The organism is Pseudomonas synxantha BG33R (assembly GCF_000263715.2).
GTDB lineage: Bacteria > Pseudomonadota > Gammaproteobacteria > Pseudomonadales > Pseudomonadaceae > Aquipseudomonas > Aquipseudomonas synxantha_A.
Genome location: NZ_CM001514.1, coordinates 3165498 through 3280840, shown reverse-complemented (window position 1 = coordinate 3280840; position 115343 = coordinate 3165498). Strand labels below are relative to the sequence as shown.

General features: G+C 59.3%; 85 protein-coding genes and 3 pseudogenes (1 of these 88 only partly in view). 58 read left to right on the top strand and 30 right to left on the bottom strand.

Features of this window, described 5'->3' with window-relative positions; translation table 11 throughout:
• The 4 genes from nthA to PSEBG33_RS12985 all read right to left on the bottom strand — a co-directional run.
• A protein-coding gene (gene nthA, locus PSEBG33_RS12970) for a nitrile hydratase subunit alpha (RefSeq protein ID WP_005788471.1) crosses the window boundary here: on the bottom strand, positions 1-251 show its beginning. 343 nt of this gene lie to the left of the window's left edge; the window shows 251 of its 594 coding nt (coding positions 1-251); the start codon lies at positions 249-251; its stop codon lies beyond the left edge, outside the window.
• 76 nt (positions 252-327) lie between these two features.
• The gene (locus tag PSEBG33_RS12975) at positions 328-1842 is read right to left on the bottom strand and encodes an amidase (protein ID WP_005788470.1); all 1515 of its coding nucleotides are present in this window, start codon (positions 1840-1842) and stop codon (positions 328-330) included.
• A 170-nt stretch (positions 1843-2012) separates the two neighbouring features.
• On the bottom strand, positions 2013-2879 hold the full coding sequence (locus tag PSEBG33_RS12980) for a transporter (protein WP_005788469.1): 867 nt from the start codon (positions 2877-2879) through the stop codon (positions 2013-2015).
• 82 nt (positions 2880-2961) lie between these two features.
• Positions 2962-4020 (bottom strand): phenylacetaldoxime dehydratase family protein, encoded by a 1059-nt coding sequence (locus tag PSEBG33_RS12985; protein ID WP_005788468.1) that lies wholly within the window; start codon positions 4018-4020, stop codon positions 2962-2964.
• A 943-nt stretch (positions 4021-4963) separates the two neighbouring features.
• On the opposite strand from PSEBG33_RS12985, the gene PSEBG33_RS12990 reads away from it, so the two are divergent.
• A complete protein-coding gene (locus PSEBG33_RS12990; RefSeq protein ID WP_005788467.1) occupies positions 4964-5899 on the top strand; it encodes a helix-turn-helix domain-containing protein in 936 nt (311 codons plus the stop codon).
• Between the two features lie 81 nt (positions 5900-5980).
• Here PSEBG33_RS12990 and PSEBG33_RS12995 read toward each other — a convergent pair whose 3' ends face one another.
• Positions 5981-6895, bottom strand: coding sequence for a LysR family transcriptional regulator (locus tag PSEBG33_RS12995; protein ID WP_005788466.1), 915 nt, complete (start codon positions 6893-6895; stop codon positions 5981-5983).
• A gap of 268 nt (positions 6896-7163) precedes the next feature.
• Between PSEBG33_RS12995 and PSEBG33_RS13000 the strand changes: the two genes are divergently transcribed.
• The 4 genes from PSEBG33_RS13000 to pgm all read left to right on the top strand — a co-directional run bounded on the left by PSEBG33_RS13000 (position 7164) and on the right by pgm (position 13503).
• Positions 7164-8186: a zinc-dependent alcohol dehydrogenase family protein gene (locus PSEBG33_RS13000; protein ID WP_005788465.1), complete on the top strand. Its 1023-nt coding sequence runs from the start codon at positions 7164-7166 to the stop codon at positions 8184-8186.
• 703 nt (positions 8187-8889) lie between these two features.
• Positions 8890-10314: a hypothetical protein gene (locus PSEBG33_RS13005; RefSeq protein ID WP_005788464.1), complete on the top strand. Its 1425-nt coding sequence runs from the start codon at positions 8890-8892 to the stop codon at positions 10312-10314.
• Between the two features lie 36 nt (positions 10315-10350).
• Positions 10351-11754: a PLP-dependent aminotransferase family protein gene (locus PSEBG33_RS13010; protein WP_005788463.1), complete on the top strand. Its 1404-nt coding sequence runs from the start codon at positions 10351-10353 to the stop codon at positions 11752-11754.
• A gap of 105 nt (positions 11755-11859) precedes the next feature.
• Positions 11860-13503, top strand: coding sequence for a phosphoglucomutase (alpha-D-glucose-1,6-bisphosphate-dependent) (gene pgm / locus PSEBG33_RS13015; protein WP_005788462.1), 1644 nt, complete (start codon positions 11860-11862; stop codon positions 13501-13503).
• Positions 13504-13618: 115 nt separating this feature from the next.
• Here pgm and PSEBG33_RS13020 read toward each other — a convergent pair whose 3' ends face one another.
• Positions 13619-14314: a pirin family protein gene (locus tag PSEBG33_RS13020; RefSeq protein WP_005788461.1), complete on the bottom strand. Its 696-nt coding sequence runs from the start codon at positions 14312-14314 to the stop codon at positions 13619-13621.
• Between the two features lie 218 nt (positions 14315-14532).
• Here PSEBG33_RS13020 and PSEBG33_RS13025 point away from each other — a divergent pair, with 218 nt between their 5' ends.
• Complete coding sequence (locus tag PSEBG33_RS13025) at positions 14533-16977, top strand: UvrD-helicase domain-containing protein (RefSeq protein WP_005788460.1); 2445 nt, start codon at positions 14533-14535, stop codon at positions 16975-16977.
• An 80-nt stretch (positions 16978-17057) separates the two neighbouring features.
• Here PSEBG33_RS13025 and PSEBG33_RS13030 read toward each other — a convergent pair whose 3' ends face one another.
• Positions 17058-17330 (bottom strand): DUF1652 domain-containing protein, encoded by a 273-nt coding sequence (locus PSEBG33_RS13030; RefSeq protein ID WP_005788459.1) that lies wholly within the window; start codon positions 17328-17330, stop codon positions 17058-17060.
• Positions 17331-18082: 752 nt separating this feature from the next.
• Between PSEBG33_RS13030 and PSEBG33_RS13035 the strand changes: the two genes are divergently transcribed.
• Positions 18083-18535, top strand: a complete 453-nt coding sequence (locus tag PSEBG33_RS13035) for a M10 family metallopeptidase C-terminal domain-containing protein (RefSeq protein WP_005788458.1) — start codon at positions 18083-18085, stop codon at positions 18533-18535.
• Positions 18536-18537: 2 nt separating this feature from the next.
• Here the strand turns inward: PSEBG33_RS13035 and PSEBG33_RS13040 are convergent, their stop codons facing one another.
• Positions 18538-19323 (bottom strand): helix-turn-helix transcriptional regulator, encoded by a 786-nt coding sequence (locus PSEBG33_RS13040; RefSeq protein ID WP_005788457.1) that lies wholly within the window; start codon positions 19321-19323, stop codon positions 18538-18540.
• A 199-nt stretch (positions 19324-19522) separates the two neighbouring features.
• Between PSEBG33_RS13040 and PSEBG33_RS13045 the strand changes: the two genes are divergently transcribed.
• The 10 genes from PSEBG33_RS13045 (at position 19523) to PSEBG33_RS13090 (ending at position 36502) form a co-directional block, all read left to right on the top strand.
• Positions 19523-20887, top strand: coding sequence for an APC family permease (locus PSEBG33_RS13045; RefSeq protein ID WP_005788456.1), 1365 nt, complete (start codon positions 19523-19525; stop codon positions 20885-20887).
• A 9-nt stretch (positions 20888-20896) separates the two neighbouring features.
• Positions 20897-22000, top strand: coding sequence for a P1 family peptidase (locus PSEBG33_RS13050; RefSeq protein ID WP_005788455.1), 1104 nt, complete (start codon positions 20897-20899; stop codon positions 21998-22000).
• 369 nt (positions 22001-22369) lie between these two features.
• Positions 22370-23803 carry a serralysin family metalloprotease gene (locus PSEBG33_RS13055; protein WP_005788454.1) on the top strand — a complete coding sequence of 478 codons (1434 nt, stop codon included), beginning with the start codon at positions 22370-22372 and terminating at the stop codon, positions 23801-23803.
• 46 nt (positions 23804-23849) lie between these two features.
• Complete coding sequence (locus PSEBG33_RS13060) at positions 23850-24218, top strand: AprI/Inh family metalloprotease inhibitor (RefSeq protein WP_005788453.1); 369 nt, start codon at positions 23850-23852, stop codon at positions 24216-24218.
• Positions 24219-24317: 99 nt separating this feature from the next.
• Positions 24318-26072: a type I secretion system permease/ATPase gene (locus PSEBG33_RS13065; protein WP_005788452.1), complete on the top strand. Its 1755-nt coding sequence runs from the start codon at positions 24318-24320 to the stop codon at positions 26070-26072.
• Positions 26069-27382 carry an HlyD family type I secretion periplasmic adaptor subunit gene (locus tag PSEBG33_RS13070; RefSeq protein WP_005788451.1) on the top strand — a complete coding sequence of 438 codons (1314 nt, stop codon included), beginning with the start codon at positions 26069-26071 and terminating at the stop codon, positions 27380-27382. Before PSEBG33_RS13065 ends, PSEBG33_RS13070 begins: the two co-directional genes overlap by 4 nt.
• 2 nt (positions 27383-27384) lie before the next feature.
• Positions 27385-28725: a TolC family outer membrane protein gene (locus tag PSEBG33_RS13075; protein WP_005788450.1), complete on the top strand. Its 1341-nt coding sequence runs from the start codon at positions 27385-27387 to the stop codon at positions 28723-28725.
• 45 nt (positions 28726-28770) lie between these two features.
• Positions 28771-31728 (top strand): autotransporter serine protease, encoded by a 2958-nt coding sequence (locus PSEBG33_RS13080; RefSeq protein ID WP_005788449.1) that lies wholly within the window; start codon positions 28771-28773, stop codon positions 31726-31728.
• A gap of 113 nt (positions 31729-31841) precedes the next feature.
• On the top strand, positions 31842-34949 hold the full coding sequence (locus PSEBG33_RS13085) for an autotransporter outer membrane beta-barrel domain-containing protein (protein ID WP_005788448.1): 3108 nt from the start codon (positions 31842-31844) through the stop codon (positions 34947-34949).
• Positions 34950-35077: 128 nt separating this feature from the next.
• Entirely contained in the window at positions 35078-36502 is a 1425-nt protein-coding gene (locus PSEBG33_RS13090; protein ID WP_005788447.1) for a hypothetical protein, read from the top strand.
• 71 nt (positions 36503-36573) lie between these two features.
• Here the strand turns inward: PSEBG33_RS13090 and PSEBG33_RS13095 are convergent, their stop codons facing one another.
• Complete coding sequence (locus PSEBG33_RS13095) at positions 36574-36798, bottom strand: YgdI/YgdR family lipoprotein (protein ID WP_005788446.1); 225 nt, start codon at positions 36796-36798, stop codon at positions 36574-36576.
• 188 nt (positions 36799-36986) lie between these two features.
• Between PSEBG33_RS13095 and PSEBG33_RS13100 the strand changes: the two genes are divergently transcribed.
• A complete protein-coding gene (locus tag PSEBG33_RS13100; RefSeq protein WP_005788445.1) occupies positions 36987-38633 on the top strand; it encodes a VRR-NUC domain-containing protein in 1647 nt (548 codons plus the stop codon).
• The gene (locus PSEBG33_RS13105) at positions 38630-40888 is read left to right on the top strand and encodes an ATP-dependent DNA helicase (RefSeq protein ID WP_005788444.1); all 2259 of its coding nucleotides are present in this window, start codon (positions 38630-38632) and stop codon (positions 40886-40888) included. Before PSEBG33_RS13100 ends, PSEBG33_RS13105 begins: the two co-directional genes overlap by 4 nt.
• A 40-nt stretch (positions 40889-40928) precedes the next feature.
• Here the strand turns inward: PSEBG33_RS13105 and PSEBG33_RS13110 are convergent, their stop codons facing one another.
• Both PSEBG33_RS13110 and PSEBG33_RS13115 read right to left on the bottom strand, forming a co-directional pair.
• Positions 40929-41879 (bottom strand): alpha-E domain-containing protein, encoded by a 951-nt coding sequence (locus tag PSEBG33_RS13110; protein WP_005788443.1) that lies wholly within the window; start codon positions 41877-41879, stop codon positions 40929-40931.
• A 2-nt stretch (positions 41880-41881) separates the two neighbouring features.
• Positions 41882-43291 (bottom strand): circularly permuted type 2 ATP-grasp protein, encoded by a 1410-nt coding sequence (locus PSEBG33_RS13115; RefSeq protein WP_005788442.1) that lies wholly within the window; start codon positions 43289-43291, stop codon positions 41882-41884.
• A 422-nt stretch (positions 43292-43713) separates the two neighbouring features.
• Between PSEBG33_RS13115 and PSEBG33_RS13120 the strand changes: the two genes are divergently transcribed.
• The 3 genes from PSEBG33_RS13120 to PSEBG33_RS29925 all read left to right on the top strand — a co-directional run bounded on the left by PSEBG33_RS13120 (position 43714) and on the right by PSEBG33_RS29925 (position 44703).
• A complete protein-coding gene (locus PSEBG33_RS13120) occupies positions 43714-44259 on the top strand; it encodes a hypothetical protein (protein ID WP_032803895.1) in 546 nt (181 codons plus the stop codon).
• Between the two features lie 85 nt (positions 44260-44344).
• On the top strand, positions 44345-44557 hold the full coding sequence (locus PSEBG33_RS13125) for a hypothetical protein (RefSeq protein WP_005788439.1): 213 nt from the start codon (positions 44345-44347) through the stop codon (positions 44555-44557).
• An 11-nt stretch (positions 44558-44568) separates the two neighbouring features.
• On the top strand, positions 44569-44703 hold the full coding sequence (locus PSEBG33_RS29925; protein ID WP_005788437.1) for a hypothetical protein: 135 nt from the start codon (positions 44569-44571) through the stop codon (positions 44701-44703).
• Between the two features lie 120 nt (positions 44704-44823).
• Here the strand turns inward: PSEBG33_RS29925 and PSEBG33_RS13130 are convergent, their stop codons facing one another.
• Positions 44824-46170, bottom strand: coding sequence for a cation:proton antiporter (locus PSEBG33_RS13130; RefSeq protein WP_005788435.1), 1347 nt, complete (start codon positions 46168-46170; stop codon positions 44824-44826).
• A gap of 195 nt (positions 46171-46365) precedes the next feature.
• Between PSEBG33_RS13130 and PSEBG33_RS29565 the strand changes: the two genes are divergently transcribed.
• Together PSEBG33_RS29565 and PSEBG33_RS13135 are read left to right on the top strand one after the other, a co-directional pair.
• Complete coding sequence (locus tag PSEBG33_RS29565; protein WP_005788432.1) at positions 46366-51975, top strand: SET domain-containing protein-lysine N-methyltransferase; 5610 nt, start codon at positions 46366-46368, stop codon at positions 51973-51975.
• 211 nt (positions 51976-52186) lie between these two features.
• Positions 52187-53362: pseudogene (locus PSEBG33_RS13135) on the top strand (pyridoxal phosphate-dependent aminotransferase); the annotation flags it as partial.
• A 319-nt stretch (positions 53363-53681) separates the two neighbouring features.
• Here PSEBG33_RS13135 and PSEBG33_RS13140 read toward each other — a convergent pair.
• Entirely contained in the window at positions 53682-54122 is a 441-nt protein-coding gene (locus tag PSEBG33_RS13140) for an Lrp/AsnC family transcriptional regulator (RefSeq protein WP_005788428.1), read from the bottom strand.
• A gap of 108 nt (positions 54123-54230) precedes the next feature.
• On the opposite strand from PSEBG33_RS13140, the gene PSEBG33_RS13145 reads away from it, so the two are divergent.
• Positions 54231-55133, top strand: a complete 903-nt coding sequence (locus tag PSEBG33_RS13145) for a DMT family transporter (RefSeq protein WP_005788426.1) — start codon at positions 54231-54233, stop codon at positions 55131-55133.
• Here PSEBG33_RS13145 and PSEBG33_RS13150 read toward each other — a convergent pair.
• The 5 genes from PSEBG33_RS13150 to PSEBG33_RS13170 form a co-directional block, all read right to left on the bottom strand.
• Positions 55111-57090, bottom strand: coding sequence for a peptidase U32 family protein (locus PSEBG33_RS13150; protein ID WP_005788424.1), 1980 nt, complete (start codon positions 57088-57090; stop codon positions 55111-55113). The genes PSEBG33_RS13145 and PSEBG33_RS13150 overlap by 23 nt on opposite strands.
• A 206-nt stretch (positions 57091-57296) precedes the next feature.
• A complete protein-coding gene (locus PSEBG33_RS13155; protein WP_005788423.1) occupies positions 57297-57677 on the bottom strand; it encodes a RidA family protein in 381 nt (126 codons plus the stop codon).
• An 83-nt stretch (positions 57678-57760) separates the two neighbouring features.
• Positions 57761-58630, bottom strand: coding sequence for an isocitrate lyase/PEP mutase family protein (locus PSEBG33_RS13160; protein ID WP_005788420.1), 870 nt, complete (start codon positions 58628-58630; stop codon positions 57761-57763).
• A 109-nt stretch (positions 58631-58739) separates the two neighbouring features.
• Complete coding sequence (locus PSEBG33_RS13165; RefSeq protein WP_005788418.1) at positions 58740-59405, bottom strand: DUF3313 domain-containing protein; 666 nt, start codon at positions 59403-59405, stop codon at positions 58740-58742.
• Positions 59405-59716 carry a hypothetical protein gene (locus PSEBG33_RS13170; protein WP_005788417.1) on the bottom strand — a complete coding sequence of 104 codons (312 nt, stop codon included), beginning with the start codon at positions 59714-59716 and terminating at the stop codon, positions 59405-59407. Before PSEBG33_RS13170 ends, PSEBG33_RS13165 begins: the two co-directional genes overlap by 1 nt.
• 129 nt (positions 59717-59845) lie before the next feature.
• On the opposite strand from PSEBG33_RS13170, the gene PSEBG33_RS13175 reads away from it, so the two are divergent.
• The 4 genes from PSEBG33_RS13175 to PSEBG33_RS13190 all read left to right on the top strand — a co-directional run bounded on the left by PSEBG33_RS13175 (position 59846) and on the right by PSEBG33_RS13190 (position 64358).
• Positions 59846-60589, top strand: coding sequence for a response regulator (locus PSEBG33_RS13175; RefSeq protein WP_032803547.1), 744 nt, complete (start codon positions 59846-59848; stop codon positions 60587-60589).
• Positions 60586-61917, top strand: a complete 1332-nt coding sequence (locus PSEBG33_RS13180) for an ATP-binding protein (protein ID WP_005788412.1) — start codon at positions 60586-60588, stop codon at positions 61915-61917. Before PSEBG33_RS13175 ends, PSEBG33_RS13180 begins: the two co-directional genes overlap by 4 nt.
• Before the next feature lie 156 nt (positions 61918-62073).
• Positions 62074-63030: an ABC transporter substrate-binding protein gene (locus PSEBG33_RS13185; RefSeq protein ID WP_005788410.1), complete on the top strand. Its 957-nt coding sequence runs from the start codon at positions 62074-62076 to the stop codon at positions 63028-63030.
• A gap of 11 nt (positions 63031-63041) precedes the next feature.
• Entirely contained in the window at positions 63042-64358 is a 1317-nt protein-coding gene (locus PSEBG33_RS13190) for an LLM class flavin-dependent oxidoreductase (RefSeq protein ID WP_005788409.1), read from the top strand.
• A 28-nt stretch (positions 64359-64386) separates the two neighbouring features.
• Here the strand turns inward: PSEBG33_RS13190 and PSEBG33_RS13195 are convergent, their stop codons facing one another.
• Positions 64387-65253, bottom strand: a complete 867-nt coding sequence (locus tag PSEBG33_RS13195) for a hypothetical protein (RefSeq protein ID WP_005788407.1) — start codon at positions 65251-65253, stop codon at positions 64387-64389.
• 207 nt (positions 65254-65460) lie between these two features.
• Here PSEBG33_RS13195 and PSEBG33_RS28220 point away from each other — a divergent pair, with 207 nt between their 5' ends.
• A complete protein-coding gene (locus PSEBG33_RS28220; protein ID WP_005788405.1) occupies positions 65461-66492 on the top strand; it encodes a hypothetical protein in 1032 nt (343 codons plus the stop codon).
• 117 nt (positions 66493-66609) lie between these two features.
• The gene (locus PSEBG33_RS13200; RefSeq protein WP_005788402.1) at positions 66610-67539 is read left to right on the top strand and encodes a hypothetical protein; all 930 of its coding nucleotides are present in this window, start codon (positions 66610-66612) and stop codon (positions 67537-67539) included.
• On the opposite strand, the gene PSEBG33_RS13205 is transcribed toward PSEBG33_RS13200, so the two are convergent.
• Positions 67532-68446, bottom strand: a complete 915-nt coding sequence (locus PSEBG33_RS13205; RefSeq protein ID WP_005788400.1) for a LysR family transcriptional regulator — start codon at positions 68444-68446, stop codon at positions 67532-67534. The genes PSEBG33_RS13200 and PSEBG33_RS13205 overlap by 8 nt on opposite strands.
• Positions 68447-68653: 207 nt before the next feature.
• On the opposite strand from PSEBG33_RS13205, the gene PSEBG33_RS13210 reads away from it, so the two are divergent.
• The 13 genes from PSEBG33_RS13210 (at position 68654) to PSEBG33_RS13260 (ending at position 82576) form a co-directional block, all read left to right on the top strand.
• Positions 68654-70375 carry a hydrogenase maturation protein gene (locus PSEBG33_RS13210; protein WP_005788399.1) on the top strand — a complete coding sequence of 574 codons (1722 nt, stop codon included), beginning with the start codon at positions 68654-68656 and terminating at the stop codon, positions 70373-70375.
• Between the two features lie 149 nt (positions 70376-70524).
• Positions 70525-71136, top strand: a complete 612-nt coding sequence (locus PSEBG33_RS13215; RefSeq protein ID WP_005788397.1) for a dTMP kinase — start codon at positions 70525-70527, stop codon at positions 71134-71136.
• A 236-nt stretch (positions 71137-71372) separates the two neighbouring features.
• Entirely contained in the window at positions 71373-71537 is a 165-nt protein-coding gene (locus PSEBG33_RS29355) for a hypothetical protein (protein WP_005788395.1), read from the top strand.
• Positions 71538-71623: 86 nt separating this feature from the next.
• Entirely contained in the window at positions 71624-73096 is a 1473-nt protein-coding gene (locus PSEBG33_RS13220) for an MBL fold metallo-hydrolase (RefSeq protein ID WP_005788394.1), read from the top strand.
• A complete protein-coding gene (locus tag PSEBG33_RS13225) occupies positions 73093-74484 on the top strand; it encodes an MBL fold metallo-hydrolase (protein WP_005788392.1) in 1392 nt (463 codons plus the stop codon). Before PSEBG33_RS13220 ends, PSEBG33_RS13225 begins: the two co-directional genes overlap by 4 nt.
• Complete coding sequence (locus tag PSEBG33_RS13230) at positions 74481-75266, top strand: hypothetical protein (RefSeq protein ID WP_005788390.1); 786 nt, start codon at positions 74481-74483, stop codon at positions 75264-75266. Before PSEBG33_RS13225 ends, PSEBG33_RS13230 begins: the two co-directional genes overlap by 4 nt.
• A complete protein-coding gene (locus PSEBG33_RS13235; RefSeq protein ID WP_005788388.1) occupies positions 75263-78079 on the top strand; it encodes a hypothetical protein in 2817 nt (938 codons plus the stop codon). Before PSEBG33_RS13230 ends, PSEBG33_RS13235 begins: the two co-directional genes overlap by 4 nt.
• A gap of 23 nt (positions 78080-78102) precedes the next feature.
• The gene (locus PSEBG33_RS13240; protein ID WP_005788386.1) at positions 78103-78897 is read left to right on the top strand and encodes a hypothetical protein; all 795 of its coding nucleotides are present in this window, start codon (positions 78103-78105) and stop codon (positions 78895-78897) included.
• On the top strand, positions 78894-79454 hold the full coding sequence (locus PSEBG33_RS13245; RefSeq protein WP_005788384.1) for a hypothetical protein: 561 nt from the start codon (positions 78894-78896) through the stop codon (positions 79452-79454). Before PSEBG33_RS13240 ends, PSEBG33_RS13245 begins: the two co-directional genes overlap by 4 nt.
• Before the next feature lie 61 nt (positions 79455-79515).
• Entirely contained in the window at positions 79516-80124 is a 609-nt protein-coding gene (locus PSEBG33_RS13250; protein WP_005788382.1) for a class I SAM-dependent methyltransferase, read from the top strand.
• A gap of 53 nt (positions 80125-80177) precedes the next feature.
• Positions 80178-80669 carry a hypothetical protein gene (locus tag PSEBG33_RS13255; protein WP_005788380.1) on the top strand — a complete coding sequence of 164 codons (492 nt, stop codon included), beginning with the start codon at positions 80178-80180 and terminating at the stop codon, positions 80667-80669.
• Positions 80670-80705: 36 nt separating this feature from the next.
• Positions 80706-81281: a c-type cytochrome gene (locus PSEBG33_RS28215; RefSeq protein WP_005788378.1), complete on the top strand. Its 576-nt coding sequence runs from the start codon at positions 80706-80708 to the stop codon at positions 81279-81281.
• Complete coding sequence (locus PSEBG33_RS13260; protein WP_005788376.1) at positions 81278-82576, top strand: FAD-dependent oxidoreductase; 1299 nt, start codon at positions 81278-81280, stop codon at positions 82574-82576. Before PSEBG33_RS28215 ends, PSEBG33_RS13260 begins: the two co-directional genes overlap by 4 nt.
• Positions 82577-82590: 14 nt before the next feature.
• Here the strand turns inward: PSEBG33_RS13260 and PSEBG33_RS13265 are convergent, their stop codons facing one another.
• The gene (locus PSEBG33_RS13265; protein ID WP_005788375.1) at positions 82591-84228 is read right to left on the bottom strand and encodes a GMC family oxidoreductase; all 1638 of its coding nucleotides are present in this window, start codon (positions 84226-84228) and stop codon (positions 82591-82593) included.
• Between the two features lie 232 nt (positions 84229-84460).
• On the opposite strand from PSEBG33_RS13265, the gene PSEBG33_RS13270 reads away from it, so the two are divergent.
• The 3 genes from PSEBG33_RS13270 to PSEBG33_RS13280 are packed head-to-tail and all read left to right on the top strand — an operon-like array spanning position 84461 to position 87220.
• Entirely contained in the window at positions 84461-85408 is a 948-nt protein-coding gene (locus PSEBG33_RS13270; RefSeq protein WP_005788373.1) for an MBL fold metallo-hydrolase, read from the top strand.
• A 47-nt stretch (positions 85409-85455) separates the two neighbouring features.
• Positions 85456-86307, top strand: a complete 852-nt coding sequence (locus PSEBG33_RS13275) for a LysR family transcriptional regulator (protein WP_005788371.1) — start codon at positions 85456-85458, stop codon at positions 86305-86307.
• 16 nt (positions 86308-86323) lie between these two features.
• Complete coding sequence (locus tag PSEBG33_RS13280; protein WP_005788369.1) at positions 86324-87220, top strand: alpha/beta hydrolase; 897 nt, start codon at positions 86324-86326, stop codon at positions 87218-87220.
• A gap of 48 nt (positions 87221-87268) precedes the next feature.
• On the opposite strand, the gene PSEBG33_RS13285 is transcribed toward PSEBG33_RS13280, so the two are convergent.
• The 5 genes from PSEBG33_RS13285 to PSEBG33_RS13305 form a co-directional block, all read right to left on the bottom strand.
• The gene (locus PSEBG33_RS13285; RefSeq protein ID WP_005788366.1) at positions 87269-88198 is read right to left on the bottom strand and encodes a LysR family transcriptional regulator; all 930 of its coding nucleotides are present in this window, start codon (positions 88196-88198) and stop codon (positions 87269-87271) included.
• A gap of 399 nt (positions 88199-88597) precedes the next feature.
• Entirely contained in the window at positions 88598-88930 is a 333-nt protein-coding gene (locus PSEBG33_RS13290) for an isochorismate lyase (RefSeq protein WP_005788364.1), read from the bottom strand.
• A 28-nt stretch (positions 88931-88958) separates the two neighbouring features.
• On the bottom strand, positions 88959-90182 hold the full coding sequence (locus PSEBG33_RS13295; RefSeq protein ID WP_005788362.1) for a histidine decarboxylase: 1224 nt from the start codon (positions 90180-90182) through the stop codon (positions 88959-88961).
• A 39-nt stretch (positions 90183-90221) separates the two neighbouring features.
• Positions 90222-92057: a (2,3-dihydroxybenzoyl)adenylate synthase gene (locus PSEBG33_RS13300; protein ID WP_005788360.1), complete on the bottom strand. Its 1836-nt coding sequence runs from the start codon at positions 92055-92057 to the stop codon at positions 90222-90224.
• 27 nt (positions 92058-92084) lie between these two features.
• Entirely contained in the window at positions 92085-93260 is a 1176-nt protein-coding gene (locus PSEBG33_RS13305; RefSeq protein ID WP_005788358.1) for an isochorismate synthase, read from the bottom strand.
• A gap of 113 nt (positions 93261-93373) precedes the next feature.
• On the opposite strand from PSEBG33_RS13305, the gene PSEBG33_RS13310 reads away from it, so the two are divergent.
• Positions 93374-97714: an amino acid adenylation domain-containing protein gene (locus tag PSEBG33_RS13310; protein WP_005788357.1), complete on the top strand. Its 4341-nt coding sequence runs from the start codon at positions 93374-93376 to the stop codon at positions 97712-97714.
• A 31-nt stretch (positions 97715-97745) separates the two neighbouring features.
• Positions 97746-99065: a putative histamine N-monooxygenase gene (gene basC, locus PSEBG33_RS13315; RefSeq protein WP_005788355.1), complete on the top strand. Its 1320-nt coding sequence runs from the start codon at positions 97746-97748 to the stop codon at positions 99063-99065.
• Between the two features lie 45 nt (positions 99066-99110).
• On the opposite strand, the gene PSEBG33_RS13320 is transcribed toward basC, so the two are convergent.
• Positions 99111-101222: a condensation domain-containing protein gene (locus tag PSEBG33_RS13320; protein ID WP_005788353.1), complete on the bottom strand. Its 2112-nt coding sequence runs from the start codon at positions 101220-101222 to the stop codon at positions 99111-99113.
• A 229-nt stretch (positions 101223-101451) separates the two neighbouring features.
• On the opposite strand from PSEBG33_RS13320, the gene PSEBG33_RS13325 reads away from it, so the two are divergent.
• From PSEBG33_RS13325 to PSEBG33_RS13360, 8 genes are all read left to right on the top strand, one after another.
• The gene (locus tag PSEBG33_RS13325; protein WP_005788352.1) at positions 101452-101970 is read left to right on the top strand and encodes a sigma-70 family RNA polymerase sigma factor; all 519 of its coding nucleotides are present in this window, start codon (positions 101452-101454) and stop codon (positions 101968-101970) included.
• A 136-nt stretch (positions 101971-102106) separates the two neighbouring features.
• Positions 102107-103885: an ABC transporter ATP-binding protein gene (locus tag PSEBG33_RS13330; RefSeq protein ID WP_005788350.1), complete on the top strand. Its 1779-nt coding sequence runs from the start codon at positions 102107-102109 to the stop codon at positions 103883-103885.
• Positions 103879-105636, top strand: a complete 1758-nt coding sequence (locus PSEBG33_RS13335) for an ABC transporter ATP-binding protein (protein ID WP_005788349.1) — start codon at positions 103879-103881, stop codon at positions 105634-105636. Before PSEBG33_RS13330 ends, PSEBG33_RS13335 begins: the two co-directional genes overlap by 7 nt.
• The gene (locus PSEBG33_RS13340) at positions 105633-106577 is read left to right on the top strand and encodes an ABC transporter permease (RefSeq protein ID WP_005788347.1); all 945 of its coding nucleotides are present in this window, start codon (positions 105633-105635) and stop codon (positions 106575-106577) included. Before PSEBG33_RS13335 ends, PSEBG33_RS13340 begins: the two co-directional genes overlap by 4 nt.
• A complete protein-coding gene (locus tag PSEBG33_RS13345; RefSeq protein WP_005788345.1) occupies positions 106574-107524 on the top strand; it encodes an iron chelate uptake ABC transporter family permease subunit in 951 nt (316 codons plus the stop codon). Before PSEBG33_RS13340 ends, PSEBG33_RS13345 begins: the two co-directional genes overlap by 4 nt.
• Positions 107521-108303 carry an ABC transporter ATP-binding protein gene (locus PSEBG33_RS13350; protein ID WP_005788344.1) on the top strand — a complete coding sequence of 261 codons (783 nt, stop codon included), beginning with the start codon at positions 107521-107523 and terminating at the stop codon, positions 108301-108303. The genes PSEBG33_RS13345 and PSEBG33_RS13350 overlap by 4 nt, the downstream gene beginning before the upstream one ends.
• Complete coding sequence (locus PSEBG33_RS13355) at positions 108300-109283, top strand: siderophore ABC transporter substrate-binding protein (protein WP_032803542.1); 984 nt, start codon at positions 108300-108302, stop codon at positions 109281-109283. Before PSEBG33_RS13350 ends, PSEBG33_RS13355 begins: the two co-directional genes overlap by 4 nt.
• A 148-nt stretch (positions 109284-109431) precedes the next feature.
• Positions 109432-111708 carry a TonB-dependent receptor gene (locus tag PSEBG33_RS13360; RefSeq protein WP_087945247.1) on the top strand — a complete coding sequence of 759 codons (2277 nt, stop codon included), beginning with the start codon at positions 109432-109434 and terminating at the stop codon, positions 111706-111708.
• Between the two features lie 370 nt (positions 111709-112078).
• Here the strand turns inward: PSEBG33_RS13360 and PSEBG33_RS13365 are convergent, their stop codons facing one another.
• From PSEBG33_RS13365 to PSEBG33_RS30145, 3 genes and pseudogenes are all read right to left on the bottom strand, one after another.
• A complete protein-coding gene (locus tag PSEBG33_RS13365; RefSeq protein WP_005788339.1) occupies positions 112079-112513 on the bottom strand; it encodes a hypothetical protein in 435 nt (144 codons plus the stop codon).
• Between the two features lie 194 nt (positions 112514-112707).
• On the bottom strand, positions 112708-113433 hold the full coding sequence (locus tag PSEBG33_RS30150; RefSeq protein WP_420066316.1) for a methyl-accepting chemotaxis protein: 726 nt from the start codon (positions 113431-113433) through the stop codon (positions 112708-112710).
• A gap of 132 nt (positions 113434-113565) precedes the next feature.
• Positions 113566-113850 (bottom strand): annotated as a pseudogene (locus PSEBG33_RS30145) (HAMP domain-containing protein); the annotation flags it as partial.
• 630 nt (positions 113851-114480) lie between these two features.
• On the opposite strand from PSEBG33_RS30145, the pseudogene PSEBG33_RS28010 reads away from it, so the two are divergent.
• Positions 114481-115343: pseudogene (locus PSEBG33_RS28010) on the top strand (multidrug effflux MFS transporter); the annotation flags it as partial.

Genomic DNA, 115343 nt, shown 5'->3' with positions numbered 1-115343 from the left:
CCCTGCGGGCCGGTATAGCCAAATTGGGCGCACGCCGCGGTGCTGTCTTTGAGCAGCAGTTCGCGAAACTGTGGGTCTACCCACGCCTTGGCCACCACCCGAGCCCCATTCTCCGGGCTCCATTGGTGCGCCATCAGCTGTGTCATGTGTTCGATGTAACCGTCGGGGATCAGATCCTTCTGTTTGAGCACTTGCAGTAGTGCTTGCGCGCGTTCGCCCGGTGTTGATGTGCTTGCTTCATGTGCGCTCATTAAGTTGACTCCTCATCGTTAAGCTTCTGGGCAGCGCCTGGCGGCTTGTTCTTTTTGCGCTGCGCGGGACTGCCAGCTAACAGTTTTTCCAGTCAACCGACGCCTCGAACGCTGCGCCAGCCTGGTAAATCGTGCCTTCGGCATAGTGCTTGCCGACCAGCATCAGCCCGACAGGTAAACCGTCTACCAGGCCGCAGGGAATCGACATGGCCGGATGGCCGGTGATGTCCTGGGCGGAGGCATTGCCGATCATTTCCAGTGCACGGGCCACGTACTCGGTAATCGAGCAACCCGGCTGCGGGTGGGGCTGGGCGATGATCGGCACGGTGGGCATCACCAGCAGGTCATAGCGCGCCAACGCGGCGTCATACCCGGCGCGTGCCACGCGCCTGAGGTTTTGTGCCTTGGCGTAGAAACGCCCGTTGTAGCGCTCCAGACCGTATTGCCCGACGAACATGCACAGCTTGAGAGAGGCGGACAGGTCATTGGCCTGATCGCGCCATCCGGCTTGCTGGTCCAGCAACCCAAGGTCATACAGCCCTTGCCAGTTAAAACCGGCCCCATTGCCGTGCATCATCTGCATCATCAAACCTTCACAGCCGATGGGGTGCCACAGCGAACCGGCAATGTTGTGTTCAGGCACCGACACCTCCTCGACCTGCGCGCCCAGCCGCGAAAACGCTGCAATGGCTTGGCGTACGCACGAGGCCACACGCGGGTCCTGGTTGGCCAGTTCAAAACCTTCGCGCAGGATGCCGATCCTCAGCCCGCTGACACCGCGCTCCAGATAATCGCTGTAAGCGTCGACCTGCGGCGCGGCTTGTCGCGGATCAAGCCCATCGGCGCCGGCCATGACTTCCAGCATCAAGGCGTTGTCGCGCACGTTTGCGGTAATGGGACCGGCGTGATCGATAGTCGCTTCGATGGCCATGATGCCGGTGTAGGGCACCAGTCCGTGGGTCGGCTTCATGCCGTAAGTGCCGCAGAAGGCAGAAGGGATGCGGATTGACCCGCCCTGGTCACCGCCGACGGCCAGGTCGACCTCGCCGGCGGCAACCAGTGCTGCGCTGCCGGAAGACGAGCCTCCGGAGGCAAACCCCTGGCGATAGGGGTTGTGCACCGGTGCAGGATCGGAGGTGTGGCTGCCGCCGGACAGGCAGTAGTGTTCGCACGTTGCCTTGCCGAGGATGGTCGCGCCGGCATCCAGCAGGCGCGTGACAACCGTGGCATCAAAGGCGGGTACGAAGCCTTCAAGCGGCTTGGCACCATTCATCATGGGCACGCCAGCCAGTGAAATATTGTCCTTGAGGGCGACCGTTTTACCCGCCAGCTTGCCTTCGCGCGCACCGTTGACTTCGGTGCGGAAGTACCAGGCGTTGAGCGGGTTGTGTGCGGCTGAGGGACGATAGCCCGAGCTGCGTTCATAACGGACCGGCGGGATGAAGTCCGGCAGCTCGTCAACCAGGTCATAAGCGTCGAAGCTTGCCTGCATAAGCGCCAGGTATTCATCGGCTTGCTTTGCACTGAGTTGCATGTGCAGGCTGCTCGAAATATCCAATAGCTGTTCAAGGGTGGGGCGAGCGATTGCCATGGTTGGGCTGTCCTTATCGTAAGTGGCCGAAGAGCACTGCGTGCTCAATATCAGCGGGCCTGGGGCTCAAGATAGTCCGCGCAACCAGCCGGCGGCTTGGTTGAGAAAGACATCGACTTGGCTGAGCCGGACACCCAGGCGCCAAGGGTGCGCGGTCGCAGTTTCTGGTTTTAAAAAATGTGCGCGTAACGCAGGTTCATACGGAAGTCTTCGCGGGTGCCGTTGTCCACCGAGAGGTCTTTGCCCAATTGCAGTTGCACCTGGTCCGTGGGGGTGACGAACTTGGTGGCAGTGAGACGCAAGTTGGTGGTGCCTAGTTCGTTGTCCTGATTGACATGCTCGACGTTTGTCTCGCCACCCCAGGTACGCCCCAAGCCAATACCAAAGGTGGTGGTGGCGTCCGACATGTAGCGCCCCATGATTTGCGCTGCGTAGGACACGTCCTGCTTCATGCGGTCGGCATTTGCACCGTAATCCGAATTGTCGCCATACCAGGTCGCGCCGCCGACCAGGTCCATCGCCCATTTTTCTGTGAAGTGCTTGACGTAGGCACTCTGCAGTTCGAATTTCCAGCGGTTCTCCCCGAGGTTGAGTGCGTCGTCCTTGTCATACGTCCCCGAAGGCACATACACATAGGGGGCGATACTGAGGGTGTCGCGGGCTTCGTTGAACCGCCATTTCACCGGCGCGGTGAGGATCAAGTCGCCCACGCCGCGAGTACTGCCCAGTGCTGAGGCGTCACCTGCGCCGGAGACGTGCCCGAAAGGCAAGAGGAATTGCGGGTCGATGGTGACTGTGTCGCTGAGTGCATACACATGGAGCAGACGCAGGATGCCAACGTCGGAGGTCACCCTGAAGTCAGAGCTGACCTTGTGTCCGTTGGCGTAAGCCGAGTCCGTAGTGGCGTGCTGGTAATAAATCGCCCCGATAGTAGCGCCGACCGGATATTGCTCGTAATCGCCAGGCGCGACTTCACCCGCGTTCGCGTGGAGGGCGGGCAACAGGGTGGAGAGAGTCAGCAGGCGGATCTTGTTCATCGTTTATTCCTCGCACAGGGGGCCGGGCCACCCGTGAAGGGTGGCAAGCGGTAGAAGCTGGGGTGTTAAACGCCGAGGGCGCTCAGGCGGTGGGCGGCAGGGCGTCGCGCAACATGCCGGTTTGCGCGTGACAGTTGATGTACTCGAAGACCTGGCTCTTGGCGTCGGACACGGACACCTCGTGGTACAGCCTCAACTTCTTCAAGCCCGCGGCCACGCGAAAGAACGTCACGAAAATACGCAAGTGGGTAGGGTGGGATTCAGCCCAGCGTTCGAGTTTCTCCACTGAGCGCCAGTGACCGATGTTGTAGCTCAGGTCGAGTACGTTGCCGTCCAGGTCGATATTGCGCACGAACCTGTTGCTGTAGCAGCCCAACGGTTGGCCGTTGTCACGCAGGAAGTCCATGCCGTCCTGCAACGTCGGTAAAATTTCGTCGAGGTAGAGCGAGCGCTCCTCTGCCTCGGCATCCGCCCAGTCCTGGCCTGAACGAATCAGTGTGAGGTTGTCGTGCCCCAGCACCACGACGCGTCCGCCCTTGGCCGGGTCGCCCGCGACCACTTGCAGCTCGCTCGTGGGCTTCATCCAGTCGGTCTGGGAGATCGGGAAACGGTCGCGCATCGAGCCCCAGTAGCCGTGCTCTTCGATCTCGCCACTGGTGGCCTCCATGACTGCGCCGACACCGGGCAGGTTCTCCTGGAAGGCGTACAGCGTCTCGAACTGCTCGGCGCGCGGCGCGGTGATTTCGCGGAAGTAACCCAGGCCTTCACTCAGGCGCTCCGGCGAACTCCACCAGTCATTCACCTGGCGGGAACGCAGCCAGCGGCAATGGGCGGCAGGGTCTTTCCAGTACCCGACCACAATCAGATTCTCAAAGCCGCTGCTGTCGGTGTGCTGAGTCAAATCGTAGTTCTGCGGGCCGTCGACCTGGTTGAAACTGCCGACGATGTAGCGCATAGCCTGCAAGGCCACCTCGCGCAGGGCATCGCCTTGATATTGCACGCCCAGATAAGCCATCACCACTTGGTGCAGTTGCTCGTCAGCGCGCGCCACCCACATCGGGAACGGCGGTTGATACTCTTCGGGCACGCGGCGGGACAGGGTGCGTGGGCATTTGAGATGTGTGTCGATTGCAGATTCCATCTTGAGCTCCTCGTTATTTTGGTTCAGGCCTACGGGGGGGGCGTCAGCGCGTCGGCGGCAGGGTGCGCTTGGCGACCTGCCGTCGGTGCAGCAGCTGCATGGTTCCCCATTCAATCAACCAATAAGCCGACTCCTCAGGCGCGAGGTCGCGCCGTTGCAGAAGCCAGGAGGAATCAGCCAATCGTGGTGCAGAGTGTCGATGCATGGCGTGCCTCATCAGCGGGGTATGAGCTGCTGTGAGGTGGAAATTAGGCCGGCAGAGGAGGGAGCGCTTTGTTCGGTGAGACAACCGCTTGGTTGGCAAAGACAGTCCTGCTACGGAGGTTCACCTGTGGTCTGCGCTGGTGCACACGGGCTGATGATGTGATGTGCTGTGCCCTTAAACGGGCCACAACTCCGGTGCGACGCGAAACCTGTGGCCAGAGAAATTGCTCCCGTGACGACCTGACAGCTGCCCCCTATCTACCTGACATCCCTCGGTGCAAATGTGGAAGCTGGCTTGCCTGCGATGGCGGCCTGACAGGCGGCGAGGGGGTTGGATAAGACCGAATATATCCGTTCCTGCGGTAACGGCCACCTAGGGTTGCGCCCTGACGGCGGCTAACCCGGCGTGCTGCCGGGTTACCCACGAATTCAAGCCTGCGTTCGGCCCGCGTGGTTTAACGGGGTGCCTAAGGTCAAGATCACAAGCAGATCAAGATCTACAGCCGCTCGCTTCGCATCGTGGTTACCGTTGGCTGCTACAACCTACAAAGTTGAGTAGATACTTATGCTTAGGATGGCCGCGTGCCAAGGCTGGCCGAAGCCACGAGAGTCATCACAGGGTGAAGCACTTGAGCCGGCCTGCCACTGCATTTGGCGTGTTAATTGCTTCGATGGCTGACAATCGGCCGCACGTTACAACTTCTCGAGCGCCTATTGCATCGTTGTCGAGGTCAGCGTCATGAACCCGAACACTCAGTATTCGACCCTTGCCGTCCCTGCAACACGTCGGTTTGATTATTGGAAAGAAGTGGTCTGTCGCCATTGCCTGGCGGCCGACAGCAAACCCTTGTCCCAGAGCCGCTTTGATGGCTCGCTCTCCCTTAACACAGTCGGCGCGCTGGACATCTGTACGCTGTCTTCACCGTTGCATTACTGGGAGCGTTCCGAGCAGCACCTGCGCAGCGATCCGGCCGAAGATCTATGGTTGGGTTTCGCTCGAAAGGGTCATGGGCAAATCGAACAAGGCTCAAGAAAAGCCAACCTGGCAACGGGCAATTTGTTTCTTTATGACGCAACCCAGGCGTTTCGCTTCAGCCTGGGTGGTACCGAAAACCACTTGATCCGTATTCCGAGAGCGTTGCTCACCGAGCGCCTGCCACGTATTGCCGAATACACCGCGATGGTCCTCGACGACCGGCGTCCTGGTGTAGTGCCCTTGCGCGAAATGCTGCACCAGGCCGCAAGCACGCCCGCGTCGCTGCAGGATGAGCGCATCTCGAATCGTTACTCAAGTGCTGTGCTTGATCTGCTTGTGATCAGCCTGGAACTGCAGGACCTGAAAACAAGCCATCAGGAAATGGACCTCTACGGCCGTATCATGCAGTACATCCAACGCCACTTGACCGAGCCGGACCTGTCGATCGAAGCCATCGCCAAAGCACACAATGTGTCCACCCGCACCGTTACACGGGCCTTCGCACGCTACCAGAAAACCCCCGTTGCAGAGATCTGGAAAGAGCGCCTGAATGCCAGTCGAGAAGCGATCGAGCGTGGCCAGGTACGCAGTGTGTCCGAGGCGGCGCTGGACTTTGGGTTTTCTGATTTCTCGCATTTCAGCCATGCGTTTCGCAAGGCGTTTGGTGTGGCGCCGAATACGCTTTTGCGCCGCGATTGAAATTGGCGGGGTATTAAATCGTTGAGCGGAGGGGCGCTTGTGCCGGGTAGCGAGCCTCTTGATCAGCCTTCCCGGCGACGCCTAGAGGCTATCCGGATCCCCGAAAAACATCTGAATCCGCGACCGCAACCACCGCTCCCCCGGATCATTATCCTGCGACCCTCGCCATGCCATATGCAGCTCAAACGAGCGCACGGGCAGCGGCGGGTCTTCGGCGCGCAACCCTCCCGCCGCGGTCAACGCTTCAGCCGCATAATCCGGCACGGTGGCCAGAATGTCGGTGCCCGCCAGCAAGGTGCCGAGCCCGTTGAACTGCGGCACGGCCAGTACTACGTGGCGTTTGCGGTCGAGTTTCTCCAGCTCTTCATCAATAAACCCGCTCAGGTCGCCGGCGAATGACACCAATGCATGGGGGCGTGAGCAGAAGTCGTCCAGGCTCAGCGAGCCGGGCACGCTGTCGGCGCGCAGCAGTTTTGGCAGGCTGCGCCGCAGTACCTTGCGTTTGGCATTGGCCGGCAGGTCGGCTGTGTAGCTGACGCCGATGGAGATTTCACCAGAGGCGAGCAGACTGGGCATCAGGATGTAATTGACGCGGCGTACCACCAGCACAATGCCGGGGGCTTCGGAACGCAGGCGTTTGAGCAATTGCGGAAGCAGGGCAAATTCCACGTCATCGGACAGGCCTATGCGGAACACGGCGGTGCTGGTGGCCGGGTCGAATTCGGCGGCGCGGCTGACGGCGGTGGAAATCGAGTCCAGGGCCGGGGAGAGCAGCGCGAAGATTTCCACGGCACGGGCCGTGGGCTCCATGCTGCGCCCGGTGCGTACAAACAGCGGGTCATCGAACAACCCGCGTAAGCGCGACAAGGCCGCGCTGATGGCCGGCTGGCCGAGGAACAATTTCTCGGCGGCGCGGGTCACACTGCGCTCATGCATCAAGGTTTCGAATACGATCAAGAGGTTAAGGTCGACACGACGCAGGTCGTTACGGTTCATCTTGTGTCCTGGAAGAGTCTGCAAACTTGATGTGAGCGGTCACACAGGAACCCATAAGGTCCTATTCAGAAGCATGACCGGCATGAATCTTACGGGGAAAGGCTGGTACTCTGCACCGGCTAATTGATTTTTCCTACGATAGTTGAGGTTTGCTCCTCCTTCGCGGAATCAATGACAGACATGTCGACTATTAATGGCGACCGGTGGTCTTACCTGGAAAGCCCAGATAAAGTTCATGGCATTAGAGGTTACTTTGACGAGGTTTGCGATGTCCCGCACGATCCGTTTTCACAAGTTTGGTCCGGCCGAGGTGCTCAAATGCGAAGAGCATGCAGCCGCGCAGCCCGCACCGGGCGAAGTGCAGGTGCGTGTCGAGGCAATTGGCATCAGCTGGTACGACATTCTGTGGCGCCAGAACCTGGCGTCTTCCCATGCACGCCTGCCTTCGGGCCTTGGTCATGAAATGGCCGGCGTTGTTGTCGCCCTCGGTGACGGCGTGGATGACTTGGCAGTGGGCGACAAGGTGGCCAGTTTTCCGGCCGAGAGCCCCAATGATTACCCGGTGTACGGCGAGCAGATCGTCCTGCCCCGTTCGGCGCTGACCCGGTACCCGGATGTGTTGAGCCCGATTGAAGCCAGCGTGCACTACACGCCGTTGCTGATTGCCTACTTTGCCTACATGGATCTGGCGCGGGTCAAACCGGGGCAGTTTGCCTTGGTGACCGATGCCAGCCATTGTTCCGGCCCATCGTTTGTACAGCTGGGCAAGGCCTTGGGTGTGCGGGTGATTGCCGCTACCAAAGACAGTGCCGAGCGCGAATACCTGCTGTCCCTTGGAGCGGAAAAAGTCATCGTCACCGAAGAACAAGACCTGCTCATGCAGATCAACAAGTTCACCGATAATCGTGGCGTGGACGTGGTATTCGATGGCCTGGGTGGCCCGCAGATGTCGCTGCTCGGTGATGTGCTGGCACCGCGTGGCAGCCTGGTGCTGTATGGCCTGCAAGGCGGCAACCAGACGCCGTTCCCGGCCTGTGCGGCGTTCCAGAAGAACATTCAGTTCTTCGTGCACTGTATCGGCAACTTCACCGGCAAGCCGGAACTGGGCATCATCCAGGATCAGGTGGCAGTGCAGCGCGCCTTGCGTGAGATCAACCAACTGACGGCCGATCGGGTGCTGGTCCCACTGAAAACCACGGTGTTTCCGTTCGGTAAGTTCGTCGAAGCGCATCGATACATGGACGAATGCCCGTGTCGCGAGCGTGTGGCGTTGCAGGTTGAAGCTGTTTGAGCTGTAGGAGTATTCGTAAAAGAATACTTTGGCGTCTGAGCCTATGAGGCAAATGCGCCATTTGACAGGGCTTAACCCGCATCGGGGTTGAGCCGCCGCGAGGGTGTTGCGCCCCGCAAACAATACCTTTTTTCCTTACGCCGCCCTGAATTCCAGCGCGGCGCTGTTGTGTGCGCGCCAAAAAAGTTCGGTCGCCTGCCCATCTGAACTGCTTTCAGGCGTTGTTCTGTATCTGTTAATCATTATTTGAGTGCCGATAATTGTGTCTTCGCTGTCATCTCAAGGATTGAGCAATGATTGAATACCTGACATTAACGTCTCGTACCTCTGAAACTAACGATGCACGGGTCGCCTTTTCGAAAGTGCAAAACAAATACGCAGCCGCTTTGCCTGAGCCAACAATGAGCGGATAACTAATCTGCGTCGGACGTTTCTTTAGTTGCTTAGTTAAAGTGGTGTAGGGCGTTGTCGGAATATTCCTAAGACATGCGGCCGGTCGCGCTGGAGGCCTCGCACGCCCACGGCTCGGCATCGATAGCGCCATTGACAGCTCCGGTGAGCGGTCCTGCGATTTTGTTGCAGGGTGCTAATGTTGAATCAACCTCGCACGATGCAACTGACGACAAACTTATAGATGTAATGGGTCGAGCAATGACAGTTGATAATTGCTTGAAGCTAATATTTCAATTCAGGTAGTAGAACGATGAGCGCTATTCATGAGCAAGCCATGAACTATGTTTACCAGCAAGTTCTGCAACGGTTGGTCGGGCACTTTACCCGTGACGAACGTACTGCACTGCAACTGTTGATCCAGCGAATTGTGGTAGCGGCCGGTGGCATGGAACAAGTAGGCAACTACAAAGTGCTGATTGCCCACGGCGGGGGTGAGGTCAGCAGCTACACCCTGGCGCTGTTGCGCGCGGCGCAACTGAGCATCGCCGGGCGTGCACCCAAGACTTTTCATCTGCGCGTGGCAACGTTGCGGCATCCGGGAATGACTCAGGCAACGCTTGATTCACTGCATCAGGGCTATGGCGCGTTGTTCTTCCATGATGATTCTCGGGTGGAACTGCTGATGGTCGAAAACCATGAAGTACTGCCCTTTAATCATCAGCGCCCGGCGTCCAGTGCCGGGCGTGAAGTCAGCCAGCGCAATATGCTGATGATAGGGCATCTGACGTCCGGGGACATCCGCGCCATCCTGTGCAACGACACGTATCTGGCCCTTGGCGATTTCTATCAGCGGGTCGCCACCTGGAACGGCGGTGTGCACGCGGTGGTCAGCGGCGATTCGGTGCGCAAGCAAAGCCAATACATCGCGTGGCTGAAGAAAAATGCCCTGGCAACCGGTCTCGCGTTCGCGCCCGGCAAGCCGACATCGCTCAACGGGTTGTTTGCCCGCATGGAAGAATGGAGCGTCGGCTGCTACCACGACCTCTATGGCGAGCACTACGCGGGCACCGAGAGCCCAGGCCGGGGCGGGCACCGGCATTTGGCCTACATCGGTATTGCCGACCTGCTCGACGATGTCGACGTCGCCCGCGCGCCGCTGCTTACGGAGTTTCTGGCTCACAAGCGGGACCCGTTCGAGTTCCAGTTCAGCCATCCAGCCTATCCAAACCCATTGCTCATGGCACATTTGTATGGCTTGCAGGCCCAATGCCTGCGTGAGCTGTCCTACGAGCACGGTGTCGAAGGTTTTGTTCGCCACGCGGCAGACTACATGCTGCGCAGACGCGTCCCCATTGAGTTGATCACCGAGGCGTCCAGCCCGGATGGGCGGGTATTGTCGACCACCTACGCCCAGGCGTTTTTTGGTCTGGACGAAAGTCAGTTGACTTGCCTGCTGTTCGCGCCTTTCGTTCAGCATGGCGAACGGCTGGAGGGCTTCTTGCGTCAATGCCATCCCGGCATGTTGGTTGCACTGCCCGAACTGCACAAGGCACTACAGGGCAAGCCTGCTGCGGACATGTTGCATCAGTGGCTGGTAGACACCAGTGGTTTGCCGCTGGCCTTATTGCAGCATTTGTATCGCAAGCGAACATTGCAGGCTGCGCACGGCTCTCGTATCCACAAACAACTGTTTAGCCGGCCCGAGGCCCGGATCGCCCAAGTGGCGGGGCGCTAGCACCGTGCATTGGTGCATAGATGCCGGTGAGCGGCGATGAACCTGAGGGGAGAGCGGCAGTCTGACTTCGCGTATCAGGCGGTGTACCGCTACATGATCAACCTGATCAACGAAGTCAGCCTGGAAACGCCGGTCAAGTTGCCGTCGTTGCGTCAGTTGTCGACACGGATGAACGTGTCGATCTCGACGATTCAGTACGCTTACTCTTTGCTGGAAAAGGAAGGGCGGGTCTACTCGGTGGCCAAGTCTGGCTATTTCGCCTGGCCGGTGGCGGCAAACCCGCCGGTCATGGCGGGCGCCGACTTGCTTGAGCGGCTGTATGCGGCGGCGCGACGACCAACCATGGTTGTGCTCAGTGGTGATGAGCCGGCGTTGTTGGGTTCACTGGATGGCGCTTTGCTTGCGCTGGAGCGCCAGCTGGTGCGCAGGTATCCACACCACCTGCAACCGTCGCAACCTAGTGGTGTATGGGAATTACGGGCGGCATTGGCGGCCCGTTATACCTCGTCGCCTAGCCATTGCTGGCAGGCCGACGAGGTGTATATCGGCGCCGATCTTCAGGGCGTACTGCAAATCCTGATCGACACGCTTGGCCTCGAGGGCACGGTGGTGCTGGCTGAATCGCCCTGCGATTACCTGGTCTTGCGCCTGTTACAGAGCGCTGGCGTGCGGGTTATCGAACTGCCCTGGCACGCCGATGGCAGCTTCGACTTGGCCACGTTCGAGCACCTGCTCAAGCACGAACCGGTGCACCTTGTGCTGCTGTCCTCCGTGGTCAGCATGCCCTCGGGTAATGCGCTGACGCTACCCGAACGGCTGCAAGTAGCGCATTTGCTGGAGCGGCATGCCTGTTGGTTGCTGGAAAACGACACGTTTGGCGAGCTGAGCTTCGCGTCGTCGCAGACGGCTTTGCGCAACCTGGTCAACCCACAGCGGCTGATTGTGTTTTCTTCGTTCGAAAAGGTGTTAGGGCCAGAAGCGCCGTTTGGGTACCTACTGACGCAGCAAATGGGCAGTGAGTTGCAGCGCCAGTTTTTGCTGCGCTCATTTCGACTTTCATCCATTCGGCAACGCGCCATTGCTCGGCTTTATGAGAGCGGGCGGTTGGATCAGCACTTGCAGACGTTATGCCAGCGCCTTCAGGAACAGGCGCAAGCCATGAGCCATCGGTTGGATGTGCATATGCAAGGGCGTGTGAGTTATCGAATGCCTATCGCCGGGGCAAGTTTCTGGTTGCAGTCGGTGGCGCCGGTGGATATGCGCCTGGTGTTCCAGCGCATGCTCGCCCAGCAGGTCGTTATTGCGCCAGGGGAGTTGTTCAGCCTCTTAGGCTTGCATCACCAGCATATGCGCTTGAGTCATACGTTCAGCGGCCACCCCAATCTGGATATTGTCCTGAATGCGCTGGCTCAGGCGCTGCTCCAGGCACAGACCGATTAATGTGTGAAACTTCTCTCCGAGTTGTGGGATCGATAACATCGCTCAGTAGTCTAACTCTGAGTAAACTGTCATTTTTTCCGAATCCTTATTTTCCGAGGTTTATGCATGACTATCAGTCCTTTTGCGGGCAAACCGGCGCCGGCTCAGTTGCTGGTGGATATCCCGCGACTGGTCACGGCCTATTACACCGGCCAGCCTGATGCAGCAATCTCTACCCAGCGTGTAGCCTTTGGCACCTCCGGGCACCGTGGCAGCTCGTTCGAGCTGAGCTTCAACGAATGGCATGTGCTTGCGATCAGCCAGGCGATCTGCCTGTACCGTGAAGCCCAAGGCATCACAGGGCCTTTATTTGTTGGCCTGGATACTCATGCATTGTCCACGCCGGCCGGTGCCAGTGCCCTGGAGGTGCTGGCTGCCAATGGCGTGCACGTCATGCTGGCTGAAGGCGATGAGTACACGCCGACTCCGGCGATCTCACACGCCATCATTTGCTACAACCGTGGTCGTACCAGCGGCCTGGCGGACGGCATTGTGATCACTCCGTCGCACAACCCGCCGCAAAGTGGTGGCTACAAGTACAACCCGCCCAATGGTGGCCCGGCCGATACCCACGTCACCAAGTGGATCGAAGCCAAAGCCAACGAACTGCTGGCCAACAAGCTCGCTGGGGTCAAGCGCATCACCCATGCCCAGGCGCTCAAGGCGGACACCACTCATCGCCATGACTACCTCAACAGCTATGTGGCCGACCTGATCAATGTGATCGATATGGATGCAATCCGTAGCGCTGATCTGCGCCTGGGCGTTGATCCATTGGGCGGGGCGGGGGTGCGCTACTGGTCGGCGATTGCCGAGCACTACCGCCTGAACCTGGAGGTGGTGAACACCGAAGTGGATTCCACCTTCCGCTTCATGAGCGTGGACTGGGATGGACAGATCCGCATGGACCCATCCTCCAGCTACGCCATGCAGAGCCTAATTGGTCTCAAGGAACGCTTCGACGTGGCGTTTGCGTGCGATCCGGACCACGACCGTCACGGTATCGTCACGCCCTCCGGCGGTCTGTTGGCGCCGAACAACTACCTGGCGGTGTCCATCGATTACCTGTTCCAGAACCGTCCGGACTGGCGAGCCGATGCGGCGGTGGGCAAAACCGTGGTCAGCAGTGGCCTGATCGATCGCGTGGCTGCACGTATTGGCCGGCGTCTGTATGAAGTGCCGGTGGGCTTCAAATGGTTTGCCGATGGCTTGTTCGAAGGCTCGTTGGGTTTTGGCGGCGAAGAAAGCGCCGGTGCTTCGTTCCTGCGTAAGGACGGCACGGTCTGGAGCACTGACAAGGACGGCCTGATCCCGGCCTTGCTCGCAGCGGAAATGACCTCGCGCAAGGGCCAGGATCCCAGCCAGATCTATCGTGGCCTGACCGATGCACTCGGCGAGCCGTTTGCCATTCGCGTGGATGCCAAGGCGACCCCGGCGCAGAAAGCCCTGCTGGGCAAGCTGGCGCCGGAGCAGGTGACGTCCACCCAATTGGCCGGCGAGAGCATTCAGCAGATCCTCAGCCATGCCCCGGGCAACAACCAGGCGATTGGCGGCTTGAAAGTCATGACTGAAAACGGCTGGTTTGCCGCACGGCCATCGGGTACCGAGGACATCTACAAGATCTACGCCGAGAGCTTTATCGGCGAAGAACACCTCAAGCAGCTGGTGGAAGAGGCGCAGGTGCTGGTAGACGGCGCAATTTCCCAGTAACTGTGTAGGAGGGGGCTTGCCCCCGATAGCGGTGGGTCAGTCACACATGTGTTGACTGGCATAACCTCATCGGGAGCAAGCCCCCTCCCACATTAGATAGCAGCATGATGCAAGATCAGGCCAGGTCGACCAGCACGATCTCGCTGTCCTCGATCGCCGTCACCCGCAATACTTGCTCATCCTCAACGGCCACGCCGTCTCGCGCCTGTGCGCGCAAACCATTGACTTCAATTACGCCGGTTGCCGGCACCAGGTACGCCCGGCGTCCGTTGTCCAGCCTGTATTCGGCGCTTTCCCCAACTTTCAGGTTCGCCGCCACCAAGCGTGCATCGGCACGAATGCGCAGGCTTTCACTGTCGCCAGCCTTGCCGCTGGCCAGCGTCACAAAGCCTTCACGATTACCTTGCGGAAACGGCTTGGCACCCCAGGACGGTGGTAAGCCGGCCTCATTGGGGATGATCCAGATCTGGAAGATCTTGGTGGGGGTGGCTTCCAGGTTGTACTCGCTGTGGGCGATCCCGGTACCAGCACTCATCACCTGTACATCGCCCGCCTCGGTGCGGCCTTTGTTGCCCAGGTTATCGGCATGGCTGATTGCGCCTTCGCGTACGTAGGTGATGATTTCCATGTCGCGGTGCGGGTGCTGGGGGAAACCGCTGCCAGGCGCGATGATGTCGTCGTTCCAAACCCGCAAATTGCCCCAGTGCATACGCTCGGGGTCGTGGTATTCGGCGAATGAAAAGTGGTGATGGGCGTCGAGCCAGCCATGATGGGCACCGCCGAGGGTGTTGAAAGGTCGAAGTTCAAGCATGATCGTCTCCTGTGAATGAGCCCATCATCCAGCAGCGCATGATCGATAAAAAGCGTAAAAAATGCCTGATTCCTATCCATTAATTCGATCATTGAAACCTGCTTCAACTTTCACTTCATCGCCTAACTCCATGACAGCAAAGCAATTGGCTGGAACTGAGCGCCGATTCCGGCGACCATGGCGGTCTTGTCAAAGCCAAGCTCATCGCAGGAGTCCGCGTGCCGCAACAAAAGCCTGATCTGCCCCCTGAACTGCGCCCCTTGGCTGAAATGCCGTTATTGAAGCGGCTGGCCGCTCGCCTGTTCGGCCATGGTCTCACCCGTTTGCGCGCGCAGCATCGGTTTTCCTGGCTGCATGGCCAGGCCGACGGTTTTCGCAATGGGCATGAAGCCGGTGTGGAATATGGGTATCGCGAGGGCAAGGCCGATGGTCTTGAAGAGGGCCGGCAGGTCCTGTTGATTCGCGACTTTCGCCCTGATGAGCACCGAGCGCCCGGTGTGGATGACAGCCTGTTCGACGATTGGCGATTGCCGCTCACCGCCGATGTGAAGAAGCGCATGAAGGCGGATGTGGCGCGCCTGCTGCCAGCCCACGCGCAGCCGAGCACAGCGCAGTGGAAGATGATCTTCAGCGACACGCCCTCGACCTCGGTGATTGCGGGCGCCGGCGCAGGTAAATCGACCTCCCTGGTGTTGCGTATCTTGTTGCTCACCCATTACCTGGGTTTTGAGTTGAGTTCGATGACCGTGGTGACGTTCACCCGCGAGTCGCGCAAGGACTTCATCAACAAGCTCATGGAGATTCTGAGCCTGTGGGGCCAACCCCTTGACCTGAAACAAGCCCAGGCGGTGGTGCGTACGTTTCACTCGCGTATCCTGCCGATGGTGCGCAGCCTGCCGGGTTTTGAACGGCTGCAAGCCTTTGAAAACCTCAGTGGCGGCTTCGAAGACGCCGATAGCAATGCCTTCGATCTACGTATCAGTGATGCCCAGCGCCAGCATATGAACGCCTGTTATCACCGTTTGCAGGGGCATCATGCGCGTTTTCGCGAGTTGATTGCGCCGCTGGCTCGCCAGGGCCTGCAGCTCAAGGAGCTTGAGCGCGATCATCCGGACGTGCAAAAGCGCATGGCCGTGACCGAGTTGGCGGCCAAACGTGATGAAGAACTCTGCGACGTGATCGAGGACCTGTGGTTCCGCGCGGGCGCCTGGCCGATCAAAGGCATCGAACCCAGCCGTCAGACTTTTGAAATCAACGGTGCCAAGTTTCATTGCCACGGCTATATCCCGCAGTTGGATGCCTGGGTCGTATTGGGTTTCGATGCGCGGGAAAACGCGGGGATCAGCCGCCCAAACTCAAAACTATCGGTGCGCGCAGAGTGGGCGGTAAAGCGCACCCTGTTTCAAGCTTTCTGCCATAAGCCGTTGATATGGCTTGATAACTACGAGTCATCCAGGCGCCTTTTAAGCAGTCTGGCCGGCGAGGCCACGGCCGGGCCGGGCTTTGATTACAAGGTCAAGGGTGAACTCGCCTCGGCGCCGCTGCTGGACAGTTTTGTCATGGCTGCCGGGTTTATCGAGAACCTCGGGCTGGACGTACCGACGGCTGTGGGCCAGATGAGCTTCGCCAAGGACGACCCGGATCGGTTGTTCTTCGAGGCCTTGAGCATTTTCTGGAAGGCCCTGGAAGACCACCTGCTCGATCAATCACCGCCGATCATGACCTACAACCGAATGTTTTCCCTGTTTGGCGAAAATACCCCGGAGAACCTCAAGCTGCTCAGTGATCCCTTGCTGCGGCCGATGTCACACCTGATGATCGACGAATTCCAGGATGTATCGCCGCAGATTGTCTCGTGGATCCGTGCCGCGCTGCGGGAAATCCGCAGTCGCGGCCCGGCCATGCACGTCGGGCGTGGGGCGCAACGCTCATCCTTGCTGTGTGTCGGCGATGACTGGCAGTCGATTTATGGCTGGCGCGGCAGTTCGCCCAAGTACTTCATGGAATTCAACCAGGAATTTGTCGCACCGAGCACCACTCGCGTGATGCTGGGCGAGAACTACCGCAGCCACCAACACATCATCGACGCGGCCGAGCATATCGTGCGCACTGCACCGGCTATCCCCGGCAAGAAGGCCAAGGCCAGTGGCGAGCCCAAGGCATTGGTGCCGGTCACCGTGCTGGAGCGCGACGACGCGGCGCTCGGCCGGCGGTTGCTGGAGCATTACCAACGCGGGGATACGGTCTTGATGCTTTATCGAAAAAGCAGCGATAAGTTGCTGATTCAAGAGAATATTCAGTCTGTTGTTAATGTGGATTCTAGCTTGCCGGTCCACGAGCGCCGTCTGAAACAGCTCACTTACCACAGCGCCAAGGGCCTGCAGGCCGATGCAGTATTTCTGCTTGGGGACTGCCAGCATCTCACCAGCTCGCCCTACAAAAACCAGGTCTACCGCATGGCGGGCTTGGGCAAGGAAGGTGACAGCGAGCCGTACGACAATGCGCAAAAGGACGAAATACTACGACTGGCCTACGTCGGTATTACCCGAGCGGTCAGCCACTGCTACTGGTATGTGGAAAAGCCGGAGGGCCAGGGTGTAAACGTGCCCAGGGCTTCCGAGCGGGTGGATGGCAAGAAAGCGTTTTTCGACGATCAGCGCTGAACCTTCAGCTGACACACAGCAAAATGTGGGAGGGGCTTGTCCCCTCCCGCATCAGGTAATCGGCGGCTGACAAATGCTGTTCAGGCCCGCAACGACAACGGCGGCACAAAACACTCCAGCTCATCCTCCACGGCCTCGATAATGCGCTCCACATCAGCGGCGTTCATCACTGTGGCGCAAGGTATGCCGGCGATGGCGATCAATGTTTCACCGCTGGCGCGGTCGAACAGGCGGGCGATCATGCTGCCGGGGGCGTCCATACTCCCCTCGAAACCCATCGGATGAAAATGCCAGCGCATCAACTGGCACGCATTGGGAAAAGTCACTTTGTTCATGTTGCCCACCTTGTTCATTGAGCGCTTCCTTTAGCTCGCGGCAGGGGTCAGGACCTTCGTTGGTCAAGACGTCGAAGAGTTTAAAAATAGCATTCGTTCGCAAGTACAAGGTGAGTTTTTCGGCCCCGTTCGGCGGTTCTTTTACCTGATTTTGATGTGGATCATGTCCTACAGCAGATTAGGCAAAAGGCCATTATTTCGAATGGTCGTCTGGCCATTGTGGGGGGCGGGTAGATTTAGGCAATCTCAAGCATTTTGGTCGCTGTGCTGGCGCAGGATTCGACTTGCTCCCGATGGCGGCCTCAGGGCCGACCAGGGTGCTGGATCAGACCGAGTACATATCCATTGCTTGGTGTGCCCGTAATCCGCCATGGATTTGGGGGGCCGCCGCCACGCGCCATCCATGGCGCGGGGCGGCTAAACCGGCATCCCTGCCGGTTTACCCACCAAATCCCTGTCGAATTCCGGCCAGCGTGGTTTAACGGGGCGCCTGAGATCAAGATCAAAAGCAGATCAAGAGCAAGAGCGGCTCGCTTCGCATCGTGGTTACGTTGGCTGCTATCAAGTTGTGCAACGTCGGTCTATATCGCACCGGACGTTAATTGACACTTTTCAGATAATTAACCGGCCACTGGTTAAATAAATAATGGCGTCATGATTAAGACATTTTCTGTCAACTATTCCGAATGGAAAGAACGGTTGTCACTGTGAGAGATTTCGGCCGCAACACGTAACACTCTCACATAACTGATTATCAACAGGTGACTTATATGTCTTCCATAGAAAGCCTTCCCATCGGCGGTACATGGACCCAGTCCGAGTTACGTGGCACAGACCAGCGCGAACGCCTGGAGGCCAGACGCGGCGAGCCTTCAGTGCTGGTCGGCGGGGCAGGCGGCGACCAGCTGGTGGGGCGTCAGGGTGCCAATACATTCAAATATGAAAAAAGCACCGACTCCCTCAGCGATGATCCGGACACGATCCTGAATTTCAATCCGAAAGAAGATGAGATCGATGTGTCCCTGATGTTAAAGGACCACGCTATATCGGCAATCAATATTCAACCAGGCCCGCCTGTGGAGGTGGGCGATGTGCAACTGAGCCACGCGTTCGGCGTGAGTACATTGACTATCAAAGTCAATGCCGAAGGGCCGGACTTTTCCGTACGCGTTGATGGTGTAAATCTGTTGCCGCAGCATATCAATTTCTTCCATTCGGATTAAGCCTACGGGTTCTCCAGGTCATGCCCCAGCGACTGGATAAACAGTGAAAACAACTCGGGCTGTGACGAGATATCGAGCTTGGCGTAAAGGTGCCTGCGGTGCACTTTGACCGTGTCCGGCGAGATCTTGAGGCGTTCGGCCATGGCCTTGGAGGAAAACCCCCGCAACACCAGGCGAGCGATTTCCAGCTCGCGGTCCGACAGTACACCACTGCCGAAATGACTCAGCGCGTCCCGGATCTGGCTGTCTATTGCCGGCGCTCGCTGAGTGCTTTGCTGCCAGTGCTGCTGCATCAATGGCAGCACCCAAGCGGCCAGTGTGGTCAACAGCCCGGTTTCCTCGAAGCTGAAGCGTCGCTGCATGCCCAGGGACAGTGAAAGCGTGCCCGTGCCGGGCAATTGCAGGATCAACTGCACTTCGTCTTCCAGCACGTTGTCGTGGAAGTAGTTGAGGAAGTACTCACTCTGGCGAAAATGGTCCGGCGCCACTTCCTCCAGGCGGTACACGCCGCTGGCATAGTTCTCGCGGCACGCCTGGTAGAACGGGTCGAGCAGGTACAGACCGTTGAGGTACACCAGCATCGACGCCGGTTTGCTGCTGGGCTGGGCGTCGTACTCCTCAAGGGCCTGGGGCGGGCCGTCCAGCGGGTAGAAAATCGCCAGGGCGTTATCGAAGGGCAGGCATTGGTGCAATAACAGCACTAATTGCTTCCAGAACCGTTCGGTGCCGATTTGTGACAGGGTGCGTCCCAACCCCGCGTGCATGCCGATTTCCCGGAACAGGCTCATATCACTGGCTCCCCTCAAAAGATCGACCAAGGGTTCGGCTTTTAGCCGGTACCGTCAAGGGGAGTACGCCAATAGGGGAATTGGCCTACCGGCCCGTCAGCCGATAACGTCACCACTATTCAACGGGAAGCATATCCCGCACACACACATCATTTTTCGTTTTTGCCTCACACCAAAAACAACGACAGAGGATAACGATATGAGCGCTACCCCCACGCCCGATGGCGTGCTCAAGCCCACCTTGAGCGTCTTTGATGTAGTGGCTATCACCGTTTCCGCGGTGACGCCGGCCAGCTCCGTATTTGTGATCGCCCCGTTCGCCATTCAGCAAGCGGGCAGCGGCGTGTTCCTGGCGTTTGTGATGGCCGGGTTGCTGGCGTTGATGTTCGCCTTCTGTTACGCCGAACTCGGCCGCGCCCATAACAGTGCCGGTGGCGAGTATGTGTATGCCAAGCGCGTGTTTGGTGGCATGGCCGGCTACGCCACGTTCCTGACAGTGCTGGTGATGTTGCTGTTTATCCCGCCGGTATTGGCCACTGGTGCGGCGACTTATCTGAATAATGCCTTGGGTACGAACTTCGACTCCCAAACTGTCGCCCTGGTGATCGTGGTGTGCAGCTACGCCCTGGGCATTCTCAATATCAAGCTCAATGCCTGGATTACCGGCACCTGCCTGCTGTTGGAAGTGGCAGCGTTGCTGGTGATTGTGGTGATCGGCTTCGGCAACCCGGTGCAGCCGGCCAGCGTATTGTTCCAGCCGCAGATCGTCGAAAACGGCGTGTTGCACCTGGCGCCCTGGGCCCTGGTGATCGGTGCTGTCGGTATTGGCCTGTTCTCATTCAATGGCTACGGCCCGGCGGTATTGCTGGCCGAAGACATGAAATGCGGCGGCAAAGGGGTACACAAGGCGGTGCTGTGGTCCCTGGGGTTGGTGGTGGTGATCGAACTTGTGCCAATCACCGCACTGTTGATCGGCGCGCCGTCCCTGAGTGAGATGATCAGCAGCCCCGACCCCATTGGCTATCTTTTGACCAGCCACGGTAATGAAACCCTGTCGCGGTTGGTCAGTGCCGGGATTTTCCTGTCGGTGTTCAACGCGATTGTGGCCATTGTCATCCAGATCGGCCGGGTGGTGTTCAGCAGCGGACGCGATGCACTGTGGACGCCGAGTATCAACAAGCTGTTCACGCGGATTCATCCGCGCTGGGATTCGCCGTGGCTGGCTACGTTGTTCCTGGCGATTCCTTCGGCGCTGTTGAGTTTCAGCTCGAACCTGGCGGACCTGACGTCGTTCAGCGTGTTGCTGATCATGCTGGTGTACCTGGTGGTGGCGCTGAGCGCGCTGATGAGCCGGGTGCTGCTGCGTGATCGCGAACATCCCTATCGCATGCCATTGTGGCCGTTGCCGGCTGTGCTCGCGGTGCTCGGCGCGGGGTATCTGTTGGTGACCTTGATCCTTGAGGCGTCGATGCGCGACATCATGGTCATTATCGGCTTGCTGGCGCTGTCGGTGATTTTGTATTGCATCAGTGGCCGGTCGAGTCCGGTCTTTCAGAAATTGTAGGGAGTGGGTATGCGCGCACGTCAATTGGGTATCACGCTGGGGCTGGGCACGCCTGGCGAATTGAATGCCATCACCGATGTTCCCGGGGTTCGCGTCGGCCACACCACGCTCAAGACGCGTATCGACGGCAGGCAGGTGCGTACCGGCGTGACGGTGGTCCAGCCGCGCGCCGGTGAGGCCCGGCATCAACCCTGTTTTGCCGGGTACCACGTGCTGAACGGCAATGGTGATGCCACCGGCCTTGAGTGGATCAACGAGGCCGGGTTTTTGACCACTCCGATGGCCATCACCAACACCCACAGCGTCGGGATCGTGCGTGACACCTTGATCGCCCTGGAGCGCGAACGCCTGCAAGACCCCGCGGTGTACTGGTGCATGCCGGTGGTCATGGAAACCTATGACGGCCTGCTCAACGATATCTGGGGCCAGCATGTGCAACCTGAGCATGTGCGCCAGGCACTCGACCATGCCGAAACCGGCCCGGTGCAGGAAGGCGCCGTGGGCGGCGGCACCGGGATGATCTGCCATGAGTTCAAGGGCGGCATCGGCAGCGCATCCCGGCGCTTGTCGGTGGAGCAGGGCGGCTGGACCGTCGGCGTATTGGTGCAGGCCAACCATGGCAAGCGCCAGGAGCTGCGGGTCGATGGCTACCCGGTGGGCCGACATTTGATGGACATTGCTTCGCCCTTTGCCGAGCAGGGCACGCCCGGCATGGGGTCCATCGTGGTGATTATCGCCACCGACGCGCCATTGCTGCCCCATCAGTGCAAACGCTTGGCGCAGCGGGCGTCCATCGGTATCGCACGTACCGGTGGCGGCACCGAGGATTCCAGCGGTGACTTGTTTCTGGCCTTTGCCACCGGTAATCAGGATTTGCCGCAGGCGGACTACGGGCGCAAGGACCTGCCGCTGCGTACCGCGTTGCATATGGTCAATAACGATCACATTTCTCCACTGTTCAGCGCGGCGGCGGAGGCAGTGGAAGAAGCAATCATCAACGCGATGCTGGCAGGGGAAGACATGACCACACAGGCGGGTGTCCAGGTGCCTGGCCTGGCCGGCGAGACCCTCTTGGCAGCATTGCACAAGTGTGGCTGGAGTGTGTCCCGGTAATAGGGGGCACTGCACTTTAATAGTGCAAATAGTGGCTATTTAATGCCGCTAATGACACCGTGACAATATATTGGATCCATTACTCAAGTGCGCCGCTCAACTCGGAGCGGCTTTACTGCTATTTAATATTTAAATAATACGGCGCTCGAATTCGGCGGGTAAAAGCAAGCGTTCCCAATAAACACTACGTGGGACTTCCTCAAGTTGAACCTGTGTCACATTTTTGCTGTGGAAATAGATGTAGACGAAAGATTTCAAGTTGTGTCAGTTTTCTTACGCCTTCAAAAGAGGTGAGTGATAGGACTATCCTCGCCCGCGAGGTTCCTATCGAACAAAGACTGATGCACTTGCAAACAAGGAAGTACGTTTATGTCAAAAGTAAAAGACAAAGCTATTGTATCTGCCGCGCAAGCCAGCACTGCTTACTCGCAAATCGATAGCTTCAGCCATTTGTATGACCGTGGCGGCAACCTCACGGTCAATGGCAAACCGTCCTACACCGTGGACCAGGCAGCGACCCAGCTGCTGCGGGATGGCGCCGCGTACCGGGACTTTGATGGCAACGGCAAGATCGATCTGACCTACACCTTCCTCACCTCGGCTACCCAGAGCACCATGAACAAACATGGCATCTCAGGGTTCAGCCAGTTCAACGCCCAGCAGAAAGCACAGGCCGCACTGGCCATGCAATCCTGGTCGGATGTTGCCAACGTGACCTTTACCGAAAAGGCTTCCGGCGGTGACGGTCACATGACCTTCGGCAACTACAGCAGCGGCCAGGACGGCGCCGCGGCCTTCGCTTACCTGCCCGGCACCGGTGCGGGCTACGATGGCACCTCGTGGTACCTGACCAACAACAGCTACACGCCGAACAAGACTCCGGACCTGAACAACTATGGCCGGCAGACCCTGACCCACGAAATCGGCCACACCCTGGGCCTGGCTCACCCTGGCGACTATAACGCCGGGAACGGCAACCCGACCTATAACGACGCGACCTATGGACAGGACACGCGTGGTTATAGCCTCATGAGTTACTGGAGCGAGAGCAACACCAACCAGAACTTCAGCAAAGGTGGCGTCGAGGCTTACGCTTCCGGCCCGCTGATCGACGACATCGCCGCGATCCAGAAGCTCTACGGTGCCAACCTCAACACCCGCGCCGGCGACACCACCTACGGGTTCAACTCCAACACCGGGCGTGATTTCCTCAGCGCCACATCCAACGCCGACAAGCTGGTGTTCTCGGTATGGGACGGTGGCGGCAACGACACCCTGGACTTCTCTGGCTTCACTCAAAACCAGAAAATCAACCTCACTGCCACCTCGTTCTCCGATGTTGGCGGCCTGGTCGGCAACGTGTCGATCGCCAAGGGCGTCACCATCGAGAACGCATTCGGCGGTTCGGGCAACGACCTGATCATTGGTAACCAAGTCGCCAACACCATCAAGGGCGGGGCCGGCAACGACCTCATCTACGGCGGCGGCGGTGCGGACCAACTGTGGGGCGGTGCCGGTAGCGATACCTTCGTGTACGGTGCCAGTTCCGATTCCAAGCCAGGGGCCGCGGACAAGATCTTTGACTTCACCTCCGGTTCCGACAAGATCGATCTGTCGGGCATCACCAAGGGGGCGGGCTTGAGCTTCGTCAATGCGTTCACCGGCCATGCCGGCGATGCTGTGCTGAGCTATGCCTCGGGTACTAACCTGGGCACCTTGGCCGTGGACTTCTCCGGGCACGGCGTGGCGGATTTCCTCGTCACCACCGTTGGCCAGGCAGCCGTCAGCGACATCGTGGCCTGATGCACGGCGCGGCGCCTCGGCGCCGCGCTCCAGGATGGAGCTTTATATGCCACGTTTTTCTCATTTGATCGCCTGTGCTTCGCAGGTGTTGTTCGTTTTGGCAGGAGCCCACGCGATGGCTAGCAGTCTTGTATTACCGACCTCCGCCCAGTTGGCCGGGCATTGGCAATTGAAGCAGCAGGACCAGGTATGCGCACTGGAGTTAGTGGAACAGGCCAATGCCTTGGGAGGCGATATCGCTTGTGTTGAGCAATGGTTGGGCGACAAGCCACAGACGTGGTCGCCAACGCCGGACGGCATTTGGCTGTTTAACGCCGAAGGCGCTGGAATCACGCATTTGAATCGCCAGAAAGAAGGTGAATATCAGGCCCGCACTAAAGCCGGGCAAGTTGTCGAGCTGAAACGAATACCTTAATTAAAAGTTATAAGCATATAACTCGATCTAGTAGTTGGCCGTGCGCTTCACCGGCAGGGCGATTATTACGTGCAGTGCGCTTCAGGAAGATAAAACAATATGGCGAAGTCCCAAGGGGTTGCGCCCTTATTCAGGGCGCTGGGTGAGTACAAGAGTATTTTAATCAGCGTTGGCTGTTTCACGGCATTGATTAACCTGCTGATGCTGGTGCCGTCGATTTACATGTTGCAAGTGTATGACCGTGTGTTGTCCTCCCAGAATGAAACCACCCTGGTGATGTTGACGCTGATGGTCGTGGGCTTCTTTGCGTTTATTGGCCTGCTTGAAGTTATCCGCAGCTTTATCGTGATTCGTATCGGCAGCCAGTTGGAGCGGCGTTTCAATCTGCGCGTGTACAAGGCCGCGTTCGAACGCAACCTGCAGCGCGGCCAGGGTCATGCCGGGCAATCCCTGGGCGACCTGACCGCGTTGCGTCAATTCATCACCGGGCCTGCGCTGTTCGCGTTCTTTGATGCGCCATGGTTCCCGATCTACCTATTCGTGATTTTCCTCTTCAACGTGTGGCTTGGCGTGCTGGCCACGGCTGGCGCGGTGTTGTTGATTGCCCTGGCTTGCCTGAATGAATACCTGACCAAAAAACCATTGGGCGAGGCGGGTGTGTTTTCCCAGCAGTCGACCCAGTTGGCCACCAGCCACCTGCACAACGCCGAGACGATCCAGGCCATGGGTATGCTCGGTGCGTTGCGCAAACGCTGGTTCGACGTGCATTCGCAGTTTTTGGGCTTCCAGAACACCGCCAGCGACACCGGGTCGGTCATTACCTCTCTGAGCAAATCCCTGCGCCTGTGCCTGCAATCTTTGGTATTGGGGCTGGGCGCCTACCTGGTGATCAAGGGCCAGATGACCGCCGGGATGATGATCGCAGGCTCCATCCTGATGGGCCGCGTACTCAGCCCCATCGACCAGTTGATCGCGGTGTGGAAGCAATGGAGTTCGGCCAAGCTGGCCTACCAGCGCCTCGATGGGCTGCTGCGCGAATTCCCGCCAGAGGGCGAGCAAATGGCCTTGCCGGCGCCCAAGGGCCAGGTCAGTTTCGAGCAGGTCAGTGCTGGCCCACCGGGGCGGCGCATGGCGACCTTGCATCAAGTCAGCTTCAACCTGGCGGCCGGTGAAGTGCTGGGCGTGCTGGGCGCGTCGGGTTCCGGCAAGTCCACCCTGGCCCGCGTACTGGTGGGCGTGTGGCCGACCCTGGCCGGCACCGTGCGGCTGGACGGCGCGGATATTCACCGTTGGGACCGCGACGACCTCGGCCCGCACATTGGCTATTTGCCCCAGGACATTGAGCTGTTCAGCGGCAGCATCGCCGACAACATCGCACGCTTTCGCGAGGCCGACCCGGAGCTGGTGGTCAAGGCCGCGCAACAGGCCGGTGTGCATGAACTGATCCTGCGCCTGCCCCAAGGCTACGACACGGTGCTGGGCGATAACGGCGGCGGCCTGTCCGGTGGCCAGAAACAACGCGTGGCCCTGGCCCGCGCCCTGTACGGCGGGCCGCGCCTGATTGTGCTGGATGAGCCCAACTCCAACCTCGATACGGTCGGCGAGGCGGCGTTGGCCAGCGCCATCGTGCAGATGAAAGCCCAAGGCAGCAGCGTCGTGCTGGTGACGCATCGCTCTTCGGCATTGGCCCAGGCCGACAAATTGCTGGTGCTCGGCGAAGGCCATCTGCAAGCGTTCGGGCCCAGCCAGGAAGTGCTGCGGGCGTTGTCCGGGCAACAGCAGGAAGCGCCGAAAGAAAAAACCGGTGTCAGTTTCAGTCGTCAGTACCCGGCCGCAAGGAACCCAGGCGCATGAGCAGTATTACGGTAGAACCTCGTTTCAAAGAGCGCGACGCCCGCTTCTTCGTGCGTATGGGCTGGCTGATGACGGTCGTCGGTGCCGGTGGTTTTTTCCTCTGGGCCAGCCTGGCACCGTTGGATCAGGGCATCCCGGTGCAAGGCACCGTGGTGGTGTCGGGTAAGCGCAAGGCCGTGCAAACCTTCAGCCCCGGTGTGGTCAGCCGCATCCTGGTCAAGGAGGGCGAACTGGTCAAGCAAGGCCAGCCGCTGTTTCGTCTCGACCAGACCCAGAACCAGGCCGACGTGCAATCCCTGCAAGCGCAGTACCGCATGGCCTGGGCCAGCGTGGCGCGTTGGCAGAGCGAGCGCGACAACCTGCCGAGCATCACCTTTCCCACCGAGCTGAGCGCCAATCCTGATCCAGCCCTGGCGTTGGTGCTGGAAGGCCAGCGCCAGCTGTTCAGCAGCCGCCGCGACGCCTTCGCCCGTGAACAAGCCGGGATTCGCGCCAGCATCGAAGGCGCTACCTCGCAGTTGAGCGGTATGCGCCGTGCCCGCAGTGACTTGACCGCCCAGGCCCAATCCCTGCGCGCGCAACTGAGCAATCTGCAACCCTTGGCCGACAACGGCTATATCCCGCGCAACCGGCTGATGGACTACCAGCGCCAGTTGTCTCAGGTGCAGCAGGACCTGGCGCAAAACGCCGGCGAAAGCGGCCGGATAGAGCAGGGTATTGTCGAGTCGCGGCTCAAATTGCAGCAACACAGCGAGGAATATCAAAAAGAGGTGCGCAGCCAATTGGCCGACGCGCAATTGCGCAGCCTGACCCTGGAGCAGCAACTCACTTCTGCGGGGTTCAACCTGCAACACAGCGAAATCAACGCGCCGGCCGATGGCATCGCCGTCAACCTCAGCGTGCACACCGAAGGCGCTGTGGTGCGCGCCGGAGAAACCCTGTTGGAAATCGTGCCCCAGGGCACGCGCCTGGAAGTGGAAGGGCATCTACCGGTGCATCTGGTGGACAAGGTCGGCACGCACTTGCCCGTCGACATCCTCTTCACCGCCTTCAACCAGAGCCGCACGCCACGGGTACCGGGCGAAGTCAGCCTGATTTCCGCCGACCAGATGCTCGATGAAAAAACCGGCGCGCCGTATTACGTGCTGCGCACCAGCGTCAGCGACGCGGCGATGGAAAAACTCCACGGTCTGGTGATCAAGCCCGGTATGCCTGCCGAGATGTTCGTGCGTACCGGCGAGCGGTCATTGCTCAATTACCTGTTCAAGCCGCTGCTGGATCGCGCCGGCTCCGCGTTGACTGAGGAATGAGCATGAAGCCAGTGTTCATTTCGCTATTGCTGGTGTGTGGCAGTGCCCAGGCCGCCATGGGCCCGTTCGATGTTTACGAGCAGGCGCTGCGCAACGATCCGGTGTTCCTCGGCGCGATCAAGGAGCGCGACGCCGGCCTGGAAAACCGCACCATCGGCCGCGCCGGGCTGCTGCCGAGGCTGTCCTACAACTACAACAAGGGCCGCAACAACTCCGAGGCGCATCTGCCCGACGGGCGCGGTGGCAGCTATAGGGACGACCGCAACTACAACAGCTACGGCTCCACCTTCAGCCTGCAACAACCGTTGTTTGATTACGAAGCCTACGCCAACTACCGCAAGGGCGTGGCCCAGGCGCTGTTTGCCGATGAAAGCTTTCGCGACAAGAGCCAGGCGCTGTTGGTGCGGGTGTTGAGCTATTACACCCAGGCGCTGTTTGCCCAGGATCAGATCGACATCGCCCGCGCAAAGAAAAAGGCCTTCGAGCAGCAATTCCAGCAGAACGAGCACTTGTTCAAGGCCGGCGAGGGCACGCGCACCGACATCCTTGAAGCCGAGTCGCGCTACGAGCTGGCCACTGCCGAAGAGATCCAGGCCCTGGATGAGCAGGACGCGTCACTCAGGGAACTGGGCGCGTTGATCGGCGTGCAAAGCGTCAACATCAACGACCTGGCGCCGCTGAACCAGAGCTTTGCCGCGTTCACCCTGACCCCGGCCAACTACGACACCTGGCATGAGCTGGCGCTCACCAACAACCCGGTACTGGCTTCACAGCGCCAGTCGCTGGAAGTGGCGCGCTATGAAGTGGAACGCAACCGTGCCGGGCATTTGCCGCGAATCACCGCGTATGCCACGTCGCGCAAGCAGGAATCCGACAGCGGTAATACCTACAACCAGCGCTACGACACCAACACCATTGGTGTCGAAGTGAGCATGCCGCTGTATGCCGGTGGCGGTATTTCGGCCTCCACCCGCCAGGCCAGCCGCGCAATGGAGCAGGCCGAGTACGAGCTGGAAGGCAAGACCCGCGAAACCCTCATCGAGCTGCGTCGCCAGTTCAGTGCGTGTCTGTCCGGCGTGAGCAAGCTGCGTGCCTACCAGAAAGCCTTGGTGTCCGCCGAGGCGCTGGTGGTGTCGACCAAGCAGAGCATCCTTGGCGGCGAGCGGGTCAACCTTGATGCGCTGAATGCCGAGCAGCAGCTCTACAGCACTCGCCGCGACCTGGCCCAGGCGCGGTACGACTACCTGATGGCCTGGACCAAATTGCACTACTACGCGGGCAACTTGCGCGACACCGATTTGGCCAAGGTAGACGAGGCCTTCGGCCCGGATAAAAACCTGTAGGAGTTCGCTCCTATAAGGGGAATAACAATAATCAGGAGTGTGCAGATGATCACTGATTCACCGCGTTTCAAACCCTTCACCGCAGGTTCATTGCTGTTGTTGTCCGTTGCGGCACAGGCGCAATACACCGAGACCGGCCAAGCGGGTAACCCGGCCAGTTGGCGTTCGACCGAATACCAAAGCGATTGGGGCCTGGGCCGTATGAAGGCCGATGAAGCCTACGCTGCCGGGATCAGTGGCCAAGGCGTGAAAATCGGCGCGCTGGACTCGGGTTTCGATGCCAATCACCCCGAAGCCTCCAAAGACCGCTTTCATGCGGTGACCGCCACCGGCACCTATGTCGACGGCAGCGCGTTCAGCACCACGGGCGCGCTCAACCCCAACAACGATTCCCACGGTACCCATGTCACCGGCACCATGGGCGCCGCCCGCGACGGCGTGGGCATGCACGGCGTGGCGTACAACGCGCAAGTCTATGTGGGCAACACCAACGCCAACGACAGCTTCCTGTTCGGCCCGACGCCAGACCCCAAGTACTTCAAGACGGTATACACCGCGATGGTGGATTCCGGCGTGCGCGCCATCAACAACAGTTGGGGCAGCCAGCCCAAGGATGTCAGCTACCAGACCCTCGGTGACCTGCACGCCGCCTACGCCCAGCACTACAACCGTGGCACCTGGCTGGACGCCGCAGCGGATGTGGCCAAGGCCGGGGTGATCAACGTGTTCAGCGCCGGCAACAGCGGCTATGCCAATGCCAGCGTGCGCTCGGCCTTGCCGTATTTTCAGCCGGAACTGGAAGGCCACTGGCTGGCGGTGTCGGGGCTGGATAAGGCTAATAACCAGAAATACAACAAGTGCGGTATCGCCAAATACTGGTGCATTTCCACGCCCGGCGCGCTGATCAACAGCACCATTCCCGACGGTGGTTATGGGGTCAAATCCGGCACCTCGATGTCGGCACCCCATGCCACCGGGGCGTTGGCGTTAGTGATGGAGCGCTACCCCTATATGACCAACGAGCAAGCGTTGCAGGTGTTGTTGACCACTGCGACGCAGCTTGACGGTTCGATCACCCAGGCGCCCAACGCGATCGTCGGTTGGGGCGTGCCGGACCTCGGCCGGGCGATGCACGGTCCGGGGCAATTGCTTGGGGCCATGGATGTGAACCTGGCAGCCGGGCAGGGTGATGTGTGGAGCAATGGTATCTCCGACCAGGCCTTGCTTGCGCGCCAGGCCGAGGACCGCGCCGAGCACAGCGCGTGGCAGCAAACCCTGATCGACAAGGGCTGGCAGAACGGCGTGAGCGCCACCGCCAGCCAGCAGGACCAGACCGACTACGCCATCGGCAGCGCCCGCGACCAGGCAGCGGCGAACCGTGTGTATGAAGGCAGCCTGATCAAGTCCGGCGCCGGCAGCCTGGTCCTCAGCGGTGACAGCACCTATCGGGGCGCCACTGTCGTCAATGGCGGCCTGTTGGCGGTGAACGGTTCGCTGACCTCGGCGGTCACGGTGAATGACAGCGGCACCCTTGGCGGTTCCGGGCGTATCGCCGCGTTGTCGGTAAACAACGGCGGCCGCGTGGCACCGGGCAATTCCGTGGGCACCTTGCAGGTAGCGGGAGATGTGAACCTCGGCGCGGGCTCGACCTATGCCGTGGAGCTGACGCCCACCAGCAGCGACCGTATTGTCGCGGGCGGCAAGGCGGTCCTGGGCGGCGGCACAGTCACCTTGGCGCTGGAAAACAGCCCCACGTTACTCAGTCAAAGTCAGGTCCAAAGCCTGATCGGCCGGCAATACTCGATCCTTGAGGCCGCAGGCGGCATCCAGGGCCAGTTTGGCCAAGTGCTGCCCAACTACCTGTTCCTCGGTGGCACCCTCGACTATGCCGCCAACGCTGTGCAACTGAACGTGGGGCGCAACGACGCGAGTTTTGCCAGCGTCGCCGCCACCCGTAACCAGCGCAACGTGGCGGCGGCTGCCGAGCAATTGGGCGCCAGCAACCCGGTGTATGAAAGCCTGTTGCAGTCGCAGTCAGTCGCCACCGCCCAGCAGGGTTTGCAGCAACTGTCCGGTGAAATCTACCCCGCCGTGGGTGCGATGCTGATCAACGACAGCCTGCAACTGCGCAATGCCGTGGGCGAGCGCCTGCGCCACGTACCGGTGAGCGGCGAAAGCAACCTGTGGTTCAAGGCACTCGGTGCCTGGGGCAAGAGTGACAGCCGCAGCGAAACGGCCGGTTCGACCACCTCCATCGGTGGCCTGTTGGCGGGCGTGGATGGCGCACTGGATGAGCAGATCCGCGTGGGTGTAGTCGCCGGTTACAGCGACAGCTCCTTGAATATGGGCAGCGGCACGCACTCATCGGCGTCCATCGACAGCTACCACTTCGGTGCATATGCCGGGCGCGAACTGGGCGACTGGCGCCTGAGTGTCGGCGGTGCCTACAGCTGGCATCGCGGCGATGTGAAGCGCGACCTGCAATGGGGTGATGTCAGCGGCAAGCAAAAAACCAAGCTGGATGCGACCACAGCGCAAGTCTTCACCGAAGCAGCGTACCGCATCCGCCTGCAAGCGGTGGCCTTGGAACCGTTCGCCAACCTGGCCTATGTGCACCTGAACAGCGAGTCGTTCCACGAAAAAGGCGATGCCGCCGCCCTGGAACGCGGCAGTGACCGCCGCGATGCGGTGCTCAGCACCCTTGGCGTACGGGCATTGAAAACCCTGGCCCTCAATGACCACCAGCAACTGGAACTCTCCGGATCGTTGGGCTGGCAACACAGCCTCACCGCCGTGGAATCCGAAGAGCACTTGGCGTTTGTCGCAGGCGGGCCTTCATTTGCCGTGCGCAGTGCGCCGTTGCTGCGTGACGCTGCGTTGGTGGGGCTGCAAGCCAGCCTGGCGCTGAATGCCGCGACGCGGGTCAACCTGGATTACAACGGCCAGTTGGGTGGCCGCGCGAAAACCCAGGGTGTGGGTTTGAGCCTGAACTGGCAGTTCTGAAGACACCGCGAACAAAAATGTGGGAGCAGGCAAACCAGCGCCCACATTGAATCGGCGGTGTTCTGGAGAAAGTGATTTACACACGTGCAATAAGAAAACTAAGGAAGGTCACCGTGAAAAAACGCAAGTCAGGGTTAACTACCGCCATCCACACCGGCCCGGGCTACCCGCTCAAGGCGCTGAGCTGCGTGCCATACGGCGCGTTGCTGTGTTGCCTGGCAAGCCTGGGAACCGCTCAGGCTGCACCCTATGTGGAAACCGGCAAGCTGGGTGATGCCGCCAGTTGGCGCAGCAACGAGTTCAAGGCCGACTGGGGCTTGGGCGCCGTGCATGCCGACACCGCGTATGCCGCCGGCTACACCGGCAAGGGCGTCAAGTTGGGAATCTTCGACCAGCCGGTGTACGCCCAGCATCCGGAATTCGCCAGCCCCGACAAGGTGGTGACGATTGTCACCGAGGGCATTCGCCAATACACCGACCCGTATATCCCGGTGAAGGCCGGTGATGCGTTCCGCTACGACGGCACGCCGTCCAAGGACTCCAACGGCAAGCTGGGTAACCACGGCACCCACGTCGGCGGCATTGCTGCGGGTAACCGCGATGGCGGGCCGATGCATGGCGTGGCGTTCAATGCGCAAATCCTCACCGCCGAAAACGGTGACCCGGGCCCGGAAGATGGGATTATCCTCGGCAACGATGGCGCGGTGTACAAGGCTGGCTGGGACGGGCTGGTCGCCAGCGGCGCACGCATCATCAACAACAGCTGGGGCATCGGCATCGGTGACCAGTACGCCAAGGGCGGTCGCGATCCGGCGTTCCCCAATTTCACCGTGAATGAAGCCCAGGCGCAGTTCAATACGATCCGGCCGATCCTCGGCACGATCGCAGGTGGTGCTTATCAAGGCGCCATCGATGCGGCCCGCAGTGGTGTGCTGACCATCTTTGCCGCCGGTAACGACTACAACCGCAACAACCCGGACGCGATTTCCGGCCTGGCGTATTTTGTGCCGGAGATTGCGCCGAACTGGCTGTCGGTGGCGGCATTGCAGCAGAACCCGGACACCGCCAGCCCTGATCCGTATGTGATCAGCACCTTCTCTTCACGTTGCGGCTATGCGGCGAGTTTTTGCGTGTCGGCACCCGGTACCAAGATCTACAGCTCGATCATCAACGGCACCGACCTGAACAACCTGACCACCGACTGGGCCAACAAAAACGGCACTTCCATGGCCGCCCCCCATGTGGCGGGTGCAGCAGCGGTGCTGATGGAGCGCTTCGAGTACATGAGCGGCGACCAGATCTCCACGGTGCTCAAGACCACGGCCACTGACCTCGGCGCGCCGGGTATCGACTCGCTGTATGGCTGGGGCATGATCAATCTGGGCAAGGCGGTCAACGGCCCGGGGATGTTTATCACCGCCGAGGACATTCCTGCCGAGTTCCGCATTGAGGGCGCCTATGGCAGCGGCCAGTTCGTCGCGGACCTGCCGGGCGTCGGTGCGGTGGTGGACGCGGGCAAACCGACCCAGCGCATTTGCAACGACGTGCACTGCGGGCTGGATGTGTGGAGCAACAACATTTCAGGCCATGGCGGCTTGACCAAGCAGGGCATCGGCACCCTGGTGCTGGCCGGCGCCAACACCTACAGCGGCCCGACCCTGGTCAACCAGGGCTTGCTGGCGGTCAACGGTTCGCTCACCTCCGATGTCATCGTCAGCCAGACCGGCGTAATCGGTGGCTCGGGGCGTATCGGCTCGCTGACGGCAAATAGCGGCGGCGCCGTGGCGCCGGGCAATTCCATTGGCACCCTGAACGTGGCAGGTAATGTCACCTTCAACCCGGGCTCGACCTACGCCGTGGAATTATCGCCTGCCAGCAGCGACCGTATCGTCGCCGGGGGTACCGCCACGCTCAATGGCGGCACCGTAACCCTGGCCCTGGAAAACAGCCCGACACTGTTGAGTGCAACCCAGGCCCAAAGCCTGATCGGCCGTCAGTACAACATCCTGCAAGCGGCGGGCGGTGTCACCGGCAGTTTTGGTGCTGTACTGCCCAACTATCTGTTTGTCGGCGGCACCTTGAATTACGCGGCCAACGGTGTGCAGTTAGACGTGACACGCACCAACAGCTTCGCCAGTGTTGCTGCTACACCGAACCAACGCGCCGTGGCCGCAGCCGCTGAGCAATTGGGTGCGGGCAATGGCGTGTATGAAAGCTTGCTGTTGGCACCGACGGCCGCTTCGGCCCAGGGCGCGTTCCAGCAACTGAGCGGTGAAGTCTATCCGGCGCTGCAAACCGCATTGGTCAATGACAGCCGTTATGTACGCGAAGCAGTGGGCGAGCGCCTGCGCAATGGCGAGATGGGCGCAACCAGCCAAGCCATCGACAGCCGTGGCAACGTGTGGGTCAAGGCCCTGGGCGCCTGGGGCAAGACCGACAGCCGCAGCGACACCGCTGGCTATAACACTTCCATCGGCGGGATGCTTGCCGGGGTGGACGGTGCCCTCGACGACGCCACGCGCATCGGCCTGGTCGCGGGTTACAGCGATACCTCGCTGAACATGGGCAGCGACACCCATAGCCGCGCTTCGGTCGACAGCTACCACTTCGGTGCCTATGCCGGGCATGAAATCGGCGCCTGGCGCCTGAGCGGTGGGGCGACCTACAGCTGGCACCGCGCTGATGTGAAGCGCGATCTGCAATACGGCGATGTCGCCGGCAAGCAAAAGGCCAAGGTCGATGCGCACAGCACCCAGGTGTTCACCGAAGCGGCGTATCGCATCAACCTGCAACCGCTGGCCCTGGAGCCGTTCGCCAACCTGGCCTACGTGCACCTGGACACGGACAGCTTCAAAGAGAAGGGCGATGCCGCTGCGCTGAAAAGTGGCGACGACAGCCGCGACCTGGTGTTGAGCACCCTGGGTGTGCGCGCCTTGAAGACCTTCAACGTCAACGACCACCAGCAATTGGAAGTCTCCGGCACTCTGGGCTGGCAGCACAACCTGAGCAGCACCGATTCCGAGCAACACCTGGCGTTTGCCTCGGGTGGCCCGTCGTTCGCGGTCGAAAGTGCGCCGATGGTGCGGGATGCCGCACTGGTTGGGGCGCGGGTCAGCCTGGCGTTGAGCAAGGATGCGCGGGTGAACTTCGACTACAACGGCCTGCTGGCCAGCAAAGAGAAGGTGCACGGCGTCGGCTTGAGCCTGGACTGGGCGTTCTAAAGGCCAGGTGTAATTGGTTGTGGCGAGGGAGCAAGCTCCCTCGCCACAGAAGCTCGCTCCTACAGTAGGTAACGGATAACAGGTGTTTTGGCTTTCTCTACAAATCCAACAACAGAGAGGCACTACCAATGGGTATCTTTGACTATAAAAACCTCGGCACCGAGGGCTCCAAAACGTTGTTCGCCGATGCGATGGCGATCACGATGTATTCCTACCACAACCTGGATAACGGCTTTGCCGTGGGTTACCAGAACAACGGCTTGGGCCTTGGCCTGCCGGCCACGCTGGTGAGCGCGCTGATTGGCAGCGGCAACGCCCAAGGCGTGATTCCCGGGATCCCGTGGAACCCGGATTCAGAAAAAGCCGCCCTCGACGCAGTGCAACAGGCCGGTTGGACCCCCATCAGCGCCAGCACCCTGGGCTATACCGGCAAGGTCGATGCCCGTGGCACCTTCTTTGGCGAAAAGACTGCGTACGGCACCGCCCAAGTGGAAGTGCTGGGCAAATACGATGACGCCGGCAAACTGCTGGAAATCGGCATCGGCTTTCGTGGCACCTCGGGGCCACGGGAAAGCCTGATCACCGACTCCATCGGGGATGTGATCAGTGACCTGCTTGCTGCATTCGGCCCCAAGGACTATGCAAAAAACTACGCCGGCGAGGCGTTTGGCAACTTGCTCGGCAACATCGCTGACTATGCCAGCGCCCAGGGCCTGAGCGGCAAGGATGTGGTGGTCAGCGGCCACAGCCTGGGCGGCCTTGCGGTCAACAGCATGGCGGATCTGAGCGGGAGCAAATGGTCAGGGTTCTACACCGATTCCAATTACGTGGCCTATGCGTCGCCCACCCAAAGCGCCGGCGACAAGGTGCTTAACGTCGGCTACGAAAACGACCCGGTATTCCGGGCGCTGGACGGTTCCTCATTCAACCTGTCGTCCCTGGGCGTGCACGACAAACCCCACGAGTCGAGCACCGACAATATTGTCAGCTTCAACGACCACTACGCTTCTGCACTGTGGAACGTGCTGCCGTTTTCCATCCTCAACCTGCCGACCTGGGTCTCGCACTTGCCCACCGGTTATGGCGACGGCATGACGCGCATTCTTGAGTCCGGCTTCTACGAGCAGATGACCCGTGACTCCACAGTGATCGTCGCCAACCTGTCCGATCCGGCACGGGCCAACACCTGGGTGCAGGACTTGAACCGCAATGCCGAGGCGCACAAGGGCAATACCTTTATCATCGGCAGCGACGGCGACGACCTGATCAAGGGCGGCAGGGGCGCGGACTTTATCGAAGGCGGCAAGGGTAATGACACGATCCGCGACAGCAGCGGGCATAACACGTTTTTGTTCAGTGGGCAGTTTGGTAATGATCGAGTGATTGGCTATCAGTCGACAGACAAGCTGGTGTTCAACGATGTGCAGGGCAGTCCCGATTATCGCGATCACACCAAGGTGGTGGGCGGGGATACGGTGATCAGTTTTGGCGCCGATTCGGTGACGTTGGTGGGCGTGAGCAGTCTGTCGGGGGAGGGGATTGTTATCGCTTAAGTTGGAATGCGGTTGAAAACTGTGGGAGGGGGCTTGCTCCCTCCCACAGTTGATCGGTGTTGATTCGAGGATTAGTTTTCCTTGCGCACCGTGGCCACATCATCGGCCTTGATGCGAATGCGCTTGCCGGCGATATCGGTAAATTCATAGAAGCCGTCGGCTGTCTTGGCGTTGGGCGTGTCCTTGGTCAAATACTGCGTGCCATTTTGCAATGTCACCACGGTTTGCGTGGAGCAACCGGCCAATACCAGAAAAGTGAGTGCAACCAGCGGCAGACCCAAATTCTTCATGTTCATAACCCTTACCTTTAACCCTGAAAAGTCCCGCAGCGTCTGGCTGTGGGCTATAAATGTTACGCGATCAACTCCCTCATCTGATCGTTTTTTTGCAAAAAGTTGCAGGCGCCATTTATCTATTACCGATTGCAACAACGGCTTTGCATCGGCACTCTGTATGCATAACCAGTATTTGACTCCCTTGCGCCATGGCCACCCCCCTCGAAGACCCCTTGTATTACCTGCATAACTTCCGCCAGGTCCTGGCCTGGCTGGGGCAACGCTATGCCGATCTGCTTGATGCGGACGAACAGCATTTCATTCAGCAATTTGACAGGTTGCCCCAGGCGTCCCAGGCGTTATTGGTGCGCATGGTGATGCGCAAGGGTGTGCACTTTCGCGGCGCCAAGCTTAATTATGTGGAAATCGGCTGCCCCCATGCGGCAGCGGGCCCATTACGAGAACTGGGGTGGGTGGATGACCAAAGCCCGCTGCCGTTTGCCACCTTGTTCGCCTTGCTGCAAAAGGGCGAAATCCTCGGCGCGTTCAGGCCCTGGATCGATCAGCCCAAGGGCAACAAGGCCACTTGGCTCGAACCGCTGGCGGCGCGGTTCAGCGAGCCGCGCAGTTTTGCTCAATGGTGCCCGGGCTTGGATGATGTGCTCTATAGCCTTACGGTCATGGCGTTGTGTGATCGCCTGCGCTTGATGTTCTTTGGCAACCTGCACCAGGACTGGTCCGAGTTCGTGCTGGCAGACCTGGGCATCTACACCTATGAAAAAGTCGAGATTTGCGCCGAGTCCCGCGGGTTACGCACGCGTGACGACGTGGTGGGGTTCCTGTTCCTGCACCAGTGCCAGCAAGCGTTTGAAGCCGGTGAGGCATTAGACACGCTGCTGGTGCAGATCGCCGGCCTGTGCACCGACAACCCCTGGCTGGAAAAACGCCGCGCCAAGCTGTTGTTCCAGATCGGCCAGTATTGCGAGCGCTGCGCCGAGCTTGCGCTGGCTGAACAGATCTACCTTGCCTGCGCCTATCCCGGTGCACGTGCGCGGTTGATCCGGGTCGTTGAGCGCCAAGAGGATTACGCCCGAGCGCTGGCCCTGGCCACTGCAGCCCAGCAGGCCCCGGAAAGCGCCGCTGAACAACAGCACTTGCTGCGTGTATTGCCGCGCCTGCGCCGCAAACTCGGCGAACCGGCGTTGCCCAAGGCCAAGCCGCAAGCGGTTGCACGCCTTGACCTGGCACTCGCCCAGGCGCCGCTGATGTCGGTGGAATACTGCGTCCAGGCGCACCTGAACGAGCCCGAGGCACCGGTGCATTACGTCGAGAATGGGTTGATCAACTCACTGTTCGGCCTGTTGTGCTGGGAAGCGATTTTCGCGCCGCTGCCGGGCGCGTTCTTCCATCCGTTCCAGCGTGGGCCGGCGGACCTGCACAGCGAAGACTTCCATCAACGCCGCGAGGCGTTGTTTGCTGCGTGTTTCGAGCAACTGGGGGATGAGCGCTACAAGGCCACCATCCGCCAACGTTTTCTGGACAAATGGGGTATCCAATCACCTTTCGTGTTCTGGAACCTGCTCAGCGAAGAGCTGTTGGAGCAAGCCCTGGCCTGCCTGCCCGCCGAGCACCTGCGCCATTGGTTCACACGCCTGCTGCTGGATATCCGCGCCAACCGCACCGGGATGCCGGACCTGATCCAGTTCTGGCCTGCACAAAAAACCTACCGCATGATCGAGGTCAAGGGCCCGGGCGATCGCCTGCAAGACAACCAACTGCGCTGGCTGCAATTTTGCGGTGAATACCAGATGCCGGTCACCGTCTGTTACGTGCGTTGGGCGGAGCAACCCGCTTGAGTTACAGCGTGGCCGTACGGGCGCTGTGTGAGTTCACGGCCAAGGTCGGCGACCTTGACCTGCGCTTTACCCCGTCGCCCAGCGCCCAGGAAGGCATCGTCGGCCACCGTACGGTGGCGTCCCGGCGCAGCGCGCACTACCAGAATGAAGTCGCCCTGGAGGGGCAATACCAGCAGCTCAACGTGCGGGGCAGGGCGGACGGCTACGACCCCGACGCCAACCGCCTTGAAGAAGTCAAAACCTACCGCGGCGACCTCTCTGCCCAGCCCGCCAACCATCGGCAACTGCACTGGGCCCAGGTCAAGGTGTATGGCTGGCTGATGTGCCAGAAGCTCGGCCTCGGCGAAATCGACTTGGCGCTGGTGTACTTCGATATCGTTGGCGAAGGCGAGACGCTGCTGAACCAACGTTTCGACGCGGCGCAGCTTGAGCACTTTTTCAAACAGCAGTGTGCGTTGTTCCTCGACTGGGCCCAATTGGAAATGCAGCACCGCGATAAGCGCAACAAGGCCGCCCAAGCCCTGGCATTTCCCCATGCCGATTTTCGTCACGGGCAGCGTACGTTGGCCGAGTCGGTCTACAAGGCGGTCAGCACCGGCCGTTGCCTGATGGCCCAGGCGCCCACGGGCATCGGCAAGACCGTCGGTACCCTCTTCCCGATGCTCAAGGCGCTGGCGCCGCAGCAGCTGGACAAGGTGTTCTTCCTTACCGCCAAAACGCCGGGGCGCAAGCTCGCCCTGGATGCCGCCCAGGTGCTGTACGACAGCAGTCCGGATCTGCCGCTGCGCGTACTTGAGCTGGTTGCACGGGACAAGGCGTGCGAACACCTGGATAAAGCCTGCCATGGTGATTCCTGCCCACTGGCCAAGGGTTTTTACGACCGCTTGCCCGCCGCCCGCCATGCCGCGTCCAGGGTTCGCCTGCTCGATCAGCGCAGCCTGCGCAGTGTGGCGCTGGCCCATGACGTGTGCCCGTATTACCTCAGCCAGGAAATGGCGCGCTGGGCCGACCTGGTAGTCGCCGACTACAACTATTTTTTCGACTTCGGCGCCCTGTTATTCGGCCTGGCGCAGTTGAACCAATGGCGTGTTGCGACGCTGGTCGACGAGGCCCATAACCTGGTGGAACGCGCCCGTTCGATGTACAGCGCCAGCCTCGACCAATACAGCCTCAAGACCTTGCGCGAGACCGCGCCCGAGCCGCTGAACAAACCCTTGCAGCGCCTGAACCGCGAGTGGAACGCGTTGCACAAGGAACAAGTCGCGCCGTATCAGGCCTATGCCACCCGGCCCGACAAACTGCTACAGGCCCTGAGCCTGTGCACCAGCGCCATGGGCGACTACTTCAACGATCACCCCGAATCCCTCAATGGCGACCTGCAAGCCTTCTACTTTGAAGCACTGCAATTTTCCAAGGTGGCCGAGCTGTTCAACGAACACTTCATCTTCGACATCAGCAAGCGCCAGTTCAGCGGCAAGCACAGTAGCTCGACCCTGTGCCTGCGTAATGTGGTGCCGGCCGAATTCATCCGCCCCCGATTAACGGCGGCCCGCAGCAGCGTGCTGTTTTCCGCGACCCTGAGCCCACGCCACTATTACGCCGATTTACTCGGGTTGCCGGCGGATACTGCCTGGGTCGATGTAGAGTCGCCGTTCAAGGCCGAGCAATTGCAGGTCAGCATCGTTGAGCGCATCTCTACACGCTTTGTGCACCGCCAGGCGTCGCTGGAACCTATTGTGGAATTGATCGCCCGGCAATTTGCCGAGCAGCCGGGCAACTACCTGGCGTTTTTCTCCAGCTTCGATTACCTGCAGCAAGTGGCGCAGTTACTCGCCGAGCGACACCCGCAGATTACACTGTGGCTGCAGTCACGCGGCATGGCCGAGGCCGAGCGCCAGGCGTTCCTGGACCAGTTCACCCAGCACAGCCAAGGCATCGGTTTTGCCGTATTGGGCGGCGCGTTTGGCGAAGGTATCGACCTGCCGGGGGCGCGTTTGATTGGCGCTTTCATTGCCACCTTGGGCTTGCCGCAACTCAACCCGGTGAATGAACAGATCAAGGCACGCATGGGCGAGGTTTTCGGCGCGGGGTATGACTACACCTACCTGTATCCCGGCATCCAGAAGGTGGTGCAAGCGGCGGGGAGGGTAATCCGCAGCCAGCACGACCGCGGCGTGGTAATGCTGATCGATGACCGCTTTGGCGAGGCACGGGTGCGGCAGTTGTTGCCGCGTTGGTGGGCGATCAATGTTTGACAGATTTACGGCGATTCAAATGTGGGAGCGGTGGTGTTGCTTAGATTACTTCCAGGTAAGAACTGTGTATCGCCCGCGCCAACTCGCGCACGGTGTCGATAAAGTCTGTCAACCGGGCGTGCAGCCCATCTTCCAGAATCTCATCGATCCCGGTATACCGCAGCCTTGCTTCGAACTCCGCCGCCAGGCGCTGCGCCGTGCGTCCGTAACTGCCGGGCAAGTCGGCGAGGATATGGCTCAACTCTTCGATGCACGCGTGCAGCGAGCGCGGGACATCGCTGCGTAACAGCAGTAGCTCCGAGACCGAGCGTGCATTCAGGGCGTTGGGGTATAACTCGGTGTACGCCTCGAACGAGGACAGCGCACGCAGCAGGGCGCTCCACTGGTAATAACCGCGAGCCGACAAGTCGCTGACTTCTTCGGACTCTTCACCAAACATCTCATAGCGCGCATCCAGCAGGCGCAAGGTGTTGTCGGCGCGTTCTACAAAGGTGCCCAGGCGAATAAACCGGTAGGCGTCATTGCGCATGATGGTGCCCGAGGTCGCGCCGCGAAACAGGTGCGAGCGTTGCTTGACCCAGTCGCAGAAGTGGCTGATGCCATGCCGCGCCAGGCCGCCGGCGGCGATGCTGCGCATTTCCAGCCAGGTGGCGTTGAGGTTTTCCCACATATCGGCGGTGATGCGCCCGCGCACGGCGTGGGCATTGCCTCGGGCGGCGCGCAGGCAGTTGTAGATGCTGGCCGGGTTTTCTTCGTCCAGGGCGAAGAAGTGCAACATGCGCTCGGCATCCAGGGTCTGGTGACGCTCCAGGTAGCTGTCCAGGGTGCCGCTGCTGAGCAACGACATTGCCAGCTCATCCAGGCCATCGCTGCGCCCGGCCTGGGGCATCAACGACAGTGAATAACTGACTTCCAACATGCGCGCCAGGTTCTCGGCGCGTTCCAGGTAGCGCGACATCCAGTACAGATCAGCAGCGGTTCTACTCAACATACTCAGCCCTCCACCACCCAGGTGTCCTTGGTTCCGCCGCCTTGCGACGAGTTGACGACCAGCGAACCTTCCTTCAGCGCCACGCGGGTCAAGCCGCCCGGCACCAGGCGGGTTTCCTTGCCCGAGAGCACGAAGGGGCGCAGGTCGATATGCCGGGGCGCGATGCCGTTTTCGACAAAGGTCGGGCAGGTGGACAGGCTCAGGGTCGGTTGGGCGATGTAAGCGTGGGGACGCGCCTTGATGCGCTGGCGAAAATCTTCGATCTCGGCTGCGCTGGAGGCGGGGCCCACCAACATGCCGTAGCCGCCGGAACCCTGGGTTTCCTTGACCACCAGTTGCTCCAGGTTGGCCAGCACATGGGACAGTTCATCGGGCTTGCGGCACTGGAAGGTCGGCACGTTTTGCAGCACCGGCTCCTCGTCCAGATAGAAGCGGATCATCGCCGGCACATAGGGGTAGATCGACTTGTCGTCAGCCACCCCGGTGCCGATCGCGTTGGCGAGCACCACATTACCCGCGCAGTAGGCCGCCACCAGGCCGGGTACGCCGAGCATTGACTTGGGGTTGAACGCCTCGGGGTCAAGGAAGGCGTCGTCGATGCGCCGGTAGATCACGTCTACCGCCTTGGGGCCATCGGTGGTGCGCATGAATACCTTGAGGTCGTGCACGAACAAATCGGCGCCTTCGACCAACTCAACGCCCATTTCCCGCGCCAGGAACGCGTGTTCGAAAAAAGCGCTGTTGAAGCGCCCAGGGGTCAATACCACCACATTGGGGTTATCGAGGCGGCTGGCGCTTTTCAAGGTCTTGAGCAGCAGGTTGGGGTAGTGGTCCACCGGTGCAATGCGTTGCTTGGCGAACACTTCCGGGAACAGGCGCATCATCATCTTGCGGTCTTCGAGCATGTAGCTCACGCCGCTGGGGGTACGCAGGTTGTCTTCGAGCACGTAATAGGTGCCGTCGCCGTCGCGTACCAGGTCCACACCGGAGATGTGCGAGTAAATGTCGCGGTGCAGGTCCAGGCCGACCATCGCCTTCTGATAGCCCTCGTTGCCCAGCACCTGTTCTGCCGGAATGATCCCGGCCTTGATAATGCGCTGGTCGTGGTAGATGTCGGCGAGGAACATATTCAGTGCGTTGACCCGCTGGATACAGCCGCGCTCGATCAGGCTCCACTCACTGGCGGGGATGCTGCGGGGGATGATGTCGAAGGGAATCAGGCGTTCGGTGTCTTGCTCGTCTCCATACAGGGTGAAGGTGATCCCGGCGCGATGGAACAGCAAATCGGCTTCACGGCGACGCTGGGCCAGCAGTTCCGGCGGCGTGTTGGCCAGCCAGCGGGAAAAATCCTGATAGTGGGCACGGCATACGCCGTTTGCGTCATTCATTTCATCGAAGAAAGTTCGAGCCATTCCAGTACCTTGTCAGTGCCGAGGATTTCCTGGGTGGCACTGCCGCTTAAAAACGCATGTTCTTATGAGCCCGTGGCTGAGGGTGCCAACAGGCCTGGTCCTTACTTTCTTATGGAGTCGGCTGGGTCGCGGGGTAACGAATGCTCCTGTTTTCGGGTAGATGAATGGATAAAGCAAGGGATGTGCCGGAACGCACACAAGGTGGCGATTAGCTGTGGCGAGCGAGCTTGCACGCGCTGGAGTGCGCAGCGCTCGCGCTTTTGTGGGGGCCGCTGCGCAGCCCAGCGCGAGCAAGCTCGCTCGCCACAGAAGCGGGCTCACCACAAGGGGGCAGAGGGCGCCCTGACTTGGTGCATAAGAAACTTGAACTTCATCCATGCCCGATTCTTCTAATGAGTCCCGTCACTTTGTGGAGCATCGTTGTGCCCCGAATCATCTCCCCAAACACGCCGGAAGCGGCCCTGACCGACCATAGCGAACACAACGCCAAGATCTTCGGCTCGCCCAAGGATCGCCTCGACTTCTACCGGCGCGAGATCCAGTACGAAACCAGCATCCTGGCCAACCGCACCGACGCTTACCTCACTGCGCAATCGTTTCTGGTGATCGCCTTCGTGTCCGGCATGGGCAACCTCAACCCGGAATGGGGCAAGCTGTTCACGCTTGTGGTACCGGTGATCCTCGCCGCGCTGGGTATTCTCAGCTCGCTCAACGCCTGGCCTGGCATACGCGCGGCCTACCAGATCATTGATCACTGGCACTACAAGCAAAGCGAATTGCTGCGCAGCGAGCCGGTGATGGGCCTGGCCTACGATGAATCGCCGCTGTTTTCCGAAATGGAGTCCAGTCACAAGGGCTATCGCAAGTCGTTGCTGTTTTCCATGCGCGCGCCGTGGTTGTTCATGGTGTTCTGGCTGGTGTTGGGCATCTATGCGTTTTATATCCAGGTGGACAATCCACTGCGCTGAGCAATCGGACGGAACTTCACTGGGGCACGTGGCGCCTTAGCTTTACGCGGTAAAGATTTATCACCGGTCTGTGAAGAGGTATGCCATGTCTACATCCAACGATCCCCAAACCAGCAACCGCAATGACCCTGCCATCGATGGTGGCGAGCCCGCTCCGGGCACCGCTGCCGATGCGCCCAAGGACCCGACGGCTGCCAGCGACCCCAAGGCCAGGGAAAATGACTACAGTCCTGACTTCAAGCCTGAGCGCGAGCACAAGCCTGAAACCGATGCCGATATCGATACCCAAGGCGGTTAACGGAGACGGTCATGTCAAAAGAACTCGACGAAGAACTCAACGACCCCGGCAATGAAGATCCGGGTTCGCTGATGGATGATGCGCAAGTGCCGCTCAACGATCTGGATGAAGCGGCCGACGTCGGCAATACCGACAGTCAGGACTGATCCGGCGGTGGGCCAGAGGGATCGGTGAACTTGAACAGGAGATGTCCTTCCTGTGCTTGATCAAGCGAGACCTACTGGCCCTGTACGCGGTTATCCATCACGCCAAGCGCGGCGCAGGATTTATTTTTTGTGCGCGGCGCGTCGTTCGTACCACACCAGCAAGGGCTGGGTGCTGAGGCCATGCACCATCACGCTCAGCGCGATCACCGAGAGGGTCAGGTTCACCGCCACGGCGCTGCTGGTACCGATCAGCCCATGGTTGAGCGCATAGAACAGGTAGTAGAGGCTGCCGATCCCGCGAATACCAAACCAACTGACCAGGCTGCGTTGCCGCCGATCCAGCAGGCTGCCCCAAGGCATCGCAAACACGCTGAGCGGGCGAACCACACAGAACAGCAACGCCGCCACCGCCAGCGCGCGCCAATCCCAATGGCTGACCAACACGATGCCCAATACGCTGACCAGAAACACCTCCATCGAGCGCTCGACCAGGCTGCCGAAAGCCAGCATGTCGCCCATCATCACGCCGGCGGCGATCTGGGTGTCCTTCAACTGGCTGACGTCACCGTGCAGCGCCTGCTCGGGCTCGATCTCCAGATGGCCCACCACCGGCTGGGCCAGGTGCTCGGCCGGCGTTTGCGCATAACCGGTGGATTTGACCTCGGCCTGGCGCAGCCCCAGGCCCGCCGCGAACACCGACAAGAAGCCGTAGCCGCCGACCGCTTCAGCCGTCACATACGCCAGGGCAATCAGCGCGAGGGTGAGGTAGTCATTCGGTGACAGGGTGCTATCGGCATTGATCAAGCGCAGGCGCAGGGTGATACGGCCAATGCCGCGGCCCATCCAGTAACCCATCAACAACCCGGCCGGAACCGCCCACAGCAGGTTCTTCAGCACCCAGCCGCCGAACCAGTCGCCGTCGAAACCGCCATGTTGCATAAACAGCAGGCCAAAAATCACAAAAGGAAACGCGGTACCGTCGTTCAACCCTGCTTCGCCGGACAGGCCGAATCGCAACGCGTCATAGTCCTGGGCATTGTTGACCTGCACCAGGCCGGCCAGCACCGGGTCGGTGGGCGCCAGCATCGCCCCCACCAGCAGCGAAACGCCCCAGGTTAAATCGAACAGGTAGTGCAGCAACAGGCAGGTGCCGAGGATGGTCAACAGCATCACCGGCCCGGCCATGCCAAAGGCGATGCGCCAGGTGCGGTGCTTGAGCGGCAGGCGCAATTTCAAACCGCTGACAAACAGCGAAAACAGCACCGCCACTTCCGTCAGGTGCTCCATCCAGCGCGCCGAGCCCTTCACGTCCAGGTGCAACAAGTCCACGCCCAGCGGGCCAATGGCGATGCCCAACAACAAGCACACCGCTGAGGTGGTCACCGGCATCCAGCGCAAATAGGAGGAGGTGAGGGCGAGGGTGAGCAGTACCGCGCCTAATACGGCCAACCATAGAATGAAAGTCATCGTGCGTGCACTCGGCCGTGGTTCATTCAGGTTGGAGGGCCATGGACAAGTACGGGTTCAAACAATCAACAACGTGGAAGCATCGGCTAACACACGGGCTGGAATGCATTCACCAAGGTTGACCACCCATACATACCGATGGCGCTGAGCGCGTGTTCAATCGGATGACTACACAGCTCTGCACAGGTACCTGATATGACGGGTATATCCCCAGCTCTTACGCATTCCTCACTGCCGCTGTTTACGCCCGGCGCCTCATCATCTGTGCTTCCTGACGTCGATGTTTTGCCGCGTGAGGCGCCCATTGACCGCGCCGCGACCGACACGGGCAGCGCCGCAATACGCCCTCTGGGCGGCGCGTTATCGTGGCCGATTACGTTGGACTCAGGCGAAAAACGGCGTTTGCGACTTATCACCATGAACCACGCTCACCATTTGGGCGATCAGCCGCTGGTGATGCAAACCCAGGGCGGGGTGCTGGAGTTTCTGCGGTATCGGCAGCCGCTGCCGGCAGAGGCGGGCGACGACCCGGCTAAAATACTCCAGGCACTGGTCAACTCCCCGCAAGGGCAGCGGATGGGCAAAGCGCTACAGCAAACCATGCAAGGCGTTGACAGCGAAAGCAGCGCAAGCGATTACCTGCTGGCCGCTATCGCCCTGCAGATGGACCCTGAGTCGATCACTGCGCCCGATCGCAACAGCGTTGCCGGTTTCGACCTGGGCAGTGACACACGTGGGGGGCACCACGCCTCCAAGGTCGTGGCCGGCTTGGCCGAACATTTGAGCAGTACTGGCACAACCAGCGCTGCACTGGCGAGTGTTGGTGCGTACCTGTTGCTGGCCAAGGCGGTACCGCAGTTTCTGATCAAAGACATTCCCCCGACGGTAAAGGTCGGCAGTCAGGCGTGGGCCAGCCTGACGATGGCTGCGATGACGATTGAGGCGCACACCCCGGGCAAAGTCCCCGGCATGACGTTTGCGCAGGTCATGAGCGAGGCTGAAAACGCCCGACGGGTTGACCCTGTGGCCACTCAGCATGCCCAGACTGCCGCGTTATTCGATTGGGGCGTTGCGAATGAAATCATCCCCAAAAGAAACGCTGACACCTACACCGCTGCACAACTTGAAACCGTCAGGACCGAGTTCAACCAACAGCTTGATGAGCGGATGTCTGCTTCAAAAATACTGGACAAGGCAATATCGACGCGAACAGAAATCGCACAGATCAAGTTGCAGGAGCGGTTTGGAGACTTGGGCGCGCTGTTTGAAGTCAAAGCACTCAGCACTGATGCGTCTGGCGTGAAGCACGGGCAAAACGGGATAAGCGGCACTCATTCACTCTTGGACTACGCCAAGATGGACTTGCCGAATCCGAGACCACTTAAATCGAGTGACCCCCGCATTCCCATAGAGGCGGTGAACAGTAACCTCACGTTCGGTGTCAGGGAGGCTTTCGAACAACAGTTCACACGCGCCATCCAGGAAAAAAAGGCTGCCGTCAATACAACCGTCAGGCACATGATCTCGCAGCTCCCATCTGCGGATAGGAAGAACTTCGAGTTTGGAAAAATCAGCTTTTTCCAAGAAGGCTCATACGTCATGGATGGTCATTTCAATAATACGCAGGGTCAAAATAAACCTGGACTGTTGGTCAAAACTGAACTGCATGGCACGACAAAAGCCTACGTCATCGACTTCAATAAAGGTTCGATTGAAAGGGCGAGCGTGTACGCAGCGCAGGTTCAGGAGTCCAAGGCAGGCAAAAATGTTTCTACGACCAAAGCGTTCACGCCCCGTCATAACGCAGATGGTCTGGGTCGTGAACGCCCATTGAGTGACTCACTTGTGAATAGTTTCACCAGCGCTCGATCCCGTTCGATTGCCGACGCCTTTGTCCAACACCTTGATCTCGATGACCCTGCAATAAAAGAACAGGCACGCGGGCAGACTCCCATAGACGAGTATTACAGCCCCAAACCGTTGAACGATTTTTTGTTGAACCTGATCCCCTTCAGATCGGCCATCGTCAATATTCAGAATGGCAAATATGGCGAGGCGGCATTTGATCTCATGCTGGACATCTTCGGCTTTGTTACTGCAGGGGCCACCACGGCTGGAAAACTGCTCAAGATCGGCAGCGCTGTTCTCTCCAGCGGTGCCAAGGCGCTAAAGGCTGCCAAAGTCATCGGCGTCGCCACGATTGACCTGCTCAATCCGGTGGGTGGTTTGGGTGATTTGGCCAGGTTGGTGGGCAGCGGTGGCTTGTATGTACTGTCCAAAACCGTCAATAAACTCAGAGGTGCCACCGGCAGTTACGACGTATTGAAGGCGATCAGCAAGCAGTATGACGCAGCGGCGACAGGCGTGGTGAAGGTGGCCGAACAGGCGGTGGAGGGCGCCGCCGTGCTCAAAGGCGGCAAGTGGTATTCATTTGACGCCGACACGATGCGACCTTATGGCAGCCCGCTCGAAGAGTTCAGGGTCGCGACCCAGGCTGTCGCGGGTGAGGTGGACACGGCGCATATCGATGGGCTGAGTGAATTGAGCCATGAGCTGTTCGGGAACTTCAAAGTGCCAGACAGCAAAATCGTGGGGCTGTCACGTAACAGTCAGGGGGTGTATGTGGCGGCTGATGGGCACATTTCGCATATACGCCATACCGACAGCAACGGTGATACAGCGGTGTATGAGGTCCGCCAGGTTTCGCGCACGGACGACGGTGTTGTGCAGGCGCGGGTTTATCACAATAACCGGCAAACCGAGTTGCTGGTCCAGCATGTACAAGGTGACGAATGGCAACGCCTGGGGGCGCCCGGTGGTGGGCAGATCACTGCTGAGGACTTGAAGGCCTGGGAGGCGTTGTCACCAGAGCAACAGGAAAGCGTCACGCGCAAGGGCTTTGCCAAACAGAATAAGCTTCCACAGAAAACCTTTGAGTTCTTTGTGAAGCCTGACGGTCAGTTGAGCGATAGCGGCGTGATCGTGCGTGATCGCCCCGCCAGCACCTTGCCCAATAAGGTGACCGAAACGCATCTGCGTGCTTGGCAAAATATGACACAAGCGGCGCGTGACGAAATGACCTTGGACGGATTTATCGGCCTTCATAATCTTCGACCGACGACGATCAGGTCGTATGTGCGTCAGAATGGCACCCTGACGAGCAAGGGGGATGCGCTGGTCCAGGCGTCCGATCCCACCAGAAGTAACCAGATCAGCGATGATCATTTACGTCAGTGGGATGAGACTTTCAGGAAGGTGGAAAACTCATTGACGTCAGCGCAGTTTGTTAGCCAGCACGGGCTCAACCCACGTAGCTGGGCGAGGCTCGTTAACGCGGATGGTTCGTTGACGCAGGCGGGCGCGCAGCGTTTGGAGCAGGCACGACAGGCCGGCGCAGTCCAGGTCTCCACTCCCATGGCTGATCATTTGCGAGCGTGGCAGGCGCTGCCCTACGAGCAACAGCAAAGCCTTACCCCTGAGGTCTTTGCCCGGCAAAAAAACATCCCCCCGAGAGTTTTTGAGCGCTATGTGCAGCCCAATGGTCAACTGACCGATACCGGCCTGGCAGTGCGCGACCGTGCGCCCAACACGCCCTTCCATAGGGTGACTGAAACCCATCTCAGTGCTTGGCAAAACTTGACACAACCGGAGCGTGACGCTTTGACCCTTGTCGGGTTTTCCGAGCTTTATCATGTCAATCCGAATACGTTCAAAAATCATGTGCGGCAAAACGGTACCTTGAGTTCAATCGGCATGGATTTGCAGGGCAGGGCGTCCGGTGTTGGCCCTAACCAGATTACCGATGACCATCTTCGCCAATGGAAAGCGCATGTCGAGAACCCGGATAACCCGGTCACGCAAGCGCAGTTCATAACAGATAACGGACTCAATTCAGCTCTTTGGAGGGTGTGGGTTAATGTTGATGGTTCCTTGAAAAACAACGCCTCGACGCGTCTCGAGCGCTCCGCACTGGGTTCAATAACCCCTACGCCGAGCGCTCCCGCAAGAGTGGTCACGGCTGAGCATCTACGCGAGTGGGATGGGTTGCAGGCGCTGCAACAGCAAAGCCTTACCCGTGAGGACTTTGCACGGCAGAAAAACATCCACCCAAGAGTTTTTGAGCGCTACGTGCAACCCAATGGTCAACTGACCGCTATCGGCGTGGCAATACGCGACCGCGCGCCCAACACGCCCTTCCATAGGGTGACTGAAACCCATCTCAGTGCCTGGCAAAACTTGGCACAACCGGAGCGTGACGCTTTGACCCTCGACGGTTTTTCCGAGCTTTACCATATCAATCCGAATACGTTCAAAAGTTACGTGCGGCGAGATGGTACCCTGAGTCAAGCTGGCATAGAGTTGCTGGGCAGAACGGCGGGTGTCATCCCTAATACGATTACCGATAACCATCTCCGTCAGTGGAAAGCACATTTCGAGAACCCGGATAACTCGGTCACGCAAGCGCAGTTCATAACAGATAACGGGGTCCATTCAGCCACCTGGAGAGACTGGGTTAATCCTGATGGCTCCTTGAAAAAAAATGCCTCGGAGCGTCTTGAGCGCGCCGCACTGGTCCCAAGAACCCATACGCCGAATGCGCCCATGAAAGTGATTACGGCCGAACATTTGCGCGAGTGGGAGGCGTTGTCGACTGCGCAACAGCAAAGCGTTACCCATAGAGGCTTTACCCTACAGAAACACATATCCCGTAGAACCTTTGAATACTACGTGCAGCCTGGCGGCCAACTGAGTCCTGCCGGAATAATTGTGCGCGACCGTCCGATCAACACACCGTTTGATCACGTGGTCGACACGCATCTCCAAACGTGGATCAATATGACCGCGCAAGCGCGTGAAGCCATGACCATCGAAGGTTTTGCCGGTCTCCATAACCTTAATGTGGAAACGTTCAGAAAATATGCACGGGCTGATGGCAGCCTGAAGACTGCCGGCGAAGCGCTTGTGAATCGATCACTACTAAAACGACCTGCACCGGACCATTTGGACTCACCGCAACCGAAGGTTGCGGATCTGACTCAGCGCCCCGAGGCGCCACAAGGCTTAGAGACCCCAGACCCATCTCCTGTAGACCGGCCCGTCGTGATCAAGGTTGAGCCCATTGCTTCGCCGCCATTACCTCGTCACCAGATCGACAATACACTGCCTATCCTGCAGGACCCGGCGGACCCCACACTCAGCTTGACCAAAGCAATCGAGGGTTCTTTTGACGACATCCGCATTGCCAACTGGAATGGTCTGCTTGACGGGCTTGATAACGCAACGCACAAGAGGGTCAAAGCCAAGATAAAGGCCGAGATCAAAGAGTGGCTGGAAACCGAACGTCAGCACCAGTCCCGGTTTGATGAAACCTTGGAGGTAGTCACAGCACTCGACGATGGTGGGCCAGATCGAGGTGCGTCGGTGTGGGCGCGACGCGATATTCCCAAGTTTGAAGTGCTTGGCCCGTACGCGGGCAAATATCATGCCTCTGAGGCATCGCTGTTTCAGGAGCAACGCAAGCAAGGTTCGCGGGCGGTACTGACGTACTTGTTCGGGACCCGGTCGGGAAGTCGCTCGGTGAGTGCGCTGCACACGGGCAATACCCTGAGCAAGATCAATACTTCGCAATTGGGCAGTTTGCCGGCCTGGAAGTCGAACAATGTCATCTCCATCGCCGTCGGAAAAAACCTGACGTTCTACGTGGCGCTGAAGGACATCAAGAAAGGCGAGGAATTACTGCTGGACTATGGACCGTACTATAAAACGGTGCCTGATATAGCGATCAAGCCGGACCCTGATCACTAAGTCAAACCGGTCAAATCTGTTGGAGCGAGCAAGCTCCTTCCCATAGGTTTTATCGACGGCGCGCTCCAGGTTTTTTCCAGGTAGGCATGGTGAGGCGCAGGGCCCAAGTTATCCGTTGAACGACGGTTTCGTTTGCACTATGTTGACCCCATTCTCCCCGTTCGCACAGCAACGGATTTGCGCATTTTCATCTTGAACCAGAGGCTCTGGCATGAGGTTTTCTCCCTTCGTTGAGCGAATTGCAGGGCAGGGCGTCGCCGCCTGGGACATCCACCACGCTGCGTTCGACGCTGCCAGCCAGGGCGAAGACGTCATCATCCTTAGCGTCGGCGACCCGGATTTCGCCACGCCGGCCTTTATCACTGACGCCGCCGTCAATGCCTTGCACGCGGGAGATTCCCACTACACCGAGATCGCCGGGCGCCCGGCCTTGCGCGAGGCGATCGCGACCCGTTACAGCCAGACCCTGGCCCGCCCGTTGGCGGCTGACAACGTCATCATCGTGCCCGGTGCGCAGAACGCGCTGTTCATCAGCTCGCTATGCCTGTTGCAGGCCGGCGACGAAGTGCTGGTGCTCGACCCGATGTACGTTACCTACGAAGCCACGCTCAAGGCCAGCGGCGCCACTCTGGTGCGGGTGCCCTGCAGTGCGCAGTCCGGCTTTCGACTGGATCCACCATTGCTCGCCGCCGCGATCACGCCGCGTACCCGGGCGATATTCTTTTCCAATCCGAACAACCCCACTGGCGTGGTGCTCAACCGGCAAGAGCTGCGAGCCATTGCGGACTTGGCGATCGCACACGACCTGTGGGTGGTAGTGGATGAGGTCTACGAAAGCCTGGTGTTCGACGGTCAATACCACAGCCTCGCGGCGTTGCCGGGCATGGCGCAGCGCTGCATCGTGATTGGCAGCTTGTCCAAGTCCCATGCCATGACCGGCTGGCGTATCGGCTGGCTCATCGCCCCAGCGCAAATGGTGCAGCACGCTGAAACCCTGCTGTTGAGCATGATGTACGGCTTACCCGGCTTCGTGATGGAGGCGGCGACAGCTGCGGTGTTGGCCCATGACGAAGTCACGCAAGGCATGCGTGAGACTTACCGACGCCGACGCGACCTGGTGGTGACTGCCTTGAGCGCCTGCCCGGGCATCCGCGTGCAGGCGCCGCAAGCGGGCATGTTTGTGTTGGTGGATGTGCGCGATACGGGCCTGGGGTCCCTGGATTTCGCCTGGCGCCTGTTTCGTGAAGCTGGTGTGTCGGTGCTGGACGCGGCAGCCTTCGGCGAGCCGGCCCAGGGCTTCGTTCGGCTTTCCTTTACCTTGGGCGAGGAGCGTCTGGCGCAAGCCTGTCGGCGGATTGTGCTGTTTGTTGAACAGCTTGCCAGTGAGCGGGCCGTGCACTGGGCGTGAGTACTTGCCCAACTTTTGGCCTTGTCTCGTTTCAAATGTGGGAGGGGCAATGCGACGATTCGACTTGCCCCGATGGCCATAGGTGTCTACCCAAATTGGTAGCAGCCGACGGTAACCACGATGCGTAGCGAGCCGCTCTTGATCTTGATCTGCTTTTGATCTCAGGCGCCCCGTCAAACCACGCTGGCCGGAATTCGACAGGGATTTGGGGGATATGTACTCGGTCTGACCCAGCATCCTGGTCGGCCCCGAGGCCGCCATCGGGAGCAAGCCCCCTCCCACAGGCTACGCAGCCCTGTTAGTCAGCCAACGGCGGCAAACGCCGTTTCACCGGGGTTTTCTTGACGATAGCGGTGTTGGTCTCGGCATAGGTATTCAGCCGGTCCAGCAGCGTGTCGAGGTGCTCCATGGTGCGTACATGCAGGCGGGCGATAAAGCAGTCGTCACCCGTGACCTTGTCGCATTCGGTGAACTCGGGGATCGCCTGGATCTGGCGTTCCACTTCCTGCAATTTGCCGGGCAGGGGGCGGATGCGCACGATGGCTTGCAGCAGGTAGCCGAAGTGCTTGGGGTCGATGTCGACGGTGTAGTGGGTCAGCACGCCGCGCTCTTCCAGGCGACGCAGACGTTCGCTGACGCTCGGCGAAGACAGACCGATGATGCCCGCCAGGGTCTTGAGGGACAGGCGCGAGTCGTCCATCAAGGCGGCGATCAATTGCTGGTCGATAGTGTCGATCATGAGGTTTGCCTAATAAGAAAAGGTGAATCCTGGGTTTTGCCTTTTTTAGTCGCTGTAGCCGTGTCGAGCAGATTGCCATAATTGAGCCTCACTTGAGGAGCCTCAGTCATGGATACATCAATCCGTCGCGGAACCTGGGAAATGATCGCCGCCATGCTGATCTCCGGCACCATTGGCTGGTTTGTGCTGGTGTCGGGCGTGTCGGTGCTTGAGGTGGTGTTCTGGCGCTGCGTGATTGGCGCGCTGACACTGCTGCTGGTGTGCGCGTTGCTGGGGTATTTGCGCCTGGCGTTACTCAACTGGGCCAAGCTCGGGCTGGCAGTGCTCAGCGGCGTGGCTATCGTCGGTAACTGGCTGTTGCTGTTCGAGTCCTATTCCCGTGCGTCCATCTCGATCAGCACGGCGGTGTACAACGTGCAGCCGTTCATACTGGTGATGCTGGCGGCGGTGTTTCTCGGTGAGAAGATCACCGTGCAAAAAATGGCGTGGCTGAGTGTGGCGTTCCTGGGCATGTTGGCGATCGTGACCGCCCATGGTGAGCAATCGGGTGGCGGGAATTATCTTGCTGGCATTGCCTTGGCCTTGGGCGCGGCATTTTTGTACGCGGTGGCGGCGCTGATCATCAAACGCCTGAAGGACGTACCGCCGCATTTGATGGCGTTGATCCAGGTGACCACCGGCGCAGTGCTGCTGGCGCCGCTGGTGCCCTGGCACAGCTTGCCCGTGTCGACCACTGCCTGGACGGCACTGGCGACATTGGGCGTGGTGCATACCGGTTTGATGTATGTGTTGCTGTACGGGGCTATTCAGAAGCTGCCCACGGCGATGACCGGCGCGTTGTCGTTCATCTACCCGATTGCGGCGATCCTGGTGGACTGGATCGCGTTCGGGCATCGCCTGGGGTGGCTGCAATGGCTGGGTGTGGCGGCGATTCTGCTGGCCGCTGCCGGGTTGCAGCGGGGCTGGTGGTGGCCCCGCGCCCGTCAGCTCAGTGCGTGCCCTGATAGATAAGGTTTTCCGGGTTGAAATGCTCTACAGCACTGCCCGGCTGCGGCAACCCGAGGATATGCCCCTTGATTTTGCCTACCACATGCATCTCGCACGGCTTGCAATCGAACTTCAGGGTCAGCACTTCGTCGCCGTGGATCAACTGCATCGGCGCGACCTTGGTCTTCACGCCGGTGACGCCCTTGGCCTGTTTAGGGCACAGGTTGAACGAGAAACGCAGGCAATGCTTGGTGATCATCACTGGCACTTCGCCGGTTTCTTCGTGAGCTTCGAAGGCCGCATCGATCAGCTTCACGCCGTGACGGTGGTAGAAGTCGCGGGCCTTCTGGTTATAGACGTTGGCCAGGAACGACAGGTGCGCATCCGGATACACCGGCGGCGGGGTGGTCTCGGCCTTGCGTCCACCCCGAGGGTGCGCCTGGATGCGGGCGGCGGTCAGGGCTTCGATCACTTCACGGCGCAACGCCTTGAGCTGCGAGTTGGGGATGAAGAACGACTGCGGCGCGTCCAGGTCGATGCGGGTGGCGTGGTACTCGGTGGTGCCGAGTTGGCCGAGCAGATCGCGCAGAGTGTCCAGTGCCTGTTCCGGCTTGTTGGCTACACCAAACGGGCCGGGCAGGGTGACACTGGCGCTGATGCCTTCTTCGCTGGTGGCGGTGAGGTGCAACTGCTCTTCACGCAGGCGTGCAACCCACGCCAGGCCGATACGGCGTTCGGCGGACGTCTTGAGCAGTGCCTGTTGCCAGTTATGGTCCAGGTTACGGTTCAAAGGATGGTTGGGGCGCAACTGATGCAGGCCGGCCGGCATTTCATTCGGCTCGACGCGGTAGCGATAGCGCTTCTCGCCGTCTTCCTCGAACTCGCCCTTGGGCTCGGCGATATTGGCGCGAAAGCCCACCACTTCACGCTTGACCAGCACATTCAGGCCATCGCCGTTGGACAGCGGCTCATGGGTGACTACCTGCAAGTCACGCTTGCCGGCTTTTTCCACCACACCCACCGGCAGGCCGGTAAACGTCGGAGTATCGAACGCGCCGATGTCGATCTTGCGATCGGTGACGAAATAGTCGGTGCTGCCACGGTGGAAGGTCTTCTCCGGGTCCGGCAGGAAAAAATGCGCGGTACGCCCGCTGGAGGCGCGGGCCAGGTCCGGGCGGTCTTCGAGGATTTCGTCAAGGCGCTGGCGGTAGTAGGCGGTGATGTTCTTCACATAGCCCATGTCCTTGTAGCGGCCTTCGATCTTGAACGAACGCACACCCGCTTCGACCAGCGCGCGCAGGTTGGCGCTCTGGTTGTTGTCTTTCATCGACAGCAGATGCTTTTCAAAGGCCACGACACGGCCCTGGTCATCTTTCAAGGTGTACGGCAGACGGCAGGCCTGGGAGCAATCGCCACGGTTGGCACTGCGGCCATTCTGCGCATGGGAAATATTGCACTGCCCGGAGAACGCCACGCACAGGGCGCCGTGGATAAAGAATTCGATGGCGGCATCGGTTTCGTCGGCGATTGCGCGGATTTCCTGCAGGTTCAGCTCACGGGCCAATACCAACTGCGAGAAACCGGCCTGGTCAAGAAACTTTGCCCGGCCCAGGGTGCGGATGTCGGTCTGGGTGCTGGCGTGTAGCTCGATGGGCGGAATATCCAGCTCCATCACGCCCAGATCCTGCACGATCAACGCGTCTACACCTGCGTCATACAGCTGGTGGATCAGCTTGCGCGCTGGCTCCAGCTCGTTGTCATGCAAAATGGTGTTGATGGTGGTGAAGACGCGGGCGTGGTATCGACGGGCGAATTCCACCAGCTGCGCGATATCGCTCACCTCGTTACAGGCGTTGTGACGGGCGCCGAAGCTTGGGCCGCCTATGTAGATGGCGTCGGCGCCATGCAGAATGGCCTCGCGCGCAATGGCGACATCGCGGGCAGGGCTGAGCAATTCAAGGTGATGCTTGGGCAAGGACATAGTTTTTTTAGTCAGGCTTGTCACGGTCGAGGCGCGCATTGTAGCCGTGAAATGCCCGGCCGGCATCTACCGCAGGGCTGTCGGGCCCAGGGCTTGTGTGGGAGGGGGCTTGCTCCCGATGAGGGTGTGTCAGTAATTAAAACTGTTCTGACCCACCGCTATCGGGAGCAAGCCCCCTCCCACATTGTTCATAGCGCGCTGAGATATCAGGCTTTGGCAGCCATCGCTGTTACTTCAACACGCATTCCGTCCACCGCCAATGCAGCAACACCCACCGCAGCCCGCACCGGCCATGGCTTGGCAAAAAAGCGCTTGTAGACTTCATTGAACGCAGCGCGGTCGGCCATATCGGTGAGGTAGATGGTCAGGTGCATCACCCGGTCCATGGAACTGCCGGCTTTTTCCAGCGCGACTTTGAGCGCTTGCAGGGTGCATTCGCTTTGCAGGGTGATGTCGCCCAGCTCCAGGCTGCCGTCGGAGTGGGTCGGGATTTGGGTCGAGACCAGAATACCGTTGAAACCGATCACGTCAGATGAGATGGAGTCGGCGTCCGGGTCGGGGGTATAGGACAGGTCGTGGTTGGCCATGGGCACCTCGTGTTGGCAGGAACAGAAAGGCGCCATGGTCCGCGAAAAAAACGCTTGGGGCAAATCAGCGGGTTGTCTGAAAATTACTCCTTCACATCCATGAACTCTTCAGCCCACGCCACATAGCTCTCCGGCAACGTGTAGGTGTGGGTCAGTTCCGTGGCGCTGAGATTGGACGTGCTATGGGTAAGCTGGCGTTGCGCACGCAGGCTGTCGTAGGTGGCCTTGATCGCGGCGAAGTAGGCGCCATGCCCGGCTACGACGATGCGCACGCCCAGGCTGGCCAGGCGCTCGCTGTCATGCAGTTGCGGGTTGCCGTAGGTCACCAGCATCAACGGCACGCTGAGGTTCTCGGCGATTTGCTCCAGGTGCTCGAAGTCTTTGACGCCAACCATGCAGATACCATCGGCGCCGGCCTTTTCGTAGGCTTTGGTGCGGGCGATAACATCGGCGGTGGGCAACACGCCGGCGTTGGTGCGGGCAATGATCGACAATGCGGGGTCGACGCGCGCCTCAATGGCTGCCTTGACCTTGCCGATGCCTTCTTCTACCGAGATCAAATCGGTGGACTTGCGCCCGAACTGCGCCGGCAGCAGGGTATCTTCAATGGTCAGCGCGGCAACACCGGCGCGTTCCAGTTCCTCGACGGTACGCATCACGTTCAGCGCATTACCGTAGCCGTGGTCGGCGTCGGCAATGAAGGGCAACTGGGCGACACGGCCAATGCGGGTGGCTTGCTCAACAAACTCACTCAGGGTAATCAACGCGAAATCGGGGGCCGCCAGCACCTGCAGGGAGGCGACTGAACCGCCCAGGATCCCGACTTCAAAACCCAGGTCGGCCGCGATGCGGGCAGACATGGGGTCGAATACGGAGGCGGTTTCAACGCAGATAGGCGTTGCCAGCAGGTCACGGAAGTTACGGCGTAGCGCTGAGTGAGAAATCTTGGGCATGTTCTTTCCTGGCTTTGGTCATCGTCAAGTGACGATCAATGTCTATTCGTGGTGCCGGGAGATTACCACGCAGACGGGCAGGGGATTATGACGTTTGAGCGGGGCCGTGCTATTGAGCGACGGCGCTGTATGACTGGCCCAGGTCGCGGGCCCAGCCGTCGAGCACTTCTTTTACGTTGTCGGCGGTCATCACTTGCTTGTCGTTATCCAGGGGAATGCCGGTGCCCTCGCTCACGATGGCAGCCACCACATCGCCGGTCGAGCCGTCTTCGAGGGACAGTTGCGTGGCGATCTCGCTGTCCTGGTCGCGGATGCCGGCGGCGGTGCTCACGCCCGCTGCGACCAGGGTGATCGGCAGCCATTCATACAGGCGCAAGCCTTGGGGGCTGGTGGCGATCCGGGTAATGGCGGGGCGTACCGTAAGCGTGTCGGGCCCGGGCTTTGCGGCCAGATACATGTGTTTGCCAAGCTCCGACCGCAGTACCAGGTCGTAATATCCGGTGACGTGGAAGAGGGTGCTTTGCGGTATCTGGGCGCTGGGTTCAACGGCCGGGAAAAACTGGCTGGGCGCCAGGTACACCTGCTTGTATCGGCCACGCTTCAAGGCCGGACTGACCCAACTCAGCACGGTCTGGCCCGAAGCACTCTGGTGTTCTTTAAGCAGGCTGTAATCGTGAAGAAAACCCGCGTCTTCGGGCTCGATACGGTTGCTGCTGCAGGCCGCCAGGCTCAAGGAGGCCGCCATCAATAACGGCAGTGAACGTTTGCAGGTCATTAGTGGGCTGCCTGTTCGTTCGGGTTGTCATGAGAGCATTCGATGTGCAACTGCCCATGGGTCATGATCCAATGGACAAGCTCGGCGATGGGGATGGAGTGGGCATACTCGACCCAGCGCCCGGCGTCAGGGCTGTAATGTTCGAAGTAGCGGCGCAATACGATGCGGTCCTGGTCCGCCGTCAGGCCCAGGCAGGACTCCTGGAACAGCATGGGGCTGTCCTGTGCGAGGGACGATGTGCGCTGGCTCAGCACCAGGGGCCGCCCGGTGTCCTGTGCCTGCTCTGTATACCTGCTGCTGGAAACCTTCATGAACGTCGCCTTGAATGGAAGGCGTGCAGGATGCCCGACGGTTTTTTCCCGAAGATGTCCGGGTTGTGTCCGTGGCGAAGGAATGTTGCTCGATTGAAATAAATGACCCCGGCGCCGGAATGGTTTTAGATGTTTTCCTTTTTTGCCAGGGGGCCTGGGAACGTGAGCAGACTGCTGATCGTCGACGACGACGGAGAAATTCTGGCATTGCTGAAGAAGTTCTTCGTGCAGCACGCCTACGAGGTCGACGTGGCTGCCGACGGAGAAGCCATGTGGGCAGCCATCGCCCGGCAGCGGCCAGACACCATTATCCTGGACCTCATGCTGCCCGGTGAAGGCGGCCTTAGCCTGTGCCAGAAAGTCCGGGCGCAGATGGGCATTCCAATCATCATGCTCACGGCCATGGGCGAGCTCAGTGATCGCATCGTCGGCCTGGAGCTTGGCGCCGACGACTATCTGACCAAACCGTTTGCCCCCCGCGAATTGCTGGCCCGTCTGCGTGCGGTGCAACGGCGGGCGGGGCAGCCCGTCGGCGCTGCCAGTGAGCATTCCCGGCCAATCATCGCGTTCTCCGGTTGGCATCTGGATATTACCTGCCGCGAGCTGCGCTCTCCCGAGGGCGTGATGATTCCGCTGTCCGGTGGCGAATTCGACTTGCTGGTGGTGTTTCTTGAGCATCCTCAGCGCATCCTCACCCGCGACCAATTGATCGACCTGACCCACGGCCGGGGCCACGACGCCTTCGACCGCAGCATTGACGTGCAGGTCAGCCGGCTGCGGCGCAAGATCGAGCCCGATTGCAAACGCCCGGACCTGATCCGCACGGTACGCAATGGCGGCTATCTGTTCACCGCCCCGGTCACCCGGTCATGATCCGCGGCCTGTTGCATCGCGACACCCTGAACCGGCGCATCGCCCTGACCATTCTCGCCGCGATGCTTGCTTCACTGGCGCTTAATGCCTTGTTCGTCCAGGTTGCCGGGGTCTGGGCGCGCCCGCCGATCGAGCGCACAGGGTTGCTGGAGCAGATGGGCGCCACCACCAAAGTCATCGAAGCCGCGCCTGCAACGCTGCGTCCGCAACTGGCGGCAGCGGCCAGCGATGCCCGCCTGCATGTGGCCTGGCATAACGACCCTGCGGATTTCGGCCTTCCCGACGGCAACACGGCGCTTCAAACGGGCGAAGTCCCGGGGATACAAGCACTGTTTGGCACTGGGCGACAAATTCAGGTGTTCAGCCCCGACGATTGGCCGCGTGGCAGCCCCGAGGCGCACTATGTTGCGCTCGTGCAGTTGCTCGATGGCAGCTGGTTGTCATTCGTCCCGCCTGAACGCACGTGGGGGCTGAGCGCACCCACGCGCATCGCGGTGATCATCACCCTGGGGTTGATCGCGACCTTGTTGGTGGCCTGGCTCGCGACCCGGCAATTGGCCCAACCGTTGCAGCGTTTCGCCAGTGCCGCCAGGCGTTTTGGTGGTGATTTGCGTGCTCCGCCCATCGACAGCGAAGGCCCCCACGAAATACGCCAGGCCATCATCGCCTTCAACACCATGCAGGCGCAGATCCAGCATTTCATCGGCGAACGCACCCATATGCTCGCGGCGATTTCCCACGACTTGCGCGCGCCTTTGACGCGGATTCGCCTGCGTTGCGAGTTCATGGAGGATCTGGACCATCAGCACAAACTGATTCGCGATGTCGAGGAAATGCAGTCGATGATCAACACTGCGCTGGCGTTCTTTCGCGACGATACGGTGCTGGAGCAACGCACTGCATTCGATCTGTCGGAGCTGCTGCAAACCATCATCGATGATTATCGCGACCAGCATTTTGCGGTGGATTTCATTGGGCCGTCCCACCTGGTCTATCACGGACGCCCACTGGGACTTAAGCGGGTGATGGTCAACCTGCTGGAGAACGCCGCCAAATATGCGCGGCACCCTGGCATCTCTCTGAGTGGGGACGGTCAGCGCATCTGCATTGAGGTTCATGACCAGGGGCCGGGGATTCCCGAGGCTGACCTTGAGCGCGTATTTGATCCATTCTTTCGCCTCGAAACCTCGCGCAATCGTAATACCGGTGGCGTGGGTCTCGGGCTTTCAGCAGCGCGCGCCATTGTGCGCGAGCAGGGCGGCGAACTGACGCTAAGCAACCGTCTGCGTGGCTCAGGCTTGGTGGCGCGGGTCGAGCTGCCTCGATAGCCTGATGCGGTGCGCGCATTATTTGCGCATTACGTTATGCGTTATAGGTATTTTACACGCGCCTCTTATAACCGCATCGTATCGATCCTTACAAATATTGCCGAGACCGCACGCGCGGATCGACTTGACTGCCTCACACGGCATCTGGAGACGAGCGTGCGTTACCTGACAACACTGGCGGCCGGGTTGGCCGCCACCCTGCTAAGCCTGACGGCACAGGCACAAACCCTGGTCGTGGGTGACCAGAGCTATAACGCCCAAGCGGTGATGGAAGCGGCGGGGGTGCTGGATGATCTGCCCTATACCCTGGAATGGAAGCAATTCACCGCCGGGTCACCGGTGGCCGAAGCGCTCAACGTCGGCAGCCTGGATATCGGCCTGCTGGGCGATGCGCCGGTATTGTTCCTGGGCGCATTGGGCGCACCGATCAAGGTGATTGCCGTCAGCCGCCAGAATCTTGCGGGCGTGGCGATCCTGGTGAAAAAGGATTCGTCGATCCACAGCCTGGCCGATCTTGCGGGCAAGCGTGCGGCCATCTGGAAGGGCTCCTGGAGCCAGCAACTGCTGCTGACTGCATTGGATAAAGCCGGGGTTGCACGGGACTCTCTGGAGTTGCGCTACCTCAGCGCGCTGGATGCGTCCCATGCGCTGGAGGGCGGCGCGGTTGACGTCATCGCCACCTGGGAGCCGTATGTCACGCAACAGGAACGCCAGGGTGCGCGAGTGCTGGCGACCGCCGAGGGGTTGATCCCGGCGCAGAGTTTTATCGCCGCCAACGCCAATGCGGTAGAGGCCAAGCGTGAGCCTATCAGCGACTTTCTCCAGCGGCTGAAAAAAGCCCGTGACTGGGCTCGCCAAAACCCGACCAACGCCGATGCCTATGCCGATGCCTGGGCCAAGCGCACCCGTGCCGACGCCGACATCGCCCGTGTGTGGTTTGCTCGGGCGCGCACCACCGTCGAGCCACTGACCGCCCAGGCGCCTGTGGAGGCGCAAAAGACCGTGGACTTTTTCGCCAGCCAGGGCCTGATCAAGGCTTACCCGGCCGCCCAACTGTTTGACCCGTCCTTCGCGGCGTCCTTGCAGCCAGCCGTCGCCACCCGCCAGCCCTGAAGGTTCTTGTCATGACTAAAAGACAGCTCAAACTGGGCGCCCTGACCATGGGCAGCGGTGGCCCGGGCCGCCATAACCTGTGGCTCGACCCGCAACTGCCGGCCGATGCCAGCGTCAACGTCGATTGGTACATCGAAATTGCGCGCCAGGCCGAGGCGGCGCTGTTCGACTTGATGTTTATCGTCGACAGCCAATTTATCACCCCCGGCTCGCCATCCCATTACCTCAATCGCCTGGAGCCGCTGACACTGTTATCGGCGCTGGCGGTGAGTACCCGGCATATCGGCCTGGTTGGCACGCTGACCACCTCCTACAACTCGCCGTATAACGTGGCGCGGCGCCTGGCGTCCCTGGATTTGATCAGCAAAGGCCGCGCCGGCTGGAACGTGGTCACCTGCGGTGATGCTGGCACCGCAGGCAATTACAGCCGCGATGAACATTATGACTACGCTACCCGCTATGGCCGCGCCGCCGAACACGTCCAGGTGGTGCAGGGGTTGTGGAACTCTTACGAAGACGATGCGTTTGTGCGCGACCGCGCTACCGGCCAGTTTCTCGACCCCAGCAAGCTGCACAGCCTGAACCACCAGGGCGAACATTTTCGCGTGGTCGGCCCGCTGAATATCCAACGCTCACCCCAGGGCCAACCGGTGATCTTTCAGGCCGGTGATTCCGAGCCAGGCCGCGATCTGGGCGCCGCCACGGCGGACGTGATCTTCACCCATGCGGCCAGCATCGAGCAGGGTCAGGCGTTTTACCGGGATATCAAGGGCAGGGCGGCACAAAGAGGGCGCGATCCGGAGCAGTTATTGATCATGCCCGGTGCGGAAGTCTATGTGGGTGACACTGATGCACAGGCCCGGGAAATCGAGCAGCACTACCATCAACTCGACCATAGTTTTGAACTGGCGCTCAAGGAGTTCGGGCGTAATTTCGGCTGGCATGATTTCAGCCAGTACGACCTGGATGCGCCATTCCCGCAAGAGAGCCTGGAAGCGGCGCGCAGCAGTTTTTTCACCAATGCCAAACGCATTGCCGATCAGGCGCGGGAGAAGGGTTTCACCTTGCGCCAGGCCATTGAGTTTGGTCGGCAACTGCGTCCTGGCGCCTTCGTGGGTAGCGCCGATACGGTGACGCAGAAAATGGCTGACTGGCTCCAGGCGCGGGCTGTGGACGGGTTCAATATCTACATCGGCCACCCCGGGCAGTTCGATCGATTCACCCGGGAGGTGATTCCGTTGTTGCAGGAACGCGGGGTTTATCGCACAGAGTATGAAGGCTCGACTTTGCGCGAAAGCCTGGGGTTGGCAGTTCCCAGGTTTAAATGAGAAGAATAATAGCAAAGTAAACAGCTATTTATTTGCGACGCTTCGATTTACTTTCGGCCACAGCCGCCTCCAAGGCCGCTGAGAGATCGTTTAGGTCTTTATAGAACGGTGCTGGAGTTGTATGTGGCTGTTCCGTTTTAAACATGATTATTGGATTGTTTTCGAAGTGAATCTTCATTGGTAGCTCGCTGACTAATCGAACGGAAAGCGTATGCAAATAAAGAAGTGCGTCATCCAGCGTCATGATTAATTGCTCGCTATATTCGTAAAGTCTTAAAAGGCTCGTATGACTATGAATGCCGACGAGCTCTCCTAGGGTTGGGCTTTGTCTCCCCCTGGTCTTTGCAAGATAGGTGTCGAGTTGTTTTGCAAACGGTTGAACCATATCATTTCGCTCTTGAAAGCTTGAATGAATAGCGGCGTACTTTTTCTCGGCAATCAACATTTTTGTAAGTAAATCGCCCATGCCCTCTTTGATGAAGATTTGATTGAGCGCATCCGCTGCATTTTCGGCATTCGGGAAAAGCCCTTGAGTTCTTGGTATATGCATGAATCGCAGTTCTTTGTCTTGATGCGGTGTCACGAGTTGATGCTTAAGAACCCAAAGATCATTGTATTTCATTGAAAGAATCGAAACGCCTTTGTTGTACGCATTGATAGCGGCTATTTTTTCCTTTCGTCGCTCTGCGTGGGACTGAATACCATAAGTCGCAAAAGCACCTAGTAATGCACCACCAAAACCCGCCGCCACGGGGCCCAGTATATCCTTGAAGATACTGGATACACTTGTAGGGAAGGGTGAGTAGGTTTCTGGGAATGCAGAAAGCAATGAAAAAAAAGAAAAAATTGATACGACTATACCTACTGTAACGCCAATCCAGAATAATGGATTCATAGCTTACAGTTGCCAAGAAATAGAATGAGAGTGCAACATGAATCTTTTTGACCCTGTTCCCCTGCGAGGGTTTCGATCATCGGTTTCAAGCATATGGCAAAGTACATTCGTGTCCTTTCGGGCCGTCCAACCCAATACAGTAGAGGCAATTTGCCGCTATTATGCCTGTTCACAGCACTCGAATCCATGACATGATTTGCATCTCGCATGTATGGTCCCATTGCTGAATGCAAAACGACTCCAGCGACCAGCTTAATGAATGGTGTCATGTCCAACATAAGGCTTGAATTTATGTACATATCGAGTAATTTATTGAAGCTTGTCTATCCGCCCATCTCAAATCAGTTTGCACAGTTGTTATGGGAAGATGCGGAGGTCAGGCAGTTTGTAAAAAAAAGCAAGTTATATATGCTTGCTCAACGCCATGCGCTTGAATTTGATAACCGCCGAATCGACCGTGAGCACGCTCGATTCTATTTTGATCTGGTTTGCGGCAAAATCAAAAGAAAAAACTTGAGCGTAAATCTTGCATACTTGATAGGCGACTATCAAGAAGAAGTAGTTATAGATTGGGGCGCCCAAGCAATAAAAATCTCTACCGAACATGCTCACAACAATAAAGAATCAATACTTTATTGGGCGACTACCGATAAAATGCTATACGATTTTTGGAGAGGCAGGATCGATATAGTAGGTTTGAGCAATGCTTTGCAATTCACTGATTTTAATCTGTATTATGTGGGGATATCAAAGGAGGGCGACAGCTTCTCCAGGCTTTTCGCTAATGGGCATAAAAGCAGGGCTGAAATACTTTCACGTGAAACTCAATACAGCCCAACGGCCAGACTGACAGATGAGCTTTATATATTTCTTTTTGATATTGATGACTTTGCAGTCAAAGAATTGACAGAGAGCGACTTCGAGCTGCCTGGGTTTATCGATAAAAAAATCTTAGCCGCCGATGCAGAAAAAGCGTTCGTGAAAATTTTACAATCAAAGTACAACATTGTTAAATATCAATCATACCCTAAAGGCAAGGATGGATTGTACGGTTCTGGATTAACGTCTTACTCTTATCAAATTGATGAGGATATTACATTTTTTACGGCAACTCATAAAATAAGGGGGTGCTATAACTCTCCCTGGCGGGTTGAACAACCCATTGATGTCATTCACGTCGAAGGAGAACGGGTAAAAGTGGTTTCGGCAGATGCTAACGATGATCCCCATTCCGCATAACTGCTGTGCAGCGCCAGGGATTACTCCGCCCGTAAGCGATGCCTATAGTTCATTCACTTACCGCAGCGCCTTCAAAAGCGCAGCGGGCTCCGGCCCCCCCAGACTGAGGTGAGACTGATGAACGAATTCAACCCTGCGCCGACGGATATAAACCAAGTGGACGCCGAGTACTTCGAGTACAGCAAGGCGGCCAACCCCATCAGTGCCAACCTTATTGCGCGCATTCCCTACCACAGCTTTCCCGCCTCGTTATACGACAGTGGCCCTTCACGCGTGGTACCGCTGGACCTCAGTGACGCCTTGGGCTGCGAAGGCCCTGCGACAGGCCCCGGGCTGTGCGCGAACTTCATGCGCCTTAACCGTGGCGACACGCTGACCCTGCAACCCAATGCGACGTCCCAGGTGTTCTACGTGATCGCAGGCGAGGGCAGCGTGGTTCAGAGCGAACATGAGATTCAATGGTCAAAAGGTTGTTTTATGGCCTTGCCTGGCTTGCAGGCAGCACACTTCAGCGCCCGCCAGGATGCCCGTCTTTACTACGTGCACGATGAACCGTTATTGCGTTACCTGGGGGTGGCAGGCAGCGCAGACCGCTTCGCGCCGACGTTGTACCCCGCAGAACTGGCTAACGCCAAGCTGCGTGAAGCGGCCGACGATCCTCGTGCGCAAGACCGCAGCCGCATCAGCATTTTGCTGGGCAACCGCAACTTCCCCCAGACGCGCACCGTGACCCACGTGCTGTGGGCCATGTATGGGATCCTGCCGGCAGGCTCGGTACAGAAACCTCACCGGCATCAGTCGATTGCGCTGGACTTCATCATTGATTGCCCGCCGGGCTGTTACTCGCTGGTGGGCACCGAGTTGGACGCGGACGGGCAGATCCGCAATCCGCAGCGGGTGGACTGGTCGCCTGGCCTGGCATTTGTCACGCCGCCGGGGTACTGGCACGCGCACTTCAATGAATCGGACACCGAGGCGTTCCTGATTCCGATTCAGGACGCAGGGCTGCAAACCTATCTGCGCTCGCTGGATATTCGCTTCAGTTGAGTGATGTCCACTCAGGCGTCTGGCCCAGTCGCTCAACGATAAAGTCGATAAAACACCTGACCTTGGACGACACTATGCGCTTGGGCGGGTAGACAAACCACACGGCGAAGTCGCGCTCGACATCGCGTATTCGCCATTGCGGCAGCCACACGAGCAACTCGCCGGCCTGGATGCTCTGGGCGACCAACCAATCCGGCAAAAGGGCAAAGCCCAGCCCCTGGCGAGCGGCGATCAGTTGTGCGTCGAGATCATTTATCCGAATGCAGCCGTTGTGCAGCAGCGGTGATACCTGATCGCCGCAGACAAAGCTGATAGCGCCCGTAGGCAGCGTACCCAACACCGCAGGCAAACCGGCGAGGTCGGCGGGGGTTGAGGGTGCAGGGTGCTGCCTGGCAAAAGCCGGGCTGACCACCACGCGGTAGTGGCCGTCGCAGAGTTTGCGGGCCTTGAGCGTCGAATCGGCCAGCGCGCCAATGCGTATGGCTAGATCGACGCCGGCATGAATCAGGTTGACCTGAGCATTATCCAATACCAATTCCACACTGATTTGCGGGTAGCGCGCGCAAAAGTCCTTCAAGGCTGGAAGGATGTGATGGCGGGCGAATGCCGGCGGCAGGTTGAGCTTCAACAAGCCCCTGGGCTGCTGGTTCAACGCAGACGTCGCCGCCTTGGCGTGTTCCAGTTCATCCAGCACCCTGCGGGCGTGCATCAGGAAGGTCTGGCCGCCTTCGGTCAGGTGCAAGGTGCGCGTGGAGCGGTTGAACAACGCGATACCCAGGTCTTGCTCAAGATCCTTTATATAGCGTGAAACCGTGGACGCCTTGATCCCCAAACGCTCGGCTGCGCGGGAGAAGTTATTGCCTTCGGCAGCTTCGACGAAGGCGGTGAGGGCACTGAAATAGTCCAAGGACAGCCTCGGGGCAGGGCAGGAAAGTTGGCAGGTTGTTGAAGTTTGCAGGGCGCTGTCAACTCGAAACTATCGTCATTTGCTGGCACAAGCTTGATCCTGGTCAGGTAACGCTGCTGCCACGCTCTATAACCTTGACCTTCCATCAAAGGCCAGGGACGGCTCAAGGAGCACCTCTGGTCGCCCAATCTCAAGGAAGAGTCAGCCATGCGATCATTGAAGATCCTGTTGTTATCCTCGGCATTCAACGGTTTGACCCAGCGGGCCTGGCTGGATTTGCGCCAGGCGGGTCACGACCCCAGCGTTGTGGTATTCACCGATGAAACCACGGTGTGTCGCCAGATCGAGGCGTCAGGCGCCGACCTGGTGATCTGCCCATTCCTGAAGGACCGTGTACCACAGCAGCTATGGAGCCACCCGCAGCGCCCGGTGGTGATCATCCATCCCGGCATCGTCGGCGACCGTGGCGCCAGCGCACTGGACTGGGCCATCACCCAGCAGGTCAGGCGCTGGGGCGTCACGGCCCTGCAGGCCGTGGAGGAAATGGACGCCGGGCCGATCTGGTCGACCTGTGAATTCGATATGCCCGCCGATGTGCGCAAATCCGAGCTGTACAACGGCCCGGTGAGTGACGCGGCGATCGTCTGCATCCGCGACGTGGTGGAAAAATTCGCCAATGGCTTCGTCCCGGATCCCCTCGACTACACGCAACCCAGCGTTATCGGGCGGTTGCAGCCGAACATGACCCAGGCTGACCGCACCTTCAGTTGGTTCGATTGCGCAAGCTTCATCAAGCGCAGCATCGACGCCGCCGACGGCCAGCCCGGTGTGTTGGCAAGCCTGCTGGGTGGGCAATATTACCTGTACGACGCGCACTTGGACTCACGCCAGGGCACCCCGGGAGATATCCTCGCGGTACAGGACGACGCCGTGTTGGTGGCAGCTGGGGATCACAGCCTGTGGATCGGCTCGCTCAAACGCAAGGCCCAGCCAGGGGAGGAGACCTTCAAGCTGCCGGCTCGCCATGTCTTGGCTGAACAACTGGCTGACATTCCGGTGTTGAACAGCTCGATCGCGCAACAAAGCTTCAATGCACTGGCCTATCAACCGATTCGCTACCGGGAGGCCGGTCACGTCGGCGAACTGACATTCGAGTTCTACAACGGCGCCATGAGCACCGAACAATGCCAACGGCTGGTGGCAGCATTGCGCTGGGCCAAGGCGCGAGCCACCCAAGTGTTGTTGATCAAGGGCGGGCGCGGGAGCTTTTCCAATGGCGTACACCTCAATGTCATCCAGGCCGCCAAAGTGCCGGGGCTGGAAGCCTGGGCCAATATTCAAGCCATCGACGATGTGTGCCGGGAGCTGCTAACCGCCAGGCAACTGGTAATCAGCGGCCTGACCGGCAGTGCGGGCGCAGGCGGCGTGATGCTCGCGCTGGCCGCTGACATTGTATTGGTCCGTGAGGGGGTAGTGCTCAACCCGCATTACAAAACCATGGGGCTCTATGGCTCCGAATACTGGACCTACAGCCTGCCACGGGCCGTCGGCAGTGAGGTGGCGCACAAGCTCACCGAAGAATGCCTGCCCGTCAGTGCCGTCCAGGCCTTGCAGTACGGCATGGTTCAGGACATCGGCCCACGCTGCCTACACGCCTTTGATCTGTGGCTCTCTCAACAGGCCCAAAGCGCGCTGACCGATGAGAAGTACCTGTACGCACGCACCCGTAAAGCCACGCTGGATAGTCAGCAGGTTGAACGTTGCCGCGAACATGAGCTGGTACAGATGCAGTTGGATATGATGCAAAACCGCCAACAGTTTGCCGAAAAGTGCCGCAACTTCGTGTTTAAACGCAAAACCTGCCGGACCCCGCAGCGCTTGATCGCGCCCTGGGCGGTGACGTACGAGGCCGAAGTCCCGGAATGCTGAATGGCTGACCGATCCTCTACGGTCGACGCGGGGAGGGTACAGCCTCGCATTGGGCAATAGGGTTCCCCATAATGGAGGCCAATTCGCCCAAACGCTCAGACCAGAGGCCCCATGGAACTGCACAACCTCAACGATAACGCAGCGCTCGTATGAATCGTGCGCTGTTTATTTCGTTGGATGGGCCCAAGGGCACCGGCAAAACCACGCTGTTGGAGGCCGTCACGGCAGCATTGAGGGCTGATAACAAGAAGGTGGTCCGATTGTGCGAACGCAAAAGCGATCCCTATCGAGCGCAAACGATGGCTCTGGTTAACAAATTCGCCAGAGACCCCAGCCGGGATCTGGAACTTGAGGTGTGTGAACGCTTTGCTGACAGCCGCAGTTGGATTACCCGGCACGTACTGGCTGCACAGCCACCTGACAGCATCATCCTGATGGATCGCTGGTACCCGTCCGATGCGGCGTTTCGGCGGTTGATACCGTTTACAGACATTCTTGCGCTGAACCTTGATCGACAGGTGCAAGTGCCGGATCTGCATGTGGGGGTTGTCACCTCAGCGCAAATATCCTGGGCGAGGGCAGCGACACGACGGCGCGGGTTGAGCAGTACGGTGATGCATAAGCTGGAGGAGCAGGTTGTGTGTACAGAGGCGTTTGAGCGGGCGGTTGTGGGGCAGGGGTGGGTGATGTGTCGCAATGAAGGGACGATTGAGGAGGCGATGAGGCGGGTGGTTTCTGCGATCTATACTTATTGTTTTTAAAAGTTTTACCTTGGTCAGCGCTATGACCGATATGCGTGAAGGCTCACCTTTAATCAGGTCATCGCAGGCAGATGATTTGTGACAAAGTTTTGCAAATAGCACAAAACCGTACCTGTGTCGCTACTCAATCCACTTTTGTTTATTGAAAAATCGGCTTCCTCCGCTATGTTCATTCATGCGAGGACGCCGTTACGCTTTCGACGTGCTTGGATAAACAGCCAGACAAGGAGCAAGTCATGAACCAGAAGATCCAGCAAGATGCAGTAGCCGCACCCGCTCATCAAGACGGCGAGAAAGTGCTGTTCAGCAAGGAGGAATTGCAGGTCTTGAGCGACGCCATCAAGAAGTCCAAAACCGGAGCTTCGCAAACCAAGGCGGCGAGCTGCGCATACCACCGTTGAGCTGACCCAGAAAAAGTAAGAAAGGACTTTCTTGCTTTTTCTCCTTTTGGGTGCTGAGCATTCAATTGTCAACCAGGGAGGTGGGCATGAGAGCGATCTTTATCGGCCATCAAACATGGCTTGTGGAACACGGAAGTACCAGGATCCTGATTGACCCGCTGTTATGTGAAGACTTCGGCCTGGTCGACGCGCACCGGATCGAGATCTATCCGCCGAGGGTTGTTGATGCCACGGCACTATCCGATATAGACCTGATTTTTCTCAGTCATGAGCATTCCGATCATTTCGATATCCATTCGCTGAATCTGTTGCCACGTTCCGCCCGGTTTGTCGTGGGAGCGACCATCGTCGAACCGGTCAAGCAATGCATCCGCGACCTTGGGTTCACCCTTACGCAAGTCTGCGACACCGAGCCGATGCTGATCGGTGACTTGAGCCTGCGCTTCTATCCGGCAGATCCCAAGACTGCCTTCTGGGAAAGTCGGGTTACCCAGGTGCATATCGAGGAGGCCGAGCAGCCAAGCAATGGCATCTTCATTGCCGTGGACGCCCTGGTGTCCGAGGTGTTCAAGACCGATATCGTCGAAGGTCGACTGGCACCGCCCAAACTTGTCATTGTCTCGAACAACTCCAGGGTGTCACCTCCGGGAGCTTTTCAGTCCCTGGAAAACTGGGGCAAGAACGCGAGTGACGGCAACCGTAAGGTCGGTCCGCTGGGGATCGGTGTGCTGAGCGCTGTGCTGACCAGCTACATGGACGATTTTCCGGTGCAACCCGCAAACATAGCTCTTTGCGGCGGCGGGTTCATCAAGCGTATGGGAGAGTTCGCCGCTTTCCCCTTTTCCGACCAGCCGACATTGAGCAGATTGGCTAATCGGCTCAGCCTGGACACCAATATTGTCGGCCTGCTGCCAGGCGAAGCCTTTGCCCTTGATCCAGATCTCGGCCAGCAGGCGATCATCGACTGGGTCCAGGTAGACAAGGTGCAGCACAACTTGCTGATCGATGAACTGGATCAGTTCATCGAGGCACGCAAGACCGTCGAGGTGGTCGCCTCGGTAAGACCCGACGTGCAGGACGTCGAGGCTTATGAAGAGCTGCTGCAACGCGCGCTGGCCGAGCTGCAACGCCTGGCGAAAAGCCTGATGCTGTTCATTACCGGGCGCAAGGCGTTGGCGATGTCTCACTACAAGGGGCGCAAGCTGGGGCCGAAACGAATCGTTTTCAGTTTTGCCTCGCATGCTCTCGGGCTTCAGGACAGCTATGCGCTGAATCTGATCAGCGGCCAGTTCGAGGCTGAGACGCACAACCAACTCGAATCGCTGGTCGAGCAGTATCCCTTTGGCATATGCCTGCCCCTGGTGGACTTCATCGGCATGGTAGAGGGTGACCTGCAGATCTGGGACATCGTGGGCGTTTCGGTCCAGTCCTGGTTCGAGAGCGGCATCTTCGACGGCTTGATCCCGTTCTTCTACAGCTATTACGGCGAGAACGGCAGCCCTGAGCTATTGGCGAAAATCATCGGGCGCAGCATGCGTAATCTTGAGGTGGGCCCATGAAGCTGACAATGATCGGTCACGAAAGCTGGTCGTTGCAGGCTGGCGATAGTCACGTGTTGGTCGACCCGGTGCTGGGTCCTGGCTTCGGTTCCGATGCCGACCGACAGTTTGCGATAGTCCCGGCGCGCAATGTCGATCTGCAGCGCATGCCTGCGGTGGATGGCATTGTCTTGACTACCGAACACCTGCAGCACTTTCACCCAGCCTCCTTGCGCCGACTGTCGTCGGACTACGGGCATTTGCTTAAGCGCAAGGTGGTCTATGTCCCGGAACTGTTTCCCGGCGCGGCCGAAGCGATAGCCTGCGCCTGCGGTTACGAGGTGCAGCGTGTCAATACCCAGACCTCGTTTGTCATCGGCTCGCTGAGCTTGCGCTTTTACATGCCCGGCACCGAGGTACTGTTCTGGGACAGCCGGGTAGCGTCGCTGCATGTCGAGCACCAGAGCCGCGAGGCGATTTTCATCCAGTCTGATACGCGCATCGCCGACGCCTACTTTGCTGATGTCAATAATGGAGCTATTGCCTGGCCACAGGTCATGGTGATGACCAATAATTTCCAGGGTAGCGGGGCGCAAGGCCCCATCGGCCTGGACAACCTGTTGCCGCTGCCCGACCAGCGCTACACCAGGGTGTCGGGCTTGCGTCTGCTGGACGAAATCGTTCACAAGCCAATGCGCCGACTTGACCAGGTACCGACCTTGATCATCGCGGGCAACGGTTATCGCGATCCCTCAGGCAAGATGCATCACCCCTGGTCGAACCTCGAACTGGCGCAGATCTGCAGCGAACTATCGTTGTTACGGACGGTGTACTCGCTCACACCCGGCGAAAGCTTCGACGTGGCGATGGCACGGCCTGGCGAGCCGGCGGACTGGATCCGCTTGTCCGATGAATACGCCGGGGTCAGTCCGGCGAAAGGGCGATGCCGGACGACGTCGCTCGACAAGCAGCAGATCAAGGCCCATCTCGACGAAATGGCCAGGACATGGCTTATCACCCGCTATGGCCAGGTGCTGATGACGCAGAGCAATTACCTGGGGCGTCCCGTCGGTCCGTGCCGTGCGGTGCTGCAGTTGACCCGGCGCGACGGCGCCGACCAACAGTGGCTGCTGGACGTGTCCAGGGTCGAGTTCGTCCAGGTGCCGGACGAAGGCGCGGGGGCAATAAAGCTTTATCCCTACGGCATCCGTGTCGACCATGACGATTTCTGTCAACTGGTTCTGGGCGAGTTGCAAATATGGGAGCTGCTCAACCTGTCGGCATCGCAGTGGTATGTCTGCGATCGCTATGACAGTCCGCTGGCGTTCTGGCTCGAGTATTACAACGAGCAAGTGGACTATGAACGCGCTCTGCGCAGTTATGAACTGTCCCTGGCGACCGCGCCATGAGCGGGCAAAGAACCTTTGAACATGTGCATCTGGAACTCCTCGAAGCAGCTCAGGTAGAGCAGCACCGCCAGGCGCTTGGCGACCTGTTGGCCGAGCGTTATCAGGTTCTGCTTGTACTCGGCCAGTCGGTCAAGTCCCTGGTCTGCTCCGGCCTGTGCATGGTCTCGGGCGAGCAGGTGGTGATCAAGCGTTACTTTGACGAGGCGGCCTATGCCGCTGAGGCCAGCGGGTATTTGCTGTTCCGTTCGGGTCCGATCGCAGGAATGCGCTATCAGGATTCGCGGCATCAGGTACTGGTGCTGGAAGCTCTCCAGGGTCGTTTGCCGGTTTTGGCCGATCTGCCTGAAGTGATTGCGGCCTATGCAGCGATGCATTCTACGGCCCTGGCTAATTTCCAGCGTGTCATGGGCCACCGCAGTACCCCTGAATTCCTCGATCCTTGTCTGTCTTCCAGCTGTCGTTTTCCCTCGTTTGACCTGCAGGGCATCAGCGTCGGTGACTGCAAGGCGGAGCATCTGCTTGTTACGGTGAATGGCGTGCACATCCTCGACCTGGAGACCTATTCACTGCAGCGCAGCGTGTGGTTCGACATTTTGTCCTTGAGCCGCTTTCTGGGGGCAGGACCATCATGTCCGTGGAGTCTGGAGGAATGGGTGGCCCGCTACTGCGAATGCCGGAAGATTCCCGCGCACTATTACGATCTACAGAAAATCCGAGACTACCTGCAGCGCGTACAGTCCCTGGAGCCGGGTCGGGTGTACTGCGAGGAGGCGCTGTCGTGAAGTGGATGTACTCTTTTACCCCAGAATTGCGCTATCGGACAGCCGCTCGCTCGGAAGGACGAGCGTTCGCCGATGGTTTTTTCGGCTTGGCCTTCAACCTTGCGCCTTGGGCGGTCGGTGCTTATGTACTGGTGTCGCTGTTGCAGTACAGCGTGCCGCTGTTGTTCATCTACACGCTGAGTACGCTGGTGGCTGCCCAAAACAGCGTCGATACCACGCCGGGGGACATCGCGCTCCTGGCGTTCCTGGCCATCAGCGGGTTCTTGCTGGTGGTGAGCGAGCTCAATCTGGAACGCTACATCTCGCTGAGGTTATGCCGCGAATTCGAGCACCTTCTGGCGCGCAAGATGCCCCCCCGCGTAGAGGTCGCTTTGCTGGAGCGGGTGGTTTCCAGGGATTTCAGCGTCATTCTAGAGGGCATCGGCACTAGCGTTAATCTGCTGGCTATCCCGGTTTTTCTTCTGCTTTCCATCCTGATGGCATTTCTGGTTTTCGGTACGGCAGGGTTATGGGCCGTTGCGGTGATCGGTGTGTTTCTGCCGTTCTCGTATCTGCTGTCCAGGCTCTCGGATCGCAACTACCAGCGGATCATGGATATGACCGCGCAGCGCATCGAACAGTGTTCGGCATGGTTGCGCAAAGGCCCGTGGCTCAAACAGTTCGCTGACCGCACGGCCTTGCAGAACATCGAGCGGACACTGACGGGCGAACGCGGCCTGCGCAACCTGGATACGCTGCTGCGCGGCGCTGACAGCTACATCATTGGTTTCGGTCGCTTGATTCCTTTTGTGTTGCTTGGGCTGCTGGGCACCTCAGAATCGGCCACGGTCTGGGACGGGGCGATTTTCTGGCTGAGTATCCCGTTGCTGGCTGCGGTACTTGCGTTGCCCCGCGCTTATGTGAGTTACAAGGCCGTCGGCCGCTCCTTGGAAGCGCTTGATGGCCTGTATCAAAGCACCTCAAGGCAGCCGGTATTGCAGAACGCCGCCGCCGATCAGACCCGCAGCGTGATCGAGTTCGATGTCGACTGGCCGATATGGCCCGCGACACTGGTCGAACTGGTTCCAGGCCCGCTGGAGAGCCAGCGCGAGGACATACAAGCGTTGCTGGGCGCTTTCCTGTTGATACCCGAGTTGGGACAGAGCCCACAGCAAGTTATGCAACTGCCCATCGAGCTCGACGGGAGCAATCTTTCTGCCGGGCAGCGCCTGCGTTTGCAACTGCTGCGCGGAGTGTTTCTGGCTCGTACCCGGAACGGGACCCTAAGTATCGACCACGATTTCTCGGTATTGGACGCCGCGGCTGCCTTGGCAGTCAGAGACGCCTTGGAGCGCCTGCCCTGGGTGAGCTTCAGCCCATCGGCTGCAAGAGCGATCGCGCAGCGCGGGGGCTCGGCGATGGAGGTCGCTGAGAGGACGGCTCCGACGGTGTTGGAAGGCCCCACCGTGCCGGAGCATTTCAGCCTCGGCGATCTCTTCAAGTACTGTCGCTGGGGCGTGCTGATGTTGTTGGTGCCGGCGCTGATGATGAGCTACGCAGCCAACCTGACGCTGCCAGAGTCGGGTTTCTCACCCTGGCAGGTTCTGTTGTATGCCGTAACCGGGGTTGGGGCAGGGGTCGCTGCCGGGCTGTTTATCGAGGACCTGCTGCGCAGCCGCTTTTGCCGCTTGTTCATCGGGGGGCTGCGAGACATCCGGATCACCAGCCTGGCCGATGCGCTGCAGGTGGTTTCTCGCGATGTCACCACGACATTCGAACGCATTGCCTGGTATGCCCACGACATCGCCTGGATCATCGCGCTTTTACTGTGCAATGGCATGGCCTTGTGGATGGGGTTTGGCCTGTTCGGCATCGCCGTGGCGCTGTTGTTCAGCGGGTTGCTGGCGGTTTTGTACCGCCTTTCGATCGACGAGCTTTATAGAACACGGGTGGAGAGCACCAAGGGATTCGACTCCCTGCTGCGCTCGGCCCATGTGGCGTTTTCTATTTCCCGAACCGGCGGCACCGGTTTCGAACGCCTGGGGGACTGGCTGGCACTCACCCAACAGGGCGCGATAGCCGAGGGGCTGAAGCATTTCTATACCACCCGCATGCACAGTGTGATCACCCGCACGATCACCGCCGCCAGTTGCAGTTTGCTCAGCGACCTGGTGATTGTCCTGGTGGTTCTGATGGGCAGCCTCTATCGCACCAGCGATTCAGCTTTTGTGCTGGCAGTCACGGCCTTGTTGTTGGTGCGCTCTGACCTGGCCAACGTATTTCTGGCAATCACGGGGTTTAAATCGCAGTCGGTGTCCGTGACGCGCCTGCAGCATTTTGGCCAGCCCAAAAGTGTGGTGTCCGTGACGATTGTCGGTCAGAGCCTGAACATCGCGTCCTTTGTCGCTCAACGTACCTATCGTGCCCTAAGCCTGGAACGGGGACGGTTATATTCGCTCTCTGGCCATTCCGGCGCTGGCAAAAGCGATTACCTCAAGGGCGTGGCCGGTATCACCAATGTGATCACCGACGAGGCGGGCGCGCCGCAGGCTACGGCATCAACCCGCTATTACCTGGACAGCAATGTCCTGGCGCTGCTCGGTGGTGAGCCTGGGGCAAGCAACTGGCTGGATACCTGGCTGAGCGCGCTGCCAAATGACCGCCATCACCTGTTGCTGCTGGATGAGCCGTTCAGCGCTTTGTGCGCCGAGCAATTGGCGGAGCGTGTAGAAGCGTTGCACCGTTACGTCGAGCGTAGCGGCAACACCCTGGTGCTGGTGGAGCATCGCTGCAGACTGGAACATGACATCGAGCTCAGCGAGCTGGTTCGCTGATTGCCCGCCGCAAGGAAGTACTCATGGATGAGCCGATTCTGTACCTGGGTGACCGGGGGTTTCTCAAACGTTACGGCAGCCCCTACTCGGCGCAGCAGGTCGAGGAGATCGCGCGCCGGGTATTGGCCAGTTCCAACCTGGGCATGGCCAGCGGCGACTGGCCCACAGCCAAGGCCGTCAGTAATGCCTTGGCCGGCGGCCCACGAACGCGGCATATCTATCATTCGCGGTTTCTTCTGCGGGTGACCGAGCAGGCAACAGGGCAGGGCGTCAGTGTCCGTCAGGTCCAGGCAGCCCCGGCGTACTACTACACTGCACTTGGCTATACCTTCACCGCCGATGCGCAACAAATAGCCGAAGACCTCGAAATCATCCGGTGCTGCCAGCCTGGTTTGGTGACCTTGGGTGGCGACTGGCTGGACATACTACTGGCGCAACAGCAATACGCGCTGCTTGAGGCGATCCTGCGACAGATGGAGGCGGCCATTCCGGCGGCCTCGCGGATTCTCCTGGGGTTCCATCCCAGCGCCGGCTTCCTGCAGGTGTTGAAAGAACGGCCGTTCGCCGGCGCTGCGGTGCCAGTCAACCTCTTGAATATGCAATGCGCGAGCTACGCGGGCTATCTACATCAGATCAAGGCCCGGTCCCGGCTTTACGCAGTGCATTGTCTGGCGGGCGGCGATATTCCTTTGGAGCCTGCGCTGGACTACGCCTTTCATCATCGCCAGGTCGATGCTTGTATTGTCGGAGCTACCCGTACACGGCATATCGAGGCATTGGCGGCTTGCGAGGCTGGTTTCAGGAGTTCCATGAGATGAACGTGATTCTGATGCGCTGTGCGCGGCAGGTCGACGAGGCGTTATTGCAAGACCACCTGCAAACGTTGCATCGGGCACATGACAACCTGCTAGTGATGTCCGGCCGCTCAGCCTGCTATGCCCCGGTCCTGGCACTGGCTGACAGTCTGGAGATCCAGACCCAGGTCTTCGAGCAGGATTTCTACGATCCGCAGCAGGTGCATGGGGCCCGCAAGATGGACTGGTTGTTCGATCCCTATGCCGGTCGCAACGGCAGCCTGAGCCTGAGCACGCTCTATCATGCATTTGCCATCGAACTGGAAGCGATTTTTTGCCGACACAGCGAAAGCACTCTGGTGATCTATCTCGACCAGTTGCTGCTGGAAATTGCATACGCCGTACTTGCCGGGCTATCCCTGCAGACGCTCCAAGGCTTTTCTCTGTACCTCGAAGAACTGAGCATCGCGGTCCTTGCCAGGGTTCCATTCAAAGGCGGGTTCCAGACCCTGTTGCTGAAATCAAATGTAACGCCGGCGCAAGCCTTCGTCGGCAGGCCGGAATTGAAACTGGTGAGGTGACGCTACCGCCCTGTTGGCGTGATTGCCGATCCTCCCTTGAGTGAAGTGAAAAGGAGTGTTCATGGACCCGCAACGCAAGGAATATTTGGCGACAGAAGCGGTTTACACCGGTGATTCGCTGCGCATCGGCGATGAGTACGTCATGCATGAATGGGAGAGGCCACTGATCCGCAGGATGGTCGAGGACCTCAAACTCACGCCTGATGACCGTCTACTGGAAATCGGCTTCGGCATGGGCATCTCGGCCAGTATTCTGCAGGAGTTCGGCCCGGTGTCCCACACGATTGTCGAACCCCACCCCCAAGTGCTGCTCCAGGCTGAGCGCTGGAAGGGCATGCGCACGAACATACAGTTGCACCCAGGTTATTGGCAGCAGCTACCCACCCAGCGCTATTCGGCGATCTTCTTCGATCCGTTCGCCGATGACATGGCTGCGGTTGACGACGAGAACCTCCAGTTCCTCAAGTTCGCCGCACAATCGCTGCTCGACGATGGCGGACGCTTGGCCCTGTTCTGCATCCGGCCCTTGCTGCCGCTGGAGTACCAGCGCGTGATGTTCGAACACTATCGCCGCGTGGAAATCAGCTCGGTGCAGGTTGCCCCCAGGGATACAGCCGACCCCACGGCGGAGTTGGACGGGCGAATGATTTCAGTTGTGTTGCACAAATAGGAAAAGCCTCGTGTCCGCCATCGGGCCGGCTCGCCGGAGGAGCCTGGCCCAACATGAAAAATAAGCCATCAGTAACAATAACGGTGATCGTGATGAACAAACTTACAGCACGTCTTGGCCTGGTCAGCTTTCTGTGGTTTTTTGGCAGCCAAACATGGGCTCAGACTCAGCCCCCGACAACTGCGGCTGCAGCTTCCACCAGCAAGGCCATGACCATCATATTTGAGCCACCCAAGGGACAGGAGGAGGCGTTCCTGAATACCTTCGTCACCTCGCAGGCTGCGTACATGCAAACTTATGCCGGCAAATCGAAGGAAGGGGTCAAGGTGATCAACCTCATCCCCACCGAACTGGGCGAGCCGCTGATCCACCTGATGATCTACCGCGATGCGGTGGCCTTCGAGCGGGCCAAGCAAATATTTGCTTCACGCGAGGCCATGAGCGGCTATATCGACGGCCATGTGAAAGCCTACGGCGGTTACCACATTCCCAAGGAGTACCTGCGTCATACCAAGGTGTACATGAGCAATGTGCTCACTGAGTAAAAACGGCCGATATAAAGCACAGAGAGAGTCCTGCCTATGCGCGTGGTCATCGGGTCGTTGTTTATCGTCCTGGTTTTTGCGGTGCCCGGTCTGCAAGCCAGCAGTCGTGGCGAGCCCTTCATGTTGAGCAACGGTTGTATCAATTGCCACGGCTTTGAGGGGCAACGCACGCCCGGGGCGATTCCTTCGCTGGCCGGCCAGCCCGAGGCCTACTTGTACAAGACCCTCGCCGCTTATCGCGATGGCACTCTCAAAGGCACCATCATGAACCGGGCGATGGAAGGGTACGACGACCGGACACTCAGGCAGTTCGCCAAGTATTACAGCGGTCTGCCGAAAGTCTTGCTGGGGGCGCCGCCGTCCCAGGCACCCGGCCAAGGGGAGCAGTTGTACGCTCAACACTGTTCCAGTTGCCATGACAAGCAGGCGGATACGCCGTATGTAAAAGGACAAAATGCGCGATATATGGAAGGAGTGCTGAAGGATATGGCCACGGGCGAACGAACGGTTCCGGAGGAAATGGCCAGCGCGATGTCTGCCCTCAAAGGCGAGGAATTACAAGAGTTGCTGGGTTACCTGCAAGGTTGCGTGCGGGAGGCTCTATGCCGATGAACCGACAACGAAGACTGCTGCTCAAGTGGCTGGCCACTGGTATCGGCGCTTCCTCAATCCAGACGCTGGCCACGCCGATGGGTCACGTGACGGCCTCATCTTATGCTGTAGTGGTGATCGTCGGCGGCTTTGCCGGCGCAACTTTCGCTCGTACGCTCAGGCGCCTGGATAGCAGCGTCGGTATCACTTTGGTCGAGCCCAGCCCGCAGTATCATTGCTGTCCACTGGGGGTTGAGTACCTGGTAGGCAAGCGGGACGAAGAAACCCTGATCTTCGGGTACGCGCAGTTACGCGCCGAGGGCATCGAGGTGGTGCATCAGAGGGCGCGCTCGATTGATGCCAAGCGAAAGCAGGTCATTCTTGTCGATGGTTCGGTACTTGGTTATGACCGCTGCGTAGTTGCGACGGGCATTGGCTACAAGTACGAAAGCATCGCCGGTTACAGCGAGGCGGTGGCCCGTCGTGTACCTCATGCCTGGGGCGGCGGCGAACAACTGCGTCTTCTCCGGCAGCAACTGGAGGCTATGCCCAACGGCGGCAATGTGTTGATCTCGGTACCTGTGGACGATTACCGCTGCCCGCCCGGTCCATATGAACGGGCTAGCCTGATTGCCGATTATCTCAAGACCCACAAGCCCGATTCACGCGTGATCATTCTGGATGCCAAGCCGCGGTTCGCCAAGCAAGCGCAATTCGAGCAGGCTTGGAAACGCTTCTATGGCTATGGTAGCGAGCAGGCCAACATCCAGTGGATCGGCGCCTTGCAGGGAGGCACCGTGCAAGGTTTCGACGAAGCCAAAGGACAGTTGCTGACGGAGGGAGGGCCGGTCAGTGGCCAAGTGATCAACATTATCGCGCCCCAGCAGGCTGATGATTTTTCACGGTGCAACGGCCTTGCTGCCGAACATGGCTGGTGTCCAGTCAACACCCAGACCCTGGAATCCTTGTTGGTACCGGATGTGCATGTGATCGGCGACGCTGCCTACGCCGAGAAACTACCCAAGTCAGCCTTCGCCGCGACCTGTCAGGCCAGAGTCTGTGCATTGGCCATCCATAGCCAGATGCACGGCCTGGCGTTGCTCAAGCCGCAATACATGAATGTCTGCTACAGCCTGTGTGCTGACAACTACGGTATCTCGGTGCTGCTTCACTACCAGCATGACGCAACCCGCAATCTCATCGAGATCCAAACCCTACGGGTCACCCCCCTGGACGCCAACGACGAGGATTATCGTCGTGAAGCGCTGTCGGCCTACAGCATGTTCGACAGCTTGGTCAAAGAGGCGTTTGGCTAGTGTGGTCTCGCGAGTCATGCGTACTGGCGGGCGATTTTCTCGGCAAGGGCAATTACGGTGATATTGGTGGCTACCGAGGGCACATCCGGAAAGATGGACGCATCGACTATCCGCAAAGCTTGCAGGCCAAATGGCCGTGCATTCAAATCCACCACGGCGCGCGCGTCGCCTGGACGCCCCATGGGCGCAGATGAAGTGGGATGGTGATAGGTATCGAGGCTGGACCGCACGCTGGCGAGCAGGGCTTCGTCCGAGTCGTTGCCTTTGCCTGGATTGAGCTCCGAGTGAATCAACTCCCGCAACGGTCTGGTGCTACCGATCTTGCGAGCCAACCGAATACCCTCCAGCAGACGCTGACGGTCTTCTTGCCTTGCGAGGAAATTCAAGTCGATGCGCGGCGCAACAAATGGATCACGGCTGGCCAGGGTCAGTGTGCCTTGGGACATGGGGCGGGTCAGGGCAACAGCGAGTACAAACCCCACCTTGGTCGGGCTCTGGTCGTGCGGGAACAGATGGATTGCCGTGATGTGCAGATCAAGATCGCCATGACTGGCGCTGCTGCTATGGGTCCACAACTTGGCACCAATGGCAGGTGACTGTCGGCCGATCAGTTCGGGCCGGGCTGCGTAGGCATTGTAATAGAAGGGGTGATCCATCAAGTGCTGGCCAACGGGTAACTCCACCACTTGCTCGATGTTCAACGCCTGCAAGTCAGCTTTAGGCCCGACACCGGAGCGCAGCAGGATGGCCGCACTACCATAGGTTCCGGCCGACAGGATCACTTCGCCGGCGTGCAACGTCTCGCCATCGGCCAACCGTACGCCAATTGCACGATTGCCTTCGAAAAGCACCTTGTCCACCAAACTATCTGGGCGGATTACAAGGTTTTTGCGCGCGCGGACCTCATCGTTCAAATATGCCATGCCGGTATTGATGCGCACGCCATTGACGATGTTCATCGGGTAGGGCCCCACACCGTCAGCGTCGGCCCCATCGAAATCGTTGATGATTTTGAATCCGTTGGCCAACGTCGCATCCATGAACGCCTGCTGCATTGGCGTTACGTCTGCGCGCTTGAGTTGGTGTACTGGAAGCGGTCCTTCGTGGCCGTGCAAAGTAGCGTCGCCGCCGCTGCGGGTTTCAAGTTTCTTGAATGAAGGCAGCATCTCTTCATAACTCCATCCGGGCAAGTTCCAGCGCTTGAAGTCGGTGTCGCGTGCACGGATCGCCACCGCCCCATTGATAGCCGAACTGCCTCCCAGTACCTTGCCACGCAGCGCCCCAATAGGGTGACCGACGTAACCTGGCTGAGTCTTGTAACCCCATTCGAACTCAGGGTTGGCATTGGCTCCGACAATGTCGCTGTTGGCGACAATTTCCGGATAACCTTGCGGACCGTAACTGTGACCCGCCTCAAGCAGCAGTACCCGACGGTTGCTGTTCTCACTCAAGCGCCGGGCCAATACCGCACCAGCAGATCCGCCCCCCACAATGATTACATCCACGCGCGAGCTTGCGTCCGAGTCTTTGGTATGAGACTCGCCGGCAGCGTAAACACTGGTCAGCCCACTGCCTGCTGCCAGGGTCGCGGCGACTGCAACACCGCTTGCCAATAGAGTCCTTCTTGAGGGGTTACCGATAGTTTCTCTCATGCATTTTCTTCCTGTTGAAGGTGAGGTCAGATGCGTGCAGAGGGAACGATAAAGCCGAGCTCGCCTGCTTAATAAGCCTGCAAAAAGCGAATCGACATTTCGTATTTGGCGAACGAACAGCTGCGCAACCGACGTACATTTTTGTACGCCCGGATTTCACACAAAAATGTTTATTTCAGTGGGTTCAATCGAGGACAGTGTGTGCAACACAACCTACTTCAGGAAGCACACAATGAAGCTATTCAAATCCATTTACTCAGCAGTACTGCCGTTCGCATTCGCACTGTCTATCTCCAATAGTGTGTTCGCATCTGCGCTGCCCGACGCCCAGGCCAGTTACTCGATGAATGTCGGCAAGTTCAAGGTGGTTGCCCTCTATGACGGCTACCTCCCTGCCGATATGGTCAAGATCCTTGAAGGGGGCGATGGTGCCCGCATAAGTACGCTGCTTGAACAGGCAGGGCTGGATAAAGATGCGCGCATGTCCGTCAATGTTTATCTGGTCGATACAGGGGACAAGAAAATCCTGGTAGACACCGGCGGTGGCGAACTGACCGGAAGCACTGCCGGCCGCCTGCTGGAAAGCATGAAGGCCGCGGGCTACAGCGCCGATCAGATCGATGTGGTACTGATGACGCACTTGCATGCCGATCATATCGGAGGGTTGTTGAACGGGCAGCAACGCACGTTCAAGAATGCGGTAGTTGAGGTCAATGACAATGAGTTGAACTACTGGATGTCGGACGCCTCCATTGCGTTGGGCAAAGAGGACAAGCCTGAAGCATTCTCTGCAGTCAAACGTTATCTCAAACCTTACCAGGACGCCGGTCGTGTCAGGACCTTCAAATGGGGGGACAAGCTTTTTGCGGGCATTGAAGCCATCGATTTACGCGGGCATACCCCGGGGCATACTGGGTTCAAGGTCAGTGAAGGAGGGGACCAATTGCTGTTCTGGGGCGATGTAATCCATGTGCAACCGGTTCAATTCCCTGAACCGCAAGTCACCGTCATCTACGACAGTACCCCAAGTCAGGCAATCAGTACCCGTAAGGCGGCGCTGGAAGATGCCGCCACATCCACTGAACGATACTGGGTTGCCGACGCCCACATTGATTTCCCTGGTATTGGCAAGGTGGCAAAGAAGGGCGAAGACTACCTCTGGCAGCCCGTTCAGAAATGAGTGCTGAGTGATTAAGCGCAACGGCACTGAAGACAAGGAGCATTCATATGGAGTGGGGCGATGTTAAGGTCTTTCTTGCCGTTGTGCGCGCTGGAACCTATGCCGATGCAGCAACGCAACTGAGGGTCAGCCGACCTACGGTGAGTCGCCGTGTGCAGGCCCTGGAAGAAGCGTTGGGCCAAAAATTGTTCCAGCGCACCGGGGAGGGGCTGGTGATCACGGCCGAAGGCGAATCCATTCTCGATTTGGCAGAAAGCATGGAACAAAGCGCTTTGGCGTTAAATCGCAAGATGGCAATCCATGATGAGCACCTTGAGGGCGGTATAAGAATTACCTGTCCGGAGTGGTTCGCCGGCTATGTAATGCCTGACTTGATGGCTTGCGTCGCGCGCAAGCATCCGAATATTCGAGTGGAAATCCTGACTTCGCCGCGCATGCTCGACTTATCGAGACGTGAAGCCGACGTTGCACTTAGAAATGTTCCCTTCGACCAACCGGATATTGTTCAGCGCAAATTGATGGACGTTCGATATGCGGTGTACGCGGCGCAGAACTACAGCGTCGCCAGCGGTACAGGGGAGGGGGTCAACCTGATTCTGATGAATGCAGACCTCAACCATTTTCCGGATGTGGCATGGCTACAGCAATTGCTACCCGAAGCGTCCGTCATGCAACGCAGTAATGATCGGATCATTCAGGCGCAGTTATGCGCGGCAGGGCTAGGACTCGCGGTATTGCCCGTGGTCGTGGGGCAAAAAATCCCGGGGCTTAAAGTGATTGATCTGCAAGCGTCTCCACCAGGTCGAGAACTCTGGCTTGGTTACCATCGTGATTTGCGTGATGTACCACGATTAAAGGCGATTGTGCGCGCACTCTTGAGTGCGCAGGTAATAGTTTGAATATGGTGAGGATGTTATGAAACGCAGCAACATCAGTTTTGTTTCCGAGGAAACTCTATTAAAGGGCTGGCTTTATGAGCCAGAAAACACCTCGTCTGCAACACCCGCTATTGTCATGGCGCATGGTTTTACATCGGTCAAGGAACAATACCTTGATAAATATGCGGAGGTGTTCTGTTCGCAAGGTTTTCATGTACTGGTCTATGACCATGCAAACTTTGGTGACAGTGAAGGCACGCCACGGCAGGAGATGGACCCTGTCTTGCAACGTCGTGGCTATCGCGACGCCATTACCTTTGTGCAATCACTTCCAGGCATTGATCCACAGCGAATTGGCATCTGGGGAACAAGTCTGAGCGGCGGACATGTCATAGAAGTTGCTGCAATTGATCGTCGCGTAAAATGCGTTGTTGCTCAGGTTCCCTCGATCAGTGGCTATGAATCGGCGAAGCGCCGGCTACGCTCGGACCTCGTGCCTGCCATGCTTGCTCGCTATGACAATGACCGGCAGGCCCGTTTTGCAGGTGCACAACCCGCAACCATTGCGGCGGTGTCCGATGACCCGAGCGTTGCCTGTGCCATGGTAGGAGCAGATAGTTATGAGTTCTTCATGAACACTAGGTCGTTTGCGCCGAACTGGAAGAATGAGGTGACCTTGAGGAGCACCGAGTTGTTCCGGGAGAACGAACCTGGTCATTTTATTTCGCGTATCAGCCCAACACCGTTCCTGATGATTGTGGGGGATAACGATCTTTTGACCGCCACGGATATATGCCTCGCGGCTTATGAAAAAGCACTGGAGCCAAAGAAGCTTGTGATGATCAAAGGAGGGCACTTCACCCCCTATGTTGAAAACTTCAAGGTTACCAGTGAAGCCGCTGCCAGCTGGTTCAATCAACACCTCAACACCTGACATGACCAGGCCTTCAAAGCAAACGAAGATCTCGGGCTTTGCGCACAGTCAACTGACGGTTTCCAGATAAGCCGTCAGTTGCTGTTCCCATATAGGAGGACTGCCAATCTGTTCGATCAGAAAGTTCGACAAGGCCTCCATCTTGGGCGAGGTGCGCTGAGACTGGCGATAAACCAGCGATATGTTACCGCCCCGAGGCTCGTAAGAAGTCAACACGATCTGTAGCTCATCGGCAACGATTGCATCCACGGCAAGGAACGTAGGCAATATCGCCAGCCCCATGCCAGCTTTTGCCCCCTCCAGCAATTGAAATCCATTGTTTGTGCGCATCCGGCTTCGAACCCGGAAAGACTCTGTCAAGTTACCTACCGGCAATGCCCACATGCCGTGAGGCTCACGATGCACATACAGCAGGGCATGGTGCTCGGCCAGCTCCTCGGGCGTTTGCGGCGCACCATGAGTGGCTATATACCCAGGACTTGCACAGATGAGATGGCGGTTTCCAGCAATGCTTCTGGCGACCAGGGAGGAGTCAGGCAATTCACCAATGCGAATCGCAGCATCAAAGTTCTCCTCCTGTAAATTCACATAACGGTCATCATATTCAATATCCAGGCGCAACGACGGGTAGCGCAGTGCAAAAGACGAAAGAATCTGCGTCAGATAACGGCTGCTGAACGCCATCGGTGCCGACAAACGCAGGTTGCCGCTTAATTCTGACGTGAACGCAAGAATGGCTTCTTCGGCGTGCTCAACATCTGCAAGGATACGTACGCAGTGCTGATAAAACACTTTTCCCGCCTCAGTCGGGCTTACTTGGCGACCTCGATCGAAAAGAATAATGCCAAGGCGTTTTTCCAACTGCCGGATACGCTGGCTGACCACCGACTTGGCTGTTCCAAGACGCCTTGCGGCTTCTGAAATACTGCCGGTATCAACGATTACCACGAAGCACTGCATTTCAGCCAACTTGTTCACGGTCGCTCCTGTTGCTGTGCCATTGGGCGCACCTACGGTTTTCAGGAAAGAGTACCGCACTTTGAACCCGACCTACCTGTAAGTGTTATGAGTGCGCAGGTGTCCCTGATGACGAGACGTGATCCAGGAAATGATCTGGAAATAGCGAGGCAGACAGTGAACGGGGCTTTGGATCTCATGCACACTGGGTTCGCGAGACAGCAGCCCTGAATTGAACATCTGACATAGCACCTCGTTTAAAAGTGGGCGATGCCAGATGTTCATAAGCAGCTCATGGGCCCGAGATTGCTCACTGATCGCTCTCGAATCAGCGCGATTGTTCATCGATTCTTGAGGACGTGTTGGCGTTGGCCATTAAGTCAAAGCGGGTGGACTTAAATGGGCGGGCCTTTCGACGCTTTAGCGGGTGTTTTCGATACTTCGCTGCGGATAAAGCGCCTGCCAATGGGAAATTTGCTGTTGGATGTTCCAATAAATGATGTGCTCGTAGAGTTTTTCCACAAAATCCACATCGAACCCGGTCTCGACGGCCCACTCGCGGCGGTCCTGCAGCATCGCCGCAACCCGTTCCGGCGCGGGGATCGCTTGTTCGTTGGCCTTGAAGCGCACGGCGGCTTTCACGTAACCCAAGCGCTGTTGCAGTGACTGAAGGATCTGACGGTCGAAAAAGTCGATGCCAGCGCGGATGTCGGTGAGGCTTTCGCACGCCTCGGGTACTTTCAGTGACGACATGGTGTTTGTCTCTAATAGGGGTTCGGTTTCAGATTACGTCGAAGCGTGGGCATGCCAGCCGGGCAGTGGCAGGGGGGCGCTCATGGGTGTCTTGATGAGCACGGGCGGCGCCAATGCTCCAGGCGTCGGTGTCACACTCGGCGATGACCTCATCAATCAAGGCATCGATCATGCAGTTGTCGTGATGATGAGGCGTGGTGATCAAGTGCGCGGTGTCGCCAGAGGTGGCCAGGCAATACTTTTTCGCGATCCCTTCTGACGGGCAGGGAAACACCACGGTGATGGAGTTCTCGTTGCGCCATGCATCGATGCCGGCTGCCTGGAAGCGATCCACGGCATATTGCGCCTGGTCCAGACAGTGGCGGATACGCTGGCGCCAGTCGGCGAACGAGTGGCTGCGCAGTGCCGCCCACATCATCAGCGGCGTGTGGCCATTGCGTGAGCCGCTGATGGTTTTGTCATGGGCCAGGATGTAGTCGACTTGCACGGAGATGCGCGCCACGTTCTTGCGCTTGGCCACCACGATGCCGCATGGGATCGGCGAACCAATCATCTTGTGCCCGGACACGCAGATCGAATCGATGCCGTCGGCAAACGTGAAAGGTTGTGGGTGGTCGACGAAGGGCAGGATCATCCCGCTCAGTGCCGCGTCGGCATGCAGGTAATAGTCACGCCGGGCAATGCCCGCCAGTTGCAGCCGTTGTTGGATGGTCGCGATGTTGTCCACCGCGCCACGCATCGTCGTGCCGATATTGGCGAAGATGATCGGGTGACGCTCCTGGTCGGCGGCGATCTTGAGCATCAGGTCGTCGTAGTCGATCTCGCCGTTGGGCAGGGATTCGACGGCACGGCATTTGATGCGCAGCAGCTTGACGATCTTGGCCACTGAGTAGTGGGTGTCCTTGGAGTAATACAAGGTGCCGTCAGGGAACAGTTCGCGGGCCAGGTAGCAGCCGAACATATTGCCTTCGGTGCCGCCATTGGTGACGTAGCCCCAGCTGTCTTCGAGCGCAATGTCGAACAGCTCGGAGAAGTAAGTCATCACGTCCTTTTCGAAGTCGAACGAGTTCAGCACATAGTTGCTGTACTCGTTCCAGTCCCCGCAATTGTTGATCGAAAACTGCAGGAAACGGTGCAACTGGGAGTAATCGAAATCGGCGGATTCGGGGTAGCCGATGTTGAAGTACTGATGGGTCACGCAGTGCTGCCAGAAGTGTTCAAGCCTGCTTTGGTCGGCCGTGGATAAAGTCATCTCTAACTCCGTTTAAATCGACTGGGCGAAGCGGCCCGGTCAGGCCGCTGTTTTCCGCGTGTCCACCAGCGACCACCAACTGGCGAGCGTGGGCGAGTCGGCCAGTTCTTCAAAGGTGACGGCGATTCCACGCTCCTTGAGTTCGGCGGCGAGTTTCATCACTTGCAGGGAGTCGAGGCCGTAGAAAATCAGGTTTTCCTCGGGGTCCAGCTCTTCACCGTCTTCGATCAATTGCAACACGCGGGTTTTGAGCCAGGCGCGGGTGGTTTCCGCCGTCAGCAGATGGCGCAGCTGTTTCTTGTCGATCTTGCCCACGGCGGTGAGCGGCATGGTGTCGATCAGCCGGATGCGGTCGGGCAGTTTGTATTCGGCGATGCCCAGTTCGATCAGGTGGCGGCGCAGGGCGGGCGGCTTGAGGTTGGGATTGCACGAGACGACGAAGGCGCAGCTTTTTTCCCCGAGTGCGGCGTCGGGCATGGCGACCAGGCCGGCGTGGGTGACCTCGGGGTGCAACACGATGAGGTTTTCGATCTCTTCGGAAGCGACTTTTTCGCCCCCCCGGTTGATCTGGTCCTTGACCCGGCCGACGACGCGCAAGTCACCGCTGGGTGTCATTTGCACCAGGTCACCGGAGTAGTAGTAACCCTCGTTATCGAAGGCTTGAGCGTTCTGTTCGGGGCTCTGGTAGTAGCCGCAGAAGGTGTAGGGGCCGCGGGTAGCCAACATGCCGGGCTCGCCCTCCGCTACGGGCACACCTTGTTCATCGACGATTTTGATTTCGTCCCCCGGGCTGATCGGGCGGCCTTGGGTGGTAAAGATTTGCTCGTCGGTGTCATCCAGGCGAGTGTAGTTGATCAGGCCCTCGGCCATGCCGAACACCTGCTGCAGTTTGCAGCCGAGCACCCCGGGCACCTGGCGGGCCAGCGAGTCGGCGAACACGGCGCCGCCGACCTGGAGGAATTCAAGCGATTGCAGTTGCTCGGTGCGCTGCGGCGCGGCCTGCAGCCACAACGCGACGGCACTGGGCACCAGGGCGACGGTGTTGACTTCGTGGCGCTGGATCATTGCAAAGCAGGTCTGCGGTTCTGGGCTCGGCGCCATGATGATGGTACCGCCCGCGTACAATACGCCCAGGGCGCCCGGCGAGCTGAGCAGGAAGTTATGCGCTGCCGGCAGGGCGCACAAAAAGCGTGTTTGTGCGCTCAGGCCGCACACCTCGGCACTGGTGCGGGCATTGTAGTGGTAGTCATTGTGGGTGCGTGGGATGAGCTTGGGTGTGCCGGTGCTGCCGCCGGATAACTGAAAGAGAGCAACTTCATCTGGTGCGCTGGGAGAGAAGTCCACGCGGCTGTCGCTTGGGCTTTCAATCCATGCGGTCAGGTTGTTGGGGAAGTGCTGTTCGCCGAGGAACAGCGTGACCTGAGGGCTTGCGCCGACTTCGTTGAGGTCGGCGAGGTAGCCGTCATCACGAAACACTTCATGCTCACGCGAGGCGATCAACAGCTTTGGTGTGATTTGTTTGGCGTAGCTTTTGAGCTCCAGTTTGCGATGGCTGTAGAGCGCGTTGAGCGGCACGATGCCGGCCTTGAGCAGCGCGAACAGCACGATGTAGAACTCGGCGATGTTGGGCAGTTGCACCAGCGCGGTGTCGCCGTGGCCAAGTCCGTTGGCGGCCAGGCGCGAGGCCAGGTTGGAGGACAGTTGGTCTAGCTCGCCGTAACTGAAGCGACGCTCGCCGCAAATGATCGCGCAAGCCTGGGGCTGTGCTTGGCTGCGGGCCTGAAGCAGGTGGGTGAGGGGTTGATCGATCCAGTAGCCGTTTTCCCGATAGCGTTGTGCTCTTTCGAGGGGCCAGTGCGTGAATTCTAGAGTCATGAGGGTCACTGCTGAAAAATGGGGAAGTTAGTGGGCCAGGCCGCATGCGCGCAGCATGGTGCCGAGCTTGGTCTGGACTTCTGTCCATTCGGAGTCGGGGCTTGAGGCTTCGACGATGCCGGCGCCGGCGAACAGGCGGACCTTGTTGCGCTTGATGGTGCCGCATCGGATGGTCACGACCCATTCGCCGTTACCTTGGGCGTCGCACCAGCCGACCATGCCGGTGAACAGGCCGCGCTCGACGTGTTCGACGAATCGGATCAGGTGCCGGGCGCGCTCGGTAGGGAAGCCACAGACCGCAGGGGTTGGGTGCAGGCGGCAAGCCAACTGCAAGGCCGAGATGCCGGGGTTGGCCAGGGTGCCTTCGATACGAGTGGAGAGGTGCCACAACGCAGGCGTGCTGATCAGGCTAGGGCGCTGTGGCACGTTCAGTTGCGTGCACAATTCGCTGAGCTGGGAGGCGATGTCTTCGGTCACCAGGCGGTGTTCGTAGTGGTCTTTTTCCGAGGCGGCCAGCCAGTCGGCGTTACGTCGGTCGGCTTCGGGGTCAGCCATACGTTTGGCCGAGCCGGCCAGGGGGTTGGACACGAAGTCCAGACCGTCCTTGTGCACCAGCAATTCGGGGCTGACGCCGATCAGCGTGGCGCCGTCCGGCATGGGCACGCGAAAGTGGTAGCCGCCGGGGTTCTGGGCCCGCAGATTGTTCTGCATGGCGCTCACGTCCACATCTTGGGCAAACAGCAATTCGCGCTGCACCGAGAGCACTGCCTTGCGCACGTCGCTGTGGCGGAAGTTGACGATGGCGTGTTCGACCGTGCGCTTGAAGCCTTGCTCGTCCGGTATGTTTTTTTGTTCAAGCAGTTCCGGCATCGAGGCCGCGCCGGTTTGCACGGCACCGCTGCGGGCGCGCCACTCGGCGTGTTCGGGGATGTAGAGGCAGGACGCTTCAGCGGGGTCGAAGGGGATGGCACCGACGATAATCGGGTTGGCCTGGCCAGCTTTGCGCGCTTGTTCAAAGGCGTGCGAAACGGTTTTTTGAAACAGGCTGCTGGCGTTTTCGCCGGCGATGGCCGGAGTTTCGATACGTTGCAACATGCCGCTGACGGCTAGCTCACGATCACCCGAGGTAAATGAAAAACTCCGCGTTGCATCAAGCTGTTGCACCTCATCCATGTCGCTCGTCCTAAGGGTGCTCGTTCTCATTTGCAGAAAGCCTCCGTGGCTTGTGGTCGAAAATTTATATCTTGAAATATAATCATTATCGTTTTTAATAGGTGACGCTAATCATTTAGATTTGTCAATCACATGAGTGGACCATGAGAGAGTTAACTTCGATGCAAGCCGCCTGTTGGATCGGGCGTACTGCTCACGCCTTTTTAGGGAGGGTTTCGGCTCATCTTTATGCCGAGTTCGATGGCCATTCCATTGAACTGGACCGCTTACGCGAAGCGCTTGAGCGGGCCAGCCTGCTGCATCCGATGCTGCGAGTGCGGGTGGATGCGCAAGGGCTGCAATTCATTGCTTCCATGGACCAATCGCCTCAGTTGGAAGTCGAAGACCTGCGTGCCATGACCGCGCCGGAGGCCGCCCACCACCTGCTGGCCAAGCGGGAGGCGTGGACACATCAGCAACTGGACCTCGGCCATGGGCCGGGCGCCCGGTTTGCAGTAAGCCTGATGGCGGACGATAGGTTTCGCCTGCATGTCGATACCGACATGATCGCCATCGACCCATCCAGTTTCCGCACGCTGATGGAGGACTTGGCCCGGCTTTACGAGCAGCCCGATGACACGCTGCCGCACACGCCATCCTTCTTCGATTGGTACGACAAGGCCCGTGTCGACCCGGCGCTCAAGGCCGCTCGTGATCGCGACCGTGCCTGGTGGCGTGAGCGCCTGGCGCACGTTGCCCCGGCACCCACCTTGCCATTGCTTGAACGCCCGCCGGAGCAAGCGCAAAGCCACCGGCTCCATACCTGGCTGGGCCCCGTCGAGCGTCAGGCATTGCAACAAGTGGCACGGGAACGCAGGATTACCCTCTCGACCTTGATGATGGGGCTGTTTGCGGCGGTGCTCGGTGAGCAGACCGGCGACCGTAGCTTGCGCCTCAATGTACCGACGTTCTGGCGCCAGCCGTTGGTGGATAATGTCGAGCGCGTAGTGGGTGACTTTGCCAATGTGTTGATTCTGGATGTGGACATCGAGTCCGCCGCCACGCCGGCCGTGCTGTGTGCGCAGCTGGCGAAAAAAATGGTCACCCTGCTTGAGCATTGCGCCTATCCGGGCGTGAATGTGATGCGCGATCTGTCCCGCCATCAGGGTTCGCCACAGCTGGCGCCGGTGGTCTTTACTGCTGCGCTGGACATGCCCGGTGGCGACTTGCTTTCGCCGCGCGTCCGGCGTGTATTCGGCCCGATGAATTGGGTCATCTCCCAAGGGCCTCAGGTGGCTCTTGATGCACAGATTGCCTGCGCCGATGGCGGTATCCTGATCAATTGGGATATCCGTCTTGATGCGTTGCCACTGCCGTGGGTAACGACGTTCTTTGACCGCTTTGTGGCGATTACGCAGGAAGTGGCGGCCGATTCTCGCGCGTTGGATCAAACGCTCAATGTCGGTGTATCGCGCACTCTCGAAAAACCACTGTCAGCACTGCAGCAGGCGTACTTATTGGGCCGTGGCACCCAGGTGCCTCTCGGCGGCGTGGCCATGCAGGAGTTTCGTGAATACCACGGGGCCATGGACCCGACGCTGCTGCGCAGTCGCCTGACGGCGATGGTTCAGCGCCATGACAGCCTGCGCACACGGGTGGATGCGCTCAAGCTGGTGAGTTATGTCAGCGATGAAGCCTGCATCAATCTAGAGGAAGTTGACCTCACCTCGATGTCGACGCAAGCAGCGTCGGCCTACATCGATGGGCGTCGTGAGGCATACGCCCACGCCATCTTCGAGCTGGACCGTGCGCCTTGGAATGTCACGATCTTCCACCTGCCCGACCACCAGTTGACAGTGTTCGTGCGCCTGGATGCGTTGATCCTCGACGGCCGCTCCATTGCTGCGTTGTTGGTCGAGCTGTTCGACGGCCTGACTGGCGATGAGCCCGCTGCCGAGGCTGCGCCTGCCTCGGTGGATCAGACCGGTCAACGCAAGGCCGATGCGGTTTACTGGAAGACCAAGCTCGCCGATGTGACGGGTGCACCACGCCTGCCATGGCGGGTGCCGCTCGATCAAGTGCGGGCATCGCGCTACGAGCGCCAAAGCCGGCAAGTGCCCAAGGCGGTATTCAACGGTTTCTGCAAATTGGGCGCCCGGCAGCGGCTATTCAAGAACTCCGCCCTGATGGCGCTGGTAATGGAGGTGCTGTCCCACTGGATCGATGAGGGCAGCTTGTGCGTGGCGGTGCCTGTTGCGCCGCAAACGGGTGGTGCATTTGCCAATCGTTCCAGCTTTATCGCGATCAACCGAAGCGAGGCTCCCGGCACCTTGACGGAGCGTGCGGCGAAGCTGCAAGTGGACGTGCTGGAAGGGCTGCAACACCTGGCCTATTCGGGCGTTGACCTCGCCCGGTTGCTGTTCGAATCCCACGGCCCTGGGCCAGTGCTGCCGGTGGTGATTACCAATGGTTTTTCCTGGCCAGTGTCGGCGGCGAACAGTCTAATGCAGTTGCAAGGCGGCCTGACCCAGACGCCTCAGGTGGCCATGGATATTCGCTTCTGGGCTAACGCCGAGGGCGCGCTGATGCTGGATATCGACTATGCACGGGAAGTCCTGGACCCAGCGGTGGTTCACGACATCCTGGATGCGCTGGAAAAGGCCATCAGCCAGATCAGCGCCAGCGGTGAGTTTGCCATGGACGCTACCGCGATCATCGACACCTCTCACTATCGCCTCAATAGCTCGACGACCGAGGCCAGTGCCGAAGGATTCCTGGCGCAAATCGCCAAGCACCTGTTCGATCCCGCCAATCAACGGATCGCCCTGATCAGCGGCGAGCGGCAGATCAGCTACGCCGAACTGGGAGCGGGGGTGTCGCGTGTCATTGCGGCGTTCAAGGTCCGTGGCATCGGGCCGGGCCAGGTGGTCGCCATCTGCTTGCCACGCAGCCCGGAGCACACCACGCTGACCTTGGCCTGTGCGTTGACGGGCGTGATCTGGGTACCTATCGACGCCTCGGCGCCAGACGAGCGTCGGAAGTATCTGTTGGAAAACTGTCGACCCGATCTGGTGGTCATCAGCTCGGGCGAGACGGTCGCGCAAGCCCACGCCACGCCGAACGAATTGCTGGCCGGGCCGCAGCCCAGTGCGCCAATGTTGGATGATCGCTCAATGAGCGAAGCGCCGGCGTATTACCTCTACACCTCAGGCACCACCGGCAAGCCCAAGTGCGTGGTGTTGTGCAACCGTGCCACGGCCAATGTCATCGGCAGCACCTTGTCACACTGGCGCGTGAGCCAGGGCGACGTGTTCATGTCGGTCACCCCGCTGCACCACGACATGTCGGTCTTCGATGTGCTTGGCTGCCTGACGGCCGGCGCCACTCTGGTGCTGCCTGGCGTCGGCGAGGAAAAGGATGCGGTGCGTTGGAATCAGTTGATCGCCAGGCACCGTGTGACATTGTGGTGTTCCGTGCCGGCCATTCTGGAAATGCTGCTGTCGTGCCGTGGTGAACATGACTTGGTCAGTCTGCGCCTGATCGCCCAGGGCGGCGACTACATCAAGCCGGGCGTGATCGCCGAGTTGCGCGGGCTGCTGCCATCGTCCCGCCTGATTTCCCTGGGGGGGCCGACAGAAACCACGATTTGGAGCATCTGGCACGACATCACTGCTGATGACCAGCTGCAAATTCCCTACGGCCGACCGTTACCGGGCAACTGTTATCTGGTTCTCGATGCCCAGGGAGCCCATTGCCCAGCAGGCGTTGTCGGTCGCATTCATACGGCAGGCGTCAACCTGGCCCTGGGCTATCTGGAAAACGGCGCGCTGGCACAAACCGAATTTATCAGCGTCATCGATGAGCACGGCCAGGCCGTACGCGCATTTCGGACCGGTGACTGCGGGCGCTATCGCCGTGACGGCACGTTGATGTTCGACAGCCGTGTGAATGGCTACGTGAAGGTGCGCGGCGTACGCGTGTCGCTGCCCGACATCGAGATCGAGCTGATCAAGCATCCGGCGGTCAGGCATGTGCTGGTAGTGGACTACGGCGAACAGCGCCAGGGCGAGGTCAACATTGGTGCGCTGTACGTGAGTGCCGAAGACGCCGCCCCCTTGACCGCCGCCGAGTTGCGCCAGTTCGCTCGCGAGCATTTGCCGCAATCCCATGTGCCCACGCGATTCCTGGCGGTGGAGGCGCTGCCGTTATCGCAAAACGGCAAGCCTGATCGCCCGCGTGCCCGCAGCTTGTTGCAGGAACCTGCCGAAGAGGTCGTTGCGACCCAGGGCAACAAGGTCTTGGCGATCTACCTGAGTGTGTTGGGCAGGCCCCCGCAGTATGGCGCCAATGCATCGGTCGACTTCATCAGTCTGGGCCTGCGGCCCCAGCATTTGAAAGCCATCGCGGCCCGGCTCCAAGAGGAACTGGCGGTGACGCTTTCCCCCGGACAATTACTGCGTTGCCGTAACGCACAAGATGTCGAGCGATTGCTCGCCTGCGCATAACCACATAGCAATACCCAGGGAGACAGATTGGATGACGGATTTACCCACTGTAGATATCGCCGGTGTTGGCATCGGGCCCTTTAACCTCGGGTTGGCCGCTTTATTGTCCAAACATTCCGGCGTGACCAGTCTTTTCCTGGATCGCAAAGCCGAATTTCGTTGGCATGAAGGGTTGCTCTTACCGGGCACCACGTTGCAGGTGCCGTTTCTGGCGGACCTGGTGACGATGGCCGACCCGACCCACGAACTGAGCTATCTGAATTACCTGCACCAGCACGATCGCCTGTATCAGTTCTATTACTACGAGAACTTCCAGGTGCCGCGCCGCGAGTACGATCACTATTGTCGTTGGGCTTCGCTGCAGTTGCCGACGTGCCATTTCGGCGAGGATATCTGTGATGTGACTTACGACGCGGGCGCCGAAAAGTTCCTGATTGAAAGCCAGTCCGTGTCGGGCTTCAAACGCTACTATTCCAGTCGAAACCTGGCGGTAGGCATCGGCACTACGCCGATATTGCCGCAATGGACTCAGGTAAAAAGCACGGCGCCCATCATGCATTCGGCGGAGTTTGGCAAGCGCCAGGCGCAGTTGTCGGAATGTCGGCGTGTCACCGTGATTGGCTCCGGCCAGAGCGCCGCCGAGTGCGTGCTCGCGTTATTCAATGAGCTGACCCCCGAGCGGATTGCCGCGGGCGCCTCGATCCGCTGGATCACCCGTTCAGCCGGTTTCCACCCCATGGAATACTCCAAGCTGGGGCAGGAGTGCTTTACGCCGTCCTATATGGAGTACTTCCACAGCCTCCCGCGTGAGCGCCGTCGTGAGGTCGTGGCCAAGCAGGGGTTGTTGTACAAGGGCATCAGTTTTTCCACTATCGCCGCTATCTACGACTTGATCTATGAGCGCTCCATCGGCGGCAATGATCCTGGCCTGACCTTGATGTCCAACTGTGAGGTCGAGACGGTCGAGGATGTCGCCGGTACGCTGCGTATTGCCTATCGGCATCGTGAGCTGGACCAGACCGGCAGCCTGGAGGCGGACGCGATTGTGGCCGCCACGGGCTACGGGCATGCCTGGCCGCAGTGGTTTGAGCGGCTCAAGGGGACAGTGCTGGAAACCGATGAGCACGGTGACTGCCTTGTGGAGGATGACTTCACTGCACGTCGCTGTGATGACGGGGCAGGGCGTATCTTTGTGCAGAACGCCGAGATCTTCCAGCATGGCGTGGGCTCGCCGGACCTGGGCATTGCCGCGATTCGTAATGCGAGCATTGCCAATCAACTGCTCGGCCGCCCGCACTACCGCCTGCCCAAACGTTCGTCGTTCCAGCGTTATGGCATGCATGAGGTTTAGTGCGTGAAAGGCAGGGCCTTGGTGTTACCAAGGCCCTGTTGAAGGTCAGACGCGGATGTGGTCCAGGGTGATGCCATCGGCGCCAGGTGTCGCAAACAGCGCGAACATCTGCTCAATCGTGGCGCTCATGCGAGCCATCTGTTCTGCACTGTAACGATCCGAACGGTAGGTGATCACCAGGCGCAATGCGCGCTTGCCGTCGAGTGTGTTTTCCATGATCTCGAACTGAATACCGAACATCGACTGGTTCTTGTCCGGGTCAATCTGGCGGTAGCGGATTGCGCCGTTGTCCGGTGTGCTCAGGGCGCCGTTCAAGGCGTTGTTGGCGTGAATCTGGATGTACACGTCGAACAGCAGTCCATCCGCCGGCGTCATGCCCAGGGCCTGTTGAATCTGCTCCATCGGCACATCGGCGTAGGCCATCGAGTCGTTGATCAAGCGACTGACGCTTTCAATCATGGCGCCGACGGCTTGCCGAGCATCGAATTGCACGCGGTGCGCGACCATGGTGGTGAAGTAGCCGACCGTGTCGTAATACGCGGGGTCTGTGCGACCGGAAGCCGACGTGCCCACTACCAGGTCTTTCAAATCGCCGAGCTTGTACAGGGAAAGCACGATTGCCGAATAAACCACGCCGAACAGTGACGCGTTGTTCTGGCGGGCGAAGGCGTACAGGTGGTCGGTCGTGCCCTGGGTGGGCTTGATCTCAAACCACTGGGCCTTGGTCGAAACCTGTGCGGGCTGTGCCTCGGAGGAGGGCAGCGTCAGGCCACGGGTGGCGTCGCGCAGCATACTGGTCCAGTAGTCGAGGTGCTTCCGGTTGATCCCGGCGGCTTGCTGGCGCACGGCGAACTCATGGAAGGACGGTGCCGGGCTTTTCCAGACGGGCGCTTTGTCGGCTGCACGGGCCAGGTAAGCCTGGGCCAGTTCTTCCATCATCACGTTGAGCGACCATTCATCGATGGCCATATGGTGGACGAGCAGCGACAAGGTTTGGCGTTGATGTTGCGAGCCCTGAATGAAGCGCACCCGCAGGGGTAACTCGCGGGTCAGATCGAACTGATAGGTGGCTTCACTTTGCAGGGTGACGCCCTGGCTTTCGCGGCTCGGCCAGAACCACTTGAACTGCGATAGCTGCGAGGTCGGCACGATTTGCTGGTATGCCTCGTCACTCTCGAAGTGGAAGGTGCTACGCAGGCTGGCATGGCGCTCAAGCAGGTCATGGAATGCCTGCTCGAACAGCACTTCGTCCACCGTGTCGAGAAACTCCACGGCAAACGGCAGGTTGAAGATCGTACCGAATTCGAAGGCGGCGTAAGCGCGTCCCAGGGATGCCTGGGCCAGTGCAAACGGTGCTTTTTGTACGTCTTGCGGCGAGCCGGTGGCGGTCGTTGGCGCAGCGTCTCTCGCGATGACCTGGGCGCGCGCCGCCAAGGCGGTTGCCGAGGGGGCGCTGAAGAAATCATTGAACTGGACTTCGATGCTGTGGCTGCTCAACAGCTTGCCGATGATGCGGGTGGCCAGCAGCGAGTGGCCGCCAAAGTCGAAGAAGTCATCTGTCGCCAACATGCCCGGTTCCGCCAGGGCTTCGCGGAACTCGGCGAGGATGATGGCTGCAACGTCAGGTGTTTCGGTTTGGGCGGCGTTCTCGCCGATGTCCGCCTGGCGGTGCAGCCAAGGCAGTGGCGTATCAACTGTGTGCATGATCTTGCGGTACAGGTCGTTCGCCTGGCAGGTCTGGTCAAGAATCGGGTGAAGGACCAGTGCGAGGATGGGCGCCTCCGGCGTTTGCATGATCAGCGCCTTGAACGGCGGCTGGTGCTCAGCGTCCCACGGCGCGGCTTGTTCGGGGAGCAGGTAGTGACTGGCGTCACCGGTTACCTGAATGCGCTCGATGCACGCTTGCCAGTCGCGCGCCTGGACCTTGTCGACTTCGCCGTCATCGTTGAACTGATAGCGGGCATTCAGCTCGGGGATTGATTCGATCACCGCCTGGAGTGCTGACTCCAGCCTTGCGGGGTCGACATCCGCGTCGAGTTTCCAGGCACTCAAGTGCTTGAGAATGCGCTCGGGATATTGCTGCTGCAAGAGCCAAATATGCGCTTCGTAATCGGTGGCAGACCGTTTCGAAAACGTATCTGGAGTGAGTTCCATCATGGAAGTTTCCCGCCTTATCAGACTGAACAGTAAGAAGTAGAGATGGCACCAAGTGCCGACAGACCCATCCTCGGTCTGGTGTAACGCCTGGGAACCCGGGCGTCAGAGGACGTGCAATCCGGCTGCGTTGCAGGGGCTTTATGAACACCGTATGATCACAAATAATAATCATACATATTCGCATTAGTCAAAAGCTGATCGCGGGTGGATTCGTCTCAGGAGAGGTGTTGTGAACAACGGAGCGTTTGCGTCCAAGCAGCAATTCGAAAAGCTGTATGTCGACCATCACCGCTGGTTGTGCAGGTTGCTGCGGCGCAAGCTGGGCAATTCGGTGGATGCTGCGGATCTGGCCCACGATATCTATCTCAACCTCATCAAGAAGGGCCGCGTGCCTTCGATTGAAGACTCGCGCTGCCACTTGTCCCAGATCGCCAAAGGCATGGTGATTGACCTGTATCGTCGCCGTCACCGCGAAGCCTGCCACCTCGAATCCTTGATGCAGCAGGCCGAACCGCTGGTGCCGTCGGAAGAGGTGCGGGCGCTGGCCACCGAGGCGCTGGTGCAAATCGATGACGCGCTGCATGCCAAACCGCCCAAGGCCCGCGAAGCACTGTTGCTGTGCAAGCTGCATGGCATGGGCCATCGGGACATCGCCGCGGAATTGAAAGTGTCGGTGTCTTCTGTCGAAAAATACATCGCGGCGGGCCTGCGGGCGTGCCATCCCTTCGCATCGGCGGCCGGGCTGTGAACAATTAAATCCGCAGCGCCGTTGAGGTTTTCGCCGTGTCGTTCGGAATACACGGTATGCACCGTGCAAAACGCTCGAACGCAAAGGACGCCAGGTACGCCACACGGTGGCCGGCAGTGGTTATTCAGGAGAGCTCATGAGCGTTAAAGACACACCCGTCGGTTCGGTATCCCAGGTATTACGCCCCATTCGCGGGCGTCTGATACTTGCCGCGGTACTGGCCGCCCTTGGAACCATGCTGACCATGGTGCCCCTGGCTGGCATTGCCCATATTGCTCAACTGGCCATGAGTGACGCAGCCAGTTGGGTCCAGTTGCAAGGCCCAGTCTGGCAAGTGGTCGGTGTCAGTCTGGCTTGCCTGTTCCTCGGCATGACCTTGATTTCGCTGGGGGAGATGGTCGCGCACCTGGCCGACAACCACATCACGGGCCACCTGCGCCAGGCCATCACCCGTCGGTTGGCCAGGGTGCCGCTGGGTTGGTTCACCAGTCGTGCTTCGGGTGAGGTCAAGCAGGCGATGCAGGATGACATCGGCACCTTGCACAGCTTGACGGCGCACTTTTTCACCACCCTCGGCCGTACGCTTGGGGCTGTGATCATCGCTGTCCTTTACCTGTTTGCCATGGACTGGCGCATGGCGATTGTCTCGCTGTTGCCATTCCCGCTGTTTTTCCTGTTTTTCACCCGCGCCACCAAGGCCAGTGGGGCTAACATGCAAGCGTTCGGCGCCGGCATGATGCGCATCAACAATGCCGTGGTCGAGTTTGTCAACGGTATTCCCGTGGTCAAGGCATTTGGCGCCGAGGGCAAGGCCCATGGCAGCTACCGGGATGCCGTGGATGACTTTGCTGCTGCGTTTACCGACTTTACCCGGCCACTGGTCAGCGCGATGGCCAACGCCCACGCCATGATCACGCCCGTAGCGGTACTCGGCGTGGTGCTGGCCTTCGGTACGCTGGGGGTGAGCCAGGGCTGGCTGGCTCCGGTAGACATCCTGCCGTTTGCCCTGGTCGCCCCGGGCATCTGCGCGCCGCTGTTGCTGCTGAGCTATATCACTCACGACCTGAACAACGCGACCGCCGCTGCCCAGCGCGTGCAAACCCTGCTGGAAACCCCTGTGCTCGAAACCCTGCCAGGCACCTCAGCACAATTGCCTGCAAACGCTGAAATTCGCGTCGAACACCTGAGCTACCACTATAACGACCAATCCCCGGTGCTCCAGGACCTTAGCTTCACCCTCAAGCCAGGCACGGTGACCGCCATTGTCGGCGCATCAGGTTCCGGCAAGTCGACCCTGGCCCGCCTGCTGCTGCGTTTTTTCGACCCGACCGAAGGGCGTATCACCTTGGGTGGCGTCGACCTGCGCCATATCGAGAGCACCCAGTTGTACCGGCGCATCGGTTTCGTGTTGCAGGAAGTGCGCCTGGTTCACGCCAGCCTGCGCGACAACATTGCCCTGGGCCGTCCCTCGGCCAGCCAGCAGGAAATCGAGGCCGCCGCGCGTATTGCGAACATCCACGAACGCATCCTGGACCTGCCACGGGGCTATGACTCGGTGATCGGTGAAGATGTACAGCTCTCCGGCGGTGAGTTGCAGCGCGTCAGCATCGCCCGCGCCGTGTTGCTCGACCCACCCGTGTTGGTACTGGATGAAGCCACGGCGGCAGCCGATGCCGAAAATGAGGTGAAGCTGCAACAAGCCCTGTCGCGATTCGCCCAGGGTCGCACCCTTATGGTGATTGCTCACCGGCTCGACACGGTGATGCACGCCGACCAGATCATCCTGATCGACAACGGCACCCTCTGCGAGCAAGGCACCCACGCCGAGTTGCTCGCACGCAAAGGTCGCTACGCCAGGCTGTGGGCGTTGGGCGGTTATGAAAAAGCCAAGGAACAGGCGGTGTCGTCATGCTGAAAACCTTTATTCAACTGCTCGGCGAAGATGCCTCTGTATTGCGCCGCTATCTGGCAATGGCCCTGGTCTATGGCCTGCTCTGCGGGGTGACGATTGTCATGCTGGTGCCGATCCTCACCCACCTGCTGGGTGGTGATACCCACGCCGCCGCGCAATGGCTGATCGCGCTGGCCATCGGTGTAGTGGTGTGCTGGGCGCTGCGACGCAGCGTGGAAAAAGCCGGTATCCGCGTCGGCATCGCCGTGCTCCAGCGCGGCCGCCACCGCCTTGGCGACCATGTGGCGAAGTTGCCCGTAGGCTGGTTCAGCGCGCAAAACACGGCGCGGCTCAGCCATCTGGCGACTTCGGGCATGATGGAAATGGCGCAGTTGCCCGCACACGTGTTCACGCCACTGTTGACCGGTGTGGTCACGCCGGTGGTGATTCTTATCGCGCTGTTCACCCTGCACTGGCAAATGGGCCTGGTTGCCCTGGCGACCCTGCCGGTGTTGCTGGGCGTGTTCGTGTTGACTGCACGGTTGGGGCAGCGAGCCGACCACGACTTCCAGCATAACGCCGCCCTGACCAGCCAGCGCATGGTCGAGTTCGCCCAGGCGCAGTCGGTACTGCGTGCCTTCAATGGCGAGGACGGCGGTACACAGTTCCTCGAACAGGCCATCGCTCGCCAGCAGCAGGCTGCGAAGCATCTGATCCACGTATCGGCGATGTCAGTGGTGTTCAATGCGTGGGCGGTGCAGGCCGGTTTTGCTGCGCTGCTGGTGGCTGCCACCCTGTGGCTGGGCGACCTGCTGGGCGCCGGTCTGGAAGTGGGCTCGGTCATCGCCGTGATGATTACGCTATTGCTGGTCAGCCGCTTCATCGACCCGCTGCTGGAAGTGGCCGGTTACAGCGAAGTGCTGCGCGGTGCCCGTGGCCAGTTGGGCGCCGTGCGCGAGATTTTTGCAGTCAAGCCACTGCCGCAGCCACAGGCACCCGAGGCACCTGTCGATAGCTCCGTCGAGCTGTGCAATGTCAGCTTCGCTTATGCCGAGGGCCAGCCCGAGGTGCTGCGCGATGTCAGCCTGCGCATCGAACCGGGCAGCATGACCGCACTGGTGGGTGCTTCCGGCTCGGGCAAGACCACATTGGTGCGCTTGATCGCACGCTTCTTCGATGTGACCCAAGGCCGCGTGATCATCGGCGGCGTGGATGTGCGCCAGATGTCCGGTGAGCAACTGGCCGGCCAGATCAGCCAGATCTTCCAGGATGCCTACCTGTTCCAGGGCAGCATTGCCGACAACATCCGTATCGGCAAACCCGCGGCCGGCGATGCCGAAGTGATGGAAGCCGCGCGACAAGCCGGCGTGCTGGAAATCATCGAGCGACTGCCCCAGGGCCTGGACACGCCGGTGGGCGAGGGCGGGGCACGGTTGTCCGGTGGCGAACGCCAACGGATCTCCATCGCCCGTGCGCTGATCAAGGATGCACCGATCCTGCTGGTCGACGAAGCCACCGCGGCCCTTGATGCCGAGAACCAGGCCGCCATCGCCGAAGCGCTGGCGCGGCTGCGCGGCAAACGCACGCTGATCGTTATCGCCCACCAGCTTTCGACCGTGGTCATGGCCGATCAGATCCTGGTGCTCGATCAAGGCCAGCTCAGCGAACAAGGTTCCCATGCCCAATTGAGCGCCAAGCCTGGGCTGTATGCCCACTTTCTCGCCCAGCGCAGGGCGGCAAAAGGCTGGCGTATCGCGGGTGAGGGCGGTTCTTGAGTCGTGCAGCGTTAGTCGTCCTGTTTGTAGTGCTGTGCGGCCTGTCGCTGATGGTGGGGGTCAAGCAGGTGTCGTGGGTCGAGCTGCTGAGCTTTTCCGACGACGCCTGGCTGACCCTCACCGCGAGCCGGCTGCCACGCCTGGCCGCGCTGATCCTCACCGGGGTCGGGTTGGCCGTGTGCGGGGTGATCCTGCAGCAGATCGTGCGTAACCGCTTCGTCGAGCCCGGTACTTGCGGTGGGCTGGATGCCGCCAAGCTGGGCATCCTGATTTCCCTGACGGTAGCTCCGGGAGCCGGGGCCGCCGGTAGAATGCTGTTTGCCTTGGCCTTTTGCTTTGCTGCCAGCCTGATCTATGTCGCGATCATCCGGCGCATCCAGTTCAAGAACACCGTAATGGTGCCGGTGATCGGCCTGATGTACGGCAGCGTGCTGAGCGCCGTCGCCGAGTTCTACGCTTACCGTCACAACATCCTGCAGAGCATGCAGGGTTGGATGCTCGGCGATTTCTCGAAGATCGTGCAGGGCAATTACGAGATCATCTACCTGATCCTGCCCATTGTCGTGCTGACCTACCTGTATGCCCATCGTTTCACCGTACTGGGCATGGGGGAGGGCATGGCCAGCAGCCTGGGCCTGAACTACGCCGCCAACGCGGCGCTGGGCTTGATGTTGGTGGCCGTTACCGTCTCCGCCACGGTGATTACCGTGGGCGCGATCCCCTTCGTCGGGCTGGTGATTCCCAATCTGGTTGCCCTGCACTACGGTGAAAACCTGGAGCGCACGCTGCCCATCGTCGCCCTGTGCGGTGCCTCGTTGCTGTTGGCCTGCGACATCCTCGGCCGCCTGCTGATCTACCCCTTCGAAGTGCCGATCGGCCTGACTGCCGGCTGCATTGGCGGTGTGGTGTTCCTGGTGCTGCTGATCCGGAAGTACGCATGAAACACCTGGCTACCCGTTATGGCCCCTGGCTGCTGGTGTTATTGCTGGCCCTTGGGTTCCTGTTGCTGGGCTCAGGCCTGGATTTCGATTACATCATTCCCAAGCGGCTTACCCGCCTGGCCGCAATGGGCATTGCCGGCGTGTGCATTGCGTATTCGTCGGTGATTTTCCAGACCATCGCCGGCAACCGCATCCTCACGCCGGCCATCATGGGCTATGAGGCAATCTATCTGTTGTTCCAGGCGTTGCTGATTCTGGTGCTGGGTACCCAGAGCCTGGTGCTGCTGGGGCGTGACGGCAACGTGCTGTTATCGGTGCTGTTGATGCTCGGCTATTCGTGGCTCCTCCATCGGTGGCTGTTGCGCGACGGCAGTCACAACGTGTACCTGCTGTTGCTGCTGGGGTTGGTGTTGAGCATGGTGATGGGCACCTTCACCCAATTCATCCAGTTGAAGATCAGCCCCGGGGAGTTCTCGATTTTCCAGGGATTCAACTACGCCTCCTTCAACAAGGCGCAAACGGGGCAGGTGATCTATTCGGGAGTATTGGTGGCGGTGGTGTGTTTCATCGCCCAGCGCACGTTGCCGGTGCTCGATGTGTTGGCCCTGGGACGTGACCAGGCGATTTCCCTGGGGGTCGACTACCCACGCAGCGTGCGCCTGCAACTGGCACTGATCGCCGTTCTGGTAGCGGTGTCCACCAGCCTAGTGGGGCCGACCGCGTTCATGGGCGTGTTCGTCGCCAACATCGCCTATGCCTTGGCCCGCACCACGCGGCACAGGGTCACCTTGCCTCTGGGCTGTGCGATTGCTATTGGCATTTTCATCATCGCTCAGTATCTGGTGGAGCAATGGTTCAACTACAACACCTCCGTGAGCATTCTCATCAACCTGCTGTGCGGTGTGTATTTCCTCGCGCTGATGATCCGAACCCGAGGCACGGCATGATCTCTCTCCAACACGTCTACAAAGCCTATGGCGCCAAGCATGTGCTGAGTGACGTCAGTGTGCAGTTCCCACCGGGGCAGGTGACCTCATTGATCGGCCCCAACGGGGCGGGCAAATCCACCTTGTTGATGTTGATCGCCCGTCTGTTGACGCCTACCCGTGGCGATGTACTGATGGGCGGGCGCAGCATCGCCGACGTACCGGCACGCGACTACGCCAAGCGCGTCGCCACCTTGCGTCAGTCGCCGGATTTCAACCTGCGCCTCACCGTCGAAGAGCTGGTGGCCTTCGGGCGTTTCCCCTACAGCCGAGGCGCGCTCACCGCCCAGGACCGGGTGGTGATCGACGAGGCCATCGACTTCCTTTCACTGCAACCGCTGCGCCTTTGTTACATCGACGAGCTCAGCGGCGGGCAGCGGCAGATGGCGTTCCTGGCAATGACGATCGCTCAGCAAACCGATTATCTGTTGCTGGATGAGCCGCTCAATAATCTCGACATGAAGCACGGTGTTCAAATCATGCGCGCCTTGCGCCGCTTGTGTGATGAGCAAGGTCGCACGGTGATCCTGGTGGTGCATGACATCAACTTCGCGGCCAATTATTCCGACCATATCGTGGCGATGAAAGGCGGCGCCATCCATCGTCACGGCCCAGTCGACCAGGTAGTGACTGAGGCCAACCTGCGCGAACTGTTCGACCTGGATTTCGAGATTCTGCACAGCCAACAAGGCTTCGTTTGCAACTACTTCAACCCATCACCTTCAAGGGAACTGACATGAGCACTGATCGCACGAACAGAATGCACGCGCTACTGCTGACGATGGCCGTGGCGGCGGGGCTGCAGGGGTGTGACAAACCGGCGCCAGAGGCCAAGGCCCCAGTCGTGGCGCAGGCGGCCTACGCGCCGATCACCATCGAGCATCCGCTGGGCACCACCGTGGTCACTCAGTTGCCCCAGCGTGTAGTGGCCTTCGACATGAGCGAGCTCGACACCCTGGATCAACTCGGTGCCCCTGTGGTCGGTATCGCCAAGGACTACGTTACCAGCTTCCTCACTCACTACCGTGACGACACGAATGTCGCGGATGTGGGCTCGACCATCCAGCCCAACCTGGAACGCCTGCATGCGCTCAAGCCCGACCTGATCCTGATCTCTCCGCTTCAGGCCCAGAGCTATAAGGAACTCAGCCAGATCGCTCCAACCGTGTACGACGACATGGACCTGACCAACAAAAAAGGCAATCTCATCGAGACCGCCAAGGCCCATTTGACCCTGCTGGGACGTATCCTCGACAAGCCGGAACTCGCCCGCCAGAAAGTGGCGCAAATGGATGCCAAGGTCGCGCAGACCCGCCAAGTCACTGCCGGTCGCCCCGAGAAGGCCTTGATCGTGCTGCATAACAATGGTGCCTTCACCTCCTACGGCGTGAAATCGCGCTACGGTTTTGTGTTCGACACTCTGGGCGTTAAACCGGCCAGCACCGACATCGAGGCCGGCTTGCATGGTCAGCCGATTTCCAATGAGTTCATTCAGCAGGCCGACCCGGACATTCTGTACATCATCGACCGCACGGCAGTGATGGAGCACCGCCCGGCCCTTGACCTCAAGAGCCTCGACAACCCACTGCTGCGCAAGACAAAGGCATGGAACAACGGCCGGGTGGTCTTCGTCGACGCCCAGACCTGGTACCTGTGCACGGCCAGTGTGACCTGCCTTAACCGCATGGCGGACGAGGTGGTCGAAGGCTACAAAGGCTGATCCAGACACGCGTCGTGGTACCCAAAGCCGCTGCCATTCAGGTCGCGGCTTTTTTTGGGAATATTTATCATTTAGATTGAGGGTTTGTAGTTCTGGTACGGAAACCTAGTGAATGCACTTCAATACTTCGCATCGAAAGGAATCCAGCATGTCGGAACACGGCCGCCCAACTCGCGCCCACCCTGATTTATTCCAGGCTACACCGCGTACTTTCCCGTTTACCTTGAACCGTACGTTCTGCGCCGTGCAGATGGCCTTGCTGCTCGGGTTGAGCGGCGGCTCGCCGGCAGTGTCGGCGGCGCCTGAACCGGAGCCGGCCACCCAGGTCCGGGCCGAAGCGGAAAAGAACAGCCTGGTGCTGTCGGAAACCATCATCGACGGCGAGCGGCTCGCCACCGACGACCTGCCACCTGCGTACGCGGGTGGGCAGGTCGCCACGGGCGGTCGTATCGGGCTGCTGGGCAACAAGGACTTCATGGAAACACCGTTCAACGCCATCAGCTATACCGATGAATTCGTGCGCAACCACCAGGCCAAGGACATCGGCTCGGTAATCGGCGCCACTGACCCGTCGGTCAACGTGCCGTCCAAGCGGGCCATCCTCGAAACCTTCTTCATCCGCGGCTTCAACACCAGCGCCAACGACATCACCTTCAACGGCCTTGCCGGCATGGCGCCGAACCTGCGCGGCTCGACCGAACTGGCCGAGCGTATCGAAGTGCTCAAGGGCCCGTCTGCGCTGCTCAACGGCATGCCGCCCGATGGCAGCGTCGCCGGCAGCATCAACATGGTGCCCAAGCGCGCCGCCGACGAGCCGCTGACGCGCCTCACCACCAGTTACGAATCCAACGGGCTGTATGGCGCCCACGCTGACGTGGGCCGGCGCTTCGGCGAGCAGAACCAGTTCGGTATCCGCTACAACGGCGTGTACCGCGATGGCGACACCAACGTGGACGACCAGCAGCAAAAGATGCAACTCAACGCCCTGGGCCTGGACTGGCGCACTGAGCGCGTACGCCTGTCCCTGGACGCTTACAAGCAGCGTGAGCGCCTGGATGGCGCCAACTATTTCGGTATTTTCGGCATCTCGCCAACGGTCAATAAAGTGCCCAGCCCGAAGAAGGGCGATAACTCCCTGGCGCCCGACTGGGCCTACACCATCAACGACACCGAAACCGTGTTGATCCGTGGCGAGGTCGACCTGAATGACTCGCTCACCGCCTTTGCCGCCTATGGCCAGCGCGACGGTGGCCGCAATGCCCTGATGACCCGTGACACGTTGATCAACAACGCCGGAGACATCGACGTGCTGGCTTATCGCTCGGACGGGCAGGGCACGCAGAAGTCCGGTGAAGCCGGCCTCAAGGGCACTTTCGACACCGGCCCGGTAGGCCACGCCTGGTCTGTGGCAGCCACCCAGTACAAATCGGAGATGAGCTTCAAGGATTTGATGATCCCCAACTATGTAGTCACCAACTACGACAACCTCGACTTCGGTGCAACACCGCCTCTGGGCAAATACGGCGCCGTCACCTCCCGCAGCGAAGCCAAGCTGAGAAGCTTTGCGTTCCTCGACACTCTGTCGTTCCTCGATGGCCGCGTGCAATGGACCGTGGGCTGGCGCAACCAGACCGTGGAAAGCGCCAGCCTGACGCCGGCCCGGGTCAAGACGTCCCGCTACAGCGACAGCAAGGTGTCGCCGGCGACAGCGTTGCTGGTCAAGGTCACCGATGATGTTTCGCTCTATGCCAACTACATCGAAGGTTTGTCCCAAGGGGGCACGGCACCCACCAGCGCCGCCAACTCGGGTGAAATCCTCAGCCCTTACCAGACCAAGCAGTATGAGGTCGGCGCCAAGTTCGACCTGGGCACCTTCGCCACGACGCTGGCCGTGTTCCAGATTGAAAAACCCAGCGCCTACACCGACCCCATCACCAATATTTACGCCACCAACGGCGAGCAGCGTAACCGTGGCGTGGAATGGAGTTTCTTCGGTGAAGTCCAACCCGGCCTGCGCCTGATGGGCGGCGCGTCCTATACTCAGGCTGAACTGACCAAGGCGTTGGTCACATCCAACGAAGGCAACCAAGTGACCGGCGTACCGAAGATCATCGCCAAACTGGGCGCCGAATACGACCTTGAGATGGTGCCGGGGCTGACCCTGACCGCCAACACCAACTACGTTGGCAGCCGCTACGTTACCGACGACCATCGTATGGAACTGCCGTCCTACACCGTGTTTGATGTGGGCGGCCGCTACACCACCAAAGTCATGTCCAAGCCAGTGACCTTGCGCGCCAATGTCGAGAACGTGGCCAACCGTGCTTATTGGATCGGTTCGTACAACGGTGGCGACGGCAGCGGATTGTCCGGTGGCCTGGGTACGCCACGTACGCTGCAACTGTCGGCCTCGGTGGACTTTTAACCCTCAAGCCAAGCGTGGAGGCGTCCTGGGACGCATCCACGCTGGCTTGTTTCAACGCTGCAAAAAATTCCCGCGATAATTGAGCCTTCAGATAGCCAACACGAGTAGGACTCGCCATGAACACGAAGTGCATGGCCCGTTGAGAGAGGGCAGCAGAAGCGGTTTTGTCGAATCAGTCACTTAGGCAGCTCATGAACATTTATGACATAGCCTGTCGTTTAACATAATATACATTATGCGAACAAATGAACTATCCTTCAGGGCCTCTGTTCGGCGCATTTCACGAAGCGACTTAGACCACAGCTCGCCAGATTTAAAAAGCAGCCATCTCGCTGACCTGCCTCCGTTTGACCCTTGGGCCACCGGGCATTTACGGCAAGTCGGCACACTGTTCACCCACGCTGTGGTGAAATCGATAACGTTGGCCGTCATAACGCATTACTGGAAAACAAGAGCCCGGGCCGCCGACCTCGACATCAGGCCAACCATTACTGCCTTTGCTAGCGAGAAACTCCGCGACGCCGCTTTCTTTGAGCATGAGCTTCCAGTGACCGTCAGGCTGCTGGCTGACTAGATAAAATCCAGTACCCGCTTGCCCATAACAGTCAGTGCTGCCTTCGGTAATCAACGCATCCGGCCGACCGTCACCGTTCAGGTCCTCAATCAACTCCATGGTTGCCGGCGTGTAGTTACCTGTTGTCTCGATTTCGCACTCCGACGTCTCTTGGTTAAATCCTGCAGCGCGGAAAGCTTTTATCTGCTCGCTACGCGGCAGTTCATCCGCCAGCGCCGGGGCACTGATCACGAAACATGCCACCCATAGACCTGACGTAAGCCTTCCCCGCATATAGACCGTCCCTTTATGATGCTCAAATGTGAAGTATCGTGCATGTACCCACACTAGCGTGAAAGATGAGCTGGCTCTGCCCTCACAATATAACCAATGTATATAACTAAACTAAATGACTATTTAGTTGAGTTATAACTAGATAGATCGATTCACAACCTGAACCGATCCACCGACTGCGAAAGCTTCCCCGCCAGACTCGACAATTCATCCGTCGTCGACGCCGTGTCTCCAATCACGCGGCTGTTGTTTTGCGACATACCAGCAATCATCTCCACCTGGTGAGCAATTTCATTGCTGGCCAGGCTTTGCTCGCTGATGGTGCGGGAAATATCGTTGACCAATTCGGTGGTGCTGAGTGTGGCCTGAAGGATCTCGCGAATGGCGCGTTCCACTTCGGCGGTAACGGCCATGCCCTTGTCCACTTGAGCAACGCCCTCCTCCATGCTGGTCACCGCTTCCCGGGTGTTCTGCTGGATGCGCCCGACCATGCTGGCGATCTCCTGCGTGGATGCGCTGGTGCGTCCGGCCAGGCTGCGTACTTCATCGGCGACGACTGCAAAGCCGCGGCCCTGCTCACCTGCACGGGCGGCTTCGATGGCGGCGTTCAGGGCCAGCAGGTTGGTCTGGTCGGCGATGCCTTTGATCACTTGAATAATGCTGTAGATCGCCTCGGACTCCTTGTCCAGTGTGCGGATCACTTGGGCCGATTGCTGCGCTGAACGGGCAATGCCATCCATGTCGCTGACAACCTGGTGAATGACGCGGCCGCCGTCCTTGGCCAGGGTTTCTGCCTGGTTAGCCATGTCGAGAGCGCGTTGGGCGTGGCGAGTGATTTCCTCGATGCTGGCAGTCATTTCGCTGGCGGCGGCGGCCATGGTGCTGGCGGCGGCGCTTTGCTGTTGACTGCTGCCTGCGACTTCATGGCAACCCTGGCTCAGTTGTTCGCTCATGCCATTGACGCCGTGGGCGTTGCTGCGAACCACTTCAATCATGCCGCGCAAATCCCGCTGCATGGTGGCCAGGCTGCGAATCAGCGCACTGGCTTCATCGTGATTTCTGGGCTCGATAATCGGTTCGCTCAAGTTGCCATGGGCAATGCTGTCGGCAATGCGGCTGGCGGTACGCAGTGGCCCCATGATGCTCAGGATCACCCAGCGCCCTTGTGCCAGCAGCAGTAACAGGCTGGCGATCAGTACCACGGCCAGGGTCCAATTGGCGTGGCTGATGGTTTGTCGGGTACCGATACTGGTCAGTTGAGTCTTGTTTTCGATCAGTTCGCTCAAGGCCGCCATTTGACCTTCCAGCCGACTGAACGCGGCATTGAAGGTCTCCAGCTCCCCACGGGCGGCTTCGGGGTTGTCCAGGGCCAGCGCGACGATACGCTCACCGGCGCTGATATAGGTATCCAGGCTGGGCTTGATGTTTTCCAGGCTCGCCTTGATTGCATCGTCCAACGGCTGCTTGAAGTTGTCCGCCAGCACCTGGCGAAAGTGTTCGGCATGTTCCTTGAGCGAGCTGTTGACCTGGGCCGGTGTGCTGGTGCTTTTGCCTAGCCCCACCAACATGGCCGACAGCACGTCGGCACGCAGGGCGTCGTGCATCATGTCGGCTTCCATGTGATTGCGCAGCACGGTCATGCTGACGTCATTTTCCTGTACCGCATCGCCCATCCGGGTATTTCCCAAATAGCTGGCCAGGCTCATGATCAAGGCGGTGAGCAATCCGGTCCCAATCAACAGCATCAAGCGTAATTTGATCGTCATGCTGGTATCCCCGTGCCAGGACCATCGGTTGGGAATCCAACCGTTCAAGTGCTCACTGTTAGCTGTATCGGCAACAACTCCTTGTTAGTGAAGCCTAAGTTTGCGGATCTGCGCGTTTCACTTAAGCTGGCCGTCCTTTGCTCCAGCCGGACCTGCCAAATGTCTCGAAGTATCGCCCATCTCGCCCTGCTGCTGGGCTTGATCACCGCCGTCGGCCCGTTTGCCATCGACATCTACCTGCCCGCGCTGCCAACCCTGGGCGCAAGCCTTGGGGCCTCACCGGCGGCGGTGCAGATGAGCCTCACCGTGTTTTTCATGGTCATTGGTGTGTGCCAGTTGTTCTACGGGCCGATCAGCGATGTGTTCGGGCGCAAACTGCCGATTTATGCGGGTTTGGTGATCTTTGCCGTTGGCAGTATCGGCTGCGCATTGGCGCCGACCATCGAAGTATTGATTGGATTTCGTGCCATACAGGCGTTCGGTGCCTGTGCGGGGATGGTGATCCCGCGGGCGATCGTGCGCGACCTGTACACCGGCCATGAGGCAGCGCGCCTGATGGCTTTGCTGATGCTGGTGATGAGTGTTTCGCCAATCCTCGCGCCGCTGGCCGGCAGCCTGGTGATTTCGATCTGGAGTTGGCGCGAAGTATTTGCTGTGCTGGCGGTGGTCGCCGTGCTGTGCCTGGTCATGACCATCGTGCAACTACCGGAAACCCACCCGGCCGAACGCCGTTTGGGCAAGACCCTGGGCAATGCATTCGGCAGTTATGGAGCGCTGTTGCGCGACCCGGTATTCACCGGGTTATCGGTGGTGTGCGGGTTTGGTCTTGCGACCTTCTTGTATTTANCGGCAGCGCGCCCTTGTATACATCGAATATTTCGGCCTGACACCGACGCAGTTCAGCCTGTGTTTGCCCTCAACGCCGCCTCGTTTTTGCCATGAGCCAACTGACCGCACGCCTGAGCGCACGGTTTGGCTGGCGCCGCGTATTCGTGGTCGGTGGTCGCAGTAGCCACGGTCAT

Excerpts from the sequence above, each read along its gene's own strand:
- PSEBG33_RS12975 (WP_005788470.1), bottom strand. The coding sequence starts at position 1,842 with ATGGCAATCGCTCGCCCCACCCTTGAACAGCTATTGGATATTTCGAGC.
- PSEBG33_RS12980 (WP_005788469.1), bottom strand. The coding sequence starts at position 2,879 with ATGAACAAGATCCGCCTGCTGACTCTCTCCACCCTGTTGCCCGCCCTC.
- PSEBG33_RS12985 (WP_005788468.1), bottom strand. The coding sequence starts at position 4,020 with ATGGAATCTGCAATCGACACACATCTCAAATGCCCACGCACCCTGTCC.
- PSEBG33_RS12990 (WP_005788467.1), top strand. The coding sequence starts at position 4,964 with ATGAACCCGAACACTCAGTATTCGACCCTTGCCGTCCCTGCAACACGT.
- PSEBG33_RS12995 (WP_005788466.1), bottom strand. The coding sequence starts at position 6,895 with ATGAACCGTAACGACCTGCGTCGTGTCGACCTTAACCTCTTGATCGTA.
- PSEBG33_RS13000 (WP_005788465.1), top strand. The coding sequence starts at position 7,164 with ATGTCCCGCACGATCCGTTTTCACAAGTTTGGTCCGGCCGAGGTGCTC.
- PSEBG33_RS13005 (WP_005788464.1), top strand. The coding sequence starts at position 8,890 with ATGAGCGCTATTCATGAGCAAGCCATGAACTATGTTTACCAGCAAGTT.
- PSEBG33_RS13010 (WP_005788463.1), top strand. The coding sequence starts at position 10,351 with ATGAACCTGAGGGGAGAGCGGCAGTCTGACTTCGCGTATCAGGCGGTG.
- pgm (WP_005788462.1), top strand. The coding sequence starts at position 11,860 with ATGACTATCAGTCCTTTTGCGGGCAAACCGGCGCCGGCTCAGTTGCTG.
- PSEBG33_RS13020 (WP_005788461.1), bottom strand. The coding sequence starts at position 14,314 with ATGCTTGAACTTCGACCTTTCAACACCCTCGGCGGTGCCCATCATGGC.
- PSEBG33_RS13030 (WP_005788459.1), bottom strand. The coding sequence starts at position 17,330 with ATGAACAAGGTGGGCAACATGAACAAAGTGACTTTTCCCAATGCGTGC.
- PSEBG33_RS13035 (WP_005788458.1), top strand. The coding sequence starts at position 18,083 with ATGTCTTCCATAGAAAGCCTTCCCATCGGCGGTACATGGACCCAGTCC.
- PSEBG33_RS13040 (WP_005788457.1), bottom strand. The coding sequence starts at position 19,323 with ATGAGCCTGTTCCGGGAAATCGGCATGCACGCGGGGTTGGGACGCACC.
- PSEBG33_RS13045 (WP_005788456.1), top strand. The coding sequence starts at position 19,523 with ATGAGCGCTACCCCCACGCCCGATGGCGTGCTCAAGCCCACCTTGAGC.
- PSEBG33_RS13050 (WP_005788455.1), top strand. The coding sequence starts at position 20,897 with ATGCGCGCACGTCAATTGGGTATCACGCTGGGGCTGGGCACGCCTGGC.
- PSEBG33_RS13055 (WP_005788454.1), top strand. The coding sequence starts at position 22,370 with ATGTCAAAAGTAAAAGACAAAGCTATTGTATCTGCCGCGCAAGCCAGC.
- PSEBG33_RS13060 (WP_005788453.1), top strand. The coding sequence starts at position 23,850 with ATGCCACGTTTTTCTCATTTGATCGCCTGTGCTTCGCAGGTGTTGTTC.
- PSEBG33_RS13065 (WP_005788452.1), top strand. The coding sequence starts at position 24,318 with ATGGCGAAGTCCCAAGGGGTTGCGCCCTTATTCAGGGCGCTGGGTGAG.
- PSEBG33_RS13070 (WP_005788451.1), top strand. The coding sequence starts at position 26,069 with ATGAGCAGTATTACGGTAGAACCTCGTTTCAAAGAGCGCGACGCCCGC.
- PSEBG33_RS13075 (WP_005788450.1), top strand. The coding sequence starts at position 27,385 with ATGAAGCCAGTGTTCATTTCGCTATTGCTGGTGTGTGGCAGTGCCCAG.
- PSEBG33_RS13080 (WP_005788449.1), top strand. The coding sequence starts at position 28,771 with ATGATCACTGATTCACCGCGTTTCAAACCCTTCACCGCAGGTTCATTG.
- PSEBG33_RS13090 (WP_005788447.1), top strand. The coding sequence starts at position 35,078 with ATGGGTATCTTTGACTATAAAAACCTCGGCACCGAGGGCTCCAAAACG.
- PSEBG33_RS13095 (WP_005788446.1), bottom strand. The coding sequence starts at position 36,798 with ATGAACATGAAGAATTTGGGTCTGCCGCTGGTTGCACTCACTTTTCTG.
- PSEBG33_RS13100 (WP_005788445.1), top strand. The coding sequence starts at position 36,987 with ATGGCCACCCCCCTCGAAGACCCCTTGTATTACCTGCATAACTTCCGC.
- PSEBG33_RS13110 (WP_005788443.1), bottom strand. The coding sequence starts at position 41,879 with ATGTTGAGTAGAACCGCTGCTGATCTGTACTGGATGTCGCGCTACCTG.
- PSEBG33_RS13115 (WP_005788442.1), bottom strand. The coding sequence starts at position 43,291 with ATGGCTCGAACTTTCTTCGATGAAATGAATGACGCAAACGGCGTATGC.
- PSEBG33_RS13125 (WP_005788439.1), top strand. The coding sequence starts at position 44,345 with ATGTCTACATCCAACGATCCCCAAACCAGCAACCGCAATGACCCTGCC.
- PSEBG33_RS29925 (WP_005788437.1), top strand. The coding sequence starts at position 44,569 with ATGTCAAAAGAACTCGACGAAGAACTCAACGACCCCGGCAATGAAGAT.
- PSEBG33_RS13130 (WP_005788435.1), bottom strand. The coding sequence starts at position 46,170 with ATGACTTTCATTCTATGGTTGGCCGTATTAGGCGCGGTACTGCTCACC.
- PSEBG33_RS29565 (WP_005788432.1), top strand. The coding sequence starts at position 46,366 with ATGACGGGTATATCCCCAGCTCTTACGCATTCCTCACTGCCGCTGTTT.
- PSEBG33_RS13140 (WP_005788428.1), bottom strand. The coding sequence starts at position 54,122 with ATGATCGACACTATCGACCAGCAATTGATCGCCGCCTTGATGGACGAC.
- PSEBG33_RS13145 (WP_005788426.1), top strand. The coding sequence starts at position 54,231 with ATGGATACATCAATCCGTCGCGGAACCTGGGAAATGATCGCCGCCATG.
- PSEBG33_RS13150 (WP_005788424.1), bottom strand. The coding sequence starts at position 57,090 with ATGTCCTTGCCCAAGCATCACCTTGAATTGCTCAGCCCTGCCCGCGAT.
- PSEBG33_RS13155 (WP_005788423.1), bottom strand. The coding sequence starts at position 57,677 with ATGGCCAACCACGACCTGTCCTATACCCCCGACCCGGACGCCGACTCC.
- PSEBG33_RS13160 (WP_005788420.1), bottom strand. The coding sequence starts at position 58,630 with ATGCCCAAGATTTCTCACTCAGCGCTACGCCGTAACTTCCGTGACCTG.
- PSEBG33_RS13165 (WP_005788418.1), bottom strand. The coding sequence starts at position 59,405 with ATGACCTGCAAACGTTCACTGCCGTTATTGATGGCGGCCTCCTTGAGC.
- PSEBG33_RS13170 (WP_005788417.1), bottom strand. The coding sequence starts at position 59,716 with ATGAAGGTTTCCAGCAGCAGGTATACAGAGCAGGCACAGGACACCGGG.
- PSEBG33_RS13175 (WP_032803547.1), top strand. The coding sequence starts at position 59,846 with ATGTTTTCCTTTTTTGCCAGGGGGCCTGGGAACGTGAGCAGACTGCTG.
- PSEBG33_RS13180 (WP_005788412.1), top strand. The coding sequence starts at position 60,586 with ATGATCCGCGGCCTGTTGCATCGCGACACCCTGAACCGGCGCATCGCC.
- PSEBG33_RS13190 (WP_005788409.1), top strand. The coding sequence starts at position 63,042 with ATGACTAAAAGACAGCTCAAACTGGGCGCCCTGACCATGGGCAGCGGT.
- PSEBG33_RS13195 (WP_005788407.1), bottom strand. The coding sequence starts at position 65,253 with ATGAATCCATTATTCTGGATTGGCGTTACAGTAGGTATAGTCGTATCA.
- PSEBG33_RS28220 (WP_005788405.1), top strand. The coding sequence starts at position 65,461 with ATGTATGGTCCCATTGCTGAATGCAAAACGACTCCAGCGACCAGCTTA.
- PSEBG33_RS13200 (WP_005788402.1), top strand. The coding sequence starts at position 66,610 with ATGAACGAATTCAACCCTGCGCCGACGGATATAAACCAAGTGGACGCC.
- PSEBG33_RS13210 (WP_005788399.1), top strand. The coding sequence starts at position 68,654 with ATGCGATCATTGAAGATCCTGTTGTTATCCTCGGCATTCAACGGTTTG.
- PSEBG33_RS13215 (WP_005788397.1), top strand. The coding sequence starts at position 70,525 with ATGAATCGTGCGCTGTTTATTTCGTTGGATGGGCCCAAGGGCACCGGC.
- PSEBG33_RS29355 (WP_005788395.1), top strand. The coding sequence starts at position 71,373 with ATGAACCAGAAGATCCAGCAAGATGCAGTAGCCGCACCCGCTCATCAA.
- PSEBG33_RS13220 (WP_005788394.1), top strand. The coding sequence starts at position 71,624 with ATGAGAGCGATCTTTATCGGCCATCAAACATGGCTTGTGGAACACGGA.
- PSEBG33_RS13225 (WP_005788392.1), top strand. The coding sequence starts at position 73,093 with ATGAAGCTGACAATGATCGGTCACGAAAGCTGGTCGTTGCAGGCTGGC.
- PSEBG33_RS13230 (WP_005788390.1), top strand. The coding sequence starts at position 74,481 with ATGAGCGGGCAAAGAACCTTTGAACATGTGCATCTGGAACTCCTCGAA.
- PSEBG33_RS13240 (WP_005788386.1), top strand. The coding sequence starts at position 78,103 with ATGGATGAGCCGATTCTGTACCTGGGTGACCGGGGGTTTCTCAAACGT.
- PSEBG33_RS13245 (WP_005788384.1), top strand. The coding sequence starts at position 78,894 with ATGAACGTGATTCTGATGCGCTGTGCGCGGCAGGTCGACGAGGCGTTA.
- PSEBG33_RS13250 (WP_005788382.1), top strand. The coding sequence starts at position 79,516 with ATGGACCCGCAACGCAAGGAATATTTGGCGACAGAAGCGGTTTACACC.
- PSEBG33_RS13255 (WP_005788380.1), top strand. The coding sequence starts at position 80,178 with ATGAAAAATAAGCCATCAGTAACAATAACGGTGATCGTGATGAACAAA.
- PSEBG33_RS28215 (WP_005788378.1), top strand. The coding sequence starts at position 80,706 with ATGCGCGTGGTCATCGGGTCGTTGTTTATCGTCCTGGTTTTTGCGGTG.
- PSEBG33_RS13260 (WP_005788376.1), top strand. The coding sequence starts at position 81,278 with ATGAACCGACAACGAAGACTGCTGCTCAAGTGGCTGGCCACTGGTATC.
- PSEBG33_RS13265 (WP_005788375.1), bottom strand. The coding sequence starts at position 84,228 with ATGAGAGAAACTATCGGTAACCCCTCAAGAAGGACTCTATTGGCAAGC.
- PSEBG33_RS13270 (WP_005788373.1), top strand. The coding sequence starts at position 84,461 with ATGAAGCTATTCAAATCCATTTACTCAGCAGTACTGCCGTTCGCATTC.
- PSEBG33_RS13275 (WP_005788371.1), top strand. The coding sequence starts at position 85,456 with ATGGAGTGGGGCGATGTTAAGGTCTTTCTTGCCGTTGTGCGCGCTGGA.
- PSEBG33_RS13280 (WP_005788369.1), top strand. The coding sequence starts at position 86,324 with ATGAAACGCAGCAACATCAGTTTTGTTTCCGAGGAAACTCTATTAAAG.
- PSEBG33_RS13290 (WP_005788364.1), bottom strand. The coding sequence starts at position 88,930 with ATGTCGTCACTGAAAGTACCCGAGGCGTGCGAAAGCCTCACCGACATC.
- PSEBG33_RS13295 (WP_005788362.1), bottom strand. The coding sequence starts at position 90,182 with ATGACTTTATCCACGGCCGACCAAAGCAGGCTTGAACACTTCTGGCAG.
- PSEBG33_RS13300 (WP_005788360.1), bottom strand. The coding sequence starts at position 92,057 with ATGACTCTAGAATTCACGCACTGGCCCCTCGAAAGAGCACAACGCTAT.
- PSEBG33_RS13305 (WP_005788358.1), bottom strand. The coding sequence starts at position 93,260 with ATGAGAACGAGCACCCTTAGGACGAGCGACATGGATGAGGTGCAACAG.
- PSEBG33_RS13310 (WP_005788357.1), top strand. The coding sequence starts at position 93,374 with ATGAGAGAGTTAACTTCGATGCAAGCCGCCTGTTGGATCGGGCGTACT.
- basC (WP_005788355.1), top strand. The coding sequence starts at position 97,746 with ATGACGGATTTACCCACTGTAGATATCGCCGGTGTTGGCATCGGGCCC.
- PSEBG33_RS13320 (WP_005788353.1), bottom strand. The coding sequence starts at position 101,222 with ATGATGGAACTCACTCCAGATACGTTTTCGAAACGGTCTGCCACCGAT.
- PSEBG33_RS13330 (WP_005788350.1), top strand. The coding sequence starts at position 102,107 with ATGAGCGTTAAAGACACACCCGTCGGTTCGGTATCCCAGGTATTACGC.
- PSEBG33_RS13335 (WP_005788349.1), top strand. The coding sequence starts at position 103,879 with ATGCTGAAAACCTTTATTCAACTGCTCGGCGAAGATGCCTCTGTATTG.
- PSEBG33_RS13345 (WP_005788345.1), top strand. The coding sequence starts at position 106,574 with ATGAAACACCTGGCTACCCGTTATGGCCCCTGGCTGCTGGTGTTATTG.
- PSEBG33_RS13350 (WP_005788344.1), top strand. The coding sequence starts at position 107,521 with ATGATCTCTCTCCAACACGTCTACAAAGCCTATGGCGCCAAGCATGTG.
- PSEBG33_RS13355 (WP_032803542.1), top strand. The coding sequence starts at position 108,300 with ATGAGCACTGATCGCACGAACAGAATGCACGCGCTACTGCTGACGATG.
- PSEBG33_RS13360 (WP_087945247.1), top strand. The coding sequence starts at position 109,432 with ATGTCGGAACACGGCCGCCCAACTCGCGCCCACCCTGATTTATTCCAG.
- PSEBG33_RS30150 (WP_420066316.1), bottom strand. The coding sequence starts at position 113,433 with ATGGCCGCCGCCGCCAGCGAAATGACTGCCAGCATCGAGGAAATCACT.